Source organism: Flavobacterium sp. LS1R10 (genome assembly GCF_003968825.1).
Taxonomy (GTDB): domain Bacteria; phylum Bacteroidota; class Bacteroidia; order Flavobacteriales; family Flavobacteriaceae; genus Flavobacterium.
The window spans coordinates 57,672-173,014 of the sequence record NZ_RYDH01000007.1; the positions used below are offsets into that span (position 1 = coordinate 57,672).

Here is a 115,343-nt window from a genome sequence, read left to right on the forward strand (position 1 = left end):
TCAGGAACAAATTAATACCATTATTGGATACAGCACGATTCCTTTGTACCGCTATTTTGTAGTAGAAAATCCAATTGACACAATGATCCTGAATGCCTTACACTGGAAATTTCCAGATATTGATATTAATCTTTCGAATGGATTTCGCTTTTGTCCACCAAAAACAACACCGGATCAAACCGGAAACATTCCTATTACAAACGGATTTATCTTTGATATGTTACCAGTTGACAGCACAGTAAGAACAGCCAAAGTTACCGGAAAGCAATTGAAAAACTGGCTGGAAAAAGAATTAAACAATGTTTTTGCTGATGACGCTTCTAAACGCTTTGGTGGATGGGTAGTTAAGTTCAAAGGAATGGAAGTCCGCTTTAATGCTTTTGCCGAAATGGACAAAAGAGTTCAAAGTATTACGATGAAAAATACGCCATTAGATCCTGATAAATTGTATTCAATCATGGCCTGTGAGCGTGACGGAGATCCTGTGGACATGCTTTGCAGGATGAAAGGCGTCATGGATGCTAAAAACACTAATGAAACCTTGCATTCGGTGATGAGAGATTATTTAAAACAAAATTCTCCTGTTACACCTACACCGCAAAAAAACGCAATAATTCTTGATGCTCCTGAAACACTCTTAACTCAAGTTACCGGTGTTGATTATACTTTCAGATAATAATTAAGTCGTAAAGTCAAAAGTCATAAAGTCGAATGTTTAAACATTCGGCTTTATTTTTTGAGCCAATGTGATAAAAGTTACCTCCCATTTATAGGACTCCGATTATTTTTGTAAAAAAATTAAAGACTTACAAATGAAATCTTTTTTCGCTATATTAATCTCAACTTTTTTACTTTTAATTAGTTTCCATTCCTCGGCACAATATCAGGAAGTTTCGAATAAGCCAGCCGTTTGGAAAGAGAAAAATAATAAAAAAATTGATTCCACCTCGATTTTAAATGCTTTCAAAAACGGAAACTTCATCGGCCATTTTCGCTATTTTTTTATGAGTACCAACAATGAAAGTGGCTTATCTGATTATTATGCCAATGCTGTTGGTGGCGGTGTAAAGTTTGAAACGGCTAAATTTCATAATTTTCAATTTGGGGTCAGTGGCTATTACATTTATGATATCGGTTCTTCTGATTTTTCTAAAAAAGATCCGGTAACAAATTTATCCAATAGATATGAAGTAGCGCTTTTTGATTTTCAAAACGTATCAAGTAAAGACAATTTAAGCCGGTTAGAAGAATTATTTTTAAAATACAACTACAAAAATTCTAATGTAACCCTTGGAAAACAACTACTGAATACGTCGTTCATAAATCTGCAGGACGGCAGAATGCGGCCTACTGAAGTCGATGGAATATGGATCGATTTTAATGAACTCAAAAAAACTAAAATAAATGTAGGGTACCTATACGGAATTTCGCCACGAAGTACCATGAAATATTTCAGAATTGCAGAATCCATAGGGATTTACCCAACTGGCGTGAATCCCGATGGAACAAAATCCGATTATGCAGGGAATTTAGACAGTAACGGAATTTATATTGTAGGCATACAAAATGAATCGATAAAGAATTTAAAAACACTTATATGGAACCAATATGCTGAGAATATATTCAATTCGGCGCTATTGCAAATGGACTACAAATACAATTTAAATCCAAACTCGAAACTGCTTTTTGGTTTTCAGACGATTTACCAAAATGCCTTGAATTTCGGCGGAAATAAAAATCCACGCAAAACCTATTTTGAAAAAAATGGCAATTCACAAACTTTTGGTGGAAGATTAGGCTGGCAGAATAAAAAAATAGAAATTACTTTAAATTACAATCGAATAACTGCTAAAGGAAGGTATTTAATGCCACGAGAATGGGGACGAGACCCGTTTTACACCTTTATGGCCAGAGAACGGAATGAAGGTTTTGGAGATGTGCATGCGGTAATGACCAAAATACAATATACGAATCCTAAAAAAATATTCAAATCGCATTTGGCTGTAGGTTATTTTGATTTGCCAGACGTGAAAAATGTTTCCTTAAATAAATACGAATTGCCTTCTTATTTGCAGACCAATGCTGATGTTCGCTACCAATTTCAGGGGATGTTAAAAGGGTTTGATGCGCAATTATTGTATGTACACAAGTTCAATGCGGGTGAAACCTATGCTAACAAAAATTATATTTTAAATAAAACGAATATGAGTACTATTAGTTTTATACTCAATTTCAATTTTTAAAATATGGCTTTTTTTTTTAATCCAAATAATAAAATTTCATGATCAGATAGTGCAGCACTAAATACAGTAAAGTTCCCACTATGATTAATGTAACTAGACAACTGATCAAATTGAGTACAACATTAGGGATAAACTTCAGTCTGGGATGCGTGATTATGGGTTCCCTATGAAGTTTTTTGTGAATACTTTCCTTTGCTATTTTGATTTTCTTTTTGATGGTCAATAGTTTTTTTTAAAACAACAGTCGCGAATAATTCTTGTTGTTTTTGGTTCCGTAATTACAGTATTCTAAAGTACATAATAAATTCAACATAAATAACGCATCAAACCAAAAAAGAGTATTGCAATTCAAAATACTCTTCTAATTGTTAGTCTTACAAAATCAGTGTAGATCAAACCTCTTTTATATTATGACACGGTTTACATTGGCCTGTTTATATCTCTTTGTTATTTCCTTTATTTTTCAAGAATATCACTTCAATTATTTTACTGGTCATTGCTGCCTTTATTTGGAGTCGATTAGACAATACTTCAATTATGTTTTTTTCTTCCTTCTCCAATTTTCCATCCGCAAGTAGTACTTCTAATGCAAGTGCAAAAACGGTTTCTTTATCTTCTTTCTGGATCCATTCACAACAGGCAGAAAGATATTTTAATTGCCCCATTTCAATTCTTAAAGTATAGGATTTTGCATAAAGAGGCGCAATATCGATTCCTATAAATTGTTCTTTAGAATGCAATACTCTTGATAATGCTGCTGTTTCCGAATCAGTAATTTGATTGTCCGCAGAAATGCAAGAATATAAAATTCCAACCCAAGCTTCATGAGCTGATACTATCGGATTTTGATCCTTACTTTTTTTATCGTCAAATAAACTCATTTTTTTGTTTTTTGGATTAAAGTTACAGCTAACAGCACCAAGGATGGCTTAGTTTGGGATTAAATTATCATTTATTTTTTAGTTCGCACTAAATTTATCAGTATAAGAAGTGTTATCTCAATTGAGATATTCCATAACCACCTTTGCTATTCCATTTCCTTTATTTAAACATAAATCAGAACTAAAAAAAAGTGGAGCCCAATTCTAGTAAACTAGTGCACTTAAAACCAAAAGAATACCAAGACACAAATGCAGATGACTTTTTAATTGATTATTCTTAATAAATTGATAAATTCAGAATTAATGACAACCACTATAGTTTTTATCTATTAAAAATTAATTTAGGAAAAGTAATTTGTATGTAACTTTGCTTTAAAGAAAATAAAAAACAAATCATACTATGGAAAATAACACAAACCCGAGCTCCAAATCTTACGATGTCAACGGAGAAAACAAATGTCCATTTAATCATGGTGCGAGTGCTGGTACTCCTGCAAAGCATGGTGCTGGTTCAGCTTCCTCAAATCGAGACTGGTGGCCAAATCAGTTAAAATTAAACATTTTACGCCAACACTCTGAACTGTCAAACCCAATGGGGGATTCGTTCAATTATGCGGAAGAGTTCAAGTCTTTAGATTATGCTGCCTTAAAGCAAGATATTATGGATTTATTGAATACTTCACAAGATTGGTGGCCGGCAGATTATGGTTTTTACGGAGGATTCTTTATTAGAATGGCATGGCATAGTGCAGGAACTTATCGTATTGCTGATGGACGCGGTGGTTCTGGAGCTGGTACACAACGATTTGCACCACTAAACAGTTGGCCTGATAATGCGAATCTAGACAAGGCTCGTTTGTTACTATGGCCCATCAAACAAAAATATGGCAGAAAAATTTCTTGGGCTGATTTATTAATTTTAAGTGGTAACTGTGCATTTGAATCCGCAGGATTTAAAACTTTCGGTTTTGCTGGAGGTCGTGAGGATGTTTGGGAACCAAATGAAGATATTTATTGGGGTTCAGAACGGGAATGGTTAGGTGACAATCGTTACAATGAAGAACGCGAATTAGAACAACCGCTAGCCGCAGTTCAAATGGGATTAATCTATGTAAATCCAGAAGGGCCTAATGGAAATCCAGATCCAGTATTGGCCGCTCATGATATTCGTGAAACGTTTGCTCGTATGGCAATGAATGATGAAGAAACCGTAGCGTTAAGTGCCGGTGGACATACATTAGGTAAAACCCACGGTGCTGCAGATCCAAATAAATATGTAGGACGAGAACCGGCTTCAGCCCCTATTGAGGAGCAAAGTAAAGGCTGGAAAAACAGCTTCGGTACCGGAAATGCAGGGGATACAATAACCAGCGGTCTTGAAGGAGCATGGACAACAACACCTGCAAAATGGAGTAATAACTATTTTGAAAATCTCTTTGGATACGAATGGGAATTGACCAAAAGTCCAGCTGGTGCCCATCAGTGGAAACCAAAAGGGGATGCAGGCGCTGGCACGGTGCCAGATGCTCATGATCCTTCCAAAAGTCATCAACCGTTTATGCTGACTACAGATCTTTCATTACGTTTTGATCCTGCTTATGAAAAAATATCAAGACGCTTTCTAGAAAATCCGGCAGAATTTAATGATGTATTTGCCAGAGCATGGTTCAAGCTTACTCACAGAGATATGGGACCAAAAGTACGCTATCTGGGACCAGAAGTTCCTGCTGAAGAACTAATTTGGCAAGATCCAATTCCTGCGGTTACACATCCATTGGTTAATGATCAAGATATAGTTAACCTTAAAACTATTATTCTTGCTTCAGGATTGTCTGTTTCAGAATTAGTTTCAACTGCGTGGGCATCTGCCTCTACTTTCCGTGGTTCTGACAAACGTGGGGGAGCTAATGGGGGTCGCATTCGTCTTGCTCCACAAAAAGACTGGAAAGTGAACAACCCAGCACAACTGGAAAAAGTGCTTAACAAACTTGAGAATATCAAAAAAGAGTTCAATAGTGCTCAATCTGATAGTAAACAAGTTTCAATTGCTGATTTAATTGTTTTAGGTGGTAGTGCAGCGATAGAGAAAGCGACATCAATAGCAGGTCAAACTATCTCAGTACCATTTACACCTGGACGTACAGATGCATCACAAGAACAAACAGATATAGAATCATTTGACGTTCTTGAGCCTCAAGCAGATGGTTTCCGTAACTATGTTAAAACAAAATATACGATATCAGCAGAAGAAATGCTGATTGACAAAGCGCAATTATTGACCTTAACAGCTCCAGAAATGACTGTTCTTGTAGGCGGTATGCGTGCATTAAATTCAAACTTCGATCAGTCTCAAAATGGTGTTTTCACGAAACATCCAGAAACCCTTACAAACGATTTCTTTGTAAACCTACTTGATTTAAGTACCACCTGGAAAGCAGTTTCTGAGTCAGATGACGCATTCGTAGGAAGTGATCGTACAACAGGCGGATTGAAGTGGATAGGAACTCGTGTAGATCTTATTTTTGGTTCTAATACGGAACTAAGAGCCATAGCTGAAGTTTACGGGTATAAAAACGGTCAAGAAAAATTTGTAAAGGACTTTGTAGCAGCATGGACTAAGGTGATGAACCTAGACCGTTTTGACTTACTTTAATTTAGATTTTATAATTTGTTTAAAAAGGTGGTCTGGCAACAGACCATCTTTTTTTATTTGTAATTGGATTTACAAGTTCATTCATTCTTCATCAAAGCTTTATCCACAGACCAAAATCCACTCCCTTTTATTAGTAAATAAAAACTACCTAAAAGCATTGCCCAATCAGTTCTGCTACCATGAAGCAGTTCCCAAAATCCGTTTTCTAAATAAACATCTGATTTTGTTGTTGCAAATGCTACTAGCATAACTATAAGTAAAGGAATACTTGCTAAGCGCGAACACAACCCAATTAAAAGTAAGACGCCACAAATAATTTCAAATGCACCAACAAAACTTCCTAATAAATCAGGTGAAGGCAAACCTATTTTTTCAAATCTCCCAGCTCCGCGAATTGCTGGAAACAAAAACTTTTGAATACCTTCCGATAAAAACACTGCTCCTACTATGAAACGAATGATTATTGTGGTTTTTGAATTGTCTGTATTAATGATTTTTTCTAACATATTATTTTCTTATTGGTGATTCTGTTTGTGGGTGTCTTGATCGTAAAAAAAGGTGCGTTTTCCATTGCATGACATCGGTTACAGTTGATTGTTATATTCTCAAATTCTTTATTAAAGATCAAGGTGTCCTTACTTTGAATACTTTTTTTCATTTCGGGTAAAATAACCGTCAAAAAATGGTCGGCTGATGCTGCTCTTTTGGGACTCCGCTCAAGTCCATTTTTTATGGTGGTGTACTGTCATCTACTTTTATAACTCCGGAAGTATACGCACTCTTCCTAACTTCTCCTGCTGTTGTTCAATAAGCAATTTTTGGTGATTATAGCTTTTTTTCCATTCTGTAGTCTTCCATTTTATACCCGTGCTTTAGTTCAATATCCTCTTCGGAAACAATTTCAAACCCTATTTTTTTATAAAAAGACAATGCGTTGTTGAATTTATTTACGTTCAAAGAGACCGCAACCGAATTATTTTCTCTAGCCAAATTTTCAATTGTATCAATCAATAGCTTCCCTGCTCCTTTTCCTTGTGCTTCTGGAAGCAAATAAATCTTGTGCAGCCGCGTTAGGTTTTGCGCTAAGTAATTATGTGAATAAGAGGCAAAACCAAGGCAAAATTCATCCTGATGTACCAAAAGAAAACGATGTCCTTTTTGGATCAAATTTTCAAGTAATGCGTGTTCTGAATAAAAGAGCTCAAGCATATAGTCAATTTGTTCTTTTGACAATATGGCTCCATAAGTTTGAGGCCAAGTTTTATAGGCAATCTCCTGAATGGTTTTTAAATCTTTCGTAGTAGCTTCTGATATTGTTACCATTCTGTTTTTTAGTAATATAATTAAATCACATCCCCTTTTGGAATAAAAATATAAAATTTAGCCCCTACATTTGGCTTCCCTTTTACTTGTATAAAACCATTGTGGTTGTCTACAATTCTACTGCAAATAGCCAATCCCAACCCGGTTCCTGAATATTTAGAATCAGTTTCCAAACGCTTGAACAAAAGAAATATTTTTTCGGCATATTCCTGTTTAAAACCTATTCCGTTATCAGTAACAACAATCTTATAATACTCGTCTTTATTGCTTATTTTATACTCCCGGACTTCTTTATCCGTAATGTTTTTAGAAGTGATACTTATTTCAGGAGCTGTATCTTCCTTGCTGTATTTAAGTGAATTGGAAATCAAATTAATAAAGAGCTGTTTAATTTGAAAAGGTATTGCAGTAATGGTTGGTAATTTACCTATTTGAATTTCGGCTTTTTTCTCTTCAATATTTGATGATAAATCCTGGAGTATTTCGCCCAAAACTACATTCAAATCCGTTGTTACAAAAACTTTATCGCCTTTTATAGTTCTGGAATAATTGACTAAATCAATTAATAACGTTTGCATTCTGTTAGCTGCCACTCGTACTTTAGAAAAATATTCCTTCCCTTGTCGTGAAATCAAGTCCAATTCTTTTTCTTCCAGTCTGGAAATGAACATTTGAATCTTACGAAGCGGTTCTTGCAAATCATGGCTTACAATGTCATTAAAAGCTTCCAGTTCTGTATTAATATATTTTAGTTCTTTGTTACTTTCTTCTAATTCAAGTGTTTTTTTATATTGATTAGTGATATCATAATTTACCCCAATTTTTATTAAATCTCCTTTTCCATTAGTAGTAAAACTTCCAACACCCATAATATATTTGATATCGCCGTTTGGTGTTAAAAACCGAAATATCATGGAAGTCGACTGGTGATTTATCAAAGAATCCAGGTGTACTTTAGTTACATATTCTAAATCATCGGGATGTATGTATGGAATCGAATTTTCAATATTAGGTTCGAAAGCTTTAGGCTCAACTCCCATTAAACGGAATAAATTATCTGAAAAAGTATACTTTTTTGTTTCTATATTAACCATCCAATGTCCAAAACCTGCTGTTTTTTCTGCAGCGTTGTAGGATTCGTTTAGTAAATTTAATGCGTCATTTGCTTTTTTAAGTTCGTCAATATCAACATTCATTTTTTGAAAGGAAAGCAATAAAATCAAAAGCGAGAGGATGACTAATAAAAAAGCCGTAATTAAGGAGTCCTGCAATTCAAATTGATGGTTGTCATTTTGAAATTTTGTTTTTCTACTTTCCGAAAATATAATTTCGGTCACAAAGGATTTCATTTCTTCAGTGACTTTACTACTTTCGAGTAACTTTGCATTTAAATCAATCGGGCCGGAATTTTTACTTTTAGCAATAATGTAGGTTTGTCTGAATAACTTAAAGCGGTAATCGATGATTTTTTCGAGCTGTTCAATATCTTTATTTCTCAAAGCGTTATTAGCGGTCAACTCTTTTAACTTTTTGATGCTTTCCTCTATTTTTCCTCTGCTCAAAAACCGATTTTCAATATAGCTATCTTCTTTTGTTATGATATAACTCCGCAAACTCGTTTCGTAAATACTAATAATCGACAAAAGTTTCTCTAATTCGATTTGGGTTTCATTTGAATTTGCAATTAATTCAACTGTTGAATCCAGTTTTTCCATTTGAGAATAAAACATTGAAGCAATATAACAAACCACAACAATTGCAATGGCCAAAGCTATTTTAAAGACCTGAGAATTTTTATATAGTCCTAAAATTTTCATTTATTCTTTTTTATATGCTAAAGAAAAAAGTTTCTATGTTGAGTCCTGAAGAATGAAATTGCCAATTCATGTGTACTACTTCCTTGATTACTTTTTTCAACTTTATAAAGTCATTTGGTTTTTTAATATAAATATTGGCTCCTTTGACAAAAGTATCTTCAATATCTTTCTCTGAGGAAGAAGTAGAATATATTGCAATTGAAACCTCTTTAAATCGGCTGTTGGCTCTAATCTCATTCAAACAATCCAGTCCTGTTTTTCCGGGCATATTCAAATCCAAGAATAAAACATGAGGCAACTTACTTAATGGATTTTCTAAATAATCCATCAGATCTTTACCATCTTTAAACAGCGTTAAATCATTGTTCATTTTGAGTTCTTGCAAAGCTTCACTAAAAAAAGTGCGATCATCTTCGTCATCATCAGCCAGAAGAATATGCATTGAATCTTGGTGTGCAATCATAAAATAGGGAATTATTTTTTAAATTTTATTTATTCTTTGTTTGATAATTTCCTTCTTTTACCTACAATTCTTTTAAACAAGGAAGGAGTTAATCCGGTTACTTTTTTAAATTGCGTAGACAAATAGGCTACACTGCTATAGTTTAACTCATACGAAATCTCCGTTAAAGTCAGTTTCTCTTCAATTATTAATTTTTTTGCTCTTTCAATCTTTTGAATAATAATGAAATTCTCAATAGAGGTATGGGTATATTCTGAAAAAACATTAGTGATATACCCATATCTGAAGTTCAGTTTGTCTGCTAAATATTGAGATATCGTTACGTCCGGAAATTTATCTTTATCGTACACTATTTCTATAATAGCATCTTTAATTTTTTGGATTAATTGTGCTTTTGGATTATTGATAATTTGAATCCCATATTTTTTTAAAACATCCTGAAGTGCGTTCAAACTCTCTTCTGAAATAGCATCCACAATTTCAATTTGCCCTAAGTCTAAAAGTTGATAATTAATCTCTAATTTTTCTAATTGCTCTTGCAATATAGCCCTGCAAGCTATGTTTCCATCATAATTAAAATTGAGCTTCATAGCAATAGATGATCGTTAGAATTAAATTTAAAAACATAAATATAAATCAAAAAATATAAATTTACAGCAAAAAAAATTAGTTTAGAATTAAAACAGCATTCTTTAAAAAGAAATAAAACACAAATTACTGATTACTAGTATAATTACGCGAATATAAATTTATTTAAAATAAAAACACAAACACAGAAAATAGATTTTATCCATGAATTGTTTCTTTATTTCCATAATTTGTTATAACATTCTCCTCAAATTCCAGCCATTCTCTCCATCGTTTTTCAACATCGATTCCTACCCCATATTTACGTGCATAGGTTATAAAAGTGGTATAATGTCCTGCTTCGCTTTCCATTAAATTCCTATAAAAAATAGCTAATTCTTCATCGTTGATATTCTCTGAAAGCACCTTGAAACGCTCACAGCTTCTGGCCTCTATCATAGCTGAAAACAATAACCGTTCCACTAAAGCAGAAATCCTGTTTCCGGTAGCGTTTTTTTTCATGTACAGATACAGTTCATTGACATAATCATCCTTACGCTCGCGTCCCAGCTTTAGGCCGCGTTTAATGATAATATCATGTACTTGCTCAAAATGATCAAGTTCTTCTTTGGCCAAAGCCAATAAATCCTTCACTAGATCCTGATGCTCGGAGTTATTGGTGATTATTGTGATCGCATTTGTGGCTGCTTTCTGTTCGCACCAAGCGTGATCTGTGAGGATTTCCTCGATATTTTTTTCTACAATATTGACCCATCTGGGATCTGTTGGTAATTTTAATCGTAGTACGGACATTTTTTTAGTCTTAAAGTTAGAAAGTCATAAAGTCATAAAGTCGAAAGCCAAAAACTAAGACAGAATATTAAATTCTAATCAAAGACTTTCGACTTTCGACTTTAAAACCTTTAAGACGTATTTTTTAGTATACGAAGATAGCTCTTTCGCTCATCATTTCGTTTACTTTATTGGCTACTTCTTCGATAATATCTTCATCCGTATGGTTCATTAATACCCGGTCTATTAATGCCACAATGGTTTCCATATCTTCCTCAACCAGACCACGAGTGGTAATAGCTGGAGTTCCTACACGAATACCTGAGGTTACAAATGGTGATTTATCATCAAAAGGTACCATGTTTTTATTCACAGTAATTTCTGCTTTTACCAATGCATTTTCAGCATCTTTTCCAGAAATATTTTTATTTCTTAAATCAATTAGCATCATGTGATTGTCCGTGCCGCCAGAAATGATTTCGTACCCTCTTTTTACAAAAGCATCTGCCATTGCATTTGCGTTTTTTTGCAATTGTAACGCATAGGTAAAAAATTCATCTTTCAAAGCTTCGCCAAACGCGACTGCTTTTGCAGCAATAATATGCATTAACGGACCACCTTGATTTCCTGGGAAAACGGCCAAGTCTAATAAGGAAGACATCATTCTGATTTCTCCTTTTGGAGTGGTTAAACCAAATGGATTTTCGAAATCTTTACCCATCAAAATTAATCCTCCACGAGGGCCACGCAATGTTTTGTGAGTTGTAGTAGTTACAATATGGCAATGGGGCAATGGATCATTCATCAAGCCTTTGGCGATAAGCCCGGCAGGGTGAGAAATATCTGCTAATAAAATAGCGCCAACACTATCAGCAATTACTCTGAATCGCTCAAAATCCATATCACGAGAATAAGCCGAAGCGCCTGCGATGATTAGTTTTGGTTGCTCTTTAGTGGCTATTTCTTGAATTTTATCGTAATTTAACCGTCCAGTTTCTTTGTCAACACCATAAAAATACGGAGTATACAAACGTCCCGAGAAATTTACAGGAGAACCATGCGTTAAGTGCCCACCATGAGACAAGTCAAAACCTAAAATTTTATCTCCTGGTTTGATACAAGCGTGGTAAACCGCTGTATTGGCTTGAGAACCAGAATGTGGCTGTACATTTGCATATGCAGCACCAAATAATTCTTTAGCTCGATCAATGGCAATTTGTTCCACAACATCAACTACTTCACAACCGCCGTAGTATCTTTTGCCAGGATACCCTTCAGCATATTTGTTAGTTAAAACAGAACCAGCTGCTTCCATTACTTCATCACTTACGAAGTTTTCCGAAGCGATAAGTTCTAATCCGTGAATTTGTCTTTCTTGTTCTTCCAGAATAAGGTCGAAAATTTGTTCGTCGCGTTGCATTTCTTTGATTTTCGTTAATTTTGATGCAAAAATACAAAAAAACGTTTGGTTAATAGTTAGATTATAATATATTTGATGAGTAATTTTTTAACAAAATAATTAACAAAATATGCCGATAACAGCTAACGATACCAATAGAAAGTCCTGGCTAGAAGTACCATTCAATAGTGATTTTCCCATTCAAAATATTCCTTTTGGTGTTTTTTTAACCAAAGAAAACATCGTAACAGTTGGAACTAGAATTGGAGATTTCGCAATCGATTTGGGTGCTTTACAACAATTAAATTATTTTGAAGGTATAGAACTGACCGATGATATGTTCATGCAGGACACTTTAAATGATTTTATTTCAGACGGCCAAAAAACCTGGCGTTTGGTTCGAAACCGAATTGCTGAAATTTTTGACGAAAAAAATCTGAAATTACAAGATAATACCAAAGACAGAGATATAATCATCTTTGAAATGGAAGATATAGAAATGCAGTTACCCGTATTAATTGGCGATTATACGGATTTTTATTCAAGCAAGGAACACGCTACAAATGTAGGAAAAATGTTTCGCGATCCTGAAAACGCATTATTGCCCAACTGGCTTCACATTCCTGTAGGATATCATGGGCGAAGTTCTACCATTATTCCTTCCGGAATTCCTGTACACAGACCTATGGGACAAACCTTACCTAATGGTGAAACCACACCTGTTTTTGGGCCTTCCCGTTCTGTTGATTTTGAACTGGAAACCGCTTTTATCACTACGGATGTCAATATCATGGGAGAAAATATTGCAGTATCCGAAGCCGAAGATTATATTTTCGGAATGGTTTTATTGAATGACTGGAGTGCTCGCGATATTCAAAAATGGGAATACGTGCCGCTAGGCCCCTTCTTAGCAAAAAACTTTGCCACTTCTATTTCACCCTGGATTGTTACTATGGATGCTTTGGAACCCTTTAGAACAAGAGGACCCAAACAAGAACCGACGCCACTTCCCTATTTGCAACAAAAAGGAAAACATTCTTTTGACATTAATTTAGAAGTAGCCATACAACCTGAAAAATCAGAAGCAACTGTGATTTCACGTTCGAATTTCAAATATATGTATTGGACCATGAGCCAGCAATTAGCACACCATACCTCTAATGGTTGCCGTGTAAATTCTGGCGATATGATGGGCTCTGGCACCATTTCAGGCCCTACACCGGACAGTTACGGTTCCATGTTAGAATTATCATGGGGCGGGAAAAATCCTATAAAACTAAAGGATGGAACTGAACGTAAATTCATCAATGATAATGATACTGTTATTATGAAAGGATATTGTCTAAACGGACAAGTACGCATTGGCTTTGGTGAAGTTTCCAGCAAACTGCTCCCTCCTTTTGTTCGCAAATAAAAAATAAAATACTCCTTCAAAAACCTAACAATTGTACTCTTTTTGTTGGGTTTTTTTATGGCTTTTTTTAAGCATTAAACTAAAAACAAAAAAAAATCCACTTAAAATAAACTGCCGGAACAACACCATTATTTAATACTAAACCACAGGGAAAAAATCACCTTTTTATTCTCCTTTTTTGTACTACTCTCCTCATGTGGCGTAAAGCAAACCCAAAACTTGTTAAGCTCCGAAAATTACGATCAGACAATTGATAATGCGATTTCGAATTTGAATATCAATAAAGACAAAAAAAGCAAGCAGGAATATGTTTATTTGCTGGATGAGGCTGAATTTAAAGGTTCTGATTATGTTTCGGTTTTCACTAAAAACGAAACGAACATGATTATTCCGGTTCGTCTTCAAAATGATTTGTTGGACTTCTGCACATTGGGATTAAACGATAAATGGACTGTTTACCTCAGCAACAAACAAAAAGGAATTGGGTATGATTATGGAATGGCAATCCATTTTAGATAAATTTATATTTCGCCAGAGCAAATTAAAGAAAGATAATTTGTAAAAGAACGCATCATCAAAGACAGTGTCAAAAAACTGATTGATACTAATGGGAAAGAAGTTTTAGACGAAAAAGGAAAGTTGTTATGGTGGATAACCTCAAAACTATAAATGCCACTTACAAAGGAGACCGACTCGCCACTGATGATAATTATTCTTATTTTGACAGAAGTCCAATTCCTTTTCCTAGTAGCGAACAAATGGTTTATGACACTGGAGAAGATTTAAAATCTAAAATTAAAGAAATTATCAACCAAAACAAGTTTAGAAACTGATGTTTTAAAGACTTTACTATTCGATAAACGCCTTGATACTTATGCCTGTAAATGCGTTTTTCTTGGATTAAAAAAAACAACAATCTATTAAAACTTTGTTACAAAAGATAAAAGTAGCGTTGTGTTATAAAAATATGTGTACTTTTGTATCAATGAATACAATAAGTGTACATATAACTTCTTTGTCACGGAAAAACAGACCTTCTACTTCTCCCGAAGTACGGATGCTATCGATATAGTACCCAAAAGCTGTTTCGTATCTTTATTCATTTTATTTTTTTGTTTTGAAATTACCGCTATTTTTCACTGGATCAATCTATCCACAAATTAAAACTAAGGCATCATTAGTGCACTTTAATTCATTTTATTGTACTGCCCTGACCCGTTTTGAAAAAACAATAGATTTTAGAAAAAATGCACTTCAAAAAAGACCCCTAAATCATTTTATAACTCAAAAATCCAGCTTTTGACATGAACATTTCTATCATAACAACTCAGGAAGAACATTATAAATATTCGCAGGAAATATGCGAAACCATAGAATTATCCGCACTATTGAGAGGTACGGGAATTGCTAAAAGAACTCCTGAATACATCCAGAAAAAAATGGAAAACAAAGACGCCATTATCGCATTAGACAACGGGAAATTTGCCGGTTTTTGCTATATCGAAAGTTGGCAACACGGAAAATTTGTAGCACATTCCGGGTTGATTGTACATCCGGATTACAGAAATCTAGGCTTAGCAAAAAAAATTAAATCATTTGTTTTTGACTATTCGTTAAAAAAATATCCAGAGGCTAAAGTTTTTGGAATCACCACTGGTTTAGCGGTAATGAAAATCAATTCCGATTTGGGGTATAAACCTGTTCCTTTTTCAGAATTGACGAGCGATCAAAGTTTTTGGAAAGGATGTCAAACCTGTACCAATTATGAAATTCTAAAAAGTAAAGACAACAAAATGTGTTTATGCACCGGAATGCTTTATGACCCAAAAGAAAAGCCTAAAGATCCGCCTAAGCACCCCTTTAATGTCAAAATATCAAACCGATTAAAATCAATTAAAGAAGCGCTTTTCTTAAAAAAATAACCCCCTCCCCAGCCCTCCCCGAAGGGGAGGGAGCCAAAGAGAAAAATAAAATAATCATAACAAAAAATTCCCCTTTGCCAGTTTCGGCTCCCCCTCCTTCGGAGGGGCTGGGGGGAAGAAAAAACAATAATTATGAAAAAAGTTGTATTAGCTTATAGCGGAGGATTAGATACCTCATATTGCCTAAAATATTTAAAAAACGAAAAAGGATATGAAGTTCATACCGTTCTTATAAATACAGGCGGATTTGATGATGCCGAACTAGCCGCTATTGAAGCAAGAGCTTACGAATTAGGAAGTGCGCAGCATACAAATCTTACCATCGTTGATAAATATTATGACAAAGCCATTAAATATTTGATTTATGGAAATGTATTAAAAAATAATACCTATCCATTATCAGTAAGTGCCGAACGTGTTTTTCAAGCTATCGAAGCGATTAAATATGCGAAATCTGTTGGTGCCGAAGCGATTGCTCACGGAAGCACTGGCGCAGGAAATGACCAAATTCGTTTTGATTTAATTTTCCAAACCATCGCTCCCGAAATTGAAATAATCACTCCTATTCGTGATTTAAAATTATCAAGACAGGAAGAAGTGGATTATTTATCTAAAAATGGAGTTCATTATTCTTGGGAAAAAGCACAATATTCCATCAATAAAGGATTGTGGGGAACCAGCGTAGGTGGTAAAGAAACATTGACCTCAAATCAAACTTTACCAAGTGAAGCGTACCCTTCTCAATTGCAAAAAACTGGAGAAGAAAAAGTGACTCTACAATTTGAAAAAGGACAACTAGTAGGCATCAACGGAACATTGGACACCCCAACAAAAAACATCGTTGCCTTAGAAAAACTGGCAAATGCATATGCTATAGGTAGAGACACGCACGTAGGCGACACCATTATTGGAATTAAAGGAAGAGTTGGTTTTGAAGCTGCTGCACCTTTAATCATCATCAAAGCACACCATTTGTTAGAGAAACATACGCTAGGTAAATGGCAACAATACTGGAAAGAACAACTGGGAAACTGGTACGGAATGTTGTTTCATGAAGGACAATTCTTGGACCCTGTGATGAGAAACATCGAGGCTTTCCTTGAAGACACTCAAACGACTGTAAATGGAACGGTTATCGTTTCTCTAAAACCATATCACTTTACATTGGACGGAATTGAATCTGAAAATGACTTAATGAATACCACTTTTGGTCAATACGGTGAAATGAACAACGCTTGGACATCTGACGATGCCAAAGGATTTATCAAAATTCTGGGGAATGCCCAAAACATATTTTCATCTGTAAATAAACTGACCCATGATTAATTGAAATTCTGAATTAATCAACAAATATAAAATTTAACCACATAGAAACATAGAAAAAAGAACTTATACAGACCAATTCTTGGTTACACAAAGCTATATTTTACTCCAATAAGTGAAACGCTATATAAAATTAATAAAATCTATGTATCTATGTGGTTAAAAAATAATACAAATCGAATTACTCCAATAAGGATTAATTCTAGTACGTTTAAAAAATAAGATTATGATTAATATTGGAATAATTGGCGGTTCAGGTTACACAGCGGGGGAACTTATCAGAATATTGATGTTTCATCCCAATGCTACACTTGATTTTGTGTACAGCACGACAAACGCCGGAAAACCACTTTCGGTTGCGCATCATGATTTGATGGGCGATATCGAAATGAACTTTACCGATACTGTAAATCCAAATGTGAATGTAGTTTTTTTGTGCTTAGGACACGGTAAATCAAAATCGTTTTTAGAACAAAACCAATTTGCGAGTCATACCAAAATCATCGATTTAGGAAATGATTTCAGATTAACAAAAGACAAAGATTTCAACGGAAAATCTTTCGTTTACGGTTTGCCAGAATTAAACAAAGCGCACATCAAAAACGCTCAGTTTATTGCAAATCCAGGTTGTTTTGCGACAGCAATTCAATTAGCGTTATTACCATTGGCTAAAAACGAAATGCTTACGACTGATGTTCATATCAACGCCACTACCGGAAGCACGGGAGCTGGAGTTTCCCCTTCGGAAACAACACATTTCAGTTGGAGATCGAATAATATGTCGCATTATAAAGCTTTTGAACACCAACATTTAGGCGAAATAAACCAAAGTGTCAATCAATTGCAGGCGAATTATACCAGTGAATTGATTTTTGTTCCCAACAGAGGGGATTTTGCCAGAGGGATTTTCGCAACATTATACACAACAATCGAAGAAAATCTGGAAGATGTAGTGGCTAAATATGAGGCTTTTTACAAGGACCAGCCTTTCGTAACTATTACCACCACTGGAATCAACATGAAACAAGTGGTTCAAACGAATAAATGTATTATTAGTTTAATGAAAAAAGGAAACCGGTTATTGATAACATCAATAATTGATAACTTAACAAAAGGAGCCTCAGGTCAAGCCGTACAAAACATGAATCTACTATTTGGACTGGATGAAACCACAGGATTACATTTGAAACCAAGCGGATTTTAATCCCCTCCCCAACCCTCCCCTTCGGGGAGGGAGCCAATATGCAAAAAAAATAAAATAATCAAATTCTATCTCGTCACCCTCCCCTTCGGGGAGGACCGGGGTGGGTAAAAATATTTATTATGAACTTATTTGACGTTTACCCATTATACAATATCACACCTGTTAAAGCACTAGATTGTACTATTACAGATGAAAAAGGTGTGGAATATTTAGATTTATATGGCGGTCATGGTGTAATTTCCATTGGACACACCCAACCGGATTATGTTGCCTCACTAAAAAATCAATTGGATAATATTGGTTTTTATTCCAATGCGATTCAGAATCCATTGCAAGTAGAATTAGCTGAAAAATTAGGGAAACTTTCAGGATTGGAAGACTACGCTTTATTCTTGTGCAGTTCTGGAGCTGAAGCCAATGAAAACGCCTTGAAATTAGCCTCTTTTCACAACAATAAATCTCGTGTGATTACTTTTGATAATTCCTTTCATGGAAGAACTTCGGCGGCAGTTGCGGTAACAGATAACAAAAAAATTATTGCTCCAATCAATGCGCAGCAAATCGTTACTTTTTTGCCACTGAATAACATCGAGTTGGTAGAAAACGAACTAAAAAAAGGAGATGTTTCTTCTGTTATAATTGAAGGAATTCAAGGAGTTGGCGGTTTAGACCAAGGTACAACTGAATTTTTCCAGGCTTTAGAAAAAATATGTGCAGCATACGATGCCGTTTTAATTTTGGATGAAGTGCAATCAGGATACGGAAGAAGCGGAAAGTTTTTTGCACACCAACATCATGAAATCAAACCAGATATTATTTGTCTAGCGAAAGGAATGGGTAACGGATTTCCTATTGGCGGAATCTTGATTTCTCCAAAATTCACAGCGAGTTATGGATTATTGGGAACTACTTTCGGTGGAAACCATTTGGCTTGCGCCGCTGGAATTGCTGTTTTGGATGTGATTGAAAGCCAAAAATTAATGGATAACGTAAATGACGTTTACGCCTATTTTTTAGAAGCAATTAAACAAGTGCCTGAAGTTATCCAAGTAAAAGGAAGGGGATTAATGCTAGGAGTAGAATTTGATTTTGACGTAAGTGCACTTCGTAAAAAAATGATTATGGACAAGCATATTTTTACCGGAAATGCGAACAATAAAAACTTATTAAGAATCCTTCCTCCATTGACAATCAAGAAAGCAGCTATTGATACCTTTATAATAGCTTTAAAAGAAACGTTGAAAGAAATACAGTCTTAATTATGAATGCGTTACTACCAATAGAAAAACGAAATGCCGTTTTAAGCCATATGGCTGAACTTCTTGAACTAGAAAGAGCCAACCTTAAAACGGTGAATCTACAGGATATCAATAATTATTCTGGGGATGATTTGGCTATGGAAAAACGTTTACTCGTTGATGATGTCAAAATTGACGGTATGATTTTGTCCCTGCAACAATTAGCAAGTCAAGAAGATCCTATTGGCGTAGAGCGTTTTAATTTCGACCATGAAAACGGAATGAAAATCATTAATAAAACAGCGGCTTTTGGAACCATAATGATTATTTATGAATCCAGACCCGATGTTACTGTTGAAGCTGGCGGAATCGCTTTCAAATCCGGAAATAAAATTCTATTGAAAGGCGGAAAAGAATCTTTGCAATCCAACTTGAAAATTGTGGAATTATGGCATCAGGCTTTAATAACAAACAATGTATCAAAGGAATGGGTGGAATACTTGAATTACAATCGTGAAGAAACGCAGGCATTTTTAGAAAAACCCACACAAAAAGTGGACTTAATCGTTCCTCGTGGTGGCGAGAACTTAATCGCTTTTGTAAAAAAACACGCTACTTGTCCCGTAATAATTAGTGGTCGAGGTAATAATTTTGTGTATGTAAATAAAGAAGCCGATTTAAAAAAAGCGCTAGACATTATTATTAACGGAAAAACCTCTAACATATCTGTTTGCAATGCTTTAGATAAAGTTTTAATTGATACTAATCTTGAAAACTGGGAAGCTTTTGCAAAAAAAATAACTACCGAATTACAACAAAGAAACGTTACGATTTTGGGAGATGAAAGCATTTCCAGAGCAACAGCTGTTCCTCAGATTGAATCGGATTTAATTTGGTACGAAGAGTTTTTGGATTATAAAATTGTTATTGGAACAACCAATTCGGATCAGGAAGCGATTGACAAAATAAATAAATATTGTGGTGGACATTCCGCTTCGATAATCACAAAAAATGATGCAATTGCCCAGGAATTCATGGAAAATGTAGATACGGCAGCCGTATATCAAAACGCCTCTACCCGATTCACGGATGGAGGACAGTTTGGTTTAGGTGGCGAATTGGCGATAAGCACGGACAAATTACACCAACGTGGGCCAATCGGCTTGCAACATCTAGTTACTAATAAGTGGTATATTTACGGAAATGGACAAATCAGGTAAAAATTAGTAGAGACAAGTTGCGACTTGTCTAAACAAAAAATAAAAATGGCCAAAAAAAGAATTTTATTAAAGTTAGGAAGCAATACATTAACCAAAGAAACCAATCACATTTCGAGAGGAAAGATTGAAGATATTGGAATGCAAATAGCGGTTTTACAAGACGAGTACGAATTTATCATTGTGAGTTCGGGCGCGATTGCTGCGGCCAAACAATTTGTAAAACTGGACAACCACGACAAAGATGTTTTTGTAAAACAAGCACTAGCTTCGATTGGTCAGCCACATTTAATGCGGATTTATCATGAAAATTTCCGCGATTTAGGATTGCTGATTTCGCAATGTTTACTTTCTTATTCTGATTTTGAAAAAGAACAATCTAAAGTAAATATCGTAAACACCATCAATGTGTTAGTCAAAAATAATTACATCCCAATTATCAATGAAAATGATACCGTGGCAACGGATGAGATTCGGTTTGGTGATAATGATAAATTAGCTGCTCTAACAGCCGTTTTATTAAATGTTGACCTTCTGATTATCGCCACCAATACGAATGGGATTTATACCAAAGCATCCATCCATGATGCCGTTCCTGAAACCATTTCTTTGGTAACTGATTTAAAAGTATTGGAAAAAGAAATCGGCGATTCAAAATCCTCACACGGAACTGGCGGAATGCAGTCTAAAATTGAAGCATCGGCAATCGCCAAAGCCGCTACTATCGAAACCTGGATTGTAAATGGCTTGGAAGACAATTTTATTTTAAAAGCTTTAAAAAACGAAATACCATTTACTAAAATTGTATAAATGTTGATGCGGTTAATCGTTAATTCGGTTAATTTATTAAACACACGAGCAAAGCGAACTGACGAAGTAAATAACCGATTAAACAAATTAAGATAATGAACTACATATCCATACAAAACATAGATTCGCTCGACGAATGGGTGAAACAAGCCTTAAAAATCAAAAAAAAACCACTTAAAAATAAAAAACTGGGTAAGAACAAAACCTTAGGAATGTTGTTTTTTAATTCCAGTTTAAGAACACGTTTGAGTACACAAAAAGCAGCTTTAAATTTGGGAATGAACGTCATGGTAATGAATTTCACCAGCGAAGGTTGGACATTAGAATTTGAAGATGGAGCCATCATGAACTCCGGTGCTTCGGAACATATTAAAGAAGCGGCTGCAGTAGTTTCTCAATATTGCGATATAATTGCCATCAGGGCTTTTGCCGGATTGGTAGACAAAGAAAAAGACAATACCGAAACCGTTCTTATGGGTTTCTTAAAATATGCCACGGTACCGGTTGTCAATATGGAAAGTGCTACAGGACATCCATTACAATCACTAGCCGATGCAATAACTATGGCCGAACACAAAACAGAACATCGTCCAAAAGTAGTTTTGACTTGGGCACCTCATCCTAAAGCATTACCTCAAGCCGTACCCAATTCCTTTGTGCAAATGATGCAGTTACAAGATGCTGATTTTGTTATTACGCATCCTGAAGGGTACGAATTGAATCCAGAAATCACGAAAGACTCCAAGATTGAATACAACCAAGACAAAGCTTTCGAAAACGCCGATTTTATCTATGCCAAAAACTGGAGCAATTATAACGAGTATGGTCAGATTACAAATTCCGATCCAAATTGGACCGTAACGACCGACAAAATGAAACTGACAAACAACGCTAAATTTATGCACTGTTTGCCAGTAAGACGTAACGTAATTGTAACGGATGAAGTGATTGACAGTGAAAATTCAATTGTTATCGAACAAGCCAATAATAGAACCTATGCCGCGCAATTAGTGTTGCAGAAGATTTTAGAAAGTGGAAAATAGAGAAAAGATTTTTAAAATATTAAAAATGAGTCCAAAACCCAAAACCCAGAACCTAAAATCCCTTTCAATCATAAAAATTGGTGGAAACATCATTGATAACCCAACGGAATTGTCACAATTTTTATCCGATTTTTCTAAGATTGAAGGCTACAAAATACTCGTTCATGGCGGAGGAAAATCAGCTACCAAAATGGCCGAAAGCATTGGTTTAATTCCACAAATGATTGATGGAAGACGCATCACCGATGCCGCTATGCTTGATGTAGTTGTGATGATTTATGCAGGTCAAATCAACAAAAATATTGTTACCCAATTACAATCAAAATCAACCAATGCGATGGGGTTCTCTGGTGCTGATGGAAATTTAATTCAGTCAGATAAAAGAAACCACCCAACAATCAATTATGGTTTTGTAGGCGATGTAAAAAAAGTGAATACGGAATTGTTGGAAACATTGCTATCTACTGGAATAGTTCCTGTATTTTGCGCAATAACACACGATGGAAAAGGACAATTATTAAACACGAATGCCGATACCATTGCTAGCGAATTGGCAATTGCTTTATCAGAATTTTTTGATGTAACTTTAAATTATTGTTTCGAAAAACCCGGCGTTTTACATGATGCCGAAGATGATTCTTCCGTAATCGAGAACATCAATCAAGAGTTGTATTCTAAATTAAAAGTCGAAGGCGCCATACATTCTGGCATGATCCCTAAATTAGACAACTGTTTCAACAGTTTATCCAAGGGAGTTCAAAAAATAAAAATTGGTCATCACCGAATGTTGAAAGATTCAAAGGCAATTTGCACACGCATCAAATTATAAAAAAAGTTGAACACAAATTTCACAGATTTGCACAAAATTTTTTATTTCAATTAAAAAAAAATCTGTGAATCCGTGGCTAAAATAAGTATGAAAAATATAGAAATCCTTACACAAGCAGCCATTTCGCTATTAAAAGCACTGATTGAAACGCCTTCATTTTCAAGTGAAGAAGACCAAACTGCACTTTTAATCGAAAATTGGTTTACACAAAATAGTATTCCTTTCGAAAGAGAGAATAACAATATTTGGGCTTTCAATAAACATTTTGATACCACCAAACCTACGCTATTACTCAATTCGCACCACGATACTGTAAAACCAAACCAAGGTTATACTAATGATCCATTTGAAGCTATCGTAAAAGACGGCAAATTATTTGGACTGGGAAGCAATGATGCGGGAGGTTGTCTGGTTTCACTTTTAGCCACTTTTGTACATTTTTATTCGAATGAGAATCTGCCTTACAATATTGTGATGGTAGCTTCAGCCGAAGAAGAAAGCAGCGGGAAAAATGGATTAAACAGCGTATTGAAACATTTACCGAAACTTGAATGTGCGATTGTGGGAGAACCTACATTGATGCAATTGGCCGTAGCCGAAAAAGGATTATTGGTACTCGATGTCATCGTAAAAGGCACTGCAAGTCACGCTGCACACAACAATCCTGATAATCCTATTTACAATGCGATACCCGTTATCGAATGGTTTAACAGCTATCAATTCGAAAAAATATCGGAGGTTTTAGGTCCTGTAAAAATGACCGTAACACAAGTCACTGCAGGTAAACAACACAACGTAGTTCCCGCCGAATGTCATTTGGTTGTCGATATCAGAGTGAATGATCATTATAATAATCAAGAAATATTAGATATTGTAAAAAAACATTTGACTGCCGAAGTCAATCCACGTTCGATGCATTTAAATGCGTCATCAATTCCTGTTGCACACGAATTAGTACAAGCAGGAATAACATTGGGAAGAACCACGTATGGATCGCCTACCCTTTCGGATCAATCGGTTTTGAGTTGTCAATCCTTGAAATTAGGACCTGGTGAAACCCTGCGGTCACACTCGGCAGACGAATTTATATTTATAAACGAAATAGAAGAAGGAATTCAATTGTATATCAAAATACTAACTGATTTTTTTAAATAATAATAATAATAATCTGTAGGGACAAGTCGCGACTTGTCCCTACGAAAAAAAAATAAAAATCATGAAACTTTGGGAAAAAGGAAAACCAACAGATAAACAAATAGAACATTTCACCGTTGGTAACGACAGAGAACTGGATTTAGTGCTGGCAAAATACGATGCTTTAGGTTCTATAGCACATGCAAAAATGCTGCATCAAATCGGACTTTTGACAACTTCCGAAACGGAATCTTTAGTTCTAGCTTTAGAAGATATTGTCATTGATGCAGAAAAAGGGCATTTCGAAATCGAAGATAGTTTTGAAGACGTACATTCTAAAATCGAGTATCTATTAACGGTAAAATTAGGCGATGCCGGAAAAAAAATTCATACTGCTCGTTCTCGTAACGACCAAGTTTTGGTAGACGTTAATTTGTATCTAAAAGACGTGGTTAAAGAACTAAAGCAACAAGTAAAAAGTCTTTTTGATTTGCTAATGGAGTCGGCCGAAAAACATCAAAATATTTTATTGCCAGGATATACTCACCTTCAAATTGCGATGCCTTCTTCTTTTGGAATGTGGTTTTCTGCTTACGCCGAAACCTTAATTGATGATGTAACGATGCTGAATGCCGCTTTGAAAATTGTAGACCAAAATCCATTAGGTTCGGCCGCAGGTTACGGAAGTTCGTTTCCTATCGATAGAACATTTACGACTAAAGAATTAGGGTTTGAAACCTTAAAATTCAATTCTGTAGCGGCACAAATGAGCCGTGGAAAATCAGAAAAAACGGTTGCTTTTGCCATGAGTAGTGTAGCAGCTACTCTAGCTAAATTTTCTATGGATGTTTGTTTGTATATGAGTCAGAATTTTGATTTCATCACTTTGCCTGCCCATCTTACAACAGGCTCGAGTATCATGCCGCATAAGAAAAATCCGGATGTTTTTGAATTGATTCGTGGAAAATGCAACAAGATTCAAGCATTGCCATACGAAATTACTTTAATTACCAACAACCTTCCTAGTGGTTATCACAGAGATTTACAATTATTGAAAGAAGGTTTATTTCCAGCAATTCAAAACCTGAAAGCATGTTTAGATATCGCTATTTTTGCGATTAAAGACATTAAAGTGAAAGAACACATTTTAGACGATAAAAAATATGATTATTTGTTTACGGTAGATTCCTTAAACGAAATGGTTGTTGCAGGAATGCCTTTTAGAGATGCGTATAAAGCCGTTGCTGAGCAATTAGAAAATGGTACTTTCCAATCTCCAAAAGAAACCAAACATACACACGAAGGAAGCATCAACAACCTTTGTTTAGCAGAAATAAAAGAAAAAATGATGAACGCTTACTAATCATCTCATCGATTTGTCCACAAAATAAAACCGCAAATTCGCTAACTAATGGCTACATTAAATTAGTGAATTTGCGGTAAATTATTTAAAAACAATACTTTTTACTAGACTTTCGTCCCTAACTCCTCCGCATCAATATCGCTGTGCGAAACATTATAAATAGCTTTTCCGTCTTTAATTAAAATCAATTGTGGAGATTGATGGATTACGCCAAAACGATTTACAATTTCATTAGAAATATCGCGATGTGTTATTAAATCTAAAAAATAAGGTGTAACTTTATCTGAACTATTGAACTCATTTTCAAACTGTTTTAGCGCCATTCTACTTATACTGCATCGAGTACTGTGTTTGAAAATGGCTACCGGTTTTTCATTTGAAATAGCGATAATTTCATCCAGTTGTACCAAATCAGTTAATTCATTCCAGTTGATTTTGTTTTCTTTAAAATCCTTGTCGTCTGAACTACTAAAAATATTTTTGAAAAAACTCATAATTGTCTTTTTTTAAGACATTTTGACTTTAAAGTATGATACCAATCATAAATTTTCCGTCAATTTGTCTGTATTATTGTATTGGAATATATATTGAATATAGTTCGTAAAGTTAAGTAAAAGATACAAAACAATGTACCATCATGAATATAAATAAATTTACAATCAAATCCCAGGAAGCCATTCAGCTTTCTCAACAATTGGCACAAAGCTATGGGCAACAACAAATAGAAAATGAACATATTTTTAAAGCTATTTTTGAAGTCGACGAAAATGTGGCACCTTTTATTTTAAAAAAACTGAATGTAAATGTGCCCTTGTTTCTTCAAATATTAAACAGTACAATCCAGAGTTTTCCAAAAGTTTCTGGTGGCGAAATTATGCTTTCCAGAACTGCAAACACCACGTTGAACGAAGCTGAAATTATTGCAAAAAAAATGAATGATGAATTCGTTTCTGTGGAGCATTTAATTTTAGCAATTTTTGATTCTAAAAATAAAGTATCCCAAATATTAAAAGATCAAGGCGTTACCGAAAAAGGGCTAAAAGCTGCTATCGATGAATTGCGAAAAGGAGAACGGGTAACTTCGGCATCTGCTGAAGAAACCTATAATTCCTTAAATAAATATGCCAAAAATCTTAATGAATTAGCTAGAGCAGGGAAACTCGATCCAGTAATTGGTCGTGACGAGGAAATACGCAGGGTATTACAAATTCTAACCCGAAGAACTAAAAACAACCCAATGCTTGTGGGAGAACCAGGAGTGGGAAAAACCGCCATTGCTGAAGGATTGGCACACCGAATTGTAGATGGAGATGTTCCAGATAATTTGAAAGATAAAATCGTTTATTCGCTTGATATGGGAGCTTTGATTGCTGGCGCCAAATACAAAGGAGAATTTGAAGAACGATTAAAATCCGTGGTGAAAGAAGTGACTTCTGCCGAAGGCGATATAGTTTTATTCATTGACGAAATCCATACCCTTGTGGGAGCCGGTGGTGGCGAAGGCGCTATGGATGCGGCTAATATTCTGAAACCGGCTTTGGCTCGTGGAGAACTTCGTGCCATTGGAGCCACAACATTGGACGAATATCAAAAATATTTTGAAAAAGACAAAGCACTCGAAAGACGTTTCCAAAAAATTGTGGTCGAAGAACCGGATACCGAAAGTGCTATTTCTATTTTGCGCGGAATTAAAGAAAAATACGAAACGCATCATAAAGTCCAAATCAAAGACGATGCTATTATTGCCGCTGTCGAACTATCGCAACGGTATATTACCAACCGTTTTCTTCCAGATAAAGCTATTGATTTAATGGATGAAGCCGCTTCAAAACTGCGTATGGAAATCAATTCGAAACCCGAAGAACTGGATGTTTTGGATCGAAAAATCATGCAATTGGAAATTGAAATTGAAGCCATTAAACGAGAAAAAGACGAAAGCAAACTTAAAATTTTGGGAATGGATTTGGCCAATCTCAAAGAAGATCGCAACGAAATCTACGCCAAATGGAAATCAGAGAAAGACGTTGTCGATAATATTCAAGCCGTAAAAACGGAGATTGAAGACTTTAAATACGAAGCTGAACGTGCAGAACGTGAAGGCGATTATGGAAAAGTAGCTGAAATTCGGTATGGTAAAATCAAGGAAGCACAAGAACGTTTAGCCATTTTACTCAAGGAATTACAAGAAAACCAATCCGGAACTTCGTTGATAAAAGAAGAAGTCACTCGTGAGGACATTGCCGAAGTAGTGGCTAAATGGACCGGAATTCCAGTAATGAAAATGCTTCAAGGCGAACGAGAAAAACTACTGAAACTGGAAGATGAATTGCATCACAGAGTCGTAGGACAGGAAGAAGCCATTGAAGCCGTAAGTGATGCCGTGCGCAGAAGCCGTGCCGGATTGCAGGACATGAAAAAACCGGTGGGAACCTTTCTTTTCCTTGGAACTACGGGAGTTGGTAAAACCGAATTGGCGAAAGCCTTGGCCGAATACCTGTTCGACGATGAAAATGCGATGACCCGTATTGACATGAGTGAATATCAAGAACGCCACAGCGTAAGTCGTTTGATGGGTGCGCCTCCGGGATATGTAGGTTATGATGAAGGCGGACAATTGACCGAAGCCGTACGTAGAAAACCGTATTCTGTGATTTTGTTGGATGAGATTGAAAAAGCCCATCCGGACACGTTTAATATCTTGCTACAAGTCTTGGATGAAGGACGTTTGACAGATAACAAAGGGCGTTTAGCCGATTTTAAAAACACGATTATCATCATGACTTCAAACATGGGAAGCCAGATTATTCAGGAGAAATTCGAAAATCTAAAAGGAAGTGTGGAAGCGGCAACAGAATTGGCCAAGATAGAAGTTCTAGGGTTGCTAAAACAAACGGTGCGTCCTGAATTTATCAATCGTATTGATGAAATCGTAATGTTCACGCCATTGACTACTAAAAATATAGCTCAAATTGTAGGTTTACAACTAAAAAGCGTAAGCAAAATGTTGGCACAACAAGGCATCACGATGGACGCGACTCCGGAAGCTATTGCCTACTTATCAGAGAAAGGATACGATCCACAATTTGGAGCCAGACCCGTGAAAAGAGTGATTCAAAGAGACGTGCTCAATGAATTATCCAAAGAAATTCTATCCGGAAAAATAACAACCGACAGCATTGTGTTGATAGATGCTTTTGATGGAAAACTGGTTTTTAGAAATCAAAGTGAGTGAGTTTCTCAAGTTTCTAGAAACATTTAAACTTATGAAAACACTGGTCGAAAGGCTAGTGTTTTTTTATACTTTACAGTTTTTTTGAAGTAAACCAGCTGATTTGCTTGCCATTTTATAATTAAAATCCACAAAAAAGTAAAAACGACATTCCAACTTTAATTTATACCTGCAACTTCACAAGTTGGAAAGTGTACAATTGGAAAATTACACGAATTGGCTATAAAACAGAGTTTGTTTGCTTTTTTATGCAAGCTAAGTGCCTCTTCTACTTTTTCTTTGTTAGTAATACGAACTTTTGGATTCAGTTTAATCACAATAAAGCGCCCGCTACCGTCGTCCGAAATTTCCAGAGTTGCCTCTGCCTCGTCCGTATAGGTTATCACGTCGATACCATTTTGTTTACAAACATACAAGTAAGACATCATGTGACAGGATACCACGCTACTCAATAACAGGTCTTCAGGATTGTACAAAGCAGGATCTCCTTTGAAAGCTTTAGCAGCCGAAACATTTAAAACAGTCTTACCATCAATAGTTATGGTATGACTTTTAGTATACGTCGCCGCTTCCTTCTTGGAAAAAAGCCAATCTAATTTAGCTTTAAATACATGTTTAAATTGCATACTTATTTTTATTTCAAATGTAATTAAAAACAGTATCGCTACTACAGAAAGATTTTGGGTGAATATTAACTAAAAATTTACCTGTTTTATAAATAGAGTAAATCAAAAAGTAGTAGCTTCGCATCACTAAACAATCAATATGCGTAGATTAGATTTGGGTACAACAATACCAAAATCCGCGCTGTAAAAAACAATCAAAATGGCATCAGGTTTTTTCGCACTATTAGATGATATCGCAGCAATCATGGATGATGTTGCAGTAATGAGTAAAATTGCAGCCAAAAAAACGGCTGGTATTTTAGGTGATGATTTAGCCGTAAATGCCGAGAAAGCTTCCGGATTTATTTCGTCAAGAGAACTCCCCGTATTATGGGCAATTACAAAAGGTTCTTTCCTAAATAAAGTAATCATTTTACCCATCGCCTTTCTACTGAGTGCATTTTTACCGGTAGCTGTTATCATAATTTTAGTACTTGGCGGACTTTATTTAGCTTACGAAGGCGCCGAAAAAATATACGAATACTTCTTCCCCCACGAACATGCAAAACACGAAATTTTAATGGAACTGTTGACCGAGGAACAAATTTTAGCTTTCGAAAAAGAAAAAATCAAATCAGCTATAGTAACCGATTTTATTTTATCAGTAGAAATCGTAATTATTGCATTGGGAACTGTAATTGGCAAACCCATTTCATCACAAATAATGGTAGTTTCTATCATTGCAATCATAGCAACCGTTGGTGTTTACGGCATTGTGGCCCTAATTATCCGAATGGATGAAGCAGGTTTAAAACTGATGCAACTGAGTTCCAAAGAGAAAAGTTTTTCAAAAACGTTAGGAAATATTCTGGTACAAGCCTTGCCAAAAGTCATCAAAAGTTTATCCGTAATAGGTACAATCGCTTTATTATTAGTGGCTGGCGGCATATTTGTACATGAAATTCCGTTCCTGCACGACATACTACCACAAATACCGTCCATAATAACTGAATTTATAATCGGCCTTGTATTTGGTGCTATTGTCTTGGGAATTGTAACCCTGTTTAAAAAGATAATTGGCAAAAAGTAAAGACACTTTAGTCTCACTCATGAATATCAACAAAAACTGACTACTATAAATTTGTAACGGCAAGAGCAGAACACTTGCTTGCACAGAAAGTGATCTAAAGAACTGCACCAAAGAATTAAAGAATACCAATATACTAAAACAACTTATATATTCTGTGAATTGGAATCATCACACCTTGCTTTAAGATCACATTTTTGTCTGTAACACCCCAAACCGTTGTGTCAACTATTTTTTTTGATTCGTTATCCTCAAAGTAAATTTTAATTTTTGAATGTTCTAAATTACCCAATGCTAAAGCCCTGTTGATCTCACTTATTCTAGTTTTTATTTCGTCAACATCGTTAAGGACGTCTGTTTGTGGAAATTTAAGAAGAGTTATGTCTTCTTTATCGATGATTTTGAATTCTTCTTTCATAATTGTAAAAATTTAATAAATACTAAATTACAGTATTTTGGTAAAGTAAAAACTTGACCCCTTTTATTTGCTGTAATACTACCTACAAAAATAAAACCTCCTTGTTTTGTTAGTGCCAATTTTATATTAATTTTTCTATGGCTCAAAATCCGGATGTTTAAAGTAAATGTTCTCTATATCCATGTACAAATTCTTTAAAAGTAAGTGTAAATCTAAAAAAACCAATAAATATGAACAACGACTAATTAAAATCCTAAAAAAACACATTATCTCTATTTTCTACTCTTTATAAAATTCACTATTTTTGCAGTCTAAAATTTTAGTCATGCCAAACAAGAAATACAAAATAGCAGTCATCCAATTAAACCTTAATGATATTGCCGAAAACAATCTAAAAAAATGTTTAAGTTGGGTTCGTGATGCAGCAAATCAAGGTGCCGAAGTTATTTCGTTGCCGGAATTATATAGCAGTCATTATTTTTGTCAAAGTGAAGATGTAGATAACTTTGCTTTAGCAGAACCTTTGTATAGTACTTCTTTTATCGCTTTTAGTGCTTTGGCAAAAGAATTAGGAGTGGTAATTATTGTTCCTTTCTTCGAAAAAAGAATGGCAGGAATATACCACAATAGCGCCTACATTATTGATACTGATGGTTCCGAAGCAGGATTATACCGCAAAATGCACATTCCGGACGATCCTCATTTTTATGAAAAATTCTATTTCACCCCCGGTGATTTGGGCTTTAAAACGATTCCAACTAAAAAAGGAAAAGTTGGAACGCTGATTTGTTGGGATCAATGGTATCCGGAAGCAGCTCGTTTGACGGCTCTACAAGGTGCTGAAGTATTGTTTTACCCAACCGCAATTGGATGGCATCCACAAGAAAAAGAACAATACGGTGAAAACCAACATGGCGCCTGGATGAGTGTAATGAAAGGACATGCGGTTGCGAATGGCGTTTATGTTGCCGCAGCAAACCGAATTGGTTTAGAGCAATACTTGCCTGATACGGCGGGAATTCAGTTTTGGGGATCTTCATTTATTGCGGGACCACAAGGCGAAATTTTGGCGCAAGCCTCACACGACAAAGAAGAAATCCTGATTGCTGAAGTAGATTTAGACTTACAGGAAAATGTGCGTCAGAACTGGCCATTTTTCAGAGACAGAAGAATTGATGCTTTTGGTGATATTACAAAAAGAGCCATCGACTAAATCGTCATTATATAATTAAAAAATCCCTGCTAAGAAATTATTCTAAGCAGGGATTTTATTTAAAACTTCTACTTTTAATTTAAATCTGGTTGAAATATTTTAACGGTACCGTCACCTTCACTGCTCACCACTACTAAACTTCTTTTGGTTGGACTTTTCGAAGCTGGAATAAAAAGTAACCCTTCTGGTGCATCACCTGTTTTTAAAATCTGTAAAAATTTTGGAGTTGCTGGAATAGTGACATCATACACCATAAGAGCATCTGCTCTTTCCAATCCAACGAAAAGAATAGTTTTTTGTCCCATTTTAGCAACAACAACTGATTCTGGTTCTACTGATTTATCATCACTTCGATTGTCATCATAGACACCAAATTCTTGCGCTTTCTTGTCTAATTCATTTTTACTATCATAAACCATTTCTCCTGTGTTTCCATTCCAAATAGAGAACGAACGGGCTCCAAAAGAAACTAATTCATCAAAATCACCATCGCCATCCGTATCACCCATTTTGGTATTGATATTCAATCTTCCCATACTTGCCTCAGCTTTTAAAGCCGCCGCATTAGGAAACGCTAATGGATCCAAAACAACCGAAGAGCTGCTAATTCTTTTTACATCAACAAAAGCACTATATTCTCTAGCATCTCCTTCATTTGCAGTAACAAAATAAGGAATATTATTTATTTCAAAATTACTAATTGCATCGGGTTGAAACAGTCCTTTAACTTTCCATGTATTAGCCAAAACACCTCCATCTTTATCACTAATATCAATAGCATTTTCGGCAAGATTGTAGTCTTTAAAACCTAAAGGAAAAATAGTAGTGATCGTTTTGGTTGCCAAATCAATTTTAGCTACTCCGTTATTTTCCTGTAAAGTCACCCAAGCCGTTTTTGAATCAGCAGAAATCGTGATGTATTCCGGTTCAATATCTGAGGCAAAATTATTAGTTGGACTTGCAATTCTGAATCCTTTGGTTTTCAATATACTCAATTGATTGCTAAAACTTCCGAAATTTAAAGTCGTCACTGCATAATTATTATTGACTGCGATAATCGAAACAGAACCGTCGGGATCTATAGAATACGTATCATTTGGCTCACCTTCATTGGCAGTCATGATATAATTTCCGTCAGGAGAGAAAGTAATCATATCCGGTAAAGCACCAACCGTAATTTCTTTGATGACACTGTACTTAGCCGTATCAAAAACGACCACCTTTCCTGCATCTTGCTTATTTGGTTTTGCTTCTAATGCAACCGCTAATTTGCCATTAAAAGTTGCAACGCTATTTGAAGTTCCATTAAACGGCGTTAAATCGATACTTGCTACAAAAACCGGACTTGATGGATTAGATAAGTCGATAACATCAATTCTATTCGTATTACTGTTGTTTACGGTAAATAACTTTTTAGAAACCTCATCATACGCACTTATTTCAGCAGCTCCGGCACCACCAATCACAATTGAACCAATTTCTTTGAAAGTGGCAGCGTTTTCATTGATAACCAACTCAGGAGATCCCTCTTTATCAGAATCCTTTTCGCAACTTGACAATACCATAATTGCCGCTAATAGTGTAATACCATATTTCTTCATAAGTGTATTTTTAATTTTTATCAAAAATAACTAGCTGAAGACCAACAAGAATTAACTAAATATTATATAATCATTACCAAAACTATTCTTATAAATTTATGAAATATTGGAAATGAATGGTTGCAAACTATTTTAAAATCCTACTGAATGTTTATATTTGCAGACTTTAAAATTAGATATGCTGTATGACTACAAATAATAGAAGATTTCCAGCTGAATGGGAAAAGCAACAAGGCATTTTACTTTGTTTTCCGCATAACGGTAAAGACTGGCCGGGGAAATACGAGACTGTTCAATGGGCTTTTGTAGAATTCATTAAAAAAGCAGCTTCTTTTGAGCAAGTCTTTTTAGTAGTTGCTGATGAAAACCAAAAAGAGAAAGTCAATACGATGCTGGAAACAGCTCATGTTGTGCTAACAAATGTTTCCTACATCATTCATAAAACCAACAGAAGTTGGATGCGTGATTCAGGTCCGATAATTGTCAAAAACGGAGCCGAAAGAGAAGCGTTAAACTTTAATTTTAATGGTTGGGCCAAATATAAAAACATTCAGTTGGACAAGTTCGTTCCTACGAAAGTGGGCGAATTTCTAAATATTCCTGTGACTCAAGTCATGTACAAAGGAAAACCGGTAATTGTAGAAGGTGGTGCGATTGATACTAATGGACGCGGTACTTTACTGACTTCGGAAGAATGTTTGATGCATCCTGATATTCAGGTTCGGAATCCAAATTTTACCAAAGCAGATTACGAAGCCGTTTTCAAGGAATACCTTGGAATTACAAATGTGATTTGGCTTGGTGACGGAATTGAAGGTGACGATACGCACGGACATATTGATGATTTATGCCGATTTATAAATGAAGATACGATTGTGACCATTGTGGAAACCGATCCTAAAGACAACAATTACAAACCATTGCAAGACAATTTAAAACGCTTGCAAAATGCCAAACTGGAAAATGGTAAATCTCCAGTAATTGTAGTTTTACCAATGCCAAAACGTTTGGAATTTGACGGCTTGCGATTACCAGCAAGTTATGCCAATTTCTTGATTTTAAACAATTGTGTTTTGGTTCCTACTTTTAACGACAGTAATGATAGAAAAGCGTTGAACATCCTTGCAGAATGTTTTCCTGATCGAGAAATCATTGGGATCAGTGCTACTGATTTAATTTGGGGTTTTGGAACATTGCATTGCCTAAGCCAGCAAATTCCTGAGTAAATTTAGAACAAAAAAATATAACACATAAAAAAGACTTGTGGATTTAATTCCTACAAGTCTTTTCTTTTTTTAATATTTTATGATTATTTATGTAATAACCATGGTATAATGTCGTATTTTAAAATCAGGATAAAATTATGTAACAATCTGATTTAAAGCTATTTTACTTAAAGTTAATTCTTTTGACTTTACGACTTTTAAACTTTCGACTTACTTATCTCTTGTAAACGGTATTTTTTGCCCATCAGGAATCAACATATCAAATCCCATTAGACTGTCATTAAATTCAAATTTAAGTCCCGCAAGTTTCGATGCAAACGTATTTTTTCCAGTTGGCTCCACGGAAAAGCTTGGATAATTGGTAATCAAAACATTTAACAACCCATTTTTCTCTGAAAAAACAATTTTTATAGGCGCCATTGATGTAGAAAAAGTTCCTAAATACCCATCCAGAATCACATCTTTTTCAATCAATCCTTTGTCTGCTGTCCAGGTGTTATTTGCTGTGTTGCTGTCCGGTAAAACATGATCCGGATCTAGTGTGATACTTTCGATTTCTTCCGTCGAATTGTGTTTAAAAGACCACGCGTTATTTTTTTGCCAAACTTCTACCGGCAATTGAACACGCGTTATTTTTCCGCTTTTCGTTTTTACGTCTAAACTTACCGGCATAGCCATTTTTTCGAAGTTTTCAATCGAAATTACAACTCCTTGTTTTGGGTCGTTTTTCACGTATTTGATTGAATTAATCCCTTGGTCTAAACGCCAATTGTATTGAAACCAACCACGCCAGAACCAACTCAAATCTTCTCCAGCAACATTTTCTATTGTTCTAAAGAAATCGTCCGGTTGCGGATGTTTGTATGCCCAACGCTCAATATAAGTTTTCAAAGCCAGATCAAATCGTTCCGGCCCAAGAACTTGCTCTCTTAAAATCACTAATCCTGAACTTGGTTTCGAATACGCCAAAAGACCTATATTAGACTCTTTCATGTTATCCGGAGAACTCATTATGGTTTCCAGATTTGGACTCGTGTACACTTCCGCCCTTTGATGCATATCCGCACGCGGCTCTTTATATTCCCCATTATTAAAATCTACTGAACTCAATGAATTAATAAAAGTATTGAAACCCTCATCCATCCAGGCAAACAGTCTTTCATTGGATCCTACAATCATAGGAAACCAAATATGACCAAATTCATGATCTGTAACACCCCATAAATCTGCTCCTTTTGACTCCCAGCTACAAAAAACAATTCCTGGATATTCCATTCCACCTTCATTTCCGGCAACATTTGTAGCCGCTGGATACGGATATTCTAACCATCTTTTTGAATAATTTTCTATAGTAGCCTTTGTATATTCTGTGGAACGTCCCCATGCGGCATCTCCGGCACTTTCTATCGGATAAACGGAAATTGCCAATGATTTTTTACCGCTAGGTAAATTGATTTTTGCTGCGTCTAAAATAAATGCTGCTGAAGAGGACCAAGAGAAATCACGGGCATTTGTGATTTTGTAATTCCACGTTTTAGTAGTTGCAGTAATCATTTTTGATGAATTTTCAACTTCGGCAGCAGTACGGATAAAAACTGTTTTATCACTTTGTTTTGCTTGCGCTAAACGCTTTTGCTCTTCGGCAGAATAGACTGTGGTAGGATTCAGTAATTCGCCGGAAGCCACCACAATATGATTGGATGGTGCTGTAATACTGACATCAAAATCACCATATTCTAAATAAAATTCCGACGCTCCAAGATACGGATTCGTATTCCAGCCTCGTACATCATCATACACACACATACGCGGATACCACTGTGCTATGGTGAAAATTTTTCCATTTTTAGTTTCTAAAACTCCCATTCTGTCTGACCCTTCAAAAGGAGCTATAAACGAAAAGTCGATTTTTATTTTAACTGAACCGCCTTTAGCATTTAATACTTGCGGGAGAAATACCTGCATTCTAGTATCCGTAATAATGTACTTAACTTCTGCTTCAGTAGATTTTCCTTTTACAGTAGTAATTACTTTGACTGATTTTATTTTATGTCCACCATCAAAAATTTGGCCTTGAGCCCCATTTCTACTTCCTGTAATTGGAACAACTGCATTTCCACGGGAATCCGCTTTGAATAAATTCTGGTCTACATTCATCCAAACAAAAGCCATTTTATCCGGACTGTTGTTCGTATAGGTGATGATTCCTGTGCCAGAAATTTCGTTGTTTTTTTCATCCAGTTTTGCCGTTAATTTATAATCAGCGCTATTTTGCCAATATTCAGCTCCAGGCTGACCACTCGCAGATCGTGTACTTGTTCCGTTTTTGGAATAAAAAAACGGAGCAAAAGCATCATGATAATCGTAGTTAGAAACTGTATTACCGGATGCATTTGCTGGGGTTTGCTGTGCCCAAATAGATGTAAATCCCAATAATAAAGCCAAATGCAGCATGACTCCGCGACGAATTTTTTTCATTTTCTAATTGTTTATATCACAAATTAATGAAAAAAAAGAGGATTTTGAACTATTGAGATCGAATTGATTCCATTATAAATCAATAAAATCATGTTTAAAGCGTATCAGAATTAAAAATTATAAAATATATTTACGCCAGAAAACCATTTTTAAAGTAACCCGAAAAAATAATTTTGACAACTCTAATTAAAAACTCGAATCTCACTGCAGAAATTAAACATTTTGGAGCTGAATTAATTTCTTTAAAAACAAACCACGATAGAGAATACATCTGGGAAGGAAATCCGGTATTTTGGGGCAAGCACGCTCCTGTTTTATTCCCAATTGTTGGGACTTTAAAAAATAATTCCTTTCACTATAATGCAATGGAATATCATTTATCGCGACACGGCTTTGCCAGAGATATGGAGTTTGAATTGATCAATGCAACAGAAAACAGTGCTGTTTTCTCCCTACACTCTTCTGAAGAAACTTTAAAAGCATATCCGTTTGACTTTGAATTGCAAATCATTTACACATTACACGGGCATAATTTATCGATTGCATATAAAGTAATCAACAACGGAAAAACTGCAATGCCGTTTGCTATTGGCGCACATCCTGCTTTTGCTTTGCCAAAACAATTCGAGAGTTATGCTATAGCTTTTGAAAAAGAAGAACCATTGAAATATTATCTTTTGGAGGATGATTTAATTTCAAATAAAACGAAGAAATTAGACGTTCTTAATAAATATATTCCGCTGACGTATGAGTTGTTTGAAAACGATGCTTTGATTTTCAAAACATTAAAATCCAACTCGTTGACTATTTTAGAAAATAAAAATCCAATTCTAAAAATACATTTTGATGATTTTCCAAGCTTAGGAATTTGGACCAAAATAAATGCGGCATTTATTTGTATTGAACCTTGGTTTGGTTATTCGGATACCAATGAAAGTTCCGAAAATCTATTTGAAAAAGAAGGCATTCAAATTCTAGAAACCAAGGAAACGTTCCAATCAAAATACAGTATCGAAATCCTTTAATTACTAAGATATGTTAGCTATAAATTTTAGTCCATTTCCTGATTTAGAAACCGAACGCTTGCTTTTGAGAAGAGTAAACACGAATGACATTAAAGAAATTTTCGAATTGCGATCCAATCCAGAAACTATGAAATATATTCCAAGACCTTTAGTAAAAACGGATGAAGATGCCTTGGAACACATTGCAATGATCAATACAAAAATTGAAGCTAATGAAGGTATCAATTGGGCTATTACGTTGAAAGACAACCCAAAACTTATTGGAGTTATTGGTCATTACAGAATAAAACCCGAACATTATCGTGCCGAAATTGGCTATATGTTATTACCTGAATATCATGGAAAAGGAATTGTATCTGAAGCAGTGAAAGAAGCTGTTAATTATGGTTTTCAAATCATGAAATTGCATTCCATTGAAGCGATGATTGATCCTGATAACGATGCATCTGCAAAAGTTTTAGAAAAAAATGGGTTTGTCAGAGAAGGACATTTAAAAGAAAATGAATTTTTTGATGGTCGTTTTTTTGATACTCTAATTTATTCTCTTTTGAACAAATACTAATTTTATGTCCTTTTTATTTAAAATTTAGTTGCGTGACTAATATAAATTAAAAACATAAAAACCTTACAGATAAATATTTTACATTTGTATTTGATTTTCTCCAATAAGCTATTGGTCTAAATAATAGAAAACACTTTTTATGAAAAAATTATTTATTGTTTCTTTTTTTCTCTTCTGTATTGTATCCCAAAGTCAAACGTATATAAAAGCAAATGCTATGACTACTTTATTGACCATTCCTAATGTAGGTATTGAAACCAGCATTGGAAAAAAATCTACTTTTCAATTTGATATTACAGCCTCTTTATGGAAATCAATAAATGGTAAACCTAGAGAGTTTTATACTTTCACACCTGAATATCGTTATCATTTCAAAGAAAAATACAATGGTTTTTATGCAGGAGCACATATTGGGGCAAGTATATTTAATTTCCAAAAATGGAATTATATAAATACTACTTTGTATGAAAAAGGCGTTGGATATTTTATAGGTGCAACAATTGGATATCAAATAAAAATAAATGATAAATTTATGTTAGATTGTTTCTTAGGCGGTGGTTCGCATCAAGGTTTTTATAAAGGATATGACTTAGCTACGGGAGAACGATATGAATCGGCGAAAGGGTACAATAAAAGTGGCGAGTGGTTGCCCTACAGAGGCGGTTTTATGGTTTCCTATAAATTAAACTAGATTTATTTAGGCAATTTAGTTTCTGATTTTATATACAAATCTTCCACTTGTTTTCGTGCCCAATCTGTTTTTCGTAAAAAAGTCAAACTGGATTTTACACTTGGTTTATCTGTAAAGCATTTTACTTTAATGAGTTCCCCCAAAGTATCAAATCCGTAATGATCCACTAGCTGCTCTACTATTTTTTGGAGTGTAATTCCGTGAAGCGGATCTTTCGATTTTAAGTGTTCCATTTTGCAAAGATATTAAAATCCCAAATACTTTTTTTTAAAATTGATTCAAATGAAAAAATTTCTCGCACTGTTTACACTGTTATTTTTAAATATCAGTTTTGGACAAAGCACCACCACCTATTACTTTATTCGTCATGCCGAGAAAGTAGATAATTCTCAAAATCCAGATTTATCTGAAAAAGGGTTGAAAAGAGCTGAAAAATGGAATACAATATTCTCAGAAATTAGTTTTGATGAAATCTATTCAACGGATTACAAAAGAACTTTACAAACTGCAAGTCCAACCGCGACAACAAAGAAGATGAAGGTTAAGCTGTATGATCCTAAAAATATACCTATTGAAGTTTTCAAAAAAGAAACGATAGGAAAAAAAATTTTAATTGTGGGACATAGTAACACAATACCAAAATTTGTCAATCAAATGATAAATCAAAACTCATTTACTGACATTCAAGATAAAACTTTTGGTAATCTTTATATCGTAACTATGGTTGATGAAGCAATCACATTCCAATTGCTGAAATTGGACTAAATAATTGCTAAACCTTTAATTTTTGTTACCTTTGCACGCTATGTTAAAAACAATAAATATATTCAATAAGAGAGCCCGATTTGACTATGAAATAATCGAAACCTTCAATGCAGGAATTGTTTTGGCTGGAACGGAAATCAAATCCATTAGATTAGGAAAAGCAAACATCACAGAAAGTTTTTGTGAATTTAGCAATAACGAACTTTTTGCGATAAACACCTATATTGAAGAATATACTTTTGGTAATCAGTTCAACCACAAGGCAAGAAGCGAGCGCAAATTACTTTTAAAAAAAAAGGAATTAAAAGGTTTGCTGAAAAGTGTTCAAGCAAAAGGATTGACAATAGTTCCTTTAAAATTGTTTACTAATGAAAAAGGACTGGCCAAACTCCAAATTGGTCTTTGCAAAGGAAAGAAAACCTATGACAAACGTGAATCTCTCAAAGAACAAGATACGAAACGGGATCTAGACCGAATCAAAAAATCATTTTAAATTAAGAAAGTAATGTATTAATTATTATTTTTATTTATAAAAAATGACTAAATTTGTCAAGACAATTTAAATCTTTTTTTTTAAATGAAAACACTACTCAAAAACGCAAGAGAACAAAAAGGACTCAAAACTAGAGAAGTCGCACAACTTTTAGCAATTGATCAAGCCTTAATCAGTAAGTTTGAAAGTGGAACTAGAAAACCTACAAGAGACCAAGTCGTAAAATTAGCATCTTTACTAGAAATAGATTTAGAAACAATCATGGTCGCTTGGCTTAAAGAAAAAATTCTTTATGAAATTGGTCAGGATGAATTTGCTCTAAAAGCATTATTGGTTGCAGAGCAAGAAATTAGATATCAAAGCAAACCAATAAAGAAAAAATTATCGGTAACTCTTCAGAAAATTTTAGATGAAATAGATACTTTGAAGATACAACTGGATGGGTTTCGCCAATTTGACAGCTATCGGATTGCACAAGCATTAGAGCTAGAATATACGTTTGAAAGTAATCGCATCGAGGGAAACACAATGACTTTACGCGAAACGGATTTAGTTATCAATGAAGGTTTGACGATTTCTGGAAAAAGTATGCGGGAACATCTGGAAGTCATTAATCATCAGGAAGCCATTGCTTATATCAAAGATTTAATGCAAAAAAATACTGCTATAAAGGAACGAGAAGTGCTTTCTATCCACAATCTTATTTTGAGAGGAATTCAACCCGAAGATGCAGGTAGCTATAGAAAAGTCCAGGTGATGATTCAAGGAAGCAGTTACGTGCCTCCACAACCTTTTTTAGTCGCCAAAGCAATGGAAGATTTTTTTATTTGGTATGAAACTAATAAATCAACCTTACATCCGATAATTTTAGCTGCCGAAATGCATGAACGCTTGGTTACTATTCATCCCTTTATTGATGGAAATGGCAGGACTTCGCGCTTAGTCATGAACTTGGTTTTATTGCAGCATGGTTACATAATTGCCAATATAAAAGGGGATTATGAAAGTAGAATGCGCTATTATCAAACACTGGAAACTGCACAAACTAAAAACAACAAAGAAGATTTTTTGTTATTCATTGCTCAAATAGAAAAAGAAAGTTTAGAGCGGTATTTAACCATTATTGGTCAATAAAATTCATCTTCTGCTCCCTTCCCCTTGGGAAGGGTTGGGGATGGGATTTTAATTTTTATCTTCTAATAAAGGAACAAATCGAAACTCTCCAAACTCATGTTTCTCAAATTGAGTTTCATTTTTTCTGATTAATAAGGTCATAATCTGCACCTCTGTACCTAGTGGAATAACTAGCCTTCCTCCTATTTTGAGTTGCGCCATCAACGGTTGCGGAATAAACGGAGCGCCTGCAGTTACTATAATACTATCAAAAGGAGCGTAATTTGGTAATCCTTTGTATCCATCTCCAAAAGAGAGATATTTGGGCCTAATATTCAGTTTTGGAAATAAAATTGAGGTTTGCTTAAACAATTCTTTCTGTCTTTCTACACTAAATACTTTGGCACCTAAAAGGCATAGAACAGCTGTTTGATACCCTGAACCTGTTCCTATTTCTAAAATTTTGTGTTCTTTTTTGACTTCTAATAATTGGGATTGAAAAGCAACAGTGTACGGTTGCGATATCGTTTGGCCTGCAGCAATAGGAAATGCTTTGTCTTGATAGGCATAATCTTCAAAACTGGAATTTAAAAATAAATGTCTTGGAATCTTTTTTATCGCCTCCAAAACACTTTTGTCAGTAATTCCTTTTTGCTCTAAAACGCTTACTAATTGATTCCGAAGTCCTTGATGTTTGCCTGTGTCTTTCAAAGTTTATTGTTTTATTTTGGTAAAAATAGAAAACAATTTCTGAATTCAAATGTTGGATTTTAAATTTTAAATTAACTGAAGAATTGTCCGGTATCAATAATAGATTAATCATTTTATTGTTATTTTTGTAAAAATTACATCATTATGCTGAAAATTGGAGTATTAGGTGCTGGCCATCTAGGAAAAATACATTTGCGTTTATTACAACAATCTAAAAAATATGAATTAGTGGGATTTTATGATCCAAATCAAGAGAACGCCGAAAAGGTTTCTAAAGAATTTGGATACAAACATTTTAGCACAATTGCCACCCTTATTCATGCCGTTGATGTAATCGATATTGTTACCCCAACTCTTTCTCACTACAAATGTGCCAAAGTAGCCATCAAATCCGGCAAGCATGTTTTTATTGAAAAACCTATTTCAAATACGGTCGAAGAGGCCGAAGAAATTATCGCTTTATCAAAAGAATATAATGTTAAAGGTCAGGTGGGGCATGTGGAACGTTTCAATCCAGCATTCATCGCTACCAAAAACATGATCGAAAACCCTATGTTTATTGAATCGCATCGTCTGGCTGAATTCAATCCTCGCGGAACTGATGTTCCTGTAGTCTTAGATTTGATGATTCATGATATTGATGCCATTTTGAGTGTTGTACAATCAAAAGTAAAAAATATTAGTGCTAGCGGTGTTTCAGTTATCAGTGATACACCGGATATTGCCAATGCAAGAATAGAGTTTGAAAACGGTTGTGTTGCTAATTTAACAGCGAGCCGAATTTCGATGAAAAACATGCGTAAATCTCGTTTTTTCCAGAAAGACGCTTACATCTCCGTAGATTTCTTAGAAAAGAAATGTGAGGTTGTAAAAATGAAAGATGCTCCGGAAGTTCCAGGCGATTTTGATATGATTTTACAAAATGCGGAAGGTGTAAAAAAACAAATCTACTTTTCCAATCCAGATGTAGAACAAAACAATGCTATTCTGGATGAACTGGAATCATTTGCAGATGCCATAAATACTGATTCAACACCAATTGTGACATTGGAACAAGCCTCTGAAGCGCTTCGTGTTGCGTATCAAATTATTGATTGTTTTAAAAAATAATTTTTACATAAATATTAAACTATTTTAATCCAAAATAAGAATGAAAACAATTGCCGTAATCGGAGCAGGAACAATGGGGAATGGAATTGCTCACACCTTTGCACAAAGTCGTTTTACCGTAAAATTAATAGATGTTTCAGAACAATCATTGGATAAAGGAATGGCCACTATCGCCGCTAATTTAGACCGAATGATTGCAAAAGGAAGTATCACCCAAGAAGACAAGGCTAAGACGATTACTAACATAATCACCTATACGGATATCAAAGATGGCGTTGTAGGGGTTGATTTAGTGATTGAAGCGGCCACTGAAAATGTAGCATTAAAACTGAATATCTTCAAGCAATTGAACGAAGCTTGTTCTCATAATACAATTTTGGCAACTAATACTTCTTCTATCTCAATTACTCAAATTGGAGCCGTTGTGGCACATCCGGAACGCGTTATCGGTATGCACTTTATGAATCCGGTGCCAATAATGAAACTGGTGGAAATTATTCGTGGTTATAATACTTCTGATGAAGTGACAAAAATCATCATGAATCTTTCCGAGAAGTTAGGAAAAACGCCTGTTGAAGTCAACGATTATCCTGGTTTTGTTGCCAATAGAATCTTGATGCCCATGATTAACGAAGCGGTCGAAACTTTATACAACAAAGTGGCTGGTGTTTATGAAATTGACACGGTGATGAAACTTGGAATGGGACACCCGATGGGACCTTTGCAACTAGCAGATTTTATTGGTCTTGATGTATGTTTAGCCATTTTGAACGTGATGTACGACGGTTTTAAAAACCCAAAATATGCACCTTGTCCGTTATTGGTAAATATGGTTCGTGCCGGAAAAATGGGTGTGAAATCAGGGGAAGGTTTTTACGATTATTCTGGAAGCAAAAAAGCCGAGAAGATTTCTAAACAATTTATATAATTGTAATGTTTTAAAATTGAGGGCCTAAAGTTAATACCTTTAAATTCTCAGATTTTCACTTTTCACTTTTTATATTATTATGGCTAAAATTGTCCCTTTCAAAGCTGTTCGTCCCACTCGTGATAAGGTTTGCCTTGTTACTTGCCGTTCGTATGAAGAATATGTAAATGCGGAATTAGCGGCGCAATTGGATTTCAATCCGTTGTCTTTTTTGCACATACTAAAACCTGCTTACACCAATCAGGAAACTGTTTCTTTTGAAAAAAGATACCGCCAAGTACATCAAAAATATGAGGATTTCAAAAATGAAATAATTTTAGTAAAAGACAAAAAACCCGCGATTTATATTCATAAAATTGTAACTAAAAAGCACTCTTTTACCGGAATTATCGTAGGTACTAGTGTAGCTGATTATTGCAACAATATCATCAAAAAACACGAAGATATAATCGCTTTCAGAGTCCGATTATTAAAAGACTACATGAAATATTCTGAGTTCAATACGGAACCGGTTTTGATGACCTATCCGGATAATAAAACGATTGAAAACTGGATTTTTAATTGTACCCAAAAATTAGCCGATTTTGAGTTTTCAACCACCAAAAAAGAAATTCACTACTTATGGAAAATTGAAGATGCGTTAGAAATCAATTGGCTTCAGAACATTTTTGAAAAAACAGATAGTCTTTATATTGCAGATGGCCATCACCGTACCGAAGCCTTAAAATTATTATCCGAGGAAAATGATGATCCAGACAACGCAGCCAAAAATCATATTCTGAGCTATTTAATTTCTGAAAACAATGTCAAAATATATGAATTCAATCGCTTGGTAAAAGATTTAAACGGTTTCTCGAAAGAAAATTTGATAAAGGAATTAGAAAAGAATTTCATTGTTACAAACAAATTTCAGCAGCCTTTTCAGCCTTCTCAAAAGCATCAATTCGGAATGTATCTGGACAATGAATTTTATAGCTTAATTTTACGAAAAGAAAATGAAGTTTTCTTAACGGCTTTGGATAGTTTAGACACACAAATTTTATACAAAAAAGTGTTATTGCCTATTCTTGCCATCGAAGATTTACGCAATGATGAGCGAATAGAATACCTTTCAGGAAAACAATCCGTATTGGAAGTAAAAAACAAAATTGATCAAGGAGAATTTGAAATCGGTTTCATATTATTTCCATCCAATATTGGAGAAATAAAAGCCTTGGCCGATGCCAATTTAATAATGCCTCCAAAAAGTACGTATATTGAACCAAAGTTTAGAAGCGGATTAGTCGTGTATGAACTTTAACACATTAAAATTTAAACATTAAAATGCCAATAAAAAATAATTTACTCCAAATAAAATCCACTTTACCGGAACATATAACCTTAGTTGCGGTTTCAAAGACCAAACCTGTTTCGGATTTAATGGAAGGGTATGAGGCCGGTCAACGCATTTTTGGAGAAAATAAAATCCAGGAAATGGCGGAGAAATGGGAACAAATGCCAAAAGACATTCAATGGCACATGATAGGCCATGTTCAGAGCAATAAAGTCAAATTTATGGCGCCATTTGTGAGCTTGATTCACGGTGTGGATAGTTTGAAATTGCTACAGGAAATAAACAAACAAGCACTAAAAAGCAATAGAATTATTGATTGTTTATTACAAATGCATATTGCCGAAGAAGAAACTAAATTTGGTCTTGACCAAGAAGAACTTGCTTCAATCCTATCCTCAAACGAATTCCAGGAATTAAAAAACATTAGAATCGTTGGATTAATGGGAATGGCAACTTTTACAGACAAGAAAGATCAAATCAAGAAAGAATTCACCCATCTGAAATCTATTTTTGATAAATTCAAAATTCAAAATTCAAAATTTACCATTCTTTCTATGGGAATGTCCGGTGATTATCAACTTGCAATTGAATGTGGAAGTACGATGGTTCGCATTGGAAGTAGTATCTTTGGAGGAAGAAATTGACTTTTGATTTGAGATTAACGAATATTGACCCGAGCGGTAGCGAACTGGCGAAGCATTTCAGATTTAAAAATCTCTACTTCAAAACTGAATACTAAAAACTGAACACTGAATACTTATTTTGTACGCAATACTAGACATAGAAACCACTGGAGGACAATTCAACGAAGAGGGAATCACGGAAATCGCTATCTATAAATTTGATGGACATGAGGTCGTGGATCAGTTCATTAGTTTGGTAAATCCGGAAATCCCAATTCAACCTTTTGTAGTTAAACTTACCGGTATTAATAATGCCATGTTGCAATCTGCTCCCAAGTTTTTTGAAGTAGCAAAACGCATCATCGAAATGACAAACGATTGTATTATCGTGGCTCATAATGCTTCTTTTGATTACAGAATCTTACGAACCGAATTCAGACGATTAGGATACGATTTTGAAGCCAGAACACTTTGTACGGTTGAATTATCAAAAAAATTATTGCCGGAACAACCGTCCCATAGCCTAGGAAAACTCGTTCGTGCGCTTGGAATCCCAATGGCAGACCGCCACAGAGCCAGTGGTGATGCTTTAGCAACAGTCAAATTATTCAAAATTCTTTTAGAAAAAGATTTAGAGAAAGAAATTGTAAAAGATTTTATAAAGCTGGAAATCGAAAAAGGAATCGCTCCAAAATTACTGGATATTGTGTCCGGATTACCAGCAAAAACAGGTGTCTATTACATTCATAATGAGAAAGGAAATCTAATTTACATTGGCAAAAGCCGAAACATAAAAAAACGAATCAATCAGCATTTTACAGGAACTTCTGCAAAATGCAAGAAAATTCAAGCAGAAGTGTTTTCCGTAACCTATGATGAAACCGGAAGTGAATTGATCGCATTATTAAAAGAAAGCGAGGAAATAAAAATCAACAAACCCATATATAACAGAGCACAGCGGAAAAGTATTTTTCAACTGGCACTCTATGCTGAAAAAGATAAAAATGGGTATCTCAACCTAAAGCTTCAAAAAGCAGATGGACGCAAAAAAGAAATCACATCCTTTTCCTCCCTGCAAGAGGGTAAAAACGCATTATTCAGAATTACTTCTCATTATAATTTATGCCAAAAACTAACTGGTTTGTATGTTTCTAAAACCAACTGTTTTCAATACACTATAAAAGAATGTGACGGCGCTTGTATTAGCAAAGTTTCACCTGAAGAATACAATATCAGAGTTCTTACTTTTGTCGATAAAAATAGTTTCGAAAATCAAAATATGGTATTGATTGACAAAGGCAGAACCATCAGCGAAAGATCTGCCGTTTTGATCGAAAACGGAATTTACAAAGGCTATGCTTTTTATGATTTAAATTATCAAATCAACAATATCGAAATACTGAGAAACATCCTCATTCCGATGCAAAATAACCGGGACACTAAAAATATTATCCAAGGGCACATACGAAGCAATAAAACCTTGAAAACGTTAAAATTCTAATCGTATGCTATCAATCCATCCATAATTATGCACCGAATAAAGTCAAAATTTGACACTTTCAGACAAAAAACCAATGTCATTATTTATGGCACAAATACGGCTTCCGGGCGCTTGTTTGACCTAGTACTTTTAGGAGTAATTTTGTTAAGTGTTGTAATTGTGATGCTTGAAACCGTAAAAGGTTTCGATACAAAATACCACCAAGAACTCATTATCCTAGAGTGGGTCATTACGATTTTCTTTACCTTAGAATACATTCTTCGAATTATATCTATAAAAAAACCTGTCAAATACGTTCTCAGTTTCTATGGAATCATTGATTTGATTGCCACTTTACCTATGTATTTGTCCTTGTTTTATTTTGGAACAAGCGTTTTAACTGTGGTAAGGGCTTTGAGATTACTGCGATTGTTCAAAATATTGAAACATCCAAAATTCTCCAGTCAATCCACTCACCTAAAAGAAGCGCTAATTGCCAGTAGAGGAAAAATATTAATTTTTATCTATTTCATGTTGATCAGCAGCATCCTGATAGGCTCCGTTATGTATGTGGTAGAGGGTAAAGAAAGCGGCTTTACCAGCATTCCCACCAGCATTTATTGGACCATTGTAACACTCACAACCGTTGGCTACGGTGACATATCGCCCATCACACCATTAGGCCAAGCTATAGCATCAGTAGTAATGATCATGGGATATGGAATAATAGCCGTTCCTACGGGTATCGTTTCAGCTGAATTTGCAAACAGCAACCGTAAAAAACCAAGAGCCGAAAGAATTAATCCATGCACCGTTTGCGGAACTGACGGTCATGAATATAATGCAAAATACTGCTACCATTGTGGCACCGAATTATAATTTATTAATTTGAAGCAATTCCAGCTGTACACTGCAACTCCTCGTTATTGCAGTTGTTTTTCTAAGGCTTAAAAGGAGCTTCCTCCGGTCGCTCTTTTACACCAAGAAAAAAAACTGCAATACCTCCGGGGTTTCCGTTTCCATCTGGGCTAAAAACTATGAAATACCTAATCACCATTATCGGACCCACAGCGATAGGAAAAACTTCCTTGAGCATCATTTTGGCTAATTATTTTAAATGCGATATCCTGTCATGTGACAGCCGACAGTTTTTCAAGGAAATGACCATCGGAACCGCAGTTCCAAACCAAGCCGAGCTAGCAACAGCTACCCATCATTTCATCCAAAACAAATCCATATTCGAGAATTATACCGTAGGTGATTTCGAGAAAGAAGCCATTGCAAAACTGGACGAATTATTTCTGACCAATGATTATGCTATACTAGTTGGTGGTTCGGGATTATATGTAGACGCAATCCTAAAAGGTTTTGATGAATTTCCAGAAATAGACCCTACAGTTCGCTCAGCAATAACACTGAATTATGAAAAACTGGGAATTGGGTATTTGCAACAAAAACTCGAAGTTTTAGATCCTAATTATTACAAAACTTTGACTGTCGAGAATTCTCAAACCTTACAAAATCCACAACGTATGATGCGTTTCGTAGAAGTATGTATTGGTGCCGGAAAACCATATTCTTCTTTTTTAAATCAAAAGCAAAACAGTCGCAACTTCACTCCTATTTTAATTGGTTTAGAAGCCGACAGAAAGGGTATCTATAACCGAATTAATCAACGTGTAGATGCCATGATGAACGAGGGTTTATTAGCGGAAGCAAAAACGTTATTCCAGAATAAAGAATTGAACGCCTTGCAAACAGTGGGTTACAGAGAACTATTCCGTTATTTTGACAGGGAAATTTCATTAGAATTTGCCATTGAAGAAATAAAGAAAAATACCCGCCGATTCTCAAAACGTCAACTCACTTGGTTCAAAAAAAATGAAAACACCAAATGGTTTGATTTTGAAACTCCGTATGAAACGATTGTGAAGTACATCAATTCAAAAAAATAAAAATATCATTATTGACGACGATCAAAAAAATTTAACCACTAATTCGCTAATAAAAAACCTATACTTCGAATATAATTAGCGGTCATTATTATTATTTATAAAATGTTTTGTTTTAACAATCCCTATAAACAAAAGAAGTACAACAAAAAAGCCTTTTTAAACCCATTACTAATAATTACAATCTATAAATATGCCCATTTCACCTAACTTCACATCTATTCTTAGCAAAGACTGGGAAATCAATTTTACACAATGTGCTCCAAACGGGTTTTTAAAATACACTGATTTGTGTTCTATATTACAATTAACAGCAGCTGCACATTCAGAAATTGGTGGAATCAGTTTTACGGACATGCAGGAATTTAATCAAGCGTGGGTTTTGAGCAGAATGCGTGTTGAAGTTACTAAATTACCTAAATCCGGAGATGTCGTAACGGTAAAAACCTGGATCAATTCCTTAGAGAATTCCCGTTCAGTACGGGCGCTGGAAATGCATGTAAATGGAGAAAAAATTGTGGGCTCAGAGACTTTCTGGGCTGTATTCAATACTAAAAAAAGACGGCCGGAAGCATTGGCGTTGCCGTTCGAGCATTTTGAAGTATATCCAGAAAAAAAAGCTACTCATGAAGGTTTTTCTAAAATTAATTTCAATCAGGAGAAAGAAATAGTTTTTGAAAAAACCATTTTCTTATCGGATTTAGACATTGTAAATCATGTTAATAATGTCAAATATCTGGAATGGTGTTTGGATCTGGTTGATGAAAAACTAATCCTGAATCAGGAAATTATTAGTTTCGAAATGAATTTCCTAAAAGAATTATCTCTAAAGGATAACGTAATTATTCATGAAACTATTTCTAAAAATGAAACTATTTTTAGTATTACAAAAGAAGAAAAAACCAATTTCGCTTTGCAATTAAACTGGAAATAAATATTTTTAAAATAAAAAAAGCCTCAATTTCTTGAGGCTTATAGCTACTTATTCTGCTACTTTATTTTTTACAACTAATCTAAATCCTTCTCCGTGGATATTCAAAATTTCAACATCTTCATCCAGTTTAAGGTATTTCCTCAGTTTTGCTATATAAACATCCATACTTCTGGATGTAAAGTAATTATCATCTCTCCATATTTTCGTCAAGGCTAATTCTCTTGGCATCAAATCATTTTCATGAAGAATCAACATCTTCAACAAATCATTTTCTTTTGGAGATAATTTAATTGGCTCTTCAGTATTAAAAGTTAAAAAACGAAGTTTTGAATTTAAATAAAACTTCCCAATATTAAATTCAAATTGTACTTGTTCTGCTCTGGTATCTGATGATTTTCTTTGAATTATCGCTTTGATTTTCATCAACAATACTTCTGAATCAAAAGGTTTATTTAAGTAATCATCCGCACCCGCTTTGTAGCCTTTCAACACATCCTCTTTCATCGATTTTGCAGTTAAAAAGATAATTGGAACTTCGTTGTTTTTTTCTCTGATTTCTTTTGCTAAAGTATAACCATCTTTGTAAGGCATCATTACATCCAGAATACACAAATCATAAGTATCTTTTTTAAATTTTTCGAAACCTTCCATTCCATTTTTGGCTAAAGTGACGTCAAAATCATTTAGCATTAAATAATCTTTCAAAACCGCACCAAAATTCAGGTCATCTTCCACTAAAAGTATTTTCTTATTTACATTTTCCATATTCTAATTTATTAATGGTAATTTTATTATGAAGGTACTCCCTTTTCCCTTTTCACTTTCTACATATACTTGACCGTTGTGGTCATCTACAATTCTTTTTACATACGCTAAACCTAATCCATGCCCTTTGACATTATGAATGTCGCCGGTATGTTCTCTATAAAATTTTTCAAAAATTCTTTTTTGAGCTATTTTACTCATTCCTAAACCGTTATCTTTAACTTTGATAATAACCATATCTTTTACATTTTCAGTAAAAATGTCTATTTCTGGCACATTAGGTGAATATTTTATAGCATTTTCTAAAATATTGACAATCACATTGGTAAAATGAACATCGTTGAGTAATACGGTAGTTCTTAAAGCGCCAAAGTGACTTCTAATGGTTCCTTCTCTATCTTCTAAAATTAGATTTACATGTTCAATAGCATCATTTATAATGTCATGTACATTGAGCGTCTCTTTGATAATGTCCAGTTCTTTCTTTTCTAGTTTAGAAATTCTTAATACATTCTCTACCTGGGCGTGCATGCGTTTATTCTCGTCTTTAATCATCTGAAGGTATCGTAAAACCTTCTCCTTATCATCTATTATTTTTGGATTTCGTATCGCATCTAATGCTAAATTAATTGTGGCTATTGGAGTTTTAAACTCGTGCGTCATGTTATTAATAAAATCATTTTTAATTTCAGAAATTTGACGTTGCCGGATCAATTGATTCAATGCACTTGAATACGCAATCAAAATAATTAGAGTAAAAACAATTGAAAGTACGGTAATACTTACGAGTTCCGACAATAAAAATTTCTTTTTAAGCGGAAATGTAACCAACAAATCATACTTACTGCTTCCTTCATTATCAATAAATACCGGAATAGAATAGGTAGCATCTTTATCATATTTAAACTCGCTTGATTTGATTTTAGTCGCTAAATTATTGCTGTAAATACCAAATTCAAATTTTGTTTCAATACCGTGTTCTTCTAATTCTTTCTTGATTAATTTTTGTAAAACACTGCTCGAAACACGTTCCTCAAGCGGCATTGCTGACAATACATCTTTTGCTGAAATTTTAAAAAGAGCATTGTCTAAAATATCTAAATTTCCTTCTTTTTCAATTCTAATATCTGGAATCAAACTTTGATTCCCACCTAATTTGTCAATAGAATTATTGTTATACACTTCTGTAACGCGTTTAGAACTAAAATTCTTGAATTTTTCACTATCAAATTTCTTATCAAAGAACGTAGGAGAAATATTGTAATTCTCAGAAATTATACTGTTTGAGTATATAATAGTTTCGTTTGTTCTTGGATTTTTCTGAACGTAATAAAACTCTAATATATCGTCCTTTTTAGGAACTTTTCCGGTACTATCCTTGTAATGATTTATTTTGTCATAAAAATTATACTCTTCTTGTTTTTGAAGATTATTCGCCACATTACCAATAACTTGCTTAACATGAAACTTAAATTGCTCATCATTATTTTTAAACGAGGTATTGAACCAATATACCTGAACTAAAATTATCCCTATTAAGGACAAGCTCATTAATAAAACAAGTAATCTAAAAAAAAGTTTATTCATCAAAACAAATTTAGTATTTTAACAATATATTAAATAATAGATTAACCAAACATTAACAACTATGCTTGTTTTTATACAATCTTTAATATTTTAAGAATTTCATTTGCCTCCTGCTTTGCTGTTTCAAGTGAAACATTATGAATAACAAAATCACTTTTGTCAATTCTCTGTTTATCAGTCCATTGTGAATTTATTCGTTTCAAAACAAGATCTCGGTTTGATTTATCTCTGGCAATTACCCTTTGAATTCTCAATTCTAACGGTACTGTAACCGTTATAATAAAATCACATTCTTTATCACGCCCACTTTCAAATAAAATAGCCGCTTCATAGATAATAAACGGCGCCGTCTCTTGTTGTAAAATCCATTGATCAAAATGTTTTTTTACTGCCGGATGAATAATAGCATTGAGTTTTTCTAATTTTTCAGGTTCCTCAAATACGATTTTAGCTAATTTTTCTCTATTTAACAGGTTAATTTCAAAAACAGAGCTCCCAAATTCGTTTTTTATGGCTTTTAAAATTACAGCAGATTCCATCATTTTTCTGGCCTCCTCATCCGCAATATAAACGGGAATCCCAAATGATTCAAAATATTTTGCAAGGGTAGTTTTGCCACTTCCTATGCCTCCGGTTAAACCAATGATTTTTGTCATCTTACACTTTAAAAAATAATTCGGGAAAAGCCTCTTGTGGTTTTTGCCTTAAAATAATAACTTTATAATAGGATTTTATGAAACCTAAACCGTAACCATAAAACTGTTTCCAAACCGCTATTAATGATAAATAACCTATTTTAAGGCTCTTATTCTGGTAAGAAGAGACCAAGAACAATACCAAAAAGTAAATAAAATACAACTGAAGCAGATAATCAAAATTAAAAATTAACAACAATACAATTGAAAAGAAAAATCCAATGATGAAAACCGAAGGAAAGAAAAAAGTAAGCTTATTGTATTTTGGATACCAACTGTTAAGAATTGGTCGTGCTTTTCCAAATTTATTTACCTGAGTTGAAAACTTATCCCAGTCGATTCTTCGTTTGTGATATACAAATGCTTGTGGGAAAAGTGTGGTTTCAAAACCTAAGTTCCACAAACGAATTGACAAATCAGGATCTTCTCCTGGATGAATATTTCCAAAACCTTTGGACGCTTCAAAAGCTTTGCGAGACAGCCCCATGTTAAAACTTCGGGGCTGAAACTTATCGATTTTTTCAGAACCGCCTCTAATTCCTCCTGTGGTTAAAAAAGAAGTCATTGCAAAATTAATTGCTTTTTGGATGTCTGAAAAACTATCTAAAGCCTTGTCCGGTCCTCCAAAACAGTCTACATAATTTTGCTTTAAAGCCGTATCAACTTCAGACAAGTACTGCTCAGGTATAATACAATCCGAATCAAAAATGATAAAGTAATCCCCTCTGGCTTTTTTCATTCCATAATTTCTGGAATCGCCAGGTCCTGAATTCTCTTTGTAATAATAGGAAATATCAAGTCTGTCTCCATATTTTTGAGCAACATCCTGACACACTAAAGCAGAACCGTCTTCTACGATTACAATTTCAAATATCTCTTTATAGGTTGTATGAGACAAACTTTCTAAAAGTTCATCTACTTCGTCTGGGCGATTGTAAACTGGGATTATTAAGGAAAATAACATAAATCAAAATGAGGTATTAGTAGTCTGTTTTTAGGTCTTTAAAATTTTAACAAATATAATGGTTATCCATAAAAAAACCATCAACTATTAATTGATGGTTTTATAAATACTATTTTAAGGTACAATAATTAAGAAATACTTTTAATGTTTACCACTTCGTTTGTATCCGCTTTGTAATCTACACCATCCACGTCAAAACCAAATAAATTGTAAAAATCTTTTCTGTATCCTACTAAATCTCCTATTTCGGATAAATTTTCAGTTACAGCCTCCATCCACAATTTAGCTACTTTTTCCTGAACATCAGGACGCATCTCTAAATCATCAATCCTAATTCTTCCTTTTTCGTCAACAGGAACTTCATTGCCGGTAAACAATCGTTCTTGATACAAACGCTGAATTTGCTCAATACATCCTTCGTGTATACCTTCTTCCTTCATTATTCGATATAATAAAGAAATATACAATGGAATAACCGGAATTGCAGAACTTGCTTGTGTAACCAATGCCTTATTTACAGAAACAAATGCTTTTCCATCAATAGCTGCTAAACTGTCCGTGATTGCAAATGCAGTCGATTCAAGATGATCTTTGGCCCGACCAATTGTGCCTTTTCTATAAACGGCTTCAGTCAATGATGGCCCAATATACGAATAAGCAACAGTTGTAGCGCCTGGAGCTAATAGATTTTGAGCTTTTAGAGCATCAATCCACATCTCCCAATCTTCCCCGCCCATAACGGCGACTGTGTTTTCTATATCATCACCAGTGCAAGGCTCAATTGAAATTTCAGAAACTTTACCAGAATGAAAATCAACTGTTTTATTGGTAAAAGTACCACCAATTGGTTTCAAAACAGAACGATGCAATATTCCTGTTACAGGATGCATACGAACGGGAGAAGCTAAACTGTAGATTATTAAGTCCACTTGACCTAAATCAGCTTTTATAAGATCTAATGTTTGTTGCTTTACTTCATTCGAAAAAGCATCTCCATTGATACTTTTTGCATACAAACCTGCTTTATGCGCTTCATTTTCAAAAGCTGCAGAGTTGTACCAACCTGGTGAAGCTGTTTTTCCTTCAGAAGGAGCTTTTTCAAAAAACACACCAATAGTTGCTGCATTAGAACCAAAAGCACTTGTAATTCTGGAAGCCAAACCAAAACCGGTTGAAGCCCCAATTACTAATACATTTTTAGCTCCGTTGATTGCGCCTTTTGATTGTATGTATTCTATTTGATTTTTTACATTTTGCTCGCATCCTTTTGGGTGTGATGTCGTACAAATAAATCCTCTCATTCTAGGTTCTATAATCATAATTCTATTGTTTATTTGGTTAAACGTTTAATCGGTAATAGATTAAACACATAACTAAGTTTATCTTTATTTATTTATCTTTTTAAGTTGACAAATATAAGGCATTTCTTTAGTTCAACAAGGCTTTGGCATGATTTAAGGCTGAGTCGGAAACGATTGTTCCAGATAACATTTGCGCGATTTCAACCACTCTTTCTTCTCTACTTAATAATTTCAATTCAGATTGCGTATCCTCGCCAACAGTCGATTTAAACACTTTGAAATGAGCATTCCCTTTTGCCGCAATTTGGGGTAAATGCGTAATTGCAAAAATTTGCATTTGCTGACTCATTTCCTTCATAATTTCCCCCATTCTAATGGCTATTTCTCCGGAAACACCAGTGTCAATTTCATCAAAAATTAATGTTGGTAATTTTGAATAGTGTGCCAATATCGCCTTAACAGCAAGCATAATCCTTGACATTTCTCCACCAGAAGCTACTTTTTTTAACAAACCAAAATCCGTCCCTTTATTGGCCGAAAATAAAAACTGAAGCTCATCTTTTCCGTTTTGAAAATAGGTTTCAGTTGATTTTACATCCATTTTAAAGCGCACATTAGGCATTCCTAAAGTTTCTAAAATCGCAATCAACTTTTGGGATAAAACTGGAATCGAATTCAATCTATTCGTATGAATTGTAGTTGAAAAAACATCTAATTCAACGGTTTTTTGTTTTAGAGAAAGCGTCAGTGCAGCGATCTCTTCTTCCATATTTCCTAATTCTAATACTGAATTTTCTAGATTCATCTGAATTTGAAGTAGTTCATCCACAGATGACACCTGATGTTTCTTTTGCAAGGTAAAAATCACCTGAAGCTTTTGACTAATTAAATCCAATTGTTCCGGATCATTGATCAATTTTTCAGAACAACGATTCATTTCTTCCAAAACATCTTCAAATTCAATCGTTACGCTTGTAATTCTTTCTAACAAAGATTGGTAATCCGCTGAAAAAACAGCAATTTTTTGTAATGAAACCTTAATTTCATTCAAATTATGCATCACACCCATTTGTTCTTCATTGGCTATAGCCAAAGATTTATCAATAGATTCCTTGATAATTTCAACATTATTTAATTTTTCAAAATCAGCCTCAAGAGATTCTTGTTCACCTGATTTTAATTGCGCTGCTACCAATTCATCCAATAAAAAAGTATTGTATTCCTGCTCTTTCTTAGATTCGCTTTGTCTTTTCAGTAACGAATTTAATTTGGATCTATCCGATTTATATTTTTTTAAAAGCGACTGATACTCCAGAATTATATTTTTATTTGTGGCAATAGCATCTATAATTTCAAACTGTACATTTTCATCCGAAAGTTCTTGAGTTTGTTGTTGCGAATGAATATCAATCAAGAATAAGCTCAATTCCTGCAATTCCTGAAGATTTACGGGGCTGTCATTAACAAACGCTCTTGATTTTCCTGAAGGCAGGATTTCGCGTCTAATTATAGTGTCATTTTCATAGTCTAAATCATTTGTTTCAAAAAAAGGAAGTAAATTATACTTAGAAATTTCAAAATGAGCCTCAATAATACACTTTTCTTCTTTGTTTTTTAGAGAAGTCAAATCGGCTCTTTTTCCTAAAACCAGCCCCAATGCACCTAAAATTATTGATTTTCCTGCACCAGTTTCACCAGTGATTGTTGAGAAACCTTTTGAAAAATCGATTGTCAATTTTTCTATTAAAGCATAGTTTTTTATCGAAAGTGACGTTATCATTTATTTGTTTTTTTTATTGGAACCGGGGATTAAATTAAAATCTGGCCGCTAATTAATAGTGTATCAGTGCCCATTTGCTAGAATTCAAAGGAGAAATTTTATTTAGATTATCAACTAAATCTGAAATTGTGATACTAGGACCACCTGAAAATACAGCTACAATTTCATCTGATTTAGCATCAAAAAAGACACGGGTTAAAAACGCATTAGGTCTTGAAGCATTTAACTTAGCTAAATCAATTAAAGAACCTTTTATTTTTTCTTTAGCCTCTTTTAAATCCTGATTCATCAAATCTAATCCGGAATGGTACTCAAACATCGTTTGTCGAACTTGTTTGAATGCCGGGGATAAAATATCATTTATCAAAAAATAACGGTTTTGATTTCCATCGGCCTGACTCCATCCTTTTGATCCTCCTTGCTGTGCTACATTCAAAATATTCTGAGCAGTTTCAAAATAAGGATTTCCGGATTCCATCACAAAAGTATCCGCATCCATTCCTAAAATGACATAACTGTAAAAAGAAAGAACAGAAACTAAATTAGAATCAAAACTGCTGGGGTTAAAAATTAAATTTTCAAACTCAGTATACCGAAAACTAAAATCTTTGTCGTTATAATTTAAAACTGGTGAAGTGTACGATGAATTAAAAACCGGACGGGATGATTGTACCTGGATGGTGGCTATAAATTGATCGGAATTATTAGCAGAAACAGTAATATAAATTGAGCAATTAATTTTTTCATTTTGCTTCACTGTTTGACCGGTCCAATCTGTTTTGTTTACAAACTCACTGATCGAGGTTTGCAAGGTTTTAAAAACTTGTTGATTGGTAACACTCAATCGCTGTGCATCAACCGTTACAGTACAATTCAATTGTTGTGCTTGGACACCTCCAAAAATAAAAAGCAGCACAAAAGTAAATATTTTATTCATCTGTAGATTTCTGTTTTTTTATCTGTCACTATAAATCACAACCGTTATTTACTTATAGATTGTCATGCACTACCTTAGTTTTTCAAAATGCGCTATTACTTTATTTAGTATATCATCCGCAACAGCCTCTTTCGATTTTAATTCCATTGGTTCAAGATTAAAAAACTGGTCTATAAAAGTAACTTTATTCGTTGGTTTTCCAAAACCGGCACCCTGATCTTGAAGGGAATTCAAAACGATCAAATCTAAGTTTTTTTTCTGAATTTTCAGCTTTGCATTTTCGATTTCATTTTCTGTTTCTAAAGCAAAACCAATCAGAAACTGATTTTTCTTCAGCGTTCCCAAAGAAGCTAAAATATCCTTGGTTTTCTCGAGTTCAATTACAAAATTATCAGCTGCCTTTTTAATTTTTTGTTTAGCTACATTCTTGGGCTTATAATCCGCAACTGCTGCTGCTGCAATGGCGACATCTACATCAGCGTACCTCTGGTGGCAGGCTAGATACATCTCTTCGGCAGAGACTACATTAATAACTTCAATCAAGGAATTTGAAACTGTAAAATGTGTTGGTCCACTTACTAAAATTACTGAAGCACCTAGATTAGCAGCGCTAATTGCTATATCAAAACCCATTTTACCCGAAGAATGATTTCCTATAAAACGCACGGGATCGATTGCTTCATAAGTAGGACCCGCAGTAATTAATATTTTTTTCCCTTTAAGAGGTAATTTATTGTTTAAATCCGCCTCAATAAAAGCCACTATATTCTCTGGTTCCGCCATTCTACCTTCTCCGGACAATCCACTTGCCAATTCGCCTGTTTCGGCAGGAATTATTGTATTACCAAATTGTGTCAAAGAGGAAAAATTAGCAATAGTTGAAGGATGTTTGTACATATCTAAATCCATTGCAGGAGCAAAATACACGGGACATTTTGCGGATAAATAGGCTGCAATCAATAGATTATCACAAATACCATTTGTCATTTTAGACAATGTATTTGCTGTAGCTGGCGCAATAATCATCAAATCAGCCCAAAGTGCCAATTCAACATGATTGTTCCATTTTTCATCTTCATTGTCTTGGTTATAAAAACTAGAATAAACCGGATTTTTGGATAACGTAGATAATGTAAGAGGGGTTACAAAATCCTTAGAAGCAGGTGTCATTATCACTTGGACATGTGCACCTGCTTTTATGAAAAGTCGTACTAATGAAGCGGTTTTATAGGCTGCAATTCCACCAGAAATTCCTAGTAAAATTTTTTTACCGTTTAAAACTGACATAGCATTTATTATTTATTAGAGTCTCTGTGGTAAATTTTACCATCTAACCATTCTTGAACTGCTAAAGCGTGTGGTTTAGGCAGTTTTTCGTAAAATTTTGAAACCTCAATTTGTTCTTTGTTTTCAAAAACTTCTTCAAGACTATCATTATATGTTGCAAACTCTTCTAATTTCTCTGTCAATTCTTTTTTAATTTCTGAATTGATTTGGTTTGCTCTTTTAGCCATAATGGTTATTGCTTCATACACATTACCAGTAGGTTCTTCAATAACAGTTTTATTATATGTTATTGTATTTACTGGAGCATTCGTCTTTTTTAAATCCATGACTTTATTTATTTAGTAAATTTTTGTAAATCTTTTTCTATTTGAGCTAACATTTGGTTCGCTACTTTTATATATTTCGTTTCAGCATTAAATTTTATCAAATTTGCTTGCGCTGTTTTTGCAACATTCAAACGTTCTTCCATTTTTGCAGGAACACTATTTATTGCCAGTTGGTAAGCTGAATCTAATTTAAAAAACAATGCGTCCTCTTTTAGTGGTGTTCCTGGATAATCTGCAACAAAATTATCTAAAGCAATTATCGCTGATTTGAAATCAGAAATCGTATGGTATCCTTTAGCATTTTCAAATACTTTTTTTTGTATTTTCTCGCTAAGCACTTTAACGGAACTATTGGCGTCAGCCATATATTCTGAGTTTGGATAACTATCAATAAACAGTTGTAATTTATCCAATGCTTTGTTCGTGTCCGTTTGATCTAGACTATAAGAAGGAGAAAGCATAGAGTAACTTTTTGCCCCTAAATAAGCTGCTTCTTGTATTTTTTCACTTTTAGGATATCCTGAAACAAAGCTTTCAAATTGATATCCTGCTAAATAATATTGCTTTGTCTTGTAATAGGATTGCGCAAACATATAAAACAATTTTTCTGCTTGAGGCTTTCCTCTGTATGCTGGGCCAATCTGCTCAAAAATACGAATTGCTTTAGAAAATTTTCCTGTATCGTATAATTTAGTCGCCATTTCAAACTTGACAGCTACATCTTCGGTTTTTAGTGCTCTTTGGTATTCGTTACAAGAACTAAAAAAAACTACAAGAAGCAATAGAGATATTATTTTTTTACTCAACATTTAATATTGTTTTTTAGATTTCGTGAATCTTTGATTTCATTTTTTTACTTTTTTCATGATTCCTTTGGCTGAAACAACCTACCAAATCATACCGAAGTTTCGGTGGCAAATTTAGTTATTAATTTAGCGACTTCAAAATATATTTTTTGTTTAAAAAAATGCTACTTTTTCATCCTTATTTATTCATTTTTTTTACAAACTGATCAATTCTATTTGCTAGTGAATCATCTACTTTTACCAGTGGCAAACGCACTGTATTTTCAGAAATTCCTAGTGATAGAAAGACTTGTTTAATTCCTGCTGGATTTCCCTGCTCAAAAATCATGTCAATACAATCTGATAAAAGATACTGTGTTTTGAACGCTTCATCTGTCTTTCTGTTTAAGCCCAATCGAATCATTTCAGAAAATTCTTTAGGGAAACCTTGACCAATAACTGATATCACACCTGCTCCACCTGCTAAAACCATTGGTAAAGCTATCATATCATCACCAGAAATTACAAGAAAATCTTTTGGTTTGTTTTTTAATAATTGCATTGCCTGAACAAGATCTCCTGCTGCTTCCTTTATGGCTACGATATTTTCGAAATCATTTGCCAAACGCAAAACAGTCGAAGGCAACATATTACTTGCCGTTCTTCCCGGAACATTATATAAAATCACTGGAATGGGAGAGGCTTCAGCAACAGCCTTGAAATGCTGGTAAATCCCTTCCTGAGTAGGTTTGTTATAGTACGGAGAAACGGAAAGTATTGCCGTAAACGCAGTTAAATCTCTTGTTTTTAACTCTTCAACAACTTTTAAGGTATTATTACCTCCTACTCCAAGCACTAAGGGCAAAGTGCCATTATTAGCTTCGATTACAGTACGGATGACCAATTCTTTTTCCTCTGGAGACAAAGTTGCGTTTTCTGCAGTGGTACCCAATACTACCAAATATTCAATTCCTCCATCGATAGAAAAATGTACAATTCTTTTTAAAGCTTCGGTATCTATTGAAAAATCTTGTTTAAAAGGAGTTACAAGAGCAACACCTGTTCCTATTAATAATTGCATATTATTTTATATTTTGTTTAATAATTTTAAATATTTGAATAACTCACTTGAAAAAATACGGTAACTATTAACCTCTGTTTTAATCATGAAATGATTTAATCTTTGGTCTATGGATGAAAAACCAACCTTGAATTGTGCTTTTGAATTATGGGTAACTTGCAATAAAATTGCTTTTTCTATATCGTAATAGCTTATTAATAAATCGAATTTTTCATTGCTAAAAGCATTAACCTCCGTGGATGCAATTTGTCCTTTCCAATTGAGATCTCGAGCACTAAATATAGGATATTTTTTTTCGCTAATTTGTTTTAATTTATCGTTATAAACAATAATTTTGATGTTTTCAGGCAAAATTCCATAGGATAAAATTTCCTTTACCAGCAATTCAGTCTCAGCAAAACCAGTAGTATCAACGACTAAACCAATTGTTTGCACACCAGCCACAGATCCATTACTTTTTAAATTCTGAAAGCTGTTTTTTAATGTTTTTTTTACAAAAAAATTCTTTATATAATTTAAAAACATAGTACTTTTACTTGATTACAAAATTAATTAATTAAGTTGCATTTAAAATGGTAAATCTAAAAAAGTATAACGACGTTTCTAAACTTTTTGTTATATTCTTAACATTTTTATTTGTTGCTTCGTGCAGCAAACAAAATTACTATGTTACTAAAATTGAAGGAAAACGAATTCCTGTCACTGAAAAAGAAAATCAAGTCTCTACTACAGACCCCATAGGAAAACAAGCCCTGCAAATTGAAAATTTCATCAAACCGTATCGGGAACACATCAATAAAGATTTAGATAGTGTCCTTGCGTATTGTCCGGAAACATTAGACAAGAGTTCTGGAAAATGGCAAACTACAATTGGTAATCTGATGGCCGATGTCACATTAAAACGAGGTAATGTTGTGTTTCAAGCTAGAGAAAAAAAGAATATCGACATTTGTTTGCTGAATAGCGGAGGGATTCGCTCTATACTTCCAAAAGGGAATGTCACCGCCCGAACGGCTTTTGAAATTATGCCTTTTGAAAACAGTCTGGTCGTTATTGCGCTAAAAGGAGAACAAATCCTTGAAATCGTTTCCTACTTTATTGCTGAAAAAAAACCGCATCCATTAGCTGGATTAACCTTTACTATTGACAAAAACAATCTTCCAAAAAATATATTGGTTCAAGGAAACCCTGTTCAGCAAGAAACTATTTATTATGTAGGAACCAATGATTATTTATCAAATGGTGGTGACAATATGAATTTCTTTAAAAAAGGAGTTCAAAAATTTGATTTAGAGTACAAACTACGAAATATACTGATTGATTATTTTAAAGAAGTGGATACTATTCCTGTGATAAATGATGTTCGGATTACGGTTGAATAAAAAAGGGTAATAAACAATCCAAAGTAATTTTGAAAACGTAAAGCATAGCCCCGATTAAAGTGAAAATCCTTTTTTATCGTTTTTTAACGATAAAAAAGATTGCAACGAAAAGCGGGAAATAGCTCCAAAAAAATATAAAATGAAAAGAAGAGAATTTATTGAGAAAACAGCTGCTGGATCAGCTTTATTAGGTTTAGGTGTATCCTTGAGCAGTTTTGAGTGGTCTAAAACCAAACAACTAACAATTTTACACACCAATGATGTACACAGTTATATTGATCCTTTCCCAGCAGATCATCCCAGAAATGCTAATATGGGTGGTGTGGCCCGAAGAGCCGCTTTGATTGAAACGATTCGGAAAGAAAATCCAAATGTATTATTGCTGGATGCAGGCGATATTTTTCAGGGAACCCCTTATTTTAATTATTACGGAGGTGAATTAGAATTCAAATTGATGAGCATGATGGAATACGACGCTTCTGCAATAGGGAATCATGATTTTGACAATGGTGTAGAAGGTTTGCATGCGCAAATGCCACACGCTAAATTTGAGTTCCTATCTGCCAATTATGATTTTAAAAACACGGTGATGGATGGTTTTGTAAAACCCTATAAAATATTCAACAAAAACGGAATAAAAGTAGGTGTTTTTGGACTCGGGATAGAGCTTGCTGGCTTAGTAGACAAGGCAATGTATAAGGAAACGGTGTACAATGATCCGATTGAAACGGCTCAAGATATGGTTCGGATTTTAAAGAAAGAACAGCAATGTGATATCATAATTTGTTTGTCTCATTTAGGGTATAAATACAGAGACGAACCTGCCAAAATATCTGATTTAAAATTGGCCGAGCTGACTCAGGATATAGATTTGATTATTGGTGGACATACCCATACTTTTCTGGACAAACCAACGGTTATAAAAAATCTTGTAGGCAAAGAAGTTTTAGTAAATCAGGTAGGTTGCTATGGTATAAATCTGGGTAGAATTGATTTTTATTTGGATAACAATAAAGCAAAAGCTTTTGAAGGAAAATCGATCATAGTGTAACTGTAATCGATTTTTTCGATGAAATTAAACCATTTTATACCAATTATTTTTTGAACAAAACCAACCGTTATTCTATTCATTGTTTATTTTTAAGTCCGGATTTAAACTTTGGGCATTAATTCCAAATTTATAAAAACAGATTAGCGTGCTATAAATAAGACCAATTGTTTAATAACATAGAACATTACTATGTAAAAACACCTTTACAAGAATTTCAAACAATACATCAAAAAACAGACAATTAATATTCTGGCAAAAAAATATATTTTTAATCAGTCTCTGCAGTAGAACTATGAATTAAATTGATAAAATCATCTTCTGAAATTATTGGGACATTTAGTTTATTGGCTTTATCTAATTTAGCAGGCCCCATATTGTCTCCAGCTACAACATAATCCGTTTTTGCTGAAATAGAATTCCCTATTTTGCCTCCATTATCTTCAATTGCTTTTTTCAAATCGTCTCTGGAAAATTTCTCAAAAACTCCTGAAACTACAAAAGTCTTTCCTGAAAGTTTATCCGTGGCATTTGGATTTATTTTTTCAAAAATTTCAAATTGTACACCATGTTTTTTTAATCTCTCAATGATACTTCTATTTTCTTGATTTTCGAAAAAATCAATTACGCTTTGTGCAATTCGGTCTCCAATTTCATCCACTAAAATCAAATCCATCAAAGTCGCCTGACCCAAGGTATCAATGTTTTTATAATGTTTAGCCAATTTCTTCGCTACTGTTTCTCCTACAAAGCGAATTCCAAGTGCGAACAAAACGCGTTCGAAAGGAATATTTTTCGAATTAGCAACACCATTCACTAAATTTTCAGCCGATTTTTGTGCCATTCGCTCCAATGGTAAAATCTGATCTACCGTCAATTCATACAAATCGGCATAATTATGCACTAATCCATTATTAAAAAGTAAAGCTATCGTTTCTCCGCCAAGACCTTCAATATCCATGGCTTTTCTAGAAATAAAATGCTGAATTCTTCCAATGATCTGCGGTGGGCAACCATAAAAATTTGGACAATAATGATTGGCTTCACCTTCACTTCTCACTAATTTTGTATTGCATTCCGGACAATGCGTGATGTATTTTGTAGGCTCCGAGACATCGGATCGTTTTGTTAAATCGACTGCTATAATTTTGGGAATAATCTCTCCTCCTTTTTCTACAAAAACAGTATCTCCTTCACGAATATCTAGCTTTTCTATTTGATCTGCATTGTGTAAAGAAGCCCTTTTTACAATGGTTCCAGCTAATTGAACGGGTTCAAGGTTAGCCACGGGAGTTATAGAACCAGTGCGCCCTACCTGATACGAAATAGAATTTAATTTTGTTGAAACTTGTTCTGATTTGAATTTATAAGCGATGGCCCAACGAGGCGATTTAGCAGTAAAACCCAGTTCCTCTTGATAATGAAAAGAATTTATTTTAACTACTACGCCATCCGTTTCATAAGGAAGAGTATGTCTATGAGTGTCCCAATGATTAATGAATTCAAAAACTTCTTCTAGATTATGAGCCAGTTTTGCTTCTTTGGGTGCTTTAAAACCCCAATTTCTTGCCGTTTCTAATCCTTCAAATTGCGATTTAAAAGGCAAATTATTGCCAATTAAAAAATACAACAAACAATCCAAAGGTCGTTTTGCCACTTCAGCACTATCTTGCAATTTTAGACTTCCTGAAGCCGTATTTCGAGGATTTGAATAGGGAGTTTCTCCAATTTCTATTAGTTCCTGATTCATTTTATCGAAACCGGCAAAAGGCAAAATGATTTCACCGCGAACGTCAAATGTAGCAGGGAAATTTCCTTTCAACTTAAGCGGAATTGATTTTATGGTTTTAATATTATTAGTCACATCATCCCCTTGAAAACCATCGCCACGAGTAACAGCACGTTTTAATTTTCCGTTTTCATACGTAATACTGATAGAAGCTCCATCGTATTTTAGTTCACAAGTATATTCTAATGGAACATCTCCTAAAACCTTCTGAACACGTTTTTCCCAATCGATTAATTCTTCTTTGGAATAGGAATTATCCAAAGAATACATTCTATATTCATGCGGAACGGTTTGGAAGTTTTTTGTTATTGTTCCCCCAACTCGTTGCGAAGGTGAATTCTCATCAAAATATTCCGGATACTGGCCTTCAAGTTCTTGTAGTTTTTTTAATTTCAAATCAAAGTCATAATCAGAAATTATTGCATTATCTAACACATAATAATTATAGTTGTGCTGATTTAATTCCTCCCTTAATTTTTGAATTGTATTCTGAATATCCATAGAAAATAAATTGGCCATTTTAGTTTTGAAAAAGTGTACTAAAATAACCAATTAAAAATAAATAGCAATACAATTACGATGCTATAATAGTATTTATTTGTTGGTACAATAGACCATCACTCAAAAACGAACCTTGCTGTATTAATTCAAAAATTGAAGAATTTCGTTCTTCTGTAAACTCTTTTTTACCCACTTTCATTTCAATAGTATCCGTAAACATATTATCGCTAAGCCATTGCAATCCTTGTTTGGTCAAGAAATCAGTTTCTGGAACTAAAGATTTCAAGACAATTGATTGCACATGAGTATCAAAACAATGAAAAAGGAAAATATGATTTTTAGAAAAATGTTCTAAGTAGGTTGCTTTTGAAAGTACTCCTTCCCAAACCAAATCAGAAAACACATCTAATTCTTGTTCGGCAACTTCCGGTTTTTCTGCTTTTATTTTATCCCACTCGGCTTTATCGATAGTCTGCGTTGCTAAAAAAGTACTGAATTCCTGATTCAATTCCTCAAATTGTTCTTTTGTTAATCTTGAGTATTTCATTATTGCGTTTTAATATTTAACTTTTGTTTTTTAGCTGTTTTTTGAATTTATAAAACAAAAAAAGCCCTCTCAAACGAGAGGGCAAATTTAATCTATATTTTTATCTTTTTTTAGAAAATATATCTAATTCCAAACTGTGCCTGCCATCTTGATAATAAACTTGCATCATAGTTGAAGGTTTTGGTTTGAGTACCGTTAAAAGTATAGGTTGGTATTTTTGTAGTTTTATCAACAGATACTCCAATTGGCTGTACACTTGTTGGTACTTGAACCAATCCCCAATCCGAATTAATCAAATTACCTAAGTTCAGTACATCAATACTAAATTGAATGGTATTCGTTTTATTAGAAGCTGAAGAAATTTTAAAATTATAATCTTGCATTATTTTAAAATCCCATTTTCCTCTCCATGGAGACAGCGCACCATAACGCGCTGCGTACTGACCTCTTCTATCACTCAAATAGTTATCCTGCTTGATAAAGGCATCAAATGCGGCACCTTGACTAACTCCTCCTGTAAATAGCATAGTACTTATTTCGGCTGAAGTTGGTATATAAATTAAATCATTTAAATCAGATCCATCATTATTTATATCGCCTCCATACGTATAATTAAAACGGCCTCCTTGTGCGTATTCAAAGAAAGTCGATACAGTAGTAGCCCATTTGTCATTAGTACCATACTTCCATTTTTTTGAAGCTACGCCTATAAAACGGTGCGTATCGCCATACTTAGAATCAGATAAAACTGCATCATTCACATTTCCTAATGCTGGATTAAATCTAAAAGCATCACCCGTAATTTCTGCTTCAATAGAATTAACATCCTGTGACTTCAAATAGTTGTAAGCTAAACTTGCGAACAATCCATTGTCAAAAGTCTTTTGTACTTTGACAGAAGAGTTGAATGCACTTCCTTTATTGGTATTCGTCAATACATATCCATTAGTTCTCGCCGGAAAACCATAATCTGTCCAAGTACCATAATCCGCACTACCGTATATTGCTCTATTATCAACACCTGTCAATTGACTTGTTGGTCTTTTTAATCCCCAATTTTGTATATGAACCCCATTTAAATCTTTATTATAAGACATGTCTATGGTTACAATATAATCATTTTCGAATTTGTGATCAAATCCTAAACTCGTTCTCCAAACCTGTGGAAATTTAAAATCTTCGTCTACTACTTGATAGAAAAATGGGTCTATACCACCTACTTGATTTCCAATCCATACAAAAGGAAGCTTACCGGTAAAGATTCCAGTACCACCGCGTAACTGTTGTTTTTTATCTCCATTAATATCCCAATTGAAGCCAACTCTTGGCGACCAAAGTAAATTATTATTAGGTAATTTAGTTGAATCAAAATTCTTTACACTTCCATCAGCTGGGTTGTAATAATCAATATTTGGCAAATATCCTTCTGAATTATCTGTGTCAATAAATTTTTGAGCTAATTCAGATGTATTGAAATACAATGGTTTATCAGCTCTTAATCCATAGATTAATTTGAAATTATCACTGATATTCCATTCATCCTGAACGTAAAAAGCTAATTGTCCTACTGTCGTTTCAGCTAAATTCCAACCCCCATCAACACCGTCTTTCAATGCATTTTTTGTATCAAAAGTTGTTTGTGCGTTTTTTATTGCAGTGCTGTAATAACCATTTGCAATATTCGCATCAAAACCTGCCATATTTGTACTTCCAAAAACATCAAAACCATACCCTTTTAGGTTAAATGAATTTTTGAAAATGAACTTTTCGAATGAGAAGCCTACTGTATAGGTATGATTTCCTCTGACAATATTTAAATTATCAGTAATTTGAATTACTTTTTGATCTAATTTATTATTGATAGAGAAAGGCTCATGACCTGCTATAATGTAAGGCGAACCATCTTTAGTAATTGTAATTACAGGCGCAGGAGTAGAAAAAGGATTTCTAAAATCATTAAAATGAGTATAACCTGCTTGTAATTTATTAGAAACCGTCTCACTAAATTTAGAATTTAATTCTACTAAAAAAGAGCTAATTTGGTTGTTAATTTGGTACCCTGAATTTTCAAATTGTAACGTATTTACATCAATTCCTCTACGAATAATAGCGGTAGGATGTGCAGGCTTATCTTTTGAAGCATCTAAAAAATTATAAATAACAGCTAGTTTATGGTTGTCATTAATATTCCAATCCAACTTTACAATTCCTTTACTTGAATTAGAATTATGTGTAAATCCTTGATAAGCTCCCGTATTATAACCTAGCTTTCCTAACTCAGTAGATACATGCATTAAATCAGTTTCTAATACTCTGGATTCATTCACTCCAGTAGTTCCATTTCCATCATTAGCAACAAAATTTGATCCTGAATCGCTTCTTTTATCAATTTCAAAATTGGTAAAGAAAAACAATTTGTTTTTAACAATTGGACCACCAAGACTAAAACCGGTTTGTGTTTGCTCTAACGACGGCACAAATATTTTTTCTCCTTTAATTTTATTACCTGTCATATCCTGATTTCTATAAAAACTATAGGCAGTACCATGGAATTCATTTGACCCTGATTTAGTGACTGCATTTACAGAAGCTCCAGTAAAACCTGATAATGTAACATCATAAGGAGCGGTGGCAACTTGAATTTGTTCGATTGCATCCAATGAAATAGGCTGAGAGCCAGTTTGTCCACCCGGAGTTGCTGCATCTAAACCAAAAGGATTGTTAAAAATGGCACCATTAAGCGAGTAACTATTGTATTGATCGTTTCTACCTCCAAAAGAACCTCCACTTGCTGTTGGTTCTAAACGGGTAAAATCATCAGCTGATCTAGAAATTGAAGGCAGCGCTGATAATTCTCTTCTACCGATAGTGGTTTCTGCACCAGTTCTTCCACTTTGAAAAACTCTATTTTTAGAACCAACTACTTTTACTTCCGCTAATTTCTGACTTTCATCTTTCAAGACAACATCTAAACTGAATACTTTACCTAAATCAAGGTAAACATCATTATATTCTTCACTTCTATATCCTACATAGGATACGACAATTTTGTAAGGACCACCAATTCTCATATTCAACATACTGATTCTTCCATCCGCATTAGATAACGCAGAATACTTAGAACCTGTTGGAATATGTATTGCCTGAACCGTCGCTCCAGGAAGCGTCTCATTGCCTGAACCTCGCACAATCCCTTTGATGCTAGAAGTTGTAGTTTGCCCAATGACAGCACTGAAACTACATAAAATTAATAATAAAGTAATGATTTTTTTCATTTGTGTAAATGTGTTATTTTGGGTGCAAAAATAAACAAAAAAAAATCACTCCTAAGAGTGATTTTAATAATTTATTAACAATATGTTAACAAATTTATGCTTTTTCAGCAACAATTTCATAATCCAATTCAACTATTACATCTCTGTGCAAACGAACGTTGGCAGTATATTTACCAGTACGTTTAACAATTCCGCTTGTGATGAATTTTCTATCAATTTGTTGTCCACCTTTAGCTAAAGCTTCAGCGATATCAATATTCGTGATTGAACCGAATAATTTTTCACCACCTGCTTTTGCAAAGATTTTAATTTCGATAGCTTTCAATGCTTCAGCCAATGTTTTTGCATCATTAACTACTTTAGCTTCTTTATGAGCTCTTTGTTTTAGGTTTTCAGCTAATACTTTCTTTGCAGAAGATGTTGCTAAATGAGCGTGTCCTTGTGGAATTAGAAAATTACGTCCGTATCCGTTTTTTACAGAAACGATATCATCTTTAAATCCTAAATTTTGAACGTCTTGTCTTAAAATAAGTTCCATGTTGTTGTCCTTTTATATAGAAGTTAGGTTTCGTATTTCAGAAAACCAACAACTGTTAATTTTTTATTATTTTAGTAAATCAGCCACATATGGCATTAATGCTAAGTGACGTGCTCTTTTTACAGCAACAGACACTTTTCTTTGGTACTTCAATGAAGTTCCTGTTAAACGACGAGGAAGTATTTTTCCTTGCTCATTAACAAATTTCAATAAGAAATCAGCATCTTTATAATCAATATATTTGATACCTGATTTTTTGAAACGACAATACTTTTTAGTTTTGTTTGTTTCTATATTTAAAGGCGTAAGATATCTGATATCTCCGTCTTTTTTTCCTGAAGCCGATTGTTGTAGTGTAGCCATGATAATTAAGCTTTTGTAGATTTTAATTTAGTTCTTCTTCTTTCAGCCCAAGAAATAGCGTGTTTGTCAAGACTTACAGTCAAGAAACGCATTACTCTTTCATCACGTCTAAATTCAGTTTCAAAAGCAATAAGGACTTCTCCTGCTACTTTGAATTCGAATAAATGGTAAAAACCACTTTTTTTGTTTTGAATTTCGTACGCCATTTTTTTAAGGCCCCAGTCTTCTTTCGACACCATTTCTGCTCCTCTACTAGTAAGAAAATCTTCAAATTTGCTTACTGTTTCCTTTACCTGAACTTCAGATAAAACGGGATTTAAAATGAAAACAGTTTCATAATGATTCATAAATATATATTTATTTGTTATTTGGGTGCAAAAGTAATCAATATTTCTTATCTCACAAACCTTATTTCGTTTTTTTGCTCTAAATTTAAAAAAATCGATGATATTATTTTTATTTCTAAATAAAAAAGTAGTAAATTTACTTAACCATATCTAATACTGAAATTTTATGAAACTAAACTGTGTTGTAGTTGATGATAGTTCTATCCAGAGGATAATTATTGCAAAGTTAGTTAATAATAATCAAAATTTACACCTAATAGGGGATTTTTCTAACGCTATAGAAGCAAAAAGTTGCATGGCTATTCACAATGTAGACTTAATATTTCTAGACATAGAAATGCCTGTCATCAGTGGTTTTGATTTTCTAGATGGCTTAAAAGTAAAACCCCAAATTATTTTCATTACTTCCAAGGCAGAATACGCCATGAAAGCGTTTGATTATGACGCAACAGACTACCTTCAAAAACCAATCGCAATTGATCGATTTAACGCCTCTGTAAAAAGAGCTATTGATTTTCATTTACTTAAAAAAGAAAATAAAGAAAATGAAGGCGAGCATATTTTCATTAAAAGTAATTTGAAAAAATTGAAAATTTTCACTTCTAAAATAAAATGGATTGAAGCCTTTGGAGATTATGTCAGAGTCGTTACTGAAGAGGACACTAATCTAGTACTCTCTACAATGAAATCTTTTGAAAATGATCTGTCCAAAGATAAATTTGTCAGAGTTCATAAATCTTATATTATTAATATCGATAAGGTAGAACGCTTCAATAGCAAATATGCCGAAATTGGGATGACAAAAATTCCTTTGAGCCGACACAAAAAAGAAGATCTAGTACGAGCCCTTTCCTTTTCTTAATTCCCATTAATCAATAAAAATCTACATTTGAAGTTACTTTTATAGCTCTGAACTGAGCAACAGCCTCAAAACTATTTAGCATTTTCTGAATCGTTCTCTTCGTGTTCCCAATAGACACATTTTGAGGTATTTTGATAATAATCATACGAATGTATTCGTTTCTAATCCTGCTGATAGCCGGTTCTTCCGGACCCAATACTGGCATATTTAAGTTTTGACTTATCACTTGATACAGCCACATAGCACCTTCCTTTAACTTATCAAAATCACGTTGTTTTAGCGTTAGTTTTATAAGCCTGAAATACGGTGGATATTTATAAATTTGTCGGTCATACAATTGTTCGTTATACATTCCAAAATAATCGTTCTTAGTCACTTGTTGTATTGTATTGTGATTGGGATTGTAGGTTTGTATGATCACTTTCCCTTGTTTTTGAGAACGTCCTGCTCTACCGGCAACTTGAGTCATCATCTGAAAACTTCTCTCAAAAGCCCTAAAATCAGGATGATATAACATATTATCCGCATTCATTATTCCTACTAAACTCACGTTGTCAAAATCCAACCCTTTGGCCAGCATTTGGGTCCCTACTAATATGTCCATTTCTCTGTTCTTAAAACTATCAATGATTTTTTCGAAACCAAATTTTCCTCGGGTCGTATCCTGATCCATTCTCCCTATTTTTGAATTTGGAAAAATAGACAGTAATTCTTGTTCAATTTGTTCGGTTCCAAAGCCTTTTGTAGTCAAATCAACACTAGAACATTCGTGACAATGTGTAGGTTTAGCCATGGTGTATCCACAATAATGACAACGCAACTGGTTTTTATGCTTGTGATAAGTCAAACTTACGTCGCACTGTTGGCATTGAGGTACATGACCGCAAGTGATACATTCAATTACAGGAGAATATCCTCTGCGGTTTTGAAACAAAATCACTTGCTCTCCTAAAGACAACGCGTTTGTAATTTCTTCAATTAAAACGTCACTAAAATGTCCTGTCATTTTTTTTCGAAAGTATTTGTCTTTCAAATCCACCAATTCAATATTGGGCATCCTGACATTCCCGAAACGTTCCGAAATTTCGACCAGACCAAATTTATCTGATTTGGCATTAAAATACGTTTCTATACTTGGCGTAGCCGAACCCAAAAGCACTTTTGCCTTGTGCGAATGTGCTAAAACTATAGCCGCATCCCGGGCGTGATACCGCGGAGCCGGATCTGCCTGCTTGAAGGTTTGCTCGTGTTCTTCATCTACAATTATGAACCCTAAATTATGAAAAGGCAAAAACAAAGCGGACCTCGCTCCAATTACCACTTGCGCTTTCTCAGAATTTTGCAAAACTTGATTCCACACCTCAATCCGTTCATTATTGTTATATTTCGAATGAAAAACCGCTACTTTATTTCCAAAATAACTTCTTAATCGACCTACTAATTGAGTCGTCAAGGCAATTTCAGGCAGTAAATACAGGATTTGTTTTCCCGTTGCCAAATATTCTTCAATGAGTTTGATGTAAATTTCCGTTTTTCCACTGGATGTTACTCCGTGTAATAAACAGACTTCTTTTAGAATAAAACGATCTTTAATTTCTTCGAAAGCAGCTTGTTGCGCCTGACTCAACTGTAATTCTTCATCACGAATTTTTCCGTTGAAATGTACTCTGTCTTCCTGCAAAAAATAATCTTCGAATATTTCTTTCTCGATTAAAGCTTTAACAATTGCCGAAGAAGAATTAGCTTGCTCCACTAATTTTTTTACGGTAATGGGTTTAGCTCCGTTCTTTTCGGCCTCGCCTTGGGACTTTTGCGTTGCGCTCAATTGAAAATAGTGCATTACAACTTCCTTTTGTTTGTTGGCATTTTTCAGCGTCTCAAGTAATTCGCTTAAGCCTTGATTGGATTCGTATTTAGGGTGCAGCCGCACGTAGCGAACTAATTTAGGTTTGTAGCTTTCCTGTATTTCTTCCTGAAGCACCAAGATGTTCTTATCAACTAGTTTTTGAATAACAGGAAAGATATTTTTCTTGTTTAAAATAGCAATAATATCTTGAATTTTTAGCGAATTCTGCTGTTGCAAAGCTTCGTAAACCAGGAACTCATCATCGGAAAGGAGATTGGTATCTACAAATAAATTCGTTTTTTGAGAAATCAGGGTTTCGCTTTCCAGCAAAAGAGCACTTGGCATGGCACCACGATACACATCTCCAATGGCACACATATAATAGGAAGCGATCCACTGCCAATGTGCAATCTGGATTTCAGTTACGATGGGCTTTTCATCCAGAATTTGATGGATTTCCTTCGCATCATACAACTCTGGTTTGTTTTGATGAGTTTCAATAACTAAAGCCGTAAAAATTTTACTTTTCCCAAAAGGAACAGCTACCCGCATTCCTTTTTTGATGTACAGAAACTCTGTTTCGGAAACGCTATACGTGAATGTTTTAGCTAAGGAAAGAGGTAAAATTACTTCTGCAAAATACATTTATAATCAATTATGAGTTATCAATTTGAGTGATGTGTTGAATTTTTACTTTGAACCCATAACTCCTAATTTCACACTTATTTTACTCTGTTCCAAGTTTGTGTTCTTCCAAATAAGGCCACGCCAATATATCCTCGAACGTCCAGTTTATCACTACCATTCAAAACCAGAAAACATTTGTAGAGCTTCCCCGTAGTTGGATCCAAAATTTTTCCTGAATTGTATTCTTTACCATCTTTAGTAAGGCCTTTGATAATCACAAGCCCCATAATAGGCTTATTTTTTTCATCACCGGAACATGCTGTACATACACTTTTTTTCTTTTCGGTATCTAATATGTCAACGATTTTTCCGTAAATTTTACCGGAACGTTCGTAGATTTCGACTATTGATTTGGCTTTGCCTGTTTCGTCATCAATGGTTTTCCATTTTCCGATAACGCTATGCGTTTGTCCATAAAAGGCCATCGAAATAAATAATACCAGAATTGTAATTGTATTTTTCATCTTTTTCTTTTTAGAGCCCTGATAGCCTTGAAAATCCTGTCATAGCAAGAAACTAATAGCAGGAAATAACCCTTGATTTTGAGACTATTTTGGTTTAAAAATTATATTTTTTTTGCTTTCAGTTTATTTACTGTGGCATTCAATTCAAAACCCAACAGTAATATCATGCAGTTGATCCAAATATAAAACATCAAAACCAATAATGTTCCTATTGAGCCATATAATTCATTGTATTGTGAAAATTTTGTGACCCAAATTCCAAAACCGTATGAATCCAGCAGAATCAATATTGTTGTAAATACAGAGCCAATAGAGATAAAAGCTCTGTTTTTATAATACTTAGTTCCAAACTTAAAAAGTATAGAAGTAGTAGCTAAAATCATCAAAATCACGAATGCATAACGTCCTAAAATAATTAGTTGCAGCTGATCGCTAAATACTGTTTTCTGTATAAATACCTCAAAAACAACAATTATTGCAACCGTTACAATTAAAAGTAAAGACAGCAATAATGACATTCCTAATGCGACTAAATACTGACGGATAAACCCTCGTTTGATCAGGACGTGTCGGGAAGATTCAAAACCTCCCAGAATTCCATTTAATCCATTTGCCATTAATAAAATGGAGAGCAAAAACCCATAGGAAACTAATCCTGAATGGCTGTTATTAAGAATATCATTGATGATTTTATAAATAGCATCATAGGTATTGGGCGGAACTCCATCCTTTACAAATTGAAGAAAATCATTCTGAAAACCTTCAATAGGTATGTAAGGAATAAGATTTAAGATGAACAGCGCAAAAGGAAATAAGGCCATGAAAAAACTAAATGCAATTGCACTGGCATGATAGGTTACCGCACTCTCCACAATCCCAAGTCCGTAAAGTTCTAACAAATCGTATAAGGACAAGCCTTCTAGCCAAGGAAGCTTGATCTTTTTTAGCACATGAACCAGATTGCGAATTATCGGAATTTTTTCGAGCTTAACCTCTATCTCTTTACTCATATTGCTTTTAAACTCAAATCCATGTTGTAAACGGAATGCGTCAAGGAACCTGACGAAATATAATCTACTCCACATTCTGCATACTTGCGAATGGTATTTTCATTTATATTTCCGGAAGATTCAGTCCGGCATTTATCCCCAATCAAAGCTACTGCTTTTATCGTATCCTCATAATTAAAATTATCAATCAAAATTCGGTATATTCCTTCACTTTCGAGAATTTCTTTTATTTCAGCTAAATTTCTGGCTTCGACAATGATTTTAAGATCCAGATTATTTTCCTTGAGGTAGGCTTTGGTTTTGGCAATGGCCAAGGTAATTCCGCCTGCAAAATCATTATGATTGTCCTTGAGCATTATCATATCGTACAAAGCATACCGGTGGTTTTCACCGCCACCAATTTTGACTGCCCATTTCTCACAGGCCCTGAATCCCGGTGTTGTTTTTCGGGTATCGAGAATTTTTGTATTTAGCCCTGTTACTAAACGAACGTATTCTTTGGTTTTAGTTGCTATAGCTGACATTCTTTGCATTGAATTCAAAACTACACGTTCTGATTTTAAAATAGATTGTGAACTTCCCGAAACATGAAAAACAACATCTCCTTTTTTTACTGAAGTTCCGTCCTTAATAAAAGTCTCTATTTGTAAATTAGGGTCTACATACTCAAAAATCATTTTGGCAAAAGCCACGCCTGCAATAATACCGTCTTCTTTTACCAATAATTTTGCTTTTCCTGTGGCCGATGCCGGAATACAAGCCAAAGAGCTATAATCTCCAGGGCCCACATCCTCCCTAATGGCGTTTTGTATTAGTATTTGTAACTCGTTATTGAATTGTGCTTCGCTAATCATTTTATAGAAAATTTATGGAATGCTAAAGTAGCATATATTTTGTGGATTTGAAAATTTGAGAGTTGGCTTCTTTAGATAAAGAAACAAATGAATCCATTTTATCAAGAAAAAAACTAGACATATTAAAGATCTAATTGTAGAAAACAACACAGTTACCATACACAATTACAGCTTTACACATTGACTTTAGGCGCTCTAGCTATTTAAACCCATAAATCAATTGTTTATTTAGGGCAGTACTATTTAAAATCCTATATTTGGATTTAGTAACTAAATCACTATTTTATGAAATCTTATTTTAGCCTGCTTTTTGTATCGTCACTACTTTTTATTTCTTGTAAAAAGGAAGTAGACATACAAAATACTACTCCGACAAATATCGTTCCTTTTACTGAAGTTGGCAGACAAATGCAGAGCCAATCGCAAAATGCCGCTCAGCAACAACAAAATACGGATCCTACTGCTGCTGTCACTGGTGCGAATCCAGCTCATGGTCAACCTGGTCATCGATGTGATATAGCCGTTGGTGCTCCTTTGAACTCCCCGGCTGCTACAAATGCTTCTGCTACGCCACAACAAAACGCGCCTGTTCAGGCTAATACAGTCTCAACTGCAACAACGCAAGACCAGGGAACTCCTACAGCTGAAGGAATGAATCCGCCACACGGACAAACCAATCACCGCTGTGATATTGCTGTGGGTGCTCCGTTGCCTAAATAGGAATTTGAATCTTCCCCAAAAATAAAAACTGGCGTAGATCCTCAAGAGTTTAGGTCCGTTTTAGTTTTTGACTCCCACCTAGTGATAGCAATTTCTTCTGCATACAATATTTTACAATCCCAACAACAATGACACCTGTACTAATTTTTGATTTTAATTTAAATAGCGACCTAAGCAATTGGAAAATTGTAAATGATGCTGTGATGGGAGGAATATCCAAAAGTACATCTTATTAGAACTCAAATGGAAAGGGAACCTTTGAAGGTACTGTTTTGTCAGAAAACAATGGCGGATTTTGTGCTGTGAAATATGTTTTTGAACAAATGTATCTAAAACCTGCTAAACATATTTGCATCCACATTAAAGGAGACGGCAAACAATCCCAATTTAGAATGGAGAAAAATCGTACAGACCCACATTCGTATGTATTCCCTTTTCAAACTACCACTGATTGGCAAACAATTGAAATTCCATTCACCTAATTGTATCCAGCTTTCAGAGGACGAAAATTAGATCAGCCTAATCATTGACGGTTCTAAATTAGAGGAAAATGCTTTCCTGATAGGCAATAAGAAAGAAGAGTCATTTCAATTGCTAATTGATCGCATTGAGGTAAAATAAATAGCATCTTATCTTTCGTAATTTTATGGATTTAAAAGTCAGATTATTAATTTCCATTAAAGAGAATGTAATTTAAAACTGTTAATTTTTCTATCTTTGCGCCTCTGAAATCTAACAAAAATGAACATCAAATTGATTGCTATCGGTAAAACTGATAACAAAGCGCTACAATCCTTAATTGACGATTACACCAAGCGTTTGTCTTTTTACATTAAATTCGATTTAGATATTATTCCTGATATCAAGAACGTAAAAAACTTATCCGAAAGTCAACAAAAAGAGAAGGAAGGCGAATTAATTTTAGCAAAAATCACACCAACGGACCAACTTATTTTATTGGATGAAAACGGAAAAAATTTTTCTAGCGTTGGCTTTTCAGAAGAATTACAAAAGAAAATGAATTCCGGAGTAAAGACTTTAGTTTTTGTTATTGGCGGTCCTTATGGGTTTTCGGATACGGTTTATGCTAAAGCACAAGGAAAAATATCGTTGTCTTTAATGACTTTTTCGCATCAGATGGTTCGGTTATTCTTTATCGAACAATTGTATCGTGGATTCACAATCTTGAAAAACGAACCATATCATCATCAGTAATTATTTCGTTTGAAGTGTTCTTTTTTTAAAGTTTAAAGTTTAGTAAATAAATTCTTGATTACTTTTCATTTGTACTTTTAAACTTTCAATAAAAATTTTGTTTTGTATATAACTTCCAAAGCTTAAATTTTCATCAAACCTAAATAAAAAAGTAGTTGCAACGTCTTTGGGTAAAACAGTATTAATTAAATCTTGAAGCTTTTCTTTTTTGAAAACTTGATTCTCAATTAAAATCTCATTATTCTTATTGAAAAATATGATGGTTCCAATTGGTTTTTCCAGTTTATAAAACACATTGGTAAAAGGTATAAAAACTAAATTTTTTCCGATTGTATTAGCATATGAATAATAATTCTCGGCTTTTTCATTCTTGTGTGCTTTTTCTTAGCGCTTCTTTTGTTGCAACCTCATAATATCCGGAATTGCAAGTCGTAACGGTTAACGTTTGTCTACATTGAGAATCCAATTGGTCTAAATAATACTGTTTTTACGGTTTACTTCAGCCAGCGAATCCAAGCCTTTTGTTCTAAAAAAAATATAGATTGGCGAAAGATCATCGACACTTTTGACAATTGAAATATTTGATTTTGGCAATAAAACCGCTTCTTTATTTCCACAGGAAAAAAGAGTAAAAAGAACAATCAACATAAAATATTTCATCGTTATAAATTTATTTTATTGAATAATGTAACGCATTCCACAGCTTCTTTTACATCGTGAACACGAAGGATTTTTGCGCCTTTGGTCAATGCCAAAGTATTTAAAACTGTAGTTCCATTTAATGCATTTTCGATTGAAGTATCTAGGGTTTTATAAATCATGGATTTTCTGGAAACTCCCACAAGAAGTGGTAATTTCAAGATGTTAAACAAGTCCATTTTTTGAAAAACTTCATAATTTTGTGCTATTGTTTTGGCAAAGCCAAAGCCCGGATCAATAATTAAATCATTGATTCCAAAACTTCTGGCCATAGCTACTTTTTCAGAAAAATAGAACACCATTTCTTTTACAATATCATCGTAATCCGTAAGTGTTTGCATCGTTTGCGGATTGCCTCGCATGTGCATCATAATATACGGAACATTGTATTTTGCAATTATCTCCAGCATTTTGTCGTCCAGATTTCCGGCTGCAATATCATTGATGATAGCCGCACCACTTTCAATCGATGCTTTTGCTACTTCGCTTCTAAAGGTATCAATAGAGATTATTGTATCTGGAAACTGCTTTAGAATCAAATCAATAACAGGAACAATTCTGGAAATTTCATCTTGTTCCGAAACGAATTCTGCATTTGGTTTGCTCGAATAAGTACCTACATCTATAAAAGTTGCGCCATCAAGCAGCATTTTTTCAGTATGAGAAAGGATTTCGGTTTCATTCTTATACTTTCCTCCATCAAAAAAAGAGTTGGGTGTCACATTCAAAATTCCCATTACTTTGGGAGTTGATAGATCAATGAGTATTCCTTTACAATTAATTGTCATTCTTTTTTAGTTTTAAAACTACTACTTTCAACATTATTTACCCTTCATTCTACATTCAAAAAAATTATTCTTATTTTTGAAAAAATTTGAATACAAATATACACCAATAATGAAGAATACTTCAAAGGAATATGATGCTGTGATTGCGACTTGTCGGGCACTGTATATCAACAAAATGAAAGATTACGGATGTGCTTGGCGCATTTTGAGACTGCCTTCATTAACGGATCAAATCTATATTAAGGCCCAAAGAATCCGAAGTTTACAAGAAAATGAAATCCGCAAAATTGATGAAGATGAAACGGGTGAATTCATTGGGATCATCAATTATGCTCTCATGGCGTTGATTCAATTGGAATTAGGCGTTTCAGATCAGCCTGATTTAAGTGTGGAAAAGGCAACCAAATTATACGATGCCAAAATCAAACTAACCAAGGAATTAATGGAAGACAAAAATCATGATTACGGGGAAGCTTGGCGCGAAATGCGTGTAAGTTCACTAACAGATTTAATTTTGCAAAAACTACTTCGTGTCAAACAAATTGAAGACAACAAAGGAAAAACATTAGTTTCTGAAGGAATCGATGCTAATTATCAGGACATGATAAATTATTCGGTTTTTGCCTTGATTCTAATGGGTTTTGGAAATAAATAATAAAAAGCAATAACTAAACATGAAATCACTGGGATTCCAAAATCACAAACTGTAATCCAGAATGGCGATACCATATTCCATTAAAACATAAATATTATCTTCATATGAAAAATATAATTACTCAATTTTCTAGAATTTTCGTTGGAATCCTATTCATTATCTCCGGATTAATCAAACTGAATGACCCTGTTGGTTTTTCTTATAAATTGGCGGAGTATTTCAGTGAACCCGTATTCAACATGCCCTTTTTTGTTCCGTTTGCACTGGGAATCGCCCTATTTTTAGTAATTCTTGAAGTGGTTTTGGGGATTATGTTACTCATTGGATACAAGACTAAAGTCACGGTTTGGAGTTTATTGGTTTTGATTGTAATGTTTACCTTCCTAACTTTTTATTCCGCTTATTTCAATGTAGTAAAAGATTGTGGCTGTTTTGGCGATGCGCTAAAACTAACACCATGGCAATCGTTTACAAAGGATGTTGTGTTGTTGTTCTTTATTCTGGTATTGTTCTTTAACAAAAAATTAATCCAACCCTTATTTAGAACTACAGTTCAAAACATAATTATTTATGCCAGTATCGTTTTATCAGCCTTTATGGGCGTTATCGTTTTAAACCATTTGCCATTAATAGATTTTAGACCATTCAAGGTAGGAAATAATATTCAACAAGGAATGCAAATCCCTGACGGCGCTGATAAATCAGTGGTAGAAATGGTGTTTATATACAAAGTGAATGGTGTAGACAAAGAATTTACCGAAAAAGACCTAATGTCGATTCCTGAAGGCGCCGTATTTGTAGACCGAAAAGACAAAGTCATCACAGAAGGATATGTTCCTCCTATTCATGACTTCACGATGGAAAAAGACGGTTCGGATTATAAAGATCAGTTCTTGCGAGAGCCAAAATTGATGTTGATTGTAGCCTATAATTTAGTGAATGCCGATAAAGCGGGAATGGGCAAAATGGAAAAACTGTATTTAGATGCAAAAACAAAAGGATACAAGGTAATTGGAATGACATCTTCCTTACCGGAAGAGATAGCTGCAGCAAAAAAACAATATGGATTGACATTTGACTTTTATTTTTGTGATGCCATCACATTAAAAACAATTGAAAGAGCCAATCCAAGTATTGTATTGCTCGAGAAAGGAACAATCACACAAAAACTTCATCATAACGACGTCAAAGACTTAAGATTATAAGAATAGGACGGTTCTGATTTACGGTATTACAGAACTTTAACCGCTAATTATTTTTACCCATTAAAAGCATTTATGTTAAAATGTTTTCTTAGTAAAATTGGATCTGCACTGCTTACTCTTTTTGGAGTGTTTACAGTGATATTATTTTTGTTTACTGTTTTGCCTGGGGATCCTGCACGCATGATGCTGGATCAAAATGAAAATTCAGAACAACTGGCCATTGTAAAAAAGAAATATGGTTTTGATAAACCTATTGCTACTCAATACTTGTATTATCTGAATGACCTGTTGCCTATTTCTTTGCACAGTGATACCCAATCCGATTATACTTTTCTGAGCGAGGGAAAATACAATGTGGTACCCCTTTTTGGAATTGGTACAAATGAATTGGTTTTGAAAACCCCCTATTTAAGAGAAAGTTTTCAAAAAAGCGGAAAAAAAATTTCTCAAATTATTGGACATACATTGCCAAGCACAGCCGTATTAGCCATATTTGCCATAGGTATCGCTATTGTTTTTGGTATTATTTCTGCCTTATACAAAGATACCTGGATCGATCGCCTAATTGCTTTAATCAGTACTTTAGGGATGAGCATTCCTTCCTTTTTCAGTGCAATCCTATTTGCCAGGCTCTTTGGATTTGTATTACAAAAACAAACGCAGTTTAATATGCCCGGAAGCCTATAAGAAGTACATAATTTCGATGAAGGAAGTTATATTCAATGGATTTTGTATATGCATATTTAGATCCCAAAATAAGACTGGGATAATCACTGTATTTTGACAAGAAATAGCATTTCCAAAGTAACAACAGGTTTGATATTGTCTAAATCTCATCAACTATAACGATATTGCTTAAGCATTTCTGAATTCTGCTTTCAAAATATGGTATTCTGCACAACTCAATCCAATTGTTTGTTTAACTTTGTTTAAAAAACAACTCTATAATGAAACAAATACTACTACTTCTAATATCTATTGTAGCTTTTTCTTGCGCAAAAGAGGGAAAAACTGAATTTTCTAAAACGGCTTTGTCTGAAACTCTACTAGCCACTGACGGAAGTCAAGTTGCTTTTCAGGATGTTTTAAAAAAACACGAAGGCAAAACCATAGTAATTGAAGTTTGGGCTTCTTGGTGTGGGGATTGTGTCAAAGCAATGCCAAAAATCAAAGAATTACAAGCGAACAATCCTGATGTTGCTTATTTATTTATTTCAATGGACAAAACTGCCGATAAATGGAAAGTTGGAATTGAAAAACACGAATTGAAAGGAGATCATTTCATGGCAAATGACCAAATGGGAGGTGTATTTGCAAAAGCCATTGACCTAGATTGGATTCCAAGATATATCATTGTGGACAAAACCGGAAAAATTGCTTTATACCGCGCTATTGAAACTGATTTTGACACGATTAACGAGACTTTAGAAAATTTAAAATAAAGCATTCAAACACCATTTGAGATGCAGTTCTTATCATTTGAAAAACTTCAAAAAAACGAAACCAAAAACTAAATATAACACGACAAAATGAGAAAGAAGATTGTTGCAGGAAACTGGAAAATGCATAAAAATGCAGAGCAAACAGAAGATTTATTAAATGAATTAATAGCAAAAATCCCTACAGATACTGCTGTGCAAATAATTGTAGCGCCAACATTTGTAAACCTGGCTTCTGCTGTAGATCATTTAGAATTTACCAATATAGATGTTGCTGCACAAAACGTTCATCAAGCAGAAAGCGGTGCTTTCACGGGTGAAATTTCGGCAGATATGTTAAAAAGTGTAGGTGTAGACATTGTCATTTTAGGACACTCCGAACGCAGAGCCATTTTTCAGGAAACAGATGCTTTAATTGCGAATAAAGTAAATACGGCTTTGGAACATGACATAAGAGTTATTTTTTGTTTTGGTGAAGAATTAAAAGACCGCCAATCAAAAAATCATTTTAATGTAGTTGAAAACCAATTGCGAGATGGTTTATTTCATATTGAGGCTAAAGACTGGGACAGTATCGTTTTAGCCTATGAGCCAGTTTGGGCAATAGGAACAGGAGAAACAGCTTCTCCGGAGCAAGCACAGGAAATGCATGAATTTATAAGAGAAACCGTTCGTAAAGCTTTTGGAAGCGATATTGCTGAAAACGTATCTATCCTATATGGAGGAAGCGTGAAACCGGATAATGCTAAAGAAATTTTCTCAAAACCAGATGTAGATGGAGGCCTCATTGGGGGTGCCGCACTAAAAGCTGATGATTTTGTAGCAATTGTAAAGGCTATCTAAATTTCAATTTTAAACGTCATAAAAAAGCGGTGATTCATTTTACCGTTTTTTTTATATTCCTATTTCAACCTGAAAACGCAGGTGCCAGTTGTTCTTTGTATTACCGTCAAAATAATGTAGGGTATCAAAAGTCAATTCCGTTTGCAATTTAAAAGTGTGTTCCCAAATATATTTCGTCAAACCAATGGTATACTGTTTTGTGTTTGGTGCTAAAAGCTTAATGTCCTCGCCCACTTTTTGAGTAGAATACCGTCCGATAATCTCATAATTTGATAACAAATTATAACTCAATTGATGATCAAATCCGTTACCAACGTAAGCAAAATTAGATTGTGAAATATCATCCGGATTTATTGTAACTGCATTTCTTGGAGTAGTTCTGGACATATAACTTGACATGGCGGCCCATCCGTTGTATTTAACCAAAACATCTAACATCACTGATTTCATAGTGCGAGCTTCAAATAAATCATTTCCTAATTGACCTTGGGTTCTTTTGGCATGATTATTTTGCTGAAAAGCACCCGAAAGCATTAATTTCGGCTTTTTTTCTCTTACAATATCCCCTTCAAAATAGGTTCCGTCTCTTGAAAATGCCCCAAACGGTAACAACTCTACCTTCCCTGTTAAGGCAACACCTTCATCTGTATTCCCCGTGATATTTCGACCTTCTCCTGTTGAAATAGCTGTTTTGAAATTATAGGAAAATTTATCCCGAAATTCATTCATATTGTGAACTTGAAAACCAAAATCCCTGTCAATTGTAAATCTGGCATTGTTAATCGATCTGTCCGTTAACTGTAATCCGCCTGAAGAATTCACACGTTGGCGATTTCCTGGTAATTTTGTTTGTCCAAAACTGATATTCCAGTGTCTATTAGGTCTGTAAAAAACAACTGCATCTCTGATAATATTTATGTTCTCACCTTCTCTAATTTCACCAACATCGCCCGGAGCAAATGACAATTGAACTGCATATAAAAATTTTGGATTTCCCACATATCCGTCAAATCGCAAACGTAATCTTCGGATTTGTCCGTCATATCCCCTTTTTTCATCTTCATTTTCAATATAAGTCACCCTATTTTGCATTCGGAACCGAATATTCAATTGGTATAAACTATCCGGAGAAGTGATTCCAATTCCTTTACCAAAACTATAGTACGGAAGCGCCGATAATCTTAAGTCATTATCTTGTTTGCTTTGCTTGATATTCACCTGCGCATTGCTGGAAATGCAACTTACAAAGATCCAAAATAAAATTATTTTTTTCATGGTGTACTACTGTGTTTTGGGTACAAATGTAAAATAAAATTTGATTTACAAATACTCTTTAATATGCGATTGTTACCTTTGCAAAAAAAACAAGCATGTCAAATATTTATATAGCGTACCATTTTACTATTGAACCTAAAGAATTGGGGTCTGAAATCTTAATCGCGGAATTGGGAGAAAGAGCTTTTGAGAGTTTTACAGAAACTGAAACCGGGATTTCAGCTTTTGTGCAAAAGGATTTATGGAATGAAACCATCTTAGCGGATATCCATATTTTACAATCCGAAGAATTTACGATTGATTATACATTTGAAGAAATCGAACAAGTCAACTGGAATGAGGAATGGGAAAAGAATTTTGAAGCCATTGATGTCGACGGAAACTGTCATGTACGAGCACCATTCCATCCAAAAACAGATGCCGAATTTGATATTATAATTGAACCAAAAATGAGTTTTGGAACAGGGCACCATGAGACCACTCACATGATGATTCAACATTTATTAGAAATAGATGTAACCGGGATGAAAACACTCGATATGGGATGTGGAACCGCAATATTAGCAATTCTTGCCGAAATGAAAGGAGCGCAACCAATTGACGCTATTGATATTGACAATTGGTGTTACTTGAATTCTATAGAAAATGCAGCACGTAATAACTGCAAACACATTACCGTTTATGAAGGGGAAGCCTCTTTATTAGAAGGTAAAAAATACGATTTGATTATAGCCAACATCAATAGGAATATTTTGTTGAACGATATGCAGAGTTACATAGACAGTTTAAACCCTAATGGAACGCTACTTTTAAGCGGTTTCTATCATGAAGATATACCATTTATAGATGCCTCTTGTACCGAAAAAGGACTGATTTATGTTAAAAAACTTGAAAGAAACAATTGGGTATCTTTAAAATATGTAAATTAGTAGTATTATTTTTTTATTAATTACGAAAGTACAAAAACCTATAAAATGAGTACTAAAGAAAAAGTAAGAGAAAGAGTCCTTGTCAAAGAAGCAACCCAGCTGGACAACGAAATCATCGTTTATAATGATGATGTAAATACATTTGACCATGTCATTGACACCTTAATTCGCGTATGCAATCACACACCGGAACAAGCAGAACAATGTTCATTAATCGTACATTATAACGGAAAATGTACTGTAAAAACAGGGCCTTACGACAAATTAAAACCACAATGCACGCAATTATTAGAAGCAGGATTAAATGCAGAAATAATTTAAGAATAATAAAAATTCCCTTTGACAAATAAATTACTGTGAATAATTAAAAAACATTCTCTTTTATTCTATATTTGAATAAAAAAAGTGTTCTTATGGAAGAATATGGTAAAATTTTAGTTTTTGTAATGCCCATTTTTTTGATATTAATTAGCATCGAAAAAATTTATGGGCATTACAAAGGGGAAGATACCGCACCTAATATGGATGCTGTTTCAAGCGTGAGCTCTGGAATGGTCAACTCCCTAAAAGATGTTTTAGGACTTAGTATCACACTGGTTTCTTACGATTGGATCGTATCTAAAATAGCTTTATTCAATCTTGAAGCTACCTTTTTAACCTATTTTATTGGATTTATAGCTATTGATTTTTATGGCTATTGGAGTCATCGTTTGTCGCATCAAATTAACTTTTTATGGAACAAACATGCGATACATCATAGCAGTGAAGAATTCAATTTGGCCTGTGCCCTACGCCAGCCCGTTTCCAGTTTTGTAAATCTGTTTACCTTTTTATTGATTCCAGCCGCACTTTTAGGAGTTCCCTCCAAAGTGATTGCGATAACCTTACCAATTCATTTATTCCTTCAATTTTGGTACCATACTAAGCACATCAAGAAAATTGGTTTTCTGGAAAGGATATTGGTTTCACCATCCCATCATAGGGTGCATCATGCCATCAATCCAGAATACATGGACAAGAACCATTCGCAAATATTCATCATTTGGGATAAATTGTTTGGTACTTTTCAAGCGGAATTAGAAAGCGTTCCACCTGTTTTTGGAATCACAAGACCAGCCAGAACCTGGAATCCGATCCGGATAAATTTTCAGCATTTATGGCTATTGATTACAGACGCTTGGCGCGCCGAAAACTGGAAAGATAAGTTTATCATTTGGTTTAAACCAACAGGCTGGCGTCCAGAAAATTTTGAAGAAAAATATCCCGTTGTCAAAATTACCAATGTTTATGATTTTGAAAAATACGGCGTTCAATATTCTAAAAAACTAATGTACTGGTCCTTATTTCAAGCAATTATAACGTTGTTACTTATCAGTTATATGTATAATTCTATCGCGGTGATAGGGTTGCCAAATGTATTTATTTACGGCGCATTCATCTTCCTGACCGTTTACAGTTACACGGAATTAATGGATACCCGCAAAATTTCCATCTTCTGGGAAAGTATCCGTTTTGTTTTTGGAATTGGACTAATTTTCTATTTTGGCGATTGGTTTGGAATGAATCAACTTTTTCCTTTTGCAAGTTATATTATTGGTGGTTATCTCCTTTTATCCTTGGCTGTAACGGTATATTTTGTCAGCACTAATTTTGAAAAAGATGCCATGATTACCGTTCAATCTTAAAAAAATATGAAACACAACATTAAAGTAAAGAGTTTTATTGGGTTTAGTCTTGTTTATCTATTGCTAATTCTTTTTGGCTGGGAAACTATAGCTTGGTTTTTGAAACCATTTTTATTGCCGTTTCTAATTCTGACAGTTTATTTACACGAAAGATTTAGTACTAAAAAAGTTCTTATAACTGCTTTGACTTTGTCGTGGATAGGGGACATTATTTTGATGTTTGCTGACAAAGGAGAGTTGTATTTTATTGCAGGGCTGATTGCCTTTCTACTTTCGCACATTTCGTATATCATACTATTTAACAAACAATTGAAAATTTATTTAAAGAATAGTAAAATTATTTTCTGGGTAGGAGTTACAGTAATCGTAGTTTATTTAATCGTAATGATGTTGCTTTTATTGCCAAGTTTAGGGGACTTAAAAATTCCTGTTCTATTATATGCCCTTACTATTTCAATTATGTTGTTATTTGCGCTCAAGGGTTTTTTAAACTGGCAAAAACCTGCCAACAGCTATATATTAATTGGCGCTATTGTTTTTGTAGCTTCAGATAGTCTTTTGGCCTTTGATAAATTCTATGCGCCATTGCAATACAGCTCCTTTCTGATTATGGCAACCTATTTACTTGCGCAATATTTGATTGTTTCCGGCATTTTAAAATTAAACAAAAAAAAATAGCATTCCCACAAGAGAATGCTATTTTGATGTCAAGTGTTTTTCGATTAATGAGGCAATTTATTTTTCAATAGTCCATATAGATAGGTCCCTAAAAGAGACCCGAAAAGCACTATCAAAATGGTCCAAAAACCAGCCCCAAGCAAGATGAATATTGGTCCCGGACAAGAACCTACCAATGCCCAACCCAATCCAAAAAACAATCCGCCAATCCAGTATCTGGCAGAGCCTTTTTCTTTATCCGGAATTTCTATAGATTCTCCCTTAATGTCTTTTATATTGTTTCGTTTAATGATTTGAATGCCAATAATTCCCGTCAAGATAGCCACCGAAATAATTCCGTACATGTGAAACGACTGAAATTGAAACATTTCATAAATGCGATACCAGGAAACGGCTTCAGATTTAGTCAAAACAATTCCGAAAACAAATCCAACCAATAGATATTTTAGTATATTTTTCATTCTTTTTATTTTATATTATGAGTCAATGATTGCTTATCTACTTTACAATTAATGGCAATAAAAAATGCGCCATTATCAATCCACCAATGAAGAATCCAATTACGGCTTTCAACGAAGGAATTTGTAAATTACTCAAGCCTGAAATGGCATGTCCTGAAGTACAACCTCCTGCATAACGAGAGCCAAAACCTACCAAAACACCACCAATAAGCAGTATAAAAATATGCTTTGGGGATTCTAAAATGGAGATTCCAAAAAGCGCATCCGGCATTAATTTTCCGTTTGGAGCTTCAATACCAAGTTGTGCTAATTGTGCAATTGTTTTAGGATTAATAGTTACATTTGAAGCATCACTCATAAAATGAACGGCAACAAAACCACCTAACATTGCGCCAAGAACAACCACTAAATTCCAGCGTTGTGCTTTCCAGTCAAAATCAAAAAAAGAAACTCGTTTTCCTAAACCAGCCATCGAACAAAGCGAACGCAAATTAGAAGACATTCCAAAAGACTTTCCGAAATAAATAAGTGCCAGCATAATCAAGCCGATCAAAAAACCGGAAACAGACCAAGACCAGGTTTTAAAAATAATATCCATATTGTTTTTTTGTACAAAGATAAGAAGCATTTTACGAGATTTTAAGACAAATGTTATATTCCACAATAGACACTTGTAAATTATTCAGGGAACTCGCAATAAGGTCTGAAGTTCTGGTTATATTTGTGTCGAAGTACTTCCTTGCAATTAAAAGTGCCGTTTAAATTTTGACATTATAAATCTACCTTAAATATGAAAAAATCGATCCTTTTTATTGCTTTGCTAATAGGTACTACTTCTTGTATAAGTACACAATCTACTTTGAAAAACACGGACGATAATGCTCCCGATTTATTGCTCTCACAAGACTATACTTTTGTGATTACTCAGTACAGTACAAACAAAAAATATGGATATGATAAGGATTATCCCATCAATATATTCTTTAATAACACTAAAAACGAAACGATCAACCAAGAACGGTTTTTGAACGCATTAGCTGGGCCTAATGGTGAAAAAATAACGTATACCAAACAAGAAAGTTGCTGTCCGTTTCCAACTAAAAGAAGTGACATGGGTGCTGGATTTCTGGACATTTATGAATTAAAATGGAACGGTCAGAAAGAACCGCTACTACTCTACCTGAACATCTATGAAAAAGGAATATTGATGGTTCCGGTGGGACTTACATTGAAAAAAAAATAGTTTTTAAAATCCCAAAAGTCCCTATAAACCAAATCCTTAGCCCCGATGGCAGTGAAAATCCTCCCGTTTTTCAGGGAGATTGCAACGTACAGCAGGAAAAAGCTCCCAAAAAAAAGTTAATGCGATAAATTAATTGGAAAACGTAAATTGGAAATCGCAAATCATAACTACCTTTGCACCTTTAAAAAATCATACTATGAACTTACAACATATTCCACAAATAAAATATACAGACAGTGGTAATTTCTTTCTACTTGCTGGTCCTTGTGCTATTGAGGGAGAAGAAATGGCGATGCGAATTGCCGAAAAACTAGTTGGTATTACTGATAATTTACAAATTCCTTTCGTTTTCAAAGGTTCCTTCAAGAAAGCAAACCGCTCTAGAATTGACAGTTTTTCAGGAATCGGTGACGAGAAAGCATTGAAAATCCTCAGAAAAGTTTCGGAAACATTTAAAGTTCCTACCGTTACGGATATTCATACAAATGAAGATGCGGATATGGCTTCTCAATATGTTGATGTATTGCAAATTCCAGCTTTTTTAGTGCGTCAAACGGATTTAGTAATGGCTGCTGCCAATACCGGAAAAGTAGTCAACTTGAAAAAAGGACAATTCATGAGTCCGGAAAGCATGAAACATGCGGTTCAAAAAGTATTGGATTGTAACAATGAAAAAGTGATGATTACCGATAGAGGTACGATGTTTGGCTACCAGGACATGATTGTTGATTTTAGAGGAATTCCTACAATGCAACAATATGCTACAACTGTTCTTGATGTGACGCACTCACTGCAGCAACCCAACCAAACGGTTGGTGTAACTGGTGGAAGACCTGATATGATTGAAACCATTGCCAAAGCTGGTATTGCTGTAGGCGTAGATGGAATCTTTATAGAAACCCATTTTGATCCTGCCAATGCAAAAAGCGATGGTGCTAATATGTTGCATTTGGATTATTTTGAATCCTTAATGACCAAGTTAGTTGCCATCAGAAAAACAATACACACATTTTAAATTTAGGCACCATATATATTGAAATATCTTTTATATTACGCATCCCTTATTATTTTATTTACCAATAGTATAATTGCACAGGAAATTACAGAAATTCAAACTAAATATACAACTCATAACAAAGGAAAATTTTTCATCTCATGGGGAGGAAACAGAGATACTTACTCCAAGTCGGACATAACCTTTCGAGGTAAAGATTACAATTTTACCTTAGAAAATGTCCAAGCGCAGGACAAACCAAAAGGGTGGCATGTAGATTATATCAATCCAGCAAAAATGACTATTCCTCAAACTAATTTCAGAATGGGGTATTTCATAAGTGACCACTACAGCGTTGCTATAGGTGTAGATCACATGAAATATGTAATGCTACAAGACAAGGCGGTAACGATCAATGGGCATTATCCCAATCCGGGATCTTATGATGAGCTATTAGCCAATAATCAAGTTCTTTTGACAGCAAAATTTCTCAAATATGAACATACCGATGGTTTAAATTATGTGAATACTGCGTTTTCTCGACATGATGATATCTCGTCATTATTCAAAATTAGAAATACGGATAAAATTCAAGTTAATTTAACCGAAGGAGTTGGTTTTGGTCTCTTATATCCAAAAACTAACACCACTTTATTAGGAAAAGATCGTCATGATGATTTTCATGTTTCAGGGTATGGAACTTCTTTGAAAGCAGGATTGAATGTTACTTTTTTTAAACATTTTTATATCCAGGGAGAACTCAAAGGAGGGTATATTAACATGCAAGACATTCGAACTACACAAAGCACCGAAGACAGTGCTTCACAAGATTTTTTCTTTTTTCAGAGAATTATTGCTGTAGGAGGAATATTCAAAATATAAATACTTTACACACAATAAAAAAACGAGGCTGTCTGGATATGACAGCCTTCTTTTGTTTACCAAAATTTTATTTGAATGATCGTGATGTGTTTTGATTTAATTGAAATTGTTTAGCGTATTTCTTTAATTATAAGCCGTTGGGTGCAATTATTCAAAACGTCAGTTCGAGTGTTTTTTGTGTAGTAAAACGGAACAAAACTTCTCAATACGCTTCGCACTCGAAGTGACGTGTATCGAGAACCGTTTTTAATACTAATTTTCTAGTTCTCGATATAATCCCGCCCAAAAGCGGGATCACTCGAACTGACAAAAATTATCATCAAAAATTAATTGCACCCAACGGGTTAATTATAACATATTATTAGCTAAATGTGGTGTACTATTTTCTTCCATAATAATAAAAATTTTATCTATCCAAAACTTGAATGGTAAATACCCTTCAAACTTAATTAAAATCACGTAAAAACACCTATAGCCAGACGAATTACTATTTCTAAATTTGCATGTATAACCTAATTTACATTAAATGAAAAATTCAGCACTAAATTCAGAGGAAAACACTAACCATTTTAATTTTAAAACTATTTTAAAAAAAATTGGATTTTATTTGTTAATTGTGCTTGTTTTTTTTCACTTTAAGTTTTAATTATTTTCTCTTATGATGCTAAGTCGAGACCAGGAGACACCACAACCAATTGTTTCAAAAAATTATTATGCTGCTTTATCAGAAGAAATTCTATCAACTGCAAAATTAGGCAATATATGACTTTTCTTATAATATAATTTTTTATATCAGACAATAAAAATCAAAAAGAGTCTGGACACTGATGCTTTAAAAAAAACTTTTTAGATTAATAAATATAATGAATGTAACAAAGATGAATACTGATTCACATGGGGCATATAACTTTGATAATTTTTTTAATATATCTGCTGATTTTATATGTATTGCGGGATTTGACGGCTATTTTAGAAGAATAAATCCGGCTGTTTCAAAATTATTAGGATTTTCAGAAGAGGAATTGTATGCTAGACCCATCAGTAGTTTTGTGTATGCATCTGACCTTAAAATTACTATTGAAACCAGAGAAAAAGTATATAAAAACAAGCCTCTTTTGAATTTTGAAAATCGGTATTTAACAAAAACCGGGGAAATTATATGGCTGTCCTGGACATCGATGCCTGTCGAGTCCGAAAGATTAGTGTATGCGATTGCCAAAAACATTACCCATAAAAAAAGAATCGAAGAAGAACGCAATTTACTTCTTGCCAATCTTACCCAAATTAATAAGGAGCTCACGGTTTTGTCACATAAAACATCCCATGATTTAAAGTCTCCCATTAACAATATGCTTTCGGTCTTCAGTTTGATAGACAGTACTAAAATTCATGATCCGGAAACACTGGAATTGATCAGCACTCTTAAATTGACCAGTGAAAATTTAAAACAAACTTTAAACGATTCGATTGATGAATTAATTGATAATGAAAACATCAACACTCAAATAGAAAAAATAAACCTAAATGAAGCACTCAACGAAGTCTTGATCTCGATAAATTCTTTAGTCCAAGATTCAAAAGCAGAAATTAATATCGACTTTTCAGCTTTTGAAAATGTAACTTTTAACAAAGCGTACATCAAAAGTATTTTTTTAAATTTATTGACTAATTCGATTAAATATGCAAAACCGGATGCCCCTCCAATTATTACTATACAATCTAAAAAGGTAAATGGAATCAATCAATTAATTTTTTCTGATAATGGGCTGGGTTTTGATTTAGACAAAGTAAAAAACAGGATTTTTGGATTGTATGAAAAATTTCACAGCAACAACGACAGCAACGGTATAGGGCTGTATTTAGTGTACAACTACATCACAAGCTTAGGCGGGCGAATTGCGGTTGAGAGTAAAATAAATGAGGGTGCTACATTCACTATTTCTTTCAAATATTGAATGTAGCACCTTCTAAGATTTTGGTTTTTTAATTGACAATCCCTTGCTGATCCACCAGATAAAGTAAGGAAGCCATAGCCGCTGCTCCTAGTTCCAACTCTCTTTTATTGACAGCATCAAATGTGTCATTAGCGGCATGATGGTAATCAAAATAACGTTGCGAATCCGGTTGCAATCCCACCTTTACGATATGATTGGATTGCAGTGGACCAATATCAACACCGGAATGTCCTTTTACAAATTTGTGGATTAGGTATGGTTCAAATAACGTTGCCCAACTACTGATTTTGTTAAAATTTGCTTCATCAGCATCAATTGAAAATCCTCTTGGGGAAAATCCTCCCGAATCGCTTTCTAAAGCAAAAATATGGTTTTCATTATTTTTATTGGACTGTACTTCATATTCTTTGCCGCCTCGAACTCCGTTTTCTTCGTTCATAAACAATACCACACGCAATGTATTTTTAGGTTTATACCCAATGTTTTTGAAGATATTTAATACCTCCATACTTTGCACACATCCAGCACCATCATCATGAGATCCATCTCCTAAATCCCAGGAATCAAGGTGGCCGCCAACGACCATTATCCTTTCAGGATGTTCAGAACCCGTTATTTCACCAACCACATTGTAGGATAAAACATCATCAAATGTTTCACAAGATTGTTTGAAATAGAATAGCGAATTTGGATTTTGTTTTAAACTTTTGCTCAACAGTTCGGCTCCATTTGTACTAATGGCAGCAGCTGGAATTCGTTGTTCTTTGGAAATTTCTCCATAATTAGTTGCACCGGTATGCGGTAAATCATCCAATCGCAAATTCATGGATCTTACAATTACAGCTAAAGCGCCGAGTTTTCCAGCTTCTCTGGCTCCTGATGATCTTTGGTCAACACAACTCCCATAGGCTTTGAAAGTTTCGATAAATTCAGGATTCATCGCTCTGTTGAAGAAAATGATTTTTCCTTTTACTTTTGCTTCCCCTAATACGGTTAATTCTTCCAGGCTGTTTACTTCAATTATAGTTGCTTGTACTCCTTTTTTTGGAGTGGCCACTGAACCTCCCAGCGCGCAAATGGGGAAATTAATTTTTTGTTTTCCTACTTGTAAATATGCGATTTCTTTTTCGCCACGAACCCATTTTGGCACCATTACTTCCTGGAGATAGACTTTATCTAAACCCAGGGTTTCTAATTGTGCTTTGGTATACAAAACTGCTTTTTCAGCTCCTATAGAACCTGATAATCGGGATCCAATGGTATTGGATAAATGGTCCAGCCAAGGATAACATTTGGCATTGGTTAAGGATAATTTGTAAATTTCTTTTAACATTTGTTCCTCCTTAGCTTGCGCAAAAGCAGTAATTCCACCAAAGAAAAGTGCGGCTAAAACAATTGATTTTTTCATAATAAATTTGGGCTTTTTTGGGTATTCTTCTTTATAATTTTGGTTTTGGTTGCCGTCGCAATTTCGTAATTCTTACTGAATATTTTATGCTAGATTCAAAAAAAATCCTGCAAGTTATATTTTCTTGCAGGATATCCTATTTATTTTATTGGTTCAAAACTGATTGCCGTTCCACCTCCGGGAGCTAAATTCAATTTGATTTTTGATTTGCTGGTTACTGTTATCGTTCTTATTTTATAAGCGATAGGATTCTTTTTCCAATCGGCATCTTTAGCATCTTCATAAATGATGGCTTTGTATTTCATTCCTTTGGTCAGGAAATCTAATTTAATTTCTGATTTTCTGGCATTCTCATCTGTTATTGCACCCAAAAACCAGGTTTCCTTTCCTTTTGTTTTTCGAGCAACCGTAACGTAATCGCCTGGTTCAGCTTCTAAATACTTACTTTCATCCCAATCTGTTTCTACATCTTTGATAAACTGAAAAGCATCCGGGTATTTCTCATAATTTTCTAATAAATCGGCCGCCATTTGCAACGGAGAATACATCGTTACATACAAAGCCAGTTGCTTGGCTAAAGTCGTGTGTACCTGCTCCGTTTTATTTTTATCATAATAACTCATTTTAATTTCAAATATGCCCGGTGTATAATCCATAGGTCCGCCCAGTTGTCTGGTAAACGGCAAAATAGTTTCATGCATAGGTGGATTTCCTACGCTCCAAGCATTGAATTCATTCCCTCGAGCCGCTTCGGCAGCGATATAATTAGGATATGTTCGTCCGTAACCGGTGGGTCTTGATGATTCGTGGGAGTTAATCATAATCTTGTAATCCGCGGCACGTCTAACAACAAAATTGAAATGATTCACCATAGATTGCCCGTCATGAAATTCACCACGCGGAATAATTTTACCCACATAACCGGTTTTTACCGCTGGATATTCGTGTTTTTTCATCAAATCAAAAGCGCGATCCAAGTGTCTTTCATAATTACTGACAGAACCCGATGTTTCATGATGCATGATCATCTGTACATTTTTTGCTTTGGCATAAGCCGAAATTGCAGCAATATCAAAATCCGGATACGGAGTGGTAAAATCAAAAACTTCCTCTTTCCAGTTTCCGTTCCAATCTTCCCAACCTACATTCCAACCTTCAACAAGTACCCCACCGAAACCATTTTTTGCGGCAAAATCAATGTATCTTTTCGTGTTTTCCGTGGTAGCGCCATGTTTTCCTGAAGCTTTTGGGGCATCTGCAAAATTAGTGGCATTTTGAGAACCGGCATAATCCCAAGTTGATTTCCCAACATGCATTTCCCACCAAATTCCAACATATTTCATGGGTTTGATCCAAGACGTATCGTCTAATTTTGACGGTTCATTGAGGTTCAAAATCATTTTAGAAGCCACAATATCTCTGGCATCATCGCTAATCATGATTGTTCTCCAAGGTGACACACAGGGTGTTTGCAAATACGCTTTGTCACCAATAGCGTTAGGAACTAATTCGGCTTTTAATTTGTAATTTGTCACATCAGCATTCAGGTGCATGACCGGATAATTGACAACCGCAGCTTCAAAAATATTGAGATACAAACCTGATGGTGCTTTCATCATCAAAGGTGTTTGAACCATATATTTTCCCGGAATAGATTTTACTCCAATTCCATTATTCATATTGATTTTGCTGTTATCAATTTCAGAAAACTTAGTTTCATTGTATTCGTATTCATTACTGTCAAAATCTCCTGGAATCCAGAATACTTTATTATTTTCGGTCAAATTGAATTGCGTAACCTCATCCGAAATGATGAAATAATTCAACTCCGCTTGTCTTGGAAAATCGTATCTGAAAGCTACACCTTCATCAAAAACTTTAAAAATAATGTTAATTTTCACCTTAGTTTCCTTGTTGATCAGCGAAACATTAAGCTCATTATACTGATTTTGAATACTGGTTTGTTCCCCTAAAACGGGTTTCCAAGATTCACTGAAACTTGAAGTTTTTGAAGTCAGAATTTCAAAATTAGTGTCGAGATCCGGTTTTTCCTTTAATTTTATGCCTAAAAGACTTTCTAAAACAACTGCTTTATTTTTGTAATTTACAGAATATGCCGGTTGACCATTTCCTGCTAATTTAAAATTTAGAGCTATAGTGCCAGATGGAGACTGAACGGTTTGAGCATGTCCAAAACTGAACATAAAGAGTAGAAAAAGAGAAAAGAAATATTTCATTTTGAATGATTTTTTGAATTGATAAAAGTAAATAAAATAGTCGTGTATCACAGTCTCACATGTGCCAAATACCATTATTTTGTTTAAAAAAACCCTTCAGTACAAATACTGAAGGGCCGATCATAAATAAATAAACCAAATCTATTTAATCAACTCAAAACTAACTTTCCGGTCCGTGTTCGAATCTGTTCCTACAAAAACTTGAAAAGTTCCCGGTTCTGCAATAAACTTCAAATCCGAATTATAAAATTTCAATTCTTCTAGGGAAATTTCGAAAGTAACTGTTTGCTTTTCTCCTTTTTTAATTGCTATTTTTTGGAATCCTTTCAATTCTTTTAGCGGTCTTGTAACTGAACCCACTAAATCTCTTATATATAATTGAACGACTTCCTTACCATCAAAATTTCCGGTATTGGTGACATCAACAGTCACATTTAATTTCTCGATGAAACTCATTTTATCTGCTGATATCCTCAAATTCGAATACTCAAAAGTGGTGTAACTCAATCCAAATCCAAAAGGATATAAAGGTTCATTTCTTTCGTCGATATAATTCGATCTGAATTTTTCGAACTTCCCTTCTTTGTTCCCTAAAGGTCTTCCTGTATTTTTTTGGTTGTAATAAATAGGTACCTGCCCTACACTTCTAGGGAAAGTAGCAGTCAATTTTCCCGAAGGATTTTCATCGCCAAACAAAACATCAGCAATTGCACTGCCTGCTTCACTACCGGCAAACCAAGTATTCAAAATAGCAGGAACGGTTTCGTTTTCCTGAACCAAAACCAATGGACGGCCAGTAAATAAAACCAAAACCACCGGTTTTCCCATTTTCAATAAGGCTTGTAATAAGTCTTTTTGCGCTTGTGGAATTTCTAAGTTCGTTCTGCTACTGCTTTCTCCGGACATTTCTGCTGATTCTCCAAGTGCGGCAACAATTACATCCGATTGATTCGCAATTTTCAAGGCTTCCTCCAATAATTCTTCGGTAGTTCTGTCATCGCGATGTAAGGTTTTGCCAAACATAGTTGCTTTTTCCTCGAAAGCGGCATCATAATCCAGATTGCTTCCTTTGGCGTAAAGCACTTTGGTCGAATTCCCAACCACTTCTTTGATTCCTGCCAAAAGTGAAATGGATTTATCCTGATTTGTGGCTACACTCCAGGTTCCAGCCATATTTTCTTTGGCATCAGCCAAGGGTCCGATTAAGGCAATCGTCCCAGACTTTTTCAAAGGAAGCAACTGATTTTGATTTTTTAATAAAACTAAAGATTGAGCAGCTGTTTTTCTGGCTTCGGCTCTGTTGCTTGCTGTAAAAATTTCCTTTTTTGCTCTTTTAGCATCTGTGTAACGATACGGATCATGAAACAATCCCAGATCATATTTGGCATTCAAAATAAGACGCACGGCGTTATCGATTTGTTCGACGCTAACTTTTCCTTCCTCCACTGATTTCTTTAGAGTCGTAAGGAAGCCTTCGCCCACCATATCCATTTCAATCCCAGCATTTAATGCCAAGGCTGAAACCGTTTGCAAATCCCCCATTCCATGATCTATCATTTCCGGAATTCCTGTAAAATCAGTTACTACAAATCCTTTGAAACCCCATTGCTTACGCAACACATCAGTCATTAACCATTTGTTTCCGGTAGCAGGAATCCCGTCTACTTCGTTGAAAGAAGCCATTACAGAACCTACACCCGCATCAACAGCGGCTTTGTAGGGAGGAAAATAATCATTGTACATCCTGATTCGGCTCATGTCAACCGTATTGTAATCCCGTCCAGCGTCTGGTGCTCCATACAGAGCAAAATGTTTCACACAGGCTAAAATGGTATTATTCTTTGACAAATCATCTCCCTGATACCCATTGACCATCGCTTTTGCAACTAGGCTTCCCAAAAATGGATCTTCTCCCGAACCTTCAGAAACTCTTCCCCAACGTGGATCGCGGGAGATATCAACCATAGGCGAAAAAGTCCAGTTGATTCCATCAGCACTGGCTTCTTGTGCTGCAATTTGAGCACTTCGTTCTATCAGTTTCATATCCCATGTACAAGACAATCCAAGCGGAATAGGAAAGGTCGTTTCATACCCGTGAATTACGTCCATTCCAAAAAGCAACGGAATTTTCAATCGGCTTTTTTCGACAGCGATCTTTTGAACTTCATATATTTTTTGAACTGATTTGATGTTGAATAAACCACCCACTTTACCTTCTTCGATATTCTTCGCGACATTGGAACTGTTAGCCGGACCCGTGGTAATATCTCCCGAAGTAGGTAAATTTAATTGCCCTATTTTTTCTTCCAAAGTCATTTTAGAAAGTAACTCTGAAACGAATTCTATTTTCGGTTTAATTTTAACGTTCTTTTTAGTTGTCTTTTTTTGGCTGTAGCCAAAAAGAGAAATTCCAAAAAGTAATATAATAAGTTTAATTTTCATTTTGTCTGTTTTTTGTTTGTTGGAACATCCAATCATAAATTTCTTGGTTGTCATACACGCGCGACCAACTGTCGTGGTTTGCATTATCAAAAATGGTTAATTCCACATTGGAGTTCTTTGGAATGTGCAAAACGTAATTTAGTTCGTAATTTTTAACGACTTCCGTTTTAATTTTCCCCCTCCTCTCAGTTTGAGAAAAAGAATTCCATGACATTAAAAAGGCGAGTATTAAAATTAGACATTTCATCATTCTTTAAAAATTATATTTTGTAGAATTAAAGCCCAATTTTGTCAAACCTGGTTTAATTTCCGGAGCGTTCATAAATAATTTCCATAATAAACCGGAACGGTGATTTTCAATCATAGGTGCAATTGTACCTTGATCAATGGCTAAATATCTTGGCGTTACCCAGTTATAATGCGGGGAAAAAGCATCATAAGGCCCTGCTATTCCAACATATTCTGTTCTTTTTTCATCGTATAAATAATGAAGAAACTTCATGGACTCTACTGGTGTAAAAGGAAACGAAGACAGGGCAGCCGTAGGCGTAATTACCCCTAAATCATTGTTAGGCTGGTGTGCTGAATATCCTGTAGAACCATCACTGTTACGGGAATAACTAGCCGTTAATCCCCAACATTTATCTGAATAACCTTTCCATTGACGTGGATTAGCAATGCAATATTGATTGATGATTTTAGAATGATTTTGGGTCAATGCCCAATAATCGGCATATTGATCCTTCAATGTAGTGGGATCTAATCCTAAATAAGAATATTGCGCCCAGAACAAAGGCCCTACATTTCCTGAAGCTCCGTTATAATTGAAAATCACAGGAATTCCATATTGTGATCCTCCATTTGTAATGCCTCCATTTCTGGCCCAAGCCTGATGATAGGCCTGTTCCGAAATAGGATGCGTAGGAGAAGCAGCACCCAAAACATAGGTAATCAAACATTCGTTGTATCCTTCTAATTTAAAATTCATTTCCCAACCGTATTGCGGAGACCAATGCCAGTAAAGGGCGTTTTCTCCTTTGGTATACCAATCCCATTCTACTCCTTTCCAAAGTGCATCGGCTTTTGCAGCTAATTCTTTTTCTGAGGCAGAACCATTTTTAAAATATTCTCTGATGCTTAATAATCCTTGACAAAGGAAAGATGTCTCTACTAAATCACCTCCATTATCTTTTGTTCCAAATGGAATTACTTTTCCGGTTGAACCATCCATCCAATGGGGCCAAGCACCGTGAAAACGTTCTGCTTTTTCGAGAAAATTCATAGCAGTTGTAAGACGTGAAACTGCTTCTGACCGATTTACAAAACCGCGTTCAATACCTACTATTATTGACATTAACCCAAAACCGGAACCTCCCGTGGTGACAATATTAGCTTCAAAACCAGGATCATTGGTATAATACCGTTCTCTTGCCAGTTTAGAATTAGGCTCTGCATACTCCCAAAAATACTTGATGGCATCTTTTTGAACCTGATCCATAACCTCAATATCCGTCAAAGGAACTGTTGGAGTAACAGGAGTTGTTGGCAATGGAGTTCCAGTACCTCCGTTACTCTCCGGAGTTGAGGAAGAGCAGGAAATAAAAAAACTAATACAAAATAGTAAACTCAGGGAAATCTTCATTTTAATAAAAATAATAGGATTAATAGTTTTAAAATAAACCCCTAGTTTTAGAAATCTAGGGGTTAATAGTCTTTTATCTGTTGTCTTTTTCTAATTTATATAAAGCGACAACTTCATTGTCAGAAAGAGCTGCGTTATAAATTCTAAACTCATCCATTAAACCGGTGTAATTCAACATCCAACCATCTGGAGCGTTCCATGGAGCACCTAAATGTTGCTGGAATCCACCAATAATGAACTTTGAAACATTCGAACTGGCAAGATCACCATAGCCAACACCCCCGCTAAGAGGATCACTTGCATATCGCTTGGCAATTGAAGCAGGTAAATTCAGTTTTTGTCCATCAATGTACATACTGTAAGTAGAACTAACTCCACTGTAAGCCCATACAACATGTTTCCATGTTCCAAACATATTTGTTAGAACATTAGCACCACCATGCTCTATAAACTGCCCAGACCATGCAATACTGGGTGTCACATCTTTTTGAAGATGATTTTTCATTAACATAGTAGTTGCCGGACCAGTACCTTCTATTAATGAGAAAATGTTCCCCCAAAAATCTGTTGTTTTTGGCAACATAAATAATGATTGTGCTCCTCCGGAGTGTGGATTTGTATTGATCCACATAGAAACAGTAATACTTTTTAAATCCACCAAAGAACTTGCCACTGCGCTGTAAGCAATAAAAGAATTTGAAGATCCTTGATATGCCTTTCCTTTGATTCCGTTTCCATAGGTCACATTTTTCCCTACCCCGCCTGTTATTCCATTTTTTGAATCTGTAATACTGTTCTCAAAACTAAATTTGGTAACTAAATTAGCGGCAGCAACGTTATCTGAATTTTCATATCCACCAATTGCCTCGTAAGCAATTGGTGTATTGACTTTATCTATACTATCCTCGTTACAGCTCACAAAAAATTGTGAAGCCAAAACAGAAGCAAATAAGAAAATATATTTATTTTTTTTCATTTTACAGTTCTTTAAAATTAATACCCTGGGTTTTGTGTTGACAATCCGCCTGATTGTATAATAAAAGCTTGTGGCAATGGAAACAATTCATGTTTACCTGCAACGAATGTTTTTCCATGAATAGCAAATGCAGTTACTGCTTGTCCCGTACGCACTAAATCAAAAAATCTATCGTGTTCAAATGCCATTTCAACTCTTCTTTCTTTCCAAATTGCAGTTCTCACATCACTTTGAGATAGAGCAATTGTGTTGCTTAATCCAGCTCTTGCTCTAATTTGGTTCAACAAAGAAATCGCTGCAAGAGTTTGATTCAATTCATTTAGCGCTTCGGCTTTCATTAATATAACTTCGGCATATCTCAAATATTTAATATTCACATCGGTTTCCCAACCATCTGTGAAAGCAGATGAATACGCTTTGTAGTTGTATCTTTCATTTTCAACAGTAACTGGTACAACTCTACCATCATATAAAGTGGTACCTCTAAAAATGATTGTTGCATTTTTTCTACTATCGCCTGTTTCATAAGCATTTACTAAACTTTGGGATGGTGTATTGAAGCCCCAACCCCATCCACCATTACCACGAGCTCCTTGCGTATTGGAATATCCTGAGATTCCTTTGGCAGGAACTGAACCTGTGCCTTGAATTTCAAAAATAGATTCAGCATCATTTTCTCCAGCTAATCTAAACATAGAAGCATAATTTGGAACAATAGCATATCCTGTAATCAAATTACAGTTGTCCACTACTTTCTGCCAGTTTTTTTGGTACAAATTTATTTTTGCCAATAAAGCGTAAGCAGCTCCTTTTGAAGCTCTTCCTTTTTCAGCAGCCGCATATTCGGATTTGTTTGGCAATGCCACAATAGCATCATTCAAATCACTTTCAATATAAGCATACACTTCTGCTCTAGATTTTCGTGTTAATTGCATAATTCTATCTTCATCAGAAGAAGGGTTTGGCAAATGATCAATAATTGGAACACCTCCATAGGTTTTCACTAAAGTGAAATACATAAAGGCTCTCAAAAACTTTGCTTCTCCCATTAATCTGGTACGTAAAGCAGGATTAGCTTTGTCTAATTGAGGAATAATACTTAATGCTTGATTGCATCTGTTAATTCCTTCATAATTAGCTGCAAAAACCTCACTTGTTGATGGCGTTGAGGCATTATAGGTTAAGGCATCCATTAAATCTTTATCGGAACCAGTATCTCCTGGAGACGATCCTTTGTCAGCATCATCAGAGGCAATACTTGACAACCCAATCCAAGAAAAGGAAGTCATGTTCCAATCTAAAAACTTACTGTAGATGGCAGTTACAAAAGTGGCAGCTCCTGCATCATTATTGAATAATTCTATGTCTTTTGTAGAAATAGATTCTGTTTGATCTACCTCTAAATAGTCGTTTGAACATCCCGAGAAAAAGTATGCGGATAGCGCAAAAATTGATATATATATCTTTTTCATTGTATTAAAATTTTAAATTAGCACCAATAACTACTGATCTTAATGTTGGATATCCATCCAACTCAATACCTTGCGTTCCATAAGGATCTCCATTACCATTTAATTCAGGGGAGAAACCTGAGAATTTTTGAGTAATAAGTGGATTTATTGCATTTACATATACTCTACAAGAAGTTAAAAATTCTCCTTTCAAAGGAATTTTGTATCCTAGAGTAATATTATTGATTCTAAAGAAATCCCCCGATTCTAAATAATAAGTTGACGCTACCGGAACTTGATTAAACGGTCCAGGATTTGAGGCAGTAGTATTGTTTACTGTCCAAAAATCTGTTGCCAGTGAATCTTCGATATTTTCTCCTGTAAAACGTTGTGCTTTTTTACCGTTATACACTTTTGCTCCAGAGGTACCGTATCCGTCCACTGAGAAATCAAAGTTTTTATAGTTCATCCCTAAAGTAACTCCGTATGTTGAATTAGGTAAAATAGAACCAACGTACTTTTTATCTGCATTAGCATTTAAAGCATCTTGAGTCACTTTGGCTCCTGCTGCAGTGTAGTATAACATTTTACCATTTGTAGCATCAAAACCCGCATATTCATAAATATAAAAACTACCCAATGGTTTTCCTACAGAAGTATTGTCTAATAGTTTTGTCCATTGTCCATTTCCTAAATCTCCACCTGTAATTGGGGCAAGTGTAGCATCTTTTAAACCTGTCAATTCATTTTTGTTGTTAGAAAAATTTCCTCCAACCCAGTAACTCAAATTATCCGTTAGTTTATCATCCCAACGCAAAGCAATCTCATATCCTTTATTAGAAACTTCTCCCACATGTGCCGGTGAAGAATTGCTGATTCCAGAAGTAATATAAGGTCTTGTGTTTAAAATTACATTTGTAGTCGTTTTATCGTACACATCAAATGATCCTTTCAATCTGTTAGTCAATAATTCAAAATCTAATCCTGCAGAAGTTTCTTCGGTGATTTCCCATGATAAACTTGGATCTACTTGAGAATTGATAGTAGTTCCTTCATTCAATAAGGAACCTCCTAAATAATAAGTAAGACCAGAACTATATGCTTGGTTGTTAAGAGGAACATTTTGGTTTCCTAATTTACCCCAACCTCCTCTTAATTTCAATAAGTCTATCCCTGTTGCATTGGCCATAAATTCTTCTTTAGTAATAACCCATCCTAAACCAAACGCTGGAAAGGTTCCCCAACGGTAATCTTTACCAAAATTTGATGAACCATCCCGTCTGATTGTACCTGAAAATAGGTATCTGTCCATTAATTTGTATTGAAAACGACCAAAATAAGAAGCTATTTTATTTTCATTAAAAACCTCATCTCTGTAATTAACAACTGTTCCTACATAATCAACACCCGCTAGTGACCAGTAATTTGAATTTGCATTTACATTTTTTCTGGCAACAGTCAATTGCTCTCTAGCACCTCTAACCGAGGTCTCGATACCTGCTGTTAGTTCAACATCATGAATTTCTGCAAAAACTTTATTGTAAGTCAGGTAATTAGACAGATTCCAATTGAAATATTGATTTCTACCTTTAGTCAATAAATTAATATTTTTATCCGCTGGATAAATAATACTGCTTAATTGTCCCGGATTATTATTGGATTGCCAAATTGTTTTAGTGTCTTCGAAATTGTAATTTTTCCAAGAATAATATTCCCCGTTAAATTGAGAAGTAAATTTTAATGATTTCAAAATATCATAATCTAATTTCAAACCCCCTTGTAAGGTTATGCTTCTTTGCTCTTCATCAAAATAGTTTAATTGTGCTACAGGATTTCCTACGTTATTAAAAGAAGAACCGGCAGTCCCGGCAAAGCCGTTAGTACCAACATAAGAAACTCCATATTGACCATTTGAAAAACGAACTGGAACGATTGGTGATTGTTTGTAAGCGTTAGTAAAAGCGCTTAATGGTTTTGGAGTAGAATTTGCTGAACCAAAACTGAAATTTTGATTTAAAGTTACTTTTTTAGAAATTTTAATTTCATTATTGTTTCTAAAAGTGGTCCGACTGTAATCCAATCCGTTAAGAATTGCTTTTTCCTGATAATTTCCTAAACTGAAGAAGTATTTAATATTCTCCGTTGCACCAGAAACCGAAACGTTATTTTGAGTATATGAACCTGTTCTGGTAATCGCATCAAACCAATCGGTGTTAACGGGTTGATCTTGTGAAAAAGTAGTGGTTTGCAAAGCAGAATTCGAATAATGAGAGTACTTATTACTTCCTGCCATTTTTACTTTTTTCAAAGGCTCTCTAAAACCTGTGAAGCTTTCAAATTCTACTGTAACTTTGTCTCCTTTGCCTTTTTTGGTTGTAATAATGATTACACCGTTTGCAGCTCTAGTTCCATAAATTGCTAATGCAGAAGCATCTTTTAAAATTTCGTATGAGGTAATGTCATTCGTATTAATGTTATTGATATTCTCCGTAGGCATACCATCTACAAGATATAAAGGAGTACGTCCGCCTAATGCAGTACCCAAACCCCTAATAATTACGGAAGGAGTGCTTCCCGGTAAATCAGAAGAAATTACCTGAACACCCGCAGCTTTACCTTGAATTGCTTGTGAAGCATTGAGTACTTTAGTTTTAGAAATTTCTTCTGCTTTCAGCGAAATTATTGAGGAAGTATTATCAATAATTTTTCGAGTTCCGTACCCTATAACAACGACTTCATCTAATTGTGTATCCTGATCTTCTTGAAGTACAATACGCATCAGGTTTGATGTAGCTACAGTAGAAGTTGGTTCAAAACCTAACATAGAAATTTGTAAAATTTCACCTATTACAGCTCTAATTTCAAAATTCCCATCAAAATCAGTAATTGCATTCGTTTTAGAATCAACTGCAACTATAATACCACCTGGAATTCCGATGCCATTTTTATCTGCTACTTTTCCCTTAATTACTTGTCCAGACATGTATGCCGGTAGTAAAATAAGTGCTAAAAAGCTAAAAATAATATTTCTCATATATTAATAATTTGTTAAAGTTAGTTGAGCCAAATTAGATAATTACAACGTTATAGTTAGTACAACAGAGTTACTACATAAATACATCAAAAAATAAAAGTAGCGAAACAAATCAATGATTGAAAGCTGTTAATAAGGAAAACGGGTATTGCAATAGATGTATATGATGTAGTAATGATGTATTGTGGTTTCTAAAAAAACAATACATTAAATATAGTATCTATAAAAATAGAAGGTATTTATATGTTTAACAAAAATTTAGAAAGGTTTTCTTCCTGATTAAGATTTAATTTTTTTCTTAGGCGATACCGTTGCAACTCAACTCCTCTAAATGAAATGTTCATCATTGGAGCAATTTCTTTAGAAGAAAGATTCATTTTTAAGTAAATACAAAGTTTAATATCCTTAGAGGTAAGGTTGGGATATTTCTTTGCTAGCTTGACAATAAATTCATTGTGAATCTGATTTAGGTTGTTCTCAAAAGTCTCCCATTCATGTTTATTCACGGCATTTATTTTTATGGTTTTTTTGATGTCACTTTTTAGTTTATTAAAGTCCGATTCAGAGTCTAAAATACCTTGAATACGTTCTATCATTTCACTTTGCTTTGCTATAGAAAGTGACTTACCGGCAACCTCAGATGACTTTGTTTGCAATTCAAGTTCCAAAATGTGCTTTTCATATTCTTGAATATTCAACTTGTTTTGGGCTTTTAATTCCATTTCCAGAATTTTATTTTGATGTTTTAACTCCTCATCACGAAACTCTAATTTTTGAACATATCGTATTTTATTCCACTTATAATATAGGTATAATATTGTGCTTATCACAATAAGATACAACGAGATCATCCAAAAAGAAAAATACCAAGGCTTAGCCACAATGAATTGAAAATTAGAAATTGTAGTGTAATTCAGTCCATCATTCCCGTAAATAGTAACACTATGGTCGCCACTACTAAGGTTATTCAAAACAATCAATCCCTCCTTGATAGGTATAAAACGAGACGTGTTAGTGGTTTTATAAAATAAATTTGGCTTTGCCGCTCCAAATTTTCCAGATATTACATGTATCTTCAACTCTGAATTATAATTTATCCGCGATTTATTGTGAATCAAACTATCTTCACTAAAAGCTTCTATTTTTATATTCGTATTTTGTTTTTTTTCTTGTTTTAACTGAAGTGAAATAAAACCATCGTCAAGATTTAATAAATAACTTTCTTTATTTTTAAAAATTTTCAAATTGTCATTGATAATCTTTCCTGAGTAATATTTTTCCTGAATAACATTCCAGACAAATTTATTTGCATTGGCATAAATATGATACAAAAGACCACTCTGAAGTACTATAAAATGATTTTCGTCAATAGTGGCAATATTAGAAATATTTTTGAAATTAGAATTGAATAATTTATCTTTCTCGAGTTGATTCGTGATTGAATTATAGGTATACCAAGACTTATTTATCAGAAAAAGAATTTCATTTCGGAATTCAAATATTTTCACACCAAAATCATTACTAATTTTGCTGCGTTGAGTAATATTTTCAATCGCAGTAGTTTCATAGGCATCATTATACAGAATGCGGTACAAACCTCTGTTGTTATCGGCTGCCCATATTTCATTTTTCCTATTTTGAGCTACATATTTAATTGGTTTTACTAATCCTTTTATACTTTTCTTTTGATTCAAATCATCAATATCATTATAAATAATTACGCCGCTATATGTTGCTTGCAAATACGAATTATTGATACTGCTTTTTGCTACATTCCACCCCCCGTGTACAGCACTTAATTTATAGAACAATCCTTTCTCGTAAACAAAAGTGCCTTCGTTGTGACCTATCAGGTATTTGTTATTAATTTTACTGATATTCCATGCCTGCCCTTCAGTATTGGGAACTATAGAAAATTGATTGCCTTCTAATTTAAAAATACCATGATTGGACGCCATCAGATAACCTTTGTCAATAGTAGCGACAGAATATACAGAGCCTAAAACGCCCGAGTTATCATAGAAAATAGATATTGGCGAATTGACCTCAACATGGGCAATTCCATTATCCAAGCCAAGCCATAAATCATTTTCTTTGTCCAACCCCATACTCAAAATCGAGTTGTTCATCAGGACATTATTTCTATTAATGTTTTTATAAGAATTGGTTTTTAAATCAAACAGATAAACCCCTTTACTGGCAGTTCCAATAACTAATTTATTGTTTTTTATAAACGCAGCTGCATTGATATTAGCCGTTTTCAAAATAGTGTTTAAAGGGTTTTTCCAAGTACTCAAAACGCCTTTATCATCAATGTAAACCCCATTTTTTTTAGTAAAAATATAGGTTTTGTTTTGGAACTTTCCTATAGCATGAATCACATTATTTTCTAATATAGACCATCTTTGAATTTTTTCAAAAGTGGAATTATTCATTTTATAGATTCCGTTTTCTACTGAAGCAACGAGCAACTGATCGTCTACTACGAAACAATAAGAAATCAAAAAAGAGAACTTTTCCTTCTTGATTGCTTTTCCATCATACAGAAAAATCCCATTAAATGATTGAAAATAAATTTTTCCTTTGAACTTAAATATCTTCCAAATTTCTTCATTATCACTATCTTCGAAAACCTTCGTTTTATCAGAAAGTGAGACATACAACATCTTCCCTTTTTTTCTGTACCAATACCCAAATTCTTTATAAGAACCCGAATAAATCCTGTCACCATCTACCAGTATCGAACGGATAATCGTTTTGTTGGGCAGTGTGTATTTCTCCCATTTCACACCATCATATCGCAACAAATAATAATTATTAGCAAAGTACATTGCGTCATCATTTCCTTGGGCTACATTCCAAATCTGGTTGTCGCCTTTATAATCTGATTTGTTATAATTTTCCACAAAAGGAAGTAGCTCCTGAGCAAAAAGTTGGGATGAAATTAAAGATAAAAGGATTATTATTGTAATTTTTACTTTCAAAACGCGGCATTTTTATCTCCAAATATAGATAGATTTCTTAAATAAAAGGCATAAAAAAAGCGTCTGAATACAGACACTTTTTTGTGAACGGCGAATTTTCTTAATTCTTCAATAATTCAAATACCTGATTGGCCAATGACTGTTTCTATGTGATTGTCAATCCACCTTCTTCGAAATCCTCAACAATGGCCTGAAATAACCCCCTTTTGCAGTTTTACCAATCAATATGCTCATCAAGCCCAAGTTATAATTTACTTCCCGCTATTTTGTTCCGTTGTTGCAATATAAATGGCTTTACTCATTTTTTGATATTTGTATTAATTCCAAAACAAATTGGAGGTCATATTGTTATTTAATATTTTTTTGTAATACCCTTTTTATATTAAAACCACTGGCGTTTTTTAAAATATATAATCATCCCTATTACGATCAAAAACATAGCACCCATAACGGTATGATAGCCATATTGGTATTTAAGTTCCGGTAAATTTTCAAAATTCATTCCATACACACCTACAATAAATGTAAGCGGAATAAAGATTGCTGAAACAATAGTCAGTGTTTTCATAATCTCATTCATCTTATGTGTTTGTGCCGAGAAAAAAAAATTAGAAGCACTTTCTAATGACCCCATATCCGATTCTATTTGTTCTAAAAGTTCCAGGCTCTTTTGATGCAATCGTGCAAAAAAGCTAAAATTCTCTTTTTCTATCGCATTAAATACATTATCATCTTTGATGCTCTTTATATTGTACAAAGAATCTCGAAGCGGAACTATAGAGCGCTTCAAAAAATTGAAATTATCCCTGTGTTTTTCAATTTTTTCTAAGATAATTGGGTTGGTACTTTGTTTTGAAAGGTTGATGAGTTCCTCTACTTTATCTTCTTCGTTTTCTATGGTGATGTAAAAATTTTCCATAATGGCATCTAAAAGAATGTACAACAAGTAATCCGTTCTTTTGCTTCTTACAATGCCGGAATGCGTCCGAAGACGTTCGCGAATATGCGTAAAAAAGTCACTACGCTTTTCCTGAAAGGAAATTAAGATCCCATCTTTGATCAAAAAACTAATCTGCTCTACACTTATATTATCAGAATTTCCTGTCGGAAGTAATGATTTTATATTAAAAAACAAAACATCTGACAATTCTTCAACTTTAGTTCTTCGTGTAGTATTTAAAATATCAGCTAAAATGAAGGTATCTATTTTGAAATAATTCCCAATAGATTTTATGTATTCAATATTACTTAGACCGTGTAGATTAAGCCAATTATTTTTTTGCAGATCAATATATTTATCAAAATCCGAAACTTTAAAATCATCATACTCTGACAGCATTAAATCATCAAAAACAAACAATTGTATTTCCGATTTATAGTCCTTATGAATCCCGGTATATTCTAAATTGTTGGGTTGTAGTTTTCTACTTTTCTTATATTTAATTTTTCTCATACAGCGTCATTTGTATCGTAATATTACGAAAATATTTTAAAAAAAAATCACTCCTCACTACTTTTACAGCTGCTGAAAAGGAAAAAAATATTTTTGATTTATTCATTATAAAACAAAGATAAGGCGAAAAAACACATCCATTCATGAGAAAAAACATATTGTGATATTAAAAAATCTTATTATTTAATAAATGTTAATTATTCGATTTTTGTACATTATTGGTCTGTTTTTAAAAATATATCAATAGATTTGGATTTCGATTGTAAAAAAGAAAAAAAAACTACTTATTTACAAAAGCTAATCCTTAACCTTTATAAAACATTTAACTAAATGCTAAAAAAAAAACTAACCCTAATTATTGTATGTCTGCTGTTTTTTTCCGTCCAGGGAACATTTGCCCAAAGTAAGAAAAAGAAAAAAGCAGATAAAAATGCCGTTACAGCAGTTGACACCAAAGTAGCTGATGCCAAAAAAGAACCTAAACCCTATAAAAAAGTAATTGATACTAGTGCCGTTACTCAAAAAGGATTAATTGATGTTCATAAAATAGACAATAAGTATCTTTTTGAAATTCCTGATTCTCTATTAGGGAGTGAAATGATGACCATAACCCGATATTCTAAGACTCCTGCCGGAGGAGGAATTTTTGGCGGAGAAGAAATCAACAGACAAGTCGTTCGTTGGGAAAAAGGACTGAACAACAATATATTGTTGAGATCAATCACTTATGTCATTATGTCTCCAGATGAAGATAAACCAATGGCTAAAGCAGTTAAAAACTCCACTTCGGATCCAATTATTGGTAATTATGATGTACTTGCATACAAAAAAGATGATTCCGGAAAAATAACGGGCTATGTTGTCGATTTATCTACAACATTCGATGCTGATGTTCAAACTTTTTCATTAGATCCAATTAAGAAACAATTATTAAACATTCAAACATTTCAAAAAGACAAATCATTTATTTCAAAAATAAGTAGTTTTCCTATCAATACTGAAATAAGAAGTGTAAAAACATTTACCACTACACCACCAAAAATCAATACAACACCAACGCCAAAAATTGGAGTTGATTTACCTTCGGCTCTAGATGCTGGTGTACTCACTGTGGAAATAAATACATCCATGATTTTATTGCCAAAAACTCCCATGCGCAAAAGAGAATTTGATGCACGTGTAGGATATTTTGCCAATCAATACGGTGTTTTTGAGGAAGAATCCCAAAAGTCCGACACCAAAGTATTTGCTGTCAGATGGCGTTTAGAACCTAAATCTGCCGAAGATGCTCAAAAACAAAAAAATGGAGAATTGATAGAGCCTTTGAAACCTATTGTATATTACATTGACCCGGCTACACCAGAAAAATGGAAAAAATTCATCAAACAAGGAATTGATGATTGGCAAATTGCCTTTGAAAATGCAGGTTGGAAAAATGCCATTCGTGGAGAATATTGGCCAGAGAACGATCCAACTATGAGTTTAGAAGATGCTCGTTTTTCTGTATTGAGATATTTCGCTGCTGAAATTCAAAACGCGTATGGACCAAATGTTCATGATCCAAGAAGTGGTGAGATTCTGGAGAGCCACATTGGTTGGTACCACAATATCATGAGTCTTTTGAGAAATTGGTATTTGATTCAAACTGCGGCTGTAGATCCGGCGGCTAGAGCTAAGAAATTTGACGATAAATTAATGGGAGAACTCATTCGTTTCGTGTCTTCGCATGAAGTAGGACATACATTAGGCTTGCGCCACAATATGGGAGCCAGCTCTGCCACTCCTGTTGAAAAACTAAGAGATAAAGACTACCAAGA

104 protein-coding genes and 2 pseudogenes (2 of these 106 cut by a window edge) are annotated in these 115,343 nt (G+C 34.3%); 54 read left to right on the forward strand and 52 right to left on the reverse strand.

The window, feature by feature from the left end; genetic code table 11:
* Both EKL96_RS12175 and EKL96_RS12180 read left to right on the forward strand, forming a co-directional pair.
* On the forward strand, nucleotides 1-676 hold the 3' portion of the coding sequence (locus EKL96_RS12175) for a bifunctional metallophosphatase/5'-nucleotidase (protein WP_126462789.1). Its footprint begins 1,019 nt before the window's first position; 676 of the gene's 1,695 nt are visible here — the last part of the coding sequence; its start codon lies beyond the left edge, outside the window; it ends in the stop codon at nucleotides 674-676.
* A gap of 136 nt (nucleotides 677-812) precedes the next feature.
* Entirely contained in the window at nucleotides 813-2,243 is a 1,431-nt protein-coding gene (locus EKL96_RS12180; protein ID WP_126462792.1) for an OprD family outer membrane porin, read from the forward strand.
* Nucleotides 2,244-2,677: 434 nt separating this feature from the next.
* Here EKL96_RS12180 and EKL96_RS12185 read toward each other — a convergent pair whose 3' ends face one another.
* On the reverse strand, nucleotides 2,678-3,124 hold the full coding sequence (locus EKL96_RS12185) for a tellurite resistance TerB family protein (RefSeq protein ID WP_126462796.1): 447 nt from the start codon (nucleotides 3,122-3,124) through the stop codon (nucleotides 2,678-2,680).
* Nucleotides 3,125-3,524: 400 nt separating this feature from the next.
* On the opposite strand from EKL96_RS12185, the gene katG reads away from it, so the two are divergent.
* Nucleotides 3,525-5,777 carry a catalase/peroxidase HPI gene (katG, locus tag EKL96_RS12190; RefSeq protein WP_126462799.1) on the forward strand — a complete coding sequence of 751 codons (2,253 nt, stop codon included), beginning with the start codon at nucleotides 3,525-3,527 and terminating at the stop codon, nucleotides 5,775-5,777.
* 77 nt (nucleotides 5,778-5,854) lie between these two features.
* On the opposite strand, the gene EKL96_RS12195 is transcribed toward katG, so the two are convergent.
* The 7 genes from EKL96_RS12195 to glyA all read right to left on the reverse strand — a co-directional run bounded on the left by EKL96_RS12195 (nucleotide 5,855) and on the right by glyA (nucleotide 12,159).
* Complete coding sequence (locus EKL96_RS12195; protein ID WP_126462804.1) at nucleotides 5,855-6,283, reverse strand: DoxX family protein; 429 nt, start codon at nucleotides 6,281-6,283, stop codon at nucleotides 5,855-5,857.
* Between the two features lie 319 nt (nucleotides 6,284-6,602).
* Nucleotides 6,603-7,100, reverse strand: a complete 498-nt coding sequence (locus EKL96_RS12200; protein WP_126462807.1) for a GNAT family N-acetyltransferase — start codon at nucleotides 7,098-7,100, stop codon at nucleotides 6,603-6,605.
* Nucleotides 7,101-7,120: 20 nt separating this feature from the next.
* Entirely contained in the window at nucleotides 7,121-8,917 is a 1,797-nt protein-coding gene (locus EKL96_RS12205) for an ATP-binding protein (RefSeq protein ID WP_126462809.1), read from the reverse strand.
* A 10-nt stretch (nucleotides 8,918-8,927) separates the two neighbouring features.
* Nucleotides 8,928-9,380: a response regulator gene (locus EKL96_RS12210; protein WP_233579307.1), complete on the reverse strand. Its 453-nt coding sequence runs from the start codon at nucleotides 9,378-9,380 to the stop codon at nucleotides 8,928-8,930.
* A 29-nt stretch (nucleotides 9,381-9,409) separates the two neighbouring features.
* The gene (locus tag EKL96_RS12215; protein ID WP_126462812.1) at nucleotides 9,410-9,970 is read right to left on the reverse strand and encodes a helix-turn-helix domain-containing protein; all 561 of its coding nucleotides are present in this window, start codon (nucleotides 9,968-9,970) and stop codon (nucleotides 9,410-9,412) included.
* Nucleotides 9,971-10,166: 196 nt separating this feature from the next.
* A complete protein-coding gene (locus EKL96_RS12220) occupies nucleotides 10,167-10,760 on the reverse strand; it encodes a tRNA-(ms[2]io[6]A)-hydroxylase (protein WP_126462815.1) in 594 nt (197 codons plus the stop codon).
* Between the two features lie 124 nt (nucleotides 10,761-10,884).
* Nucleotides 10,885-12,159: a serine hydroxymethyltransferase gene (gene glyA / locus EKL96_RS12225; protein ID WP_126462818.1), complete on the reverse strand. Its 1,275-nt coding sequence runs from the start codon at nucleotides 12,157-12,159 to the stop codon at nucleotides 10,885-10,887.
* 109 nt (nucleotides 12,160-12,268) lie between these two features.
* On the opposite strand from glyA, the gene fahA reads away from it, so the two are divergent.
* The 13 genes from fahA to argH all read left to right on the forward strand — a co-directional run bounded on the left by fahA (nucleotide 12,269) and on the right by argH (nucleotide 25,635).
* Nucleotides 12,269-13,552: a fumarylacetoacetase gene (gene fahA, locus EKL96_RS12230; protein ID WP_126462821.1), complete on the forward strand. Its 1,284-nt coding sequence runs from the start codon at nucleotides 12,269-12,271 to the stop codon at nucleotides 13,550-13,552.
* Nucleotides 13,553-13,771: 219 nt separating this feature from the next.
* Nucleotides 13,772-14,071, forward strand: coding sequence for a hypothetical protein (locus tag EKL96_RS14645; protein WP_317125146.1), 300 nt, complete (start codon nucleotides 13,772-13,774; stop codon nucleotides 14,069-14,071).
* Nucleotides 14,072-14,196: 125 nt separating this feature from the next.
* Complete coding sequence (locus EKL96_RS14650) at nucleotides 14,197-14,385, forward strand: hypothetical protein (protein ID WP_143392182.1); 189 nt, start codon at nucleotides 14,197-14,199, stop codon at nucleotides 14,383-14,385.
* 471 nt (nucleotides 14,386-14,856) lie between these two features.
* The gene (locus tag EKL96_RS12240; protein ID WP_126462824.1) at nucleotides 14,857-15,474 is read left to right on the forward strand and encodes a GNAT family N-acetyltransferase; all 618 of its coding nucleotides are present in this window, start codon (nucleotides 14,857-14,859) and stop codon (nucleotides 15,472-15,474) included.
* Between the two features lie 132 nt (nucleotides 15,475-15,606).
* Nucleotides 15,607-16,800 carry an argininosuccinate synthase gene (locus EKL96_RS12245; RefSeq protein ID WP_126462827.1) on the forward strand — a complete coding sequence of 398 codons (1,194 nt, stop codon included), beginning with the start codon at nucleotides 15,607-15,609 and terminating at the stop codon, nucleotides 16,798-16,800.
* 223 nt (nucleotides 16,801-17,023) lie between these two features.
* Nucleotides 17,024-18,001, forward strand: a complete 978-nt coding sequence (argC, locus tag EKL96_RS12250) for an N-acetyl-gamma-glutamyl-phosphate reductase (protein WP_126462830.1) — start codon at nucleotides 17,024-17,026, stop codon at nucleotides 17,999-18,001.
* Between the two features lie 119 nt (nucleotides 18,002-18,120).
* The gene (locus tag EKL96_RS12255) at nucleotides 18,121-19,260 is read left to right on the forward strand and encodes an aspartate aminotransferase family protein (RefSeq protein ID WP_126462833.1); all 1,140 of its coding nucleotides are present in this window, start codon (nucleotides 18,121-18,123) and stop codon (nucleotides 19,258-19,260) included.
* Between the two features lie 2 nt (nucleotides 19,261-19,262).
* A complete protein-coding gene (locus EKL96_RS12260; protein WP_126462836.1) occupies nucleotides 19,263-20,459 on the forward strand; it encodes a glutamate-5-semialdehyde dehydrogenase in 1,197 nt (398 codons plus the stop codon).
* Nucleotides 20,460-20,504: 45 nt separating this feature from the next.
* The gene (gene proB, locus EKL96_RS12265; protein ID WP_126452366.1) at nucleotides 20,505-21,266 is read left to right on the forward strand and encodes a glutamate 5-kinase; all 762 of its coding nucleotides are present in this window, start codon (nucleotides 20,505-20,507) and stop codon (nucleotides 21,264-21,266) included.
* A 95-nt stretch (nucleotides 21,267-21,361) separates the two neighbouring features.
* Entirely contained in the window at nucleotides 21,362-22,309 is a 948-nt protein-coding gene (locus EKL96_RS12270; protein WP_126462840.1) for an N-acetylornithine carbamoyltransferase, read from the forward strand.
* A gap of 25 nt (nucleotides 22,310-22,334) precedes the next feature.
* Nucleotides 22,335-23,138, forward strand: coding sequence for an acetylglutamate kinase (argB, locus tag EKL96_RS12275; protein ID WP_126462843.1), 804 nt, complete (start codon nucleotides 22,335-22,337; stop codon nucleotides 23,136-23,138).
* 87 nt (nucleotides 23,139-23,225) lie between these two features.
* Nucleotides 23,226-24,293 (forward strand): M20 family metallo-hydrolase, encoded by a 1,068-nt coding sequence (locus EKL96_RS12280; protein WP_126462847.1) that lies wholly within the window; start codon nucleotides 23,226-23,228, stop codon nucleotides 24,291-24,293.
* A 61-nt stretch (nucleotides 24,294-24,354) separates the two neighbouring features.
* Nucleotides 24,355-25,635, forward strand: a complete 1,281-nt coding sequence (gene argH, locus EKL96_RS12285; RefSeq protein ID WP_126462850.1) for an argininosuccinate lyase — start codon at nucleotides 24,355-24,357, stop codon at nucleotides 25,633-25,635.
* A 104-nt stretch (nucleotides 25,636-25,739) separates the two neighbouring features.
* Here argH and ytxJ read toward each other — a convergent pair whose 3' ends face one another.
* Nucleotides 25,740-26,129, reverse strand: a complete 390-nt coding sequence (ytxJ, locus tag EKL96_RS12290) for a bacillithiol system redox-active protein YtxJ (RefSeq protein WP_126462853.1) — start codon at nucleotides 26,127-26,129, stop codon at nucleotides 25,740-25,742.
* A 143-nt stretch (nucleotides 26,130-26,272) separates the two neighbouring features.
* Between ytxJ and clpB the strand changes: the two genes are divergently transcribed.
* On the forward strand, nucleotides 26,273-28,867 hold the full coding sequence (clpB, locus tag EKL96_RS12295) for an ATP-dependent chaperone ClpB (protein WP_126462857.1): 2,595 nt from the start codon (nucleotides 26,273-26,275) through the stop codon (nucleotides 28,865-28,867).
* A gap of 155 nt (nucleotides 28,868-29,022) precedes the next feature.
* Here the strand turns inward: clpB and EKL96_RS12300 are convergent, their stop codons facing one another.
* On the reverse strand, nucleotides 29,023-29,490 hold the full coding sequence (locus EKL96_RS12300) for an OsmC family protein (protein WP_126462860.1): 468 nt from the start codon (nucleotides 29,488-29,490) through the stop codon (nucleotides 29,023-29,025).
* A gap of 199 nt (nucleotides 29,491-29,689) precedes the next feature.
* Here EKL96_RS12300 and EKL96_RS12305 point away from each other — a divergent pair, with 199 nt between their 5' ends.
* Complete coding sequence (locus EKL96_RS12305) at nucleotides 29,690-30,559, forward strand: DUF808 domain-containing protein (RefSeq protein ID WP_126462863.1); 870 nt, start codon at nucleotides 29,690-29,692, stop codon at nucleotides 30,557-30,559.
* Nucleotides 30,560-30,692: 133 nt separating this feature from the next.
* Here EKL96_RS12305 and EKL96_RS12310 read toward each other — a convergent pair whose 3' ends face one another.
* On the reverse strand, nucleotides 30,693-30,974 hold the full coding sequence (locus EKL96_RS12310; protein ID WP_126452385.1) for a hypothetical protein: 282 nt from the start codon (nucleotides 30,972-30,974) through the stop codon (nucleotides 30,693-30,695).
* Nucleotides 30,975-31,299: 325 nt separating this feature from the next.
* On the opposite strand from EKL96_RS12310, the gene EKL96_RS12315 reads away from it, so the two are divergent.
* On the forward strand, nucleotides 31,300-32,187 hold the full coding sequence (locus tag EKL96_RS12315; RefSeq protein ID WP_126462866.1) for a carbon-nitrogen hydrolase: 888 nt from the start codon (nucleotides 31,300-31,302) through the stop codon (nucleotides 32,185-32,187).
* 74 nt (nucleotides 32,188-32,261) lie between these two features.
* Here EKL96_RS12315 and EKL96_RS12320 read toward each other — a convergent pair whose 3' ends face one another.
* On the reverse strand, nucleotides 32,262-33,788 hold the full coding sequence (locus EKL96_RS12320) for a choice-of-anchor I family protein (protein ID WP_126462869.1): 1,527 nt from the start codon (nucleotides 33,786-33,788) through the stop codon (nucleotides 32,262-32,264).
* A 185-nt stretch (nucleotides 33,789-33,973) separates the two neighbouring features.
* On the opposite strand from EKL96_RS12320, the gene EKL96_RS12325 reads away from it, so the two are divergent.
* Nucleotides 33,974-35,014 (forward strand): agmatine/peptidylarginine deiminase, encoded by a 1,041-nt coding sequence (locus EKL96_RS12325; RefSeq protein ID WP_126462871.1) that lies wholly within the window; start codon nucleotides 33,974-33,976, stop codon nucleotides 35,012-35,014.
* Nucleotides 35,015-35,224: 210 nt separating this feature from the next.
* Here EKL96_RS12325 and EKL96_RS12330 read toward each other — a convergent pair whose 3' ends face one another.
* Complete coding sequence (locus EKL96_RS12330; RefSeq protein WP_126462874.1) at nucleotides 35,225-37,492, reverse strand: M1 family metallopeptidase; 2,268 nt, start codon at nucleotides 37,490-37,492, stop codon at nucleotides 35,225-35,227.
* A gap of 173 nt (nucleotides 37,493-37,665) precedes the next feature.
* On the opposite strand from EKL96_RS12330, the gene EKL96_RS12335 reads away from it, so the two are divergent.
* The 3 genes from EKL96_RS12335 to EKL96_RS12345 all read left to right on the forward strand — a co-directional run bounded on the left by EKL96_RS12335 (nucleotide 37,666) and on the right by EKL96_RS12345 (nucleotide 39,770).
* Nucleotides 37,666-38,517, forward strand: a complete 852-nt coding sequence (locus EKL96_RS12335; RefSeq protein WP_126462877.1) for an aldose 1-epimerase family protein — start codon at nucleotides 37,666-37,668, stop codon at nucleotides 38,515-38,517.
* Nucleotides 38,518-38,527: 10 nt separating this feature from the next.
* Nucleotides 38,528-39,079: a GNAT family N-acetyltransferase gene (locus EKL96_RS12340; protein WP_126462880.1), complete on the forward strand. Its 552-nt coding sequence runs from the start codon at nucleotides 38,528-38,530 to the stop codon at nucleotides 39,077-39,079.
* A 139-nt stretch (nucleotides 39,080-39,218) separates the two neighbouring features.
* Entirely contained in the window at nucleotides 39,219-39,770 is a 552-nt protein-coding gene (locus EKL96_RS12345; protein WP_126462884.1) for a DUF3575 domain-containing protein, read from the forward strand.
* 2 nt (nucleotides 39,771-39,772) lie between these two features.
* Here EKL96_RS12345 and EKL96_RS12350 read toward each other — a convergent pair whose 3' ends face one another.
* The gene (locus tag EKL96_RS12350) at nucleotides 39,773-40,003 is read right to left on the reverse strand and encodes a VF530 family DNA-binding protein (protein WP_126462887.1); all 231 of its coding nucleotides are present in this window, start codon (nucleotides 40,001-40,003) and stop codon (nucleotides 39,773-39,775) included.
* Nucleotides 40,004-40,052: 49 nt separating this feature from the next.
* Between EKL96_RS12350 and EKL96_RS12355 the strand changes: the two genes are divergently transcribed.
* The 3 genes from EKL96_RS12355 to EKL96_RS12365 all read left to right on the forward strand — a co-directional run bounded on the left by EKL96_RS12355 (nucleotide 40,053) and on the right by EKL96_RS12365 (nucleotide 42,162).
* Nucleotides 40,053-40,535 carry a SixA phosphatase family protein gene (locus EKL96_RS12355; RefSeq protein ID WP_126462890.1) on the forward strand — a complete coding sequence of 161 codons (483 nt, stop codon included), beginning with the start codon at nucleotides 40,053-40,055 and terminating at the stop codon, nucleotides 40,533-40,535.
* Nucleotides 40,536-40,575: 40 nt separating this feature from the next.
* Entirely contained in the window at nucleotides 40,576-41,028 is a 453-nt protein-coding gene (gene smpB, locus EKL96_RS12360) for an SsrA-binding protein SmpB (RefSeq protein ID WP_091204586.1), read from the forward strand.
* A gap of 84 nt (nucleotides 41,029-41,112) precedes the next feature.
* On the forward strand, nucleotides 41,113-42,162 hold the full coding sequence (locus EKL96_RS12365) for a Fic family protein (RefSeq protein WP_126462893.1): 1,050 nt from the start codon (nucleotides 41,113-41,115) through the stop codon (nucleotides 42,160-42,162).
* Nucleotides 42,163-42,210: 48 nt separating this feature from the next.
* Here the strand turns inward: EKL96_RS12365 and EKL96_RS12370 are convergent, their stop codons facing one another.
* The gene (locus EKL96_RS12370) at nucleotides 42,211-42,852 is read right to left on the reverse strand and encodes a protein-L-isoaspartate(D-aspartate) O-methyltransferase (protein WP_126462896.1); all 642 of its coding nucleotides are present in this window, start codon (nucleotides 42,850-42,852) and stop codon (nucleotides 42,211-42,213) included.
* Nucleotides 42,853-42,996: 144 nt separating this feature from the next.
* On the opposite strand from EKL96_RS12370, the gene EKL96_RS12375 reads away from it, so the two are divergent.
* From EKL96_RS12375 to EKL96_RS12410, 8 genes are all read left to right on the forward strand, one after another.
* Nucleotides 42,997-43,962: a Gfo/Idh/MocA family protein gene (locus tag EKL96_RS12375; protein WP_126462899.1), complete on the forward strand. Its 966-nt coding sequence runs from the start codon at nucleotides 42,997-42,999 to the stop codon at nucleotides 43,960-43,962.
* Nucleotides 43,963-44,002: 40 nt separating this feature from the next.
* A complete protein-coding gene (locus EKL96_RS12380) occupies nucleotides 44,003-44,890 on the forward strand; it encodes a 3-hydroxyacyl-CoA dehydrogenase family protein (protein WP_126462902.1) in 888 nt (295 codons plus the stop codon).
* A 79-nt stretch (nucleotides 44,891-44,969) separates the two neighbouring features.
* Nucleotides 44,970-46,190 (forward strand): DUF1015 domain-containing protein, encoded by a 1,221-nt coding sequence (locus EKL96_RS12385; RefSeq protein WP_126462905.1) that lies wholly within the window; start codon nucleotides 44,970-44,972, stop codon nucleotides 46,188-46,190.
* A 23-nt stretch (nucleotides 46,191-46,213) separates the two neighbouring features.
* Complete coding sequence (locus tag EKL96_RS12390) at nucleotides 46,214-46,867, forward strand: YggS family pyridoxal phosphate-dependent enzyme (protein ID WP_126462907.1); 654 nt, start codon at nucleotides 46,214-46,216, stop codon at nucleotides 46,865-46,867.
* Nucleotides 46,868-46,985: 118 nt separating this feature from the next.
* Nucleotides 46,986-48,347: an exonuclease domain-containing protein gene (locus EKL96_RS12395; RefSeq protein ID WP_126462910.1), complete on the forward strand. Its 1,362-nt coding sequence runs from the start codon at nucleotides 46,986-46,988 to the stop codon at nucleotides 48,345-48,347.
* Nucleotides 48,348-48,374: 27 nt separating this feature from the next.
* A complete protein-coding gene (locus EKL96_RS12400) occupies nucleotides 48,375-49,205 on the forward strand; it encodes an ion transporter (RefSeq protein WP_126462913.1) in 831 nt (276 codons plus the stop codon).
* Between the two features lie 158 nt (nucleotides 49,206-49,363).
* A complete protein-coding gene (miaA, locus tag EKL96_RS12405; protein ID WP_126462916.1) occupies nucleotides 49,364-50,281 on the forward strand; it encodes a tRNA (adenosine(37)-N6)-dimethylallyltransferase MiaA in 918 nt (305 codons plus the stop codon).
* 190 nt (nucleotides 50,282-50,471) lie between these two features.
* The gene (locus EKL96_RS12410; protein WP_126462918.1) at nucleotides 50,472-51,212 is read left to right on the forward strand and encodes an acyl-[acyl-carrier-protein] thioesterase; all 741 of its coding nucleotides are present in this window, start codon (nucleotides 50,472-50,474) and stop codon (nucleotides 51,210-51,212) included.
* Nucleotides 51,213-51,260: 48 nt separating this feature from the next.
* On the opposite strand, the gene EKL96_RS12415 is transcribed toward EKL96_RS12410, so the two are convergent.
* From EKL96_RS12415 to EKL96_RS12470, 12 genes are all read right to left on the reverse strand, one after another.
* Nucleotides 51,261-51,977, reverse strand: coding sequence for a response regulator transcription factor (locus tag EKL96_RS12415; RefSeq protein ID WP_126452426.1), 717 nt, complete (start codon nucleotides 51,975-51,977; stop codon nucleotides 51,261-51,263).
* Nucleotides 51,978-51,980: 3 nt separating this feature from the next.
* On the reverse strand, nucleotides 51,981-53,564 hold the full coding sequence (locus tag EKL96_RS12420; RefSeq protein ID WP_126462919.1) for a sensor histidine kinase: 1,584 nt from the start codon (nucleotides 53,562-53,564) through the stop codon (nucleotides 51,981-51,983).
* A 71-nt stretch (nucleotides 53,565-53,635) separates the two neighbouring features.
* Nucleotides 53,636-54,220, reverse strand: coding sequence for a dephospho-CoA kinase (coaE, locus tag EKL96_RS12425; RefSeq protein WP_126462921.1), 585 nt, complete (start codon nucleotides 54,218-54,220; stop codon nucleotides 53,636-53,638).
* Between the two features lies 1 nt (nucleotide 54,221).
* Nucleotides 54,222-55,223, reverse strand: a complete 1,002-nt coding sequence (locus EKL96_RS12430) for a glycosyltransferase (protein WP_126452432.1) — start codon at nucleotides 55,221-55,223, stop codon at nucleotides 54,222-54,224.
* 128 nt (nucleotides 55,224-55,351) lie between these two features.
* The gene (fabV, locus tag EKL96_RS12435) at nucleotides 55,352-56,542 is read right to left on the reverse strand and encodes an enoyl-ACP reductase FabV (RefSeq protein ID WP_126462923.1); all 1,191 of its coding nucleotides are present in this window, start codon (nucleotides 56,540-56,542) and stop codon (nucleotides 55,352-55,354) included.
* 109 nt (nucleotides 56,543-56,651) lie between these two features.
* Nucleotides 56,652-58,304: a DNA repair protein RecN gene (gene recN / locus EKL96_RS12440; protein WP_126462926.1), complete on the reverse strand. Its 1,653-nt coding sequence runs from the start codon at nucleotides 58,302-58,304 to the stop codon at nucleotides 56,652-56,654.
* 52 nt (nucleotides 58,305-58,356) lie between these two features.
* Nucleotides 58,357-59,241 (reverse strand): DUF4835 family protein, encoded by an 885-nt coding sequence (locus EKL96_RS12445; protein WP_126462928.1) that lies wholly within the window; start codon nucleotides 59,239-59,241, stop codon nucleotides 58,357-58,359.
* Between the two features lie 69 nt (nucleotides 59,242-59,310).
* A complete protein-coding gene (coaBC, locus tag EKL96_RS12450; protein WP_126462930.1) occupies nucleotides 59,311-60,528 on the reverse strand; it encodes a bifunctional phosphopantothenoylcysteine decarboxylase/phosphopantothenate--cysteine ligase CoaBC in 1,218 nt (405 codons plus the stop codon).
* Nucleotides 60,529-60,536: 8 nt separating this feature from the next.
* Entirely contained in the window at nucleotides 60,537-60,854 is a 318-nt protein-coding gene (locus EKL96_RS12455) for a DNA-directed RNA polymerase subunit omega (RefSeq protein WP_026709525.1), read from the reverse strand.
* A gap of 8 nt (nucleotides 60,855-60,862) precedes the next feature.
* On the reverse strand, nucleotides 60,863-61,663 hold the full coding sequence (locus tag EKL96_RS12460; protein WP_126462931.1) for an outer membrane protein assembly factor BamD: 801 nt from the start codon (nucleotides 61,661-61,663) through the stop codon (nucleotides 60,863-60,865).
* 175 nt (nucleotides 61,664-61,838) lie between these two features.
* Nucleotides 61,839-62,720, reverse strand: a complete 882-nt coding sequence (dapA, locus tag EKL96_RS12465) for a 4-hydroxy-tetrahydrodipicolinate synthase (protein WP_126462933.1) — start codon at nucleotides 62,718-62,720, stop codon at nucleotides 61,839-61,841.
* Between the two features lie 6 nt (nucleotides 62,721-62,726).
* Nucleotides 62,727-63,245, reverse strand: a complete 519-nt coding sequence (locus EKL96_RS12470) for a DUF6913 domain-containing protein (RefSeq protein ID WP_126452446.1) — start codon at nucleotides 63,243-63,245, stop codon at nucleotides 62,727-62,729.
* Between the two features lie 47 nt (nucleotides 63,246-63,292).
* On the opposite strand from EKL96_RS12470, the gene EKL96_RS12475 reads away from it, so the two are divergent.
* Entirely contained in the window at nucleotides 63,293-64,102 is an 810-nt protein-coding gene (locus EKL96_RS12475) for a 5'-nucleotidase C-terminal domain-containing protein (protein ID WP_126462935.1), read from the forward strand.
* Between the two features lie 139 nt (nucleotides 64,103-64,241).
* A complete protein-coding gene (locus tag EKL96_RS12480; protein ID WP_126462937.1) occupies nucleotides 64,242-65,153 on the forward strand; it encodes a bifunctional metallophosphatase/5'-nucleotidase in 912 nt (303 codons plus the stop codon).
* Nucleotides 65,154-65,421: 268 nt separating this feature from the next.
* Here the strand turns inward: EKL96_RS12480 and ligA are convergent, their stop codons facing one another.
* From ligA to rpsF, 6 genes are all read right to left on the reverse strand, one after another.
* Nucleotides 65,422-67,440 (reverse strand): NAD-dependent DNA ligase LigA, encoded by a 2,019-nt coding sequence (ligA, locus tag EKL96_RS12485; RefSeq protein WP_126463085.1) that lies wholly within the window; start codon nucleotides 67,438-67,440, stop codon nucleotides 65,422-65,424.
* A gap of 73 nt (nucleotides 67,441-67,513) precedes the next feature.
* Nucleotides 67,514-67,987 carry a DUF6495 family protein gene (locus tag EKL96_RS12490; protein WP_126452452.1) on the reverse strand — a complete coding sequence of 158 codons (474 nt, stop codon included), beginning with the start codon at nucleotides 67,985-67,987 and terminating at the stop codon, nucleotides 67,514-67,516.
* A gap of 110 nt (nucleotides 67,988-68,097) precedes the next feature.
* A complete protein-coding gene (locus EKL96_RS12495) occupies nucleotides 68,098-71,262 on the reverse strand; it encodes a TonB-dependent receptor domain-containing protein (RefSeq protein ID WP_126462939.1) in 3,165 nt (1,054 codons plus the stop codon).
* A 94-nt stretch (nucleotides 71,263-71,356) separates the two neighbouring features.
* Nucleotides 71,357-71,800 (reverse strand): 50S ribosomal protein L9, encoded by a 444-nt coding sequence (gene rplI / locus EKL96_RS12500; RefSeq protein ID WP_126462941.1) that lies wholly within the window; start codon nucleotides 71,798-71,800, stop codon nucleotides 71,357-71,359.
* 66 nt (nucleotides 71,801-71,866) lie between these two features.
* Complete coding sequence (gene rpsR / locus EKL96_RS12505; RefSeq protein ID WP_007138295.1) at nucleotides 71,867-72,163, reverse strand: 30S ribosomal protein S18; 297 nt, start codon at nucleotides 72,161-72,163, stop codon at nucleotides 71,867-71,869.
* A 5-nt stretch (nucleotides 72,164-72,168) separates the two neighbouring features.
* Nucleotides 72,169-72,510: a 30S ribosomal protein S6 gene (rpsF, locus tag EKL96_RS12510; protein WP_035671622.1), complete on the reverse strand. Its 342-nt coding sequence runs from the start codon at nucleotides 72,508-72,510 to the stop codon at nucleotides 72,169-72,171.
* 166 nt (nucleotides 72,511-72,676) lie between these two features.
* Here rpsF and EKL96_RS12515 point away from each other — a divergent pair, with 166 nt between their 5' ends.
* Nucleotides 72,677-73,372, forward strand: coding sequence for a LytR/AlgR family response regulator transcription factor (locus EKL96_RS12515; RefSeq protein WP_126462943.1), 696 nt, complete (start codon nucleotides 72,677-72,679; stop codon nucleotides 73,370-73,372).
* 10 nt (nucleotides 73,373-73,382) lie between these two features.
* Here EKL96_RS12515 and priA read toward each other — a convergent pair whose 3' ends face one another.
* From priA to nadC, 4 genes are all read right to left on the reverse strand, one after another.
* Nucleotides 73,383-75,863: a primosomal protein N' gene (gene priA, locus EKL96_RS12520; RefSeq protein ID WP_126462945.1), complete on the reverse strand. Its 2,481-nt coding sequence runs from the start codon at nucleotides 75,861-75,863 to the stop codon at nucleotides 73,383-73,385.
* 77 nt (nucleotides 75,864-75,940) lie between these two features.
* Nucleotides 75,941-76,369, reverse strand: coding sequence for a DUF2147 domain-containing protein (locus EKL96_RS12525; RefSeq protein WP_126462947.1), 429 nt, complete (start codon nucleotides 76,367-76,369; stop codon nucleotides 75,941-75,943).
* A gap of 101 nt (nucleotides 76,370-76,470) precedes the next feature.
* Complete coding sequence (locus EKL96_RS12530) at nucleotides 76,471-77,379, reverse strand: YihY/virulence factor BrkB family protein (RefSeq protein WP_126462949.1); 909 nt, start codon at nucleotides 77,377-77,379, stop codon at nucleotides 76,471-76,473.
* The gene (gene nadC, locus EKL96_RS12535) at nucleotides 77,376-78,233 is read right to left on the reverse strand and encodes a carboxylating nicotinate-nucleotide diphosphorylase (RefSeq protein WP_126462951.1); all 858 of its coding nucleotides are present in this window, start codon (nucleotides 78,231-78,233) and stop codon (nucleotides 77,376-77,378) included. The genes EKL96_RS12530 and nadC overlap by 4 nt, the downstream gene beginning before the upstream one ends.
* 285 nt (nucleotides 78,234-78,518) lie before the next feature.
* Between nadC and EKL96_RS12540 the strand changes: the two genes are divergently transcribed.
* The 3 genes and pseudogenes from EKL96_RS12540 to rlmH all read left to right on the forward strand — a co-directional run bounded on the left by EKL96_RS12540 (nucleotide 78,519) and on the right by rlmH (nucleotide 80,168).
* Nucleotides 78,519-78,953, forward strand: coding sequence for a hypothetical protein (locus EKL96_RS12540; protein ID WP_126462953.1), 435 nt, complete (start codon nucleotides 78,519-78,521; stop codon nucleotides 78,951-78,953).
* Nucleotides 78,954-79,156: 203 nt separating this feature from the next.
* Nucleotides 79,157-79,435 (forward strand): annotated as a pseudogene (locus EKL96_RS14495) (CIA30 family protein).
* 259 nt (nucleotides 79,436-79,694) lie between these two features.
* Entirely contained in the window at nucleotides 79,695-80,168 is a 474-nt protein-coding gene (gene rlmH / locus EKL96_RS12550) for a 23S rRNA (pseudouridine(1915)-N(3))-methyltransferase RlmH (RefSeq protein WP_126462955.1), read from the forward strand.
* A gap of 471 nt (nucleotides 80,169-80,639) precedes the next feature.
* On the opposite strand, the gene EKL96_RS14500 is transcribed toward rlmH, so the two are convergent.
* Complete coding sequence (locus EKL96_RS14500; protein WP_233579308.1) at nucleotides 80,640-80,828, reverse strand: hypothetical protein; 189 nt, start codon at nucleotides 80,826-80,828, stop codon at nucleotides 80,640-80,642.
* 2 nt (nucleotides 80,829-80,830) lie between these two features.
* Nucleotides 80,831-81,655 carry a dihydropteroate synthase gene (gene folP, locus EKL96_RS12560; protein WP_126462957.1) on the reverse strand — a complete coding sequence of 275 codons (825 nt, stop codon included), beginning with the start codon at nucleotides 81,653-81,655 and terminating at the stop codon, nucleotides 80,831-80,833.
* A 109-nt stretch (nucleotides 81,656-81,764) separates the two neighbouring features.
* On the opposite strand from folP, the gene EKL96_RS12565 reads away from it, so the two are divergent.
* From EKL96_RS12565 to tpiA, 5 genes and pseudogenes are all read left to right on the forward strand, one after another.
* Nucleotides 81,765-82,310, forward strand: coding sequence for a DUF1599 domain-containing protein (locus EKL96_RS12565; protein WP_126462959.1), 546 nt, complete (start codon nucleotides 81,765-81,767; stop codon nucleotides 82,308-82,310).
* A gap of 104 nt (nucleotides 82,311-82,414) precedes the next feature.
* Nucleotides 82,415-83,515, forward strand: coding sequence for a BT_3928 family protein (locus tag EKL96_RS12570; protein ID WP_126462961.1), 1,101 nt, complete (start codon nucleotides 82,415-82,417; stop codon nucleotides 83,513-83,515).
* A gap of 72 nt (nucleotides 83,516-83,587) precedes the next feature.
* A pseudogene (locus tag EKL96_RS12575) lies at nucleotides 83,588-84,199 on the forward strand (ABC transporter permease); the annotation flags it as partial.
* A gap of 263 nt (nucleotides 84,200-84,462) precedes the next feature.
* The gene (locus tag EKL96_RS12580; RefSeq protein WP_126462962.1) at nucleotides 84,463-84,957 is read left to right on the forward strand and encodes a TlpA family protein disulfide reductase; all 495 of its coding nucleotides are present in this window, start codon (nucleotides 84,463-84,465) and stop codon (nucleotides 84,955-84,957) included.
* A gap of 87 nt (nucleotides 84,958-85,044) precedes the next feature.
* Nucleotides 85,045-85,797, forward strand: coding sequence for a triose-phosphate isomerase (gene tpiA, locus EKL96_RS12585; protein ID WP_126462964.1), 753 nt, complete (start codon nucleotides 85,045-85,047; stop codon nucleotides 85,795-85,797).
* A gap of 51 nt (nucleotides 85,798-85,848) precedes the next feature.
* On the opposite strand, the gene EKL96_RS12590 is transcribed toward tpiA, so the two are convergent.
* Entirely contained in the window at nucleotides 85,849-87,072 is a 1,224-nt protein-coding gene (locus EKL96_RS12590; RefSeq protein WP_126462966.1) for a porin, read from the reverse strand.
* A 95-nt stretch (nucleotides 87,073-87,167) separates the two neighbouring features.
* Between EKL96_RS12590 and prmA the strand changes: the two genes are divergently transcribed.
* The 4 genes from prmA to EKL96_RS12610 all read left to right on the forward strand — a co-directional run bounded on the left by prmA (nucleotide 87,168) and on the right by EKL96_RS12610 (nucleotide 90,364).
* On the forward strand, nucleotides 87,168-88,001 hold the full coding sequence (gene prmA, locus EKL96_RS12595) for a 50S ribosomal protein L11 methyltransferase (RefSeq protein ID WP_126462968.1): 834 nt from the start codon (nucleotides 87,168-87,170) through the stop codon (nucleotides 87,999-88,001).
* Between the two features lie 45 nt (nucleotides 88,002-88,046).
* Nucleotides 88,047-88,322, forward strand: coding sequence for an ATP-dependent Clp protease adaptor ClpS (locus EKL96_RS12600; RefSeq protein ID WP_126462970.1), 276 nt, complete (start codon nucleotides 88,047-88,049; stop codon nucleotides 88,320-88,322).
* A 92-nt stretch (nucleotides 88,323-88,414) separates the two neighbouring features.
* A complete protein-coding gene (locus EKL96_RS12605; protein WP_126462972.1) occupies nucleotides 88,415-89,686 on the forward strand; it encodes a sterol desaturase family protein in 1,272 nt (423 codons plus the stop codon).
* A gap of 6 nt (nucleotides 89,687-89,692) precedes the next feature.
* Nucleotides 89,693-90,364, forward strand: coding sequence for a lysoplasmalogenase (locus tag EKL96_RS12610; RefSeq protein ID WP_126462974.1), 672 nt, complete (start codon nucleotides 89,693-89,695; stop codon nucleotides 90,362-90,364).
* Nucleotides 90,365-90,408: 44 nt separating this feature from the next.
* Here EKL96_RS12610 and EKL96_RS12615 read toward each other — a convergent pair whose 3' ends face one another.
* Nucleotides 90,409-90,825 carry a DUF6691 family protein gene (locus EKL96_RS12615; protein WP_126462976.1) on the reverse strand — a complete coding sequence of 139 codons (417 nt, stop codon included), beginning with the start codon at nucleotides 90,823-90,825 and terminating at the stop codon, nucleotides 90,409-90,411.
* Between the two features lie 37 nt (nucleotides 90,826-90,862).
* Nucleotides 90,863-91,423 (reverse strand): YeeE/YedE family protein, encoded by a 561-nt coding sequence (locus tag EKL96_RS12620; RefSeq protein ID WP_126463087.1) that lies wholly within the window; start codon nucleotides 91,421-91,423, stop codon nucleotides 90,863-90,865.
* Nucleotides 91,424-91,615: 192 nt separating this feature from the next.
* Here EKL96_RS12620 and EKL96_RS12625 point away from each other — a divergent pair, with 192 nt between their 5' ends.
* The 4 genes from EKL96_RS12625 (at nucleotide 91,616) to EKL96_RS12640 (ending at nucleotide 95,899) form a co-directional block, all read left to right on the forward strand.
* A complete protein-coding gene (locus EKL96_RS12625; protein WP_126462977.1) occupies nucleotides 91,616-92,068 on the forward strand; it encodes a 2-dehydro-3-deoxyphosphooctonate aldolase in 453 nt (150 codons plus the stop codon).
* A gap of 196 nt (nucleotides 92,069-92,264) precedes the next feature.
* Nucleotides 92,265-93,083, forward strand: coding sequence for a 3-deoxy-8-phosphooctulonate synthase (gene kdsA / locus EKL96_RS12630; protein WP_126462979.1), 819 nt, complete (start codon nucleotides 92,265-92,267; stop codon nucleotides 93,081-93,083).
* Nucleotides 93,084-93,101: 18 nt separating this feature from the next.
* The gene (locus tag EKL96_RS12635; RefSeq protein ID WP_126462981.1) at nucleotides 93,102-93,944 is read left to right on the forward strand and encodes a hypothetical protein; all 843 of its coding nucleotides are present in this window, start codon (nucleotides 93,102-93,104) and stop codon (nucleotides 93,942-93,944) included.
* An 878-nt stretch (nucleotides 93,945-94,822) separates the two neighbouring features.
* Complete coding sequence (locus tag EKL96_RS12640) at nucleotides 94,823-95,899, forward strand: PAS domain-containing sensor histidine kinase (RefSeq protein ID WP_233579309.1); 1,077 nt, start codon at nucleotides 94,823-94,825, stop codon at nucleotides 95,897-95,899.
* A 28-nt stretch (nucleotides 95,900-95,927) separates the two neighbouring features.
* On the opposite strand, the gene EKL96_RS12645 is transcribed toward EKL96_RS12640, so the two are convergent.
* From EKL96_RS12645 to corA, 10 genes are all read right to left on the reverse strand, one after another.
* Nucleotides 95,928-97,307 carry a M28 family peptidase gene (locus EKL96_RS12645; RefSeq protein WP_126462985.1) on the reverse strand — a complete coding sequence of 460 codons (1,380 nt, stop codon included), beginning with the start codon at nucleotides 97,305-97,307 and terminating at the stop codon, nucleotides 95,928-95,930.
* 140 nt (nucleotides 97,308-97,447) lie between these two features.
* Nucleotides 97,448-99,544: a glycoside hydrolase family 97 protein gene (locus EKL96_RS12650; protein WP_126462987.1), complete on the reverse strand. Its 2,097-nt coding sequence runs from the start codon at nucleotides 99,542-99,544 to the stop codon at nucleotides 97,448-97,450.
* 141 nt (nucleotides 99,545-99,685) lie between these two features.
* Entirely contained in the window at nucleotides 99,686-101,986 is a 2,301-nt protein-coding gene (bglX, locus tag EKL96_RS12655; protein WP_126462989.1) for a beta-glucosidase BglX, read from the reverse strand.
* Complete coding sequence (locus EKL96_RS14505; RefSeq protein WP_233579310.1) at nucleotides 101,976-102,236, reverse strand: hypothetical protein; 261 nt, start codon at nucleotides 102,234-102,236, stop codon at nucleotides 101,976-101,978. The genes bglX and EKL96_RS14505 overlap by 11 nt, the downstream gene beginning before the upstream one ends.
* A 3-nt stretch (nucleotides 102,237-102,239) precedes the next feature.
* Nucleotides 102,240-103,628 carry a glucoamylase family protein gene (locus EKL96_RS12665; RefSeq protein WP_126462991.1) on the reverse strand — a complete coding sequence of 463 codons (1,389 nt, stop codon included), beginning with the start codon at nucleotides 103,626-103,628 and terminating at the stop codon, nucleotides 102,240-102,242.
* A 73-nt stretch (nucleotides 103,629-103,701) separates the two neighbouring features.
* Nucleotides 103,702-104,604 (reverse strand): LamG-like jellyroll fold domain-containing protein, encoded by a 903-nt coding sequence (locus EKL96_RS12670; RefSeq protein ID WP_126462993.1) that lies wholly within the window; start codon nucleotides 104,602-104,604, stop codon nucleotides 103,702-103,704.
* A gap of 17 nt (nucleotides 104,605-104,621) precedes the next feature.
* A complete protein-coding gene (locus tag EKL96_RS12675; protein ID WP_126462995.1) occupies nucleotides 104,622-106,076 on the reverse strand; it encodes a RagB/SusD family nutrient uptake outer membrane protein in 1,455 nt (484 codons plus the stop codon).
* 4 nt (nucleotides 106,077-106,080) lie between these two features.
* Entirely contained in the window at nucleotides 106,081-109,089 is a 3,009-nt protein-coding gene (locus EKL96_RS12680) for a SusC/RagA family TonB-linked outer membrane protein (RefSeq protein WP_126462997.1), read from the reverse strand.
* A gap of 239 nt (nucleotides 109,090-109,328) precedes the next feature.
* A complete protein-coding gene (locus EKL96_RS12685) occupies nucleotides 109,329-112,073 on the reverse strand; it encodes a histidine kinase (protein WP_126462999.1) in 2,745 nt (914 codons plus the stop codon).
* A 382-nt stretch (nucleotides 112,074-112,455) separates the two neighbouring features.
* On the reverse strand, nucleotides 112,456-113,526 hold the full coding sequence (corA, locus tag EKL96_RS12690; RefSeq protein WP_126463001.1) for a magnesium/cobalt transporter CorA: 1,071 nt from the start codon (nucleotides 113,524-113,526) through the stop codon (nucleotides 112,456-112,458).
* 330 nt (nucleotides 113,527-113,856) lie between these two features.
* On the opposite strand from corA, the gene EKL96_RS12695 reads away from it, so the two are divergent.
* On the forward strand, nucleotides 113,857-115,343 hold the 5' portion of the coding sequence (locus EKL96_RS12695; protein WP_197037198.1) for a zinc-dependent metalloprotease. It continues 1,075 nt past the right edge of the window; the window shows 1,487 of its 2,562 coding nt (coding positions 1-1,487); the start codon lies at nucleotides 113,857-113,859; its stop codon lies off the right edge, out of view.

Excerpts from the sequence above, each read along its gene's own strand:
- EKL96_RS12300 (WP_126462860.1), bottom strand. The coding sequence starts at position 29,490 with ATGCAATTTAAACATGTATTTAAAGCTAAATTAGATTGGCTTTTTTCC.
- EKL96_RS12385 (WP_126462905.1), top strand. The coding sequence starts at position 44,970 with ATGGCTAAAATTGTCCCTTTCAAAGCTGTTCGTCCCACTCGTGATAAG.
- rplI (WP_126462941.1), bottom strand. The coding sequence starts at position 71,800 with ATGGAACTTATTTTAAGACAAGACGTTCAAAATTTAGGATTTAAAGAT.
- glyA (WP_126462818.1), bottom strand. The coding sequence starts at position 12,159 with ATGCAACGCGACGAACAAATTTTCGACCTTATTCTGGAAGAACAAGAA.
- EKL96_RS12490 (WP_126452452.1), bottom strand. The coding sequence starts at position 67,987 with ATGAAATACTCAAGATTAACAAAAGAACAATTTGAGGAATTGAATCAG.
- EKL96_RS12460 (WP_126462931.1), bottom strand. The coding sequence starts at position 61,663 with ATGTTGAGTAAAAAAATAATATCTCTATTGCTTCTTGTAGTTTTTTTT.
- EKL96_RS12645 (WP_126462985.1), bottom strand. The coding sequence starts at position 97,307 with ATGAAAAAATCAATTGTTTTAGCCGCACTTTTCTTTGGTGGAATTACT.
- tpiA (WP_126462964.1), top strand. The coding sequence starts at position 85,045 with ATGAGAAAGAAGATTGTTGCAGGAAACTGGAAAATGCATAAAAATGCA.
- EKL96_RS12475 (WP_126462935.1), top strand. The coding sequence starts at position 63,293 with ATGGTAAATCTAAAAAAGTATAACGACGTTTCTAAACTTTTTGTTATA.
- EKL96_RS12525 (WP_126462947.1), bottom strand. The coding sequence starts at position 76,369 with ATGAAAAATACAATTACAATTCTGGTATTATTTATTTCGATGGCCTTT.
- EKL96_RS12410 (WP_126462918.1), top strand. The coding sequence starts at position 50,472 with ATGCCCATTTCACCTAACTTCACATCTATTCTTAGCAAAGACTGGGAA.
- bglX (WP_126462989.1), bottom strand. The coding sequence starts at position 101,986 with ATGAAAATTAAACTTATTATATTACTTTTTGGAATTTCTCTTTTTGGC.
- EKL96_RS12675 (WP_126462995.1), bottom strand. The coding sequence starts at position 106,076 with ATGAAAAAGATATATATATCAATTTTTGCGCTATCCGCATACTTTTTC.
- EKL96_RS12315 (WP_126462866.1), top strand. The coding sequence starts at position 31,300 with ATGCCAAACAAGAAATACAAAATAGCAGTCATCCAATTAAACCTTAAT.
- proB (WP_126452366.1), top strand. The coding sequence starts at position 20,505 with ATGGCCAAAAAAAGAATTTTATTAAAGTTAGGAAGCAATACATTAACC.
- EKL96_RS12245 (WP_126462827.1), top strand. The coding sequence starts at position 15,607 with ATGAAAAAAGTTGTATTAGCTTATAGCGGAGGATTAGATACCTCATAT.
- argH (WP_126462850.1), top strand. The coding sequence starts at position 24,355 with ATGAAACTTTGGGAAAAAGGAAAACCAACAGATAAACAAATAGAACAT.
- rpsR (WP_007138295.1), bottom strand. The coding sequence starts at position 72,163 with ATGGCTACACTACAACAATCGGCTTCAGGAAAAAAAGACGGAGATATC.
- EKL96_RS12380 (WP_126462902.1), top strand. The coding sequence starts at position 44,003 with ATGAAAACAATTGCCGTAATCGGAGCAGGAACAATGGGGAATGGAATT.
- fabV (WP_126462923.1), bottom strand. The coding sequence starts at position 56,542 with ATGATTATAGAACCTAGAATGAGAGGATTTATTTGTACGACATCACAC.
- argB (WP_126462843.1), top strand. The coding sequence starts at position 22,335 with ATGAGTCCAAAACCCAAAACCCAGAACCTAAAATCCCTTTCAATCATA.
- EKL96_RS12310 (WP_126452385.1), bottom strand. The coding sequence starts at position 30,974 with ATGAAAGAAGAATTCAAAATCATCGATAAAGAAGACATAACTCTTCTT.
- EKL96_RS12355 (WP_126462890.1), top strand. The coding sequence starts at position 40,053 with ATGAAAAAATTTCTCGCACTGTTTACACTGTTATTTTTAAATATCAGT.
- EKL96_RS12620 (WP_126463087.1), bottom strand. The coding sequence starts at position 91,423 with ATGGATATTATTTTTAAAACCTGGTCTTGGTCTGTTTCCGGTTTTTTG.
- EKL96_RS12210 (WP_233579307.1), bottom strand. The coding sequence starts at position 9,380 with ATGATTGCACACCAAGATTCAATGCATATTCTTCTGGCTGATGATGAC.
- coaE (WP_126462921.1), bottom strand. The coding sequence starts at position 54,220 with ATGACAAAAATCATTGGTTTAACCGGAGGCATAGGAAGTGGCAAAACT.
- EKL96_RS12680 (WP_126462997.1), bottom strand. The coding sequence starts at position 109,089 with ATGAGAAATATTATTTTTAGCTTTTTAGCACTTATTTTACTACCGGCA.
- prmA (WP_126462968.1), top strand. The coding sequence starts at position 87,168 with ATGTCAAATATTTATATAGCGTACCATTTTACTATTGAACCTAAAGAA.
- argC (WP_126462830.1), top strand. The coding sequence starts at position 17,024 with ATGATTAATATTGGAATAATTGGCGGTTCAGGTTACACAGCGGGGGAA.
- EKL96_RS12280 (WP_126462847.1), top strand. The coding sequence starts at position 23,226 with ATGAAAAATATAGAAATCCTTACACAAGCAGCCATTTCGCTATTAAAA.
- EKL96_RS12445 (WP_126462928.1), bottom strand. The coding sequence starts at position 59,241 with ATGAATAAAATATTTACTTTTGTGCTGCTTTTTATTTTTGGAGGTGTC.
- EKL96_RS12215 (WP_126462812.1), bottom strand. The coding sequence starts at position 9,970 with ATGAAGCTCAATTTTAATTATGATGGAAACATAGCTTGCAGGGCTATA.
- EKL96_RS12665 (WP_126462991.1), bottom strand. The coding sequence starts at position 103,628 with ATGAAGATTTCCCTGAGTTTACTATTTTGTATTAGTTTTTTTATTTCC.
- EKL96_RS12350 (WP_126462887.1), bottom strand. The coding sequence starts at position 40,003 with ATGGAACACTTAAAATCGAAAGATCCGCTTCACGGAATTACACTCCAA.
- EKL96_RS12390 (WP_126462907.1), top strand. The coding sequence starts at position 46,214 with ATGCCAATAAAAAATAATTTACTCCAAATAAAATCCACTTTACCGGAA.
- rlmH (WP_126462955.1), top strand. The coding sequence starts at position 79,695 with ATGAACATCAAATTGATTGCTATCGGTAAAACTGATAACAAAGCGCTA.
- kdsA (WP_126462979.1), top strand. The coding sequence starts at position 92,265 with ATGAACTTACAACATATTCCACAAATAAAATATACAGACAGTGGTAAT.
- EKL96_RS12180 (WP_126462792.1), top strand. The coding sequence starts at position 813 with ATGAAATCTTTTTTCGCTATATTAATCTCAACTTTTTTACTTTTAATT.
- EKL96_RS12455 (WP_026709525.1), bottom strand. The coding sequence starts at position 60,854 with ATGGATTTAAAAAAGACGAATGCTCCAGTAAATACAATAACATATAAT.
- EKL96_RS12530 (WP_126462949.1), bottom strand. The coding sequence starts at position 77,379 with ATGAGTAAAGAGATAGAGGTTAAGCTCGAAAAAATTCCGATAATTCGC.
- EKL96_RS12565 (WP_126462959.1), top strand. The coding sequence starts at position 81,765 with ATGAAGAATACTTCAAAGGAATATGATGCTGTGATTGCGACTTGTCGG.
- clpB (WP_126462857.1), top strand. The coding sequence starts at position 26,273 with ATGAATATAAATAAATTTACAATCAAATCCCAGGAAGCCATTCAGCTT.
- EKL96_RS12495 (WP_126462939.1), bottom strand. The coding sequence starts at position 71,262 with ATGAAAAAAATCATTACTTTATTATTAATTTTATGTAGTTTCAGTGCT.
- EKL96_RS14505 (WP_233579310.1), bottom strand. The coding sequence starts at position 102,236 with ATGATGAAATGTCTAATTTTAATACTCGCCTTTTTAATGTCATGGAAT.
- smpB (WP_091204586.1), top strand. The coding sequence starts at position 40,576 with ATGTTAAAAACAATAAATATATTCAATAAGAGAGCCCGATTTGACTAT.
- EKL96_RS12625 (WP_126462977.1), top strand. The coding sequence starts at position 91,616 with ATGAAAAAATCGATCCTTTTTATTGCTTTGCTAATAGGTACTACTTCT.
- EKL96_RS12270 (WP_126462840.1), top strand. The coding sequence starts at position 21,362 with ATGAACTACATATCCATACAAAACATAGATTCGCTCGACGAATGGGTG.
- EKL96_RS14500 (WP_233579308.1), bottom strand. The coding sequence starts at position 80,828 with ATGAAATATTTTATGTTGATTGTTCTTTTTACTCTTTTTTCCTGTGGA.
- EKL96_RS12240 (WP_126462824.1), top strand. The coding sequence starts at position 14,857 with ATGAACATTTCTATCATAACAACTCAGGAAGAACATTATAAATATTCG.
- EKL96_RS12260 (WP_126462836.1), top strand. The coding sequence starts at position 19,263 with ATGAATGCGTTACTACCAATAGAAAAACGAAATGCCGTTTTAAGCCAT.
- EKL96_RS12515 (WP_126462943.1), top strand. The coding sequence starts at position 72,677 with ATGAAACTAAACTGTGTTGTAGTTGATGATAGTTCTATCCAGAGGATA.
- priA (WP_126462945.1), bottom strand. The coding sequence starts at position 75,863 with ATGTATTTTGCAGAAGTAATTTTACCTCTTTCCTTAGCTAAAACATTC.
- ligA (WP_126463085.1), bottom strand. The coding sequence starts at position 67,440 with ATGGATATTCAGAATACAATTCAAAAATTAAGGGAGGAATTAAATCAG.
- corA (WP_126463001.1), bottom strand. The coding sequence starts at position 113,526 with ATGAGAAAAATTAAATATAAGAAAAGTAGAAAACTACAACCCAACAAT.
- EKL96_RS12480 (WP_126462937.1), top strand. The coding sequence starts at position 64,242 with ATGAAAAGAAGAGAATTTATTGAGAAAACAGCTGCTGGATCAGCTTTA.
- EKL96_RS12640 (WP_233579309.1), top strand. The coding sequence starts at position 94,823 with ATGAATACTGATTCACATGGGGCATATAACTTTGATAATTTTTTTAAT.
- EKL96_RS12325 (WP_126462871.1), top strand. The coding sequence starts at position 33,974 with ATGACTACAAATAATAGAAGATTTCCAGCTGAATGGGAAAAGCAACAA.
- EKL96_RS12330 (WP_126462874.1), bottom strand. The coding sequence starts at position 37,492 with ATGAAAAAAATTCGTCGCGGAGTCATGCTGCATTTGGCTTTATTATTG.
- EKL96_RS14650 (WP_143392182.1), top strand. The coding sequence starts at position 14,197 with ATGGTGGATAACCTCAAAACTATAAATGCCACTTACAAAGGAGACCGA.
- EKL96_RS12345 (WP_126462884.1), top strand. The coding sequence starts at position 39,219 with ATGAAAAAATTATTTATTGTTTCTTTTTTTCTCTTCTGTATTGTATCC.
- EKL96_RS12430 (WP_126452432.1), bottom strand. The coding sequence starts at position 55,223 with ATGTTATTTTCCTTAATAATCCCAGTTTACAATCGCCCAGACGAAGTA.
- EKL96_RS12580 (WP_126462962.1), top strand. The coding sequence starts at position 84,463 with ATGAAACAAATACTACTACTTCTAATATCTATTGTAGCTTTTTCTTGC.
- EKL96_RS12195 (WP_126462804.1), bottom strand. The coding sequence starts at position 6,283 with ATGTTAGAAAAAATCATTAATACAGACAATTCAAAAACCACAATAATC.
- nadC (WP_126462951.1), bottom strand. The coding sequence starts at position 78,233 with ATGATTAGCGAAGCACAATTCAATAACGAGTTACAAATACTAATACAA.
- EKL96_RS12305 (WP_126462863.1), top strand. The coding sequence starts at position 29,690 with ATGGCATCAGGTTTTTTCGCACTATTAGATGATATCGCAGCAATCATG.
- folP (WP_126462957.1), bottom strand. The coding sequence starts at position 81,655 with ATGACAATTAATTGTAAAGGAATACTCATTGATCTATCAACTCCCAAA.
- EKL96_RS12185 (WP_126462796.1), bottom strand. The coding sequence starts at position 3,124 with ATGAGTTTATTTGACGATAAAAAAAGTAAGGATCAAAATCCGATAGTA.
- EKL96_RS12470 (WP_126452446.1), bottom strand. The coding sequence starts at position 63,245 with ATGTTTTTAAATTATATAAAGAATTTTTTTGTAAAAAAAACATTAAAA.
- recN (WP_126462926.1), bottom strand. The coding sequence starts at position 58,304 with ATGATAACGTCACTTTCGATAAAAAACTATGCTTTAATAGAAAAATTG.
- EKL96_RS12400 (WP_126462913.1), top strand. The coding sequence starts at position 48,375 with ATGCACCGAATAAAGTCAAAATTTGACACTTTCAGACAAAAAACCAAT.
- EKL96_RS12590 (WP_126462966.1), bottom strand. The coding sequence starts at position 87,072 with ATGAAAAAAATAATTTTATTTTGGATCTTTGTAAGTTGCATTTCCAGC.
- EKL96_RS12375 (WP_126462899.1), top strand. The coding sequence starts at position 42,997 with ATGCTGAAAATTGGAGTATTAGGTGCTGGCCATCTAGGAAAAATACAT.
- EKL96_RS12605 (WP_126462972.1), top strand. The coding sequence starts at position 88,415 with ATGGAAGAATATGGTAAAATTTTAGTTTTTGTAATGCCCATTTTTTTG.
- EKL96_RS12220 (WP_126462815.1), bottom strand. The coding sequence starts at position 10,760 with ATGTCCGTACTACGATTAAAATTACCAACAGATCCCAGATGGGTCAAT.
- EKL96_RS12610 (WP_126462974.1), top strand. The coding sequence starts at position 89,693 with ATGAAACACAACATTAAAGTAAAGAGTTTTATTGGGTTTAGTCTTGTT.
- coaBC (WP_126462930.1), bottom strand. The coding sequence starts at position 60,528 with ATGTCAGTTTTAAACGGTAAAAAAATTTTACTAGGAATTTCTGGTGGA.
- EKL96_RS12200 (WP_126462807.1), bottom strand. The coding sequence starts at position 7,100 with ATGGTAACAATATCAGAAGCTACTACGAAAGATTTAAAAACCATTCAG.
- EKL96_RS12205 (WP_126462809.1), bottom strand. The coding sequence starts at position 8,917 with ATGAAAATTTTAGGACTATATAAAAATTCTCAGGTCTTTAAAATAGCT.
- EKL96_RS12415 (WP_126452426.1), bottom strand. The coding sequence starts at position 51,977 with ATGGAAAATGTAAATAAGAAAATACTTTTAGTGGAAGATGACCTGAAT.
- EKL96_RS12615 (WP_126462976.1), bottom strand. The coding sequence starts at position 90,825 with ATGAAAAATATACTAAAATATCTATTGGTTGGATTTGTTTTCGGAATT.
- EKL96_RS12320 (WP_126462869.1), bottom strand. The coding sequence starts at position 33,788 with ATGAAGAAATATGGTATTACACTATTAGCGGCAATTATGGTATTGTCA.
- ytxJ (WP_126462853.1), bottom strand. The coding sequence starts at position 26,129 with ATGAGTTTTTTCAAAAATATTTTTAGTAGTTCAGACGACAAGGATTTT.
- EKL96_RS12340 (WP_126462880.1), top strand. The coding sequence starts at position 38,528 with ATGTTAGCTATAAATTTTAGTCCATTTCCTGATTTAGAAACCGAACGC.
- EKL96_RS12570 (WP_126462961.1), top strand. The coding sequence starts at position 82,415 with ATGAAAAATATAATTACTCAATTTTCTAGAATTTTCGTTGGAATCCTA.
- fahA (WP_126462821.1), top strand. The coding sequence starts at position 12,269 with ATGCCGATAACAGCTAACGATACCAATAGAAAGTCCTGGCTAGAAGTA.
- EKL96_RS12650 (WP_126462987.1), bottom strand. The coding sequence starts at position 99,544 with ATGAAATATTTCTTTTCTCTTTTTCTACTCTTTATGTTCAGTTTTGGA.
- EKL96_RS12670 (WP_126462993.1), bottom strand. The coding sequence starts at position 104,604 with ATGAAAAAAAATAAATATATTTTCTTATTTGCTTCTGTTTTGGCTTCA.
- EKL96_RS12255 (WP_126462833.1), top strand. The coding sequence starts at position 18,121 with ATGAACTTATTTGACGTTTACCCATTATACAATATCACACCTGTTAAA.
- rpsF (WP_035671622.1), bottom strand. The coding sequence starts at position 72,510 with ATGAATCATTATGAAACTGTTTTCATTTTAAATCCCGTTTTATCTGAA.
- dapA (WP_126462933.1), bottom strand. The coding sequence starts at position 62,720 with ATGCAATTATTAATAGGAACAGGTGTTGCTCTTGTAACTCCTTTTAAA.
- EKL96_RS12540 (WP_126462953.1), top strand. The coding sequence starts at position 78,519 with ATGAAATCTTATTTTAGCCTGCTTTTTGTATCGTCACTACTTTTTATT.
- EKL96_RS12420 (WP_126462919.1), bottom strand. The coding sequence starts at position 53,564 with ATGAATAAACTTTTTTTTAGATTACTTGTTTTATTAATGAGCTTGTCC.
- miaA (WP_126462916.1), top strand. The coding sequence starts at position 49,364 with ATGAAATACCTAATCACCATTATCGGACCCACAGCGATAGGAAAAACT.
- katG (WP_126462799.1), top strand. The coding sequence starts at position 3,525 with ATGGAAAATAACACAAACCCGAGCTCCAAATCTTACGATGTCAACGGA.
- EKL96_RS12600 (WP_126462970.1), top strand. The coding sequence starts at position 88,047 with ATGAGTACTAAAGAAAAAGTAAGAGAAAGAGTCCTTGTCAAAGAAGCA.
- EKL96_RS12365 (WP_126462893.1), top strand. The coding sequence starts at position 41,113 with ATGAAAACACTACTCAAAAACGCAAGAGAACAAAAAGGACTCAAAACT.